The organism is Rhizobium sp. NLR22b (assembly GCF_019685295.1).
Lineage (GTDB): Bacteria > Pseudomonadota > Alphaproteobacteria > Rhizobiales > Rhizobiaceae > Rhizobium.
Genome location: NZ_JABDWM010000003.1, coordinates 114,146 through 229,488, shown reverse-complemented (window position 1 = coordinate 229,488; position 115,343 = coordinate 114,146). Strand labels below are relative to the sequence as shown.

Below are 115,343 nucleotides of genomic sequence, written 5' to 3'. Positions count from 1 at the left end.
CGCCGTGGTCCTCAGATTGGCGATCATGCTCTGCATCGCAATCCCGAGCGCGTCCTTGTCCGAGAGAGGCTTGGCATCGGTGGTCAGATCGCCCATGGCGATCTGGTCGGCAAGGGCGGCGGTCGATCGCAGATTGGCGGTCATGGTGTTGACCGTATCGATGAGGTCCTTGATCTCGTCATTGGTCCTGACGTCGACTTTCTGATTGAGATCGCCGATTGCCACGGCGTTTGCGACGCTCGTGATCTTCCTCAGACCATTGTTGATGCCGAGCGTGATCCACAATGCGGCGCCGAGGGCCATAAGCACGGCGATTCCGGATGCTGTGGTGAGGATGAGCTTGGTCGAATTGTAAAGATCGCTGTTCGACTGATCGGTCGCTTGCATGCCTTTGCGCTGGATCTCCGTGAGGGCGGCAATCGCATCGCCCATGTCCCCGGTCATCGCCCGGAGATCGCCAAGTGAAAGCGCGAGCGCGGATGCCTTATCACCCCTGGCATCGAGTTGCTGCAGCTCGGCGGACTTCTCGCGGAATTTCCCGCCAACGCTCCGCAGCTTCTCCCAATGCGGCTTGCCTTCCGGAGAGGCGATGGCCAAGCCGGCGTCGACAGCGTCGAACATGGCCTGCAGGTTCTGGTCGGCCTCTTTGTAGAAGCCGGCGGCCGTGTCCGGATCGGTGGAAAGCAGCGCGTTCTTCTGAGCCCGAATGGCGTTGACTTCGGCGATGTTGGCGTTCAGCGCCAGTTCCAGCCGGCGCATCGGGCCGTCGATCATGTTGCCGCTCGCCTCGTTCAATGTGCCGAGGCTAAAGCTTCCATAAACTGCAATGCCGATCAGCAGCAGCGTCATGATCCCGAAAGCGAGACCCAATTTCAGTTTGATAGTGAAACGCATGTGATACCCCGTTTTATGCGCCAAAACGATTGGATAGAGAGACGTTCCGGTCTGGGAACGCCGAACTTCAGAGTGATGTGTCTGAAAGAGGGAAAGCGACTGCATTCACTTCCCGGCAGCCGGACATCGATCGGTCGCAGCGCCAACGCCTACACGCGTTGGGGATATTTCCACCTCGGGCCACGGGAGTGGCCCGAGATATCCGATGAGGGCGAAGGCGCTCAGGTGCCTCGCCGGGAACGCTATGCGCGTCCCCAGGAACGCCTACGCGCTTTCCCGAAAATCATCGTCACTGGCGTCCGGACCGCCCATCGACATATCGAGAGCAAAGCCTTTGAGACGCTGCTGCTGAGCCGAAACCGTCTGACCGCGGCCCTGGCTTTGGGCCTGCTGTGCAGGCTTGCGGGCCGGGGCCTTGGCCACCTTGGTTGGGCCTTTCGACGGCATCTTCTGGGCGCCGGGCCGCGTGCTGCCCGTCGTATCGACCTTGAAGAAGGCGATCGACGTCTGCAATTCTTCCGCCTGAGCGGCGAGTTCCTCGGACGTTGCCGACATCTGCTCCGAGGCGCCGGCATTCTGCTGCGTCACCTTGTCGAGCTGCTGGATCGCCTCATTGATCTGAGAGGCGCCGATATCCTGCTCGCGGCAGGCGGCGCTGATCTCGGAAACGAGTTCCGCCGTCTTGCGGATGTCGGGCACCAGGCGGCCGAGCATCTCACCGGCATCGGCGGCGGCCTTGACGGTATCGCTCGACATCGAGCTGATTTCGGCTGCTGCCGACTGGCTACGCTCGGCAAGTTTGCGCACTTCCGAGGCCACGACCGCAAAACCCTTGCCGTGTTCGCCGGCGCGTGCCGCTTCGACGGCGGCATTGAGGGCCAGGAGATCGGTCTGACGGGCGATTTCCTGCACGATGCCGATCTTCTCGGCAATCGTGCGCATGGCGTCGACAGCACGGGTTACCGCTTCGCCGCTGGCTTCCGCATCCTTGGCGGATTGACGGGCGATCTTCTCCGTCTGGGCGGCATTGTCGGCGTTCTGCTTGATATTGGCGGCCATCTCTTCCATTGAGGCGGACGCCTCTTCGGCAGAAGCCGCCTGTTCGCTCGCGCCCTGCGACACCTGTTCGGAACTTGCCGAAAGCTGCTGGCTGCCGGACGAGACGTTCTCGGCGGCCGAGATCGCGTCGGCGACGACGCCCCGCAGGCGTTCGATCATGACGTTGACATTACCCAGAAGCTCGCCGATTTCGTCATGGCTCGTAATATCGGCCATTTTCGTCAGGTCGCCTTCAGACACTTCGCGAACCACGGTGTTGGCGCGGCTGAGGCCCTTGCTGATCGTGCTGGCGATCCAGAAGGCGGTTATCGCGGCAATCAGTAGTGCCACGGCAGCGACGGCGACCATCGTCGTGCGTGTCGTCTCATACTGCGCGTCGGCACCGGCGTCGGCGGCCTTCATGCGCTGCTTCTCAAGCGCCAGAATTTCGGCGAGCGTCGAGTCGATCCCGTTGGCGGCAGCGCGCGCGGTCGTGATCGAGACGGTGTTTGCACCTTCCACGTTGCCGGTCTTCACGTAGTCACGGATCTGGTCGTCAGCTGCGTTGAAGGACTTCGAAAACTCGGCAATACGAGCCCAACGCGCCTTGCCTTCCTCCGTGGCAAGCGCCAACGCTTGATTGAAGGCATCACTGAAGTCCTTGCGGGCCTGATTGCCCTTGTCGATCGCCGCGGCCGCTTCATCGGCGCCACGGGCATTAAGCAGGTTCTTCTGCTGGCGGATCGCTTCGAGCTGCGCGATGTTGATCTGCTGCGCAAGATCGAGGCGGGCTGCCGGGCCGGCGAGGAGATTGCCAATCGTATCATTCAGCGACCCGAGGCTGAAGATACCGTAAGCGGCGGTGCCCAAGAGCATGAGGATGATGAAGGTGAACGCGGTCACCAGCTTCGTCTTGATTGTCAGTCGCATCGGTTTAACCCCAAGTTGAATCCATCTGCGTCAATTGCCGGCTCCCGCCGCATCATGCCTGGATGAAAAAATCGCCTGCAGATTCGGGAGAATGATGAACTCTCCGCCCCTCTTCACCAGGCAGTTGATGTAGTCGGCGCGCCAGCGCATCCCGACGCTCGGCGGCGCCTCGCTCGCGTTTTTTGCGAGCGTCGTCACCTCGTTCACTTTATCGGTTCTGAGGCCGACGAGCGTCGGCTCGCCCTGGAGATCGATCTCGATGACGATGAAACGGCTATCGATCGTTGCCTCCTCCGCCTCCATCCCGAAGGCGAGACGCAGGTCGGCGAGCGGTATGACCTTGCCGCGGAAGTTGATGACGCTGGCGACGAAGGGCTGACTGCCCGGCACCGCGGTCTCCGGAAGCAGGTCCAGGATTTCCTGGACGATGACCGCTTCCAGCGCGAAGGTCTCGCCGTTGAGATCGAATGTCAGGACCTCGACTTCCTCGGCATAGCTCCAATGATTGTCGAAACGTTCGGCTGCTGCTGTTGCACTCATCCTGCTACCCGCAATTGCGCCTCCTGTTGCTGACCCGCGGCAACCAGGTGCCCGACGTCGAGAATGAGTGCGACGCTGCCGTCGCCGAGAATGGTGGCGCCCGAAAAGGTCGCCACGTCATTGTGCAGTTTCGACATCGACTTGATGACCGTCTGGTGGTCGCCGATGATCTGGTCGACGACGAGGCCGACGCGCTCGGTTCCGGTCGAGATGACCACGACTTTCTGGTGCACATCGGGTTTCGTGCCGGTGCGGAAAAGATCGCGTAGGCGTAGGAACGGCACCAGGCTGTCGCGCAACGAGATGAAGCTACGGCCGCGCGAGCGCAGATCCTCCTCGAGCGACAGTTCGAGGCATTCCTCGACGGCCGAAAGCGGGATGACGTAACGGCCCGAGCCGACACGCACCAGCAGGCCGTCGATAATGGCAAGCGTCAGCGGAATGCGCAGCGACACTTCCGAACCCTGTCCGGGCACACTGACGATATCGATTGCGCCGCGAAGCTCTTCAACCGTCTTCTTGACCACGTCCATGCCGACGCCGCGGCCGGACAGATTGGTGATCGCGGTGGCCGTCGAAAAGCCGGGAGCAAAGATCAGTTGCAAGAGCTCGGGGTCCGAAAGCGGTTGGCCCGGATGGATGAGGCCGGAGGATTCCGCCTTGGCGCGGACCCGTTCACGGTTGATTCCGCGGCCGTCGTCCTTGATCGAGATGATCACCTCGCCACCGGCCTGACGGGCCGAAAGCGTGATCGTGCCGGCCTTGGCCTTGCCGGCCGCAAGGCGGTCGGCGGGTACTTCGAGGCCGTGATCGATCGAGTTGCGCACCAGGTGCACCAGCGGATCGGCCAGCCGCTCGATCACCGTTTTGTCGACCTCGGTGCTCTCGCCCTCCATCACCAGCTCGATCACCTTGCCGGTCTCGCGGGCAAGATCGTGCACAAGGCGGCGGAAGCGGGAGAAGAGGGTCGCAACGGGCACCATGCGCAGCACCATCATCGTGTCGCGCAATTCGCCGGACAGACGTTCGATTTCTTCCGAGACGGAGCGCAATGCGATATCGGTGCTGGCGCTGGCGAGCTGGCTGAGGCGCGATTGCGCGATCACGAGCTCACCGACACGGTCCATCAGTTCGTCCAAGCGCTCTGCCGGGACGCGCACGTTCTCGGCAGCCTTCGCCTGGCTGACGGCAGCGGGCCCCTCACGCCTGACGGGAACCGCTTCGACGGGACGGAATTCCGGCACACCAGCCGCCGGGACAGGGGGTGGCGATACTGAGGCGGCAGCGGCAGGCGCCGGCCTTGCTACAGCCGGAGCGGCCGTTGCCGCTGCTGCACTGCCGATCTCCTCGACGCTGAGTTCCATGTCGTCGAGCACGAAGATGAAGACATCGTCGATCGCCGAACGGTCCTGTTCGCTCATCAGCGTCACATCCCAGGAAATGTAGAGTTCCGTCGAAGTGAGCTCGTCGAGAGGCGGAATGGCCGAAGTGTCGGCGCGTACGGTACATTCGCCGAGATCGCGCAGTTCGTCCAGCAGACCGAGCGGATTGGTGCCGTTGGCCATCGCATTGGCCGGCAGGCTGAATCGGATGCGCCAGCTGTTCTTCGTCTTGTTCGCCGACGCTCCTTGCACGGGCGCTGCGACGGCGGCTGTCGCTGTGGCGGGCGCCGCAGCCTCGGCGCCGACCGCGGACTGCAGTTGTGCCAGAAGCTTATGCCCGGTATCGCCGTAATCGGCGTCGGGCTGGTCGACGAGGGCACGCATATGGTCCTGGGCGGCGAGAACGGCGGCGACAAGTTCGCTGGTCGCCGCGACCTCGCCTTTTCGGACGCGGTCGAAAGCGGTTTCACAATGGTGGGTGAAGGCCGCCAGCGCCTCGAAACCGAACATCGCGCCCGATCCCTTGAGCGTGTGAAGCCCGCGGAATACCGCGTCGACGAGATCCTTATTGTCGAGTTGGTGAGTGAGGTCGAGAAGACCGGCCTCGATCGCTTCGAGGCATTCGGCAGCCTCCATGCGGAATACGGCGACGGGGTCGAGCGTACTCATCTGCCGAGGACCTTCTTCACGATCTTCACGAGACTTTCCGGGTCGAACGGCTTGGTCAGCCAGCCGGTCGCGCCGGCGGCCTTGGCACGTGCCTTGAGATCGGCGTCAGATTCCGTCGTTAGAAAGATAATCGGAACACCGGCCTGCGCCGGCAGCTTGCGCAGTTCTTCGATCATCGTCAGCCCGTCCATAACAGGCATGTTGAGATCGGTTACGATCAGATCGAAGCTGCTGGCCTTGGCCGCCATAAGACCTTCAGCCCCGTTCACCGCTTCGGTGACGCTGTAACCGGCATTGGTCAGGGTGACCTTTGTTGTCAGACGGATGCTGGCGGAATCGTCTACCGTCAGAATGTTGGCACTCATAATGTCACCTCTTTATGCAACCAGAACTTTAAGTCTTCTTGATCGAAGGATTCGATGAAACCGGCACGCTCAAGTACGTTCAGCACTGAGCCGCTGGCGGGAGAAAAAAGCCTGAACGTCTTTCCGTCAGACTTTGCTTGGCGACGTGCGGCCTCGATAAGCTGTATGAAACTGAGGTCAGCTTCAGCATCAGCGATAACGCTAACGACAATGTCGTCTTTACTGTTAAACTCGTCACTAAGCTTCGAATGTAGCTCGGCCACATGGCGGATGCTTAGCACACCCGGTAAATTTATAGATTCACAATATTGGCTCTGAGTATCCAATGCAGCCTCCTGGGCCCGAGAAATACTTGTGACCCTAAGAGGACTCTCACGACAGCGTTAATGCAGCGTAAACAGGGGTTGTATAAAACCGACGTACAACGCGGTCCGCGACTCCCAATTCTTATCCAGGATAAGTTGTACCGCTCTCTCAATGTTTAGAGATAAATTAAGTAAAAACAGAACCTTAAATGATCTCTTTCGGCATGCGGTGCACCGGCCGCCCCGTCTCACACCTTTCATTAATCACAACGCAGGCGAGTCTGGGGCGTTTACCGGACATTTCCATCCTGCCCGTAGAAATAGAGTCAAATGGCCTGCGTTTTAAGAAAAGGTAATAAATGTGGCACACGCTCTGGTAACATCCAACGCTGCAGCCTACACATCGGGGCGGGAGATCAGTCAGATCCTGGAATCCGCCCGCAGCCAAGTCGAGGAGCGATTTCTCGCGGGCGGGGCGGTGCTGCTGTCGGTGATGGATGTCCTCAACCGTCTGCTGAACTCGCTCGAAAGTGTCGCCAAGGTACTCGATGACAAGGAGGCGAGCGATACCGGCGCCGATCTCCGCGCCACCGTGGAAATCCTGACTGCATTGCCGGTCACCGAAGAAAATCGCCAGCAGGCGCTCATCTCGCTGGCGCACACCGGCAGGGATCTGCGCAAACACGTCGCCGACATGCAGGAGACGATGCGCTATCTCAGAACCTTTGCCGTGACTGTCAAGATCACTGGCGCCGGCCTCGCCGAATTCGCCGGCTTTGCTCAGGAGATTCTGGAACGAATCTATTCGGGCACCGATGAGGTCAATCGTTTCGCCGCCCATCTCGACAGCCTTGAGAAAGAGGTCAAATTCGCCGCCTCCTTCGGAGCCAACGTTTCCAGGAGCTACGCCGATACCGTTCCGGCCGTCGCCGGAGCCCTGCGCGACGATGCCGCCAAGATCGCCGAACACCGCAAAAACCTCGGTGTCCTCGCCCGCGAGGTCGGCGCGATCGCACGCGGCGTCCAGAGCAAGGTCAGCTCGACTCTATCGGCCCTGCAGATCGGCGACATCACCCGTCAGCGCATCGAACATGTACAGGCAACCTTTTCGATGCTTGAAGATTTCCTCGCGGGCGAAGATGGCGCCAGGCTCGATGCCGGTGCGCGCCAGCGTCTTCAGAATGTCGTTCACCATCTGACCGCGGCGCAGATCAACGACATGTGGATCAATTTCCAGCGGGATTCGGAAAACGTCGTCAAGACGATTGCGAGTTTCGACCATGACATGCGGGAAATCCTCAAACTGCGCGATCAAATGGGCACCGAAAGCGGCGAAGCCGGCGGCAATTTCATGCGCGCGCTGGAATCCAGCGTTTCCGCCGCCCACGAGATCGTCAAGCAGGTTAACACGGCAAGCCGGCAGGCTGACCAGGTAAGCCATTCGACGATCGGCACGGCCGCCAAGCTTTCCGAAGCCATCGTCAACATCCGCGTTGTCAGGACCGACATCCATTACATGGCTCTGAACACCAATCTGCGCTGCAGCCGGCTTGGCGAGGAAGGCAAGTCGATCAATGTCGTCACCGCCGAGCTGCGCATCTTCGCCGGCAAGCTCGATGAATCCGCCGACGCCATCGTCAACGGCCTGCCGGCGCTCGAAGCCGCTGCCGGGCGCGTGGCTCCCGCCACGGACGCTGCGGCCGGCGGACTGGACGAGAGCCTGACCTCGGCTGTCGGCAACATCCGTTCCGCGGCCAATGTCATGGAAAACGAGCTGAAGGTGCTCGCCGAAAACGGCCGCGAGGTTGCCGCCAAGATCGGCCTGCTGATCGGCAAGCTCGACTTCCAGCACGAACTCGGCGATGTCCTTGCCCGCTGCGCCGATGTGCTCAAAGGCGTCGCCGGCATCGATGTCGCCGATATTTCTGATCTCGCGGAGGCCATCGCACCGCTCGACCGCAAGATCTTCAAGCTCTACACGATGGTCCAGGAGCGAAACATTCATCGCGACATCATCCCGGCAAGCAATGAAAACATTCCAGCGCCCGCGGAGACCGCCAAAACCGAAAATGACGAGGATCTTTTCGCCGACGCGCTTTTCTAGCGCATGTCTCGCAAAACTGTGCATCGGTTTGCGATAAAGACATGCGGAAAACCAAAGACCGAGAGCATGATAAGCGAATCTGAAGGACCGCGACATGCTTTAGAGAATGAAACACGCGGCGGCTATCGCCGCCGGAATTTGTTGGCGGCATCGATCGCCGCCTTCTGCTGATCGTCCTCGATCCCGAGATAAAAATCTTCCAGCGCTGGATCGGCAAGCCCGGCACGGCGCGACAGCACATACCACTTCGCCGCCTCGATCGGATTCGGCGGCGTGCCGATGGCGTTGATGTAGAGATGGGCAAGCTTGTTCTGGGCAACGACATTGCCGCCATTGGCGGCAAGTTTCAGCCATTCGAAACCCTTGACGTAATCCCTGGGACCACCGACGCCGTTGACGAGCCAGATGCCGAGATCGAGCTCGGCTGTGTCGAAGCCGGCGCGCGCGGCGCGCGCCATCCACTCGCGGGCGAGCTGCTTCTTTTCCTCCGGCAGATCCTTCAGCGTCGCATAGATCTGCGCCACGGCATATTGCGAATCCGCAATGCCCTGCTCGGCCGATTTCTCGTAAAACGGTAGCGCGAGCTTCAGCCCCTTTTCGCCGGGATTGTCGGCGACAACAATCTGCGCCCAGTTGAATTCGGCCGAAGGATTGCCGGCTTCGGCCGCCTTGCGCATATAGTCGTCGGCTTTGACCTTGTCGCGCGGCACACCTTGGCCTTCCATCAGCATGAGCGCATATTTGAACATCGCCGCAGGATCGCCGCCTTCGGCCGCCTTGCCGTACCAGAAGGCAGCGCCTTTCACGTCCTTCTTGACGCCGAGGCCTTGCGAGAGGATTTCGCCGATCAGCGTCTGCGCCGCCGGATCGCCGAGCTGGGCGCGCGGCAGCGCCTTGTCCATCGCCGCCAGATAATAGCCGCGCTGATAGGCGCCGTACGCCTCGTCGATCGGACCTTTGTAATCTTTCTCGGGCGGGAGGTCGGGCAGCTTCGCGCCCATGCGATCGAAAACGCCGACACCGTCCGAGGGCTTCACATCCCCGTTGGTGTGCCGGTCGGTACGAAAGCTTGACGCCGGCGCAGCGCCGGGCTGGCTGATGACGCTGTCCGGTGCCTGCGCCACAGCGATATCAGACCCGCCCGCAGTGAGGGCGACTATGCTGGCAAGCAGATATTTCAAAGGGCGGGCGGGCAGGATCGGCATGAGCGGGATTTCAATCCTCAAACCGTGGCGCTTTTTCGTCAAGCAGAGCATTGATCTCGGCAACGATGGATGGCGCTCGGCCGGGCTCCCCGAACACCGCCAGCCGCAGCGCCACGAACTCTGCTCCGGTCTCGGCAACGGCAAGAGCCGACGCGGGATCGGTGCCGCCCATGACGATGCAGGGGATTTCGATCATTGAGGCCCACCATTCGCCGAGCGCGAGGTTCTTGGGATGCGCCTCCGGCTTGATATCCCCATCAAGCTTGCCGAAGAAGATATAATCCGGCCTGACTTCGCCGATCTCCAGCGCATTGTGCCGGTCGCTGGCATTGCCGCCGCCGACGATCAGCTTCGGAGCGTGTTTGTCGATCGCCTCCGACAGTGCCTGCGCGTTGCTGGTTATATGCAGGCCATCGGCTTTCGCCCGTCCCGCCACGCGGCTGTCGCCTGCAATCAGCGCGGCGGCCCCCGCATCCTGAATCACTGGCACCAGCTTTTCGGCATGTTTCTGGAAGGCGCCGTCGTCGAGCCCGTATTGCGGCACGATGACGGAGGCGACATCGCCGCCCTTCAGCGCATCGGTGACGATCCTTGCCTGTTCATCGGCGTCGGCAATATCAGGGACGATGAGCACCAGGCGACAGCGGTTTTCGGGTTCGGTCATGAGGTCTTTCCGTTTCCTGCGAATTCCCTTCTCGAAAAGACGGATCCGCACTCGTTTTGTGTGAGTAGTTCCGTTAGAGGAGGCTTGCAAGAGGAGGACGTCGAAAGCATGCCGCAGGACTTGTCATTCTACTACGCCGCCGTGCCCGCGGTTCTGCTTGTTGGTCTCGCAAAAGGCGGCATGGGCGACGCTTTGTCGCTGATCGGCCTGCCCTTCCTCGCCCTGGTCGTCTCGCCGCTCGAGGCGGCGGCAATCCTGCTGCCGATCCTGGTCTTCATGGACATGATCTCGCTTGTCATCTGGCGCAGGCATGGCGATTGGGCGACGCTGAAGATCATGCTGCCGGGCGCAATTCTCGGCATTGCCCTCGGCTGGGCGACCTCGGCGCTTGTTCCCGGCAATGTCCTGCGCGTCGTCATCGGCGCGGTGACGATCCTCTTCTGCCTGCGCTATTTCTGGAACAATTTCGGCCCCGGCGCCAGCAAGACGATCCCCCCGCACGGACAGCGGCCGGTCGCTGCCGCCCTCTGGGGAACGTTTTCCGGATATGGCAGCTTCGTCGCCCATGCCGGCGGCGCGCCGTTTCAGATCTATGCCCTGCCGCTCAAACTGGAGCCGCGCGAATATACCGGCACCAGCGTGCGCTTCTTCGCAATCCTCAACGCCATCAAGCTCATTCCCTACTTTGCCCTCGGCCAGCTCGACACGCAGAACCTTGCGACCTCCGCCACGCTCTTGCCTTTCGCGCCGCTCGCCACCCTTGCCGGGGCCTGGTGCGTGCGCCGCATGAAGCCGCAGATCTTTTATCCTTTCATGTATGCGATGGCGCTGATCGCGGCCTTTCTGATCATACGCGAGGGCCTCGGCTGGTAAGGGCGGCAGTACGCTGCAATGCACAATTTCCTTGCTGCAACGGCCGGTTTGACGTAGCGTTTCTGCCATGTCGAACACGGACCCCTTCTCTGCGATTGCCGACCCGAACCGGCGCTTTCTGCTGGAGGAATTGCGGCGCGCGCCGCGCACGGTCAACGAGCTTGCCGAGGGCCTGCCGATCAGTCGGCCCGCTGTCTCGCAGCACCTGAAGGCACTGCTCGACAGCAATCTTGTCTCCGTGACCTCGGAAGGTACGAAACGCATCTACGCGGTCAACAACCGCGGCTTTGACAAGCTCAATCTGTGGCTGGATCAGTTCTGGGCCTGACCGCACCTCCGATCACACCCCTGACGCATCATAAAAACGCCCTTTTGCTGCAAGCAGACGCAAATGCGCCAGCCGCGACGTCACAAGCATCGGGCTGGCGCAATTCTGGTGTGATCACCGGTTCTTGCAAATTTTAGGCGGAATGGATGGATTTACCTCTTGCGCAAGATGATCGCCCGGCGACCCTTGGGAAGATTAATGGACGGATGACTTGAGACGCTGAATCTCGTCCTTGATGCGCAGCTTGCGGCGCTTGCATTCGGCAATTTCTGTATCGGAGATAGAAGGAGCTGTTCTGAGTGCATGCAACTCCTCCTCGAGAGCAACATGCTTTTTCTGGAGTGATTCAAGATGAGCTTCAACTGTCATTTGACCCTTCCTTCCTCTTACCCTCCCCGACCATCGTCGTCGGGGATCTAAGGTGTCAACGGGCGGACTGTGACATATTTTTGAAGGCTTGTCGAAGGCCAAAAGATGAAGATGCGATGGCAAATTCATGATCACGACTAACTAGCCGTTACCCGTATTTGGTGATAGGAGCTTGCGGAAATCATCGGCAGATCGGACAAGGTCCGTGGACGATAACGGGGAATGCATATGGCCGATCAGGAACAGGCGGAAATCAGGCTCATGGTGGCGCGTCTGCGCCAGGAGCACGAGGATTTCGACGCTGCGATCAACGCCATGATCGAGACCGGATGCGACGCTCTGCGAATCCAGCGCATGAAGAAGAAGAAGCTCGTCATCAAGGACAAGCTCTCCAAGCTGGAAGACCAGATCGTTCCCGACATCATTGCCTGAAAGGAACCGCCGCAGGATGACAGATAGACCACTCGTCGCCATCATCATGGGCAGCCAATCCGATTGGGAGACCATGAAGAACGCGGCCGACACGCTGGAAGCGCTGGAAATCGCTTATGATGCGCGCATCATCTCAGCGCACCGTACGCCCGAGCGTATGATGAATTTCGCCAAGGGCGCCCGTGCGGAAGGCTTCAAGGTCATCATCGCCGGTGCTGGCGGTGCGGCGCATCTGCCGGGCATGACCGCATCGATGACGCCGTTGCCGGTCTTCGGCGTGCCGGTCCAGTCGAAGACCATGTCCGGCCAGGACAGCCTTCTTTCCATCGTGCAGATGCCGGCCGGCATTCCGGTTGGGACCCTCGCCATAGGCAAGGCGGGTGCGGTCAACGCCGCTCTTCTCGCCGCCGCCGTGCTGGCCCTTTCCGACGAAGAGATTGCCGACAGGCTCGACGAATGGCGCGAGCGCCAGAGTGCTGCCGTCGCCGAATATCCAATGGACAACCAATGACCATAGGAACAATCGGCATAGTCGGCGGCGGCCAGCTCGGCCGCATGCTGGCCATCGCCGCCGCCAGATTGAATTTCCGCACTGTCATCCTCGAGCCGCAGCTCGACTGCCCCGCCGCCCAACTGGCGAACCGGCAGATCGTTGCCGCCTATGACGATCCGGCGGCACTGGCCGAACTGGCAGACGCCTGCGACGTCGTCACCTACGAATTCGAAAACGTGCCCGTCGCAGCCGCCGAAGCGCTCTCGGCAAGCATCGCCGTCTATCCGCCTGCCAAGGCGCTTGAGGCCGCCCAGGATCGGCTCGTCGAAAAACGCTTCCTCAACGGCTGCGGCATCTCAACCGCTCGCTTTCATGCGGTCGACAGCCAGGCAGATCTCGAAACCGCGCTGAAAGATTTCGACGGCCAGGGCGTGCTGAAGACCCGCCGCCTCGGTTATGACGGCAAGGGGCAGAAGGTTTTCCGCTCGCCCGCCGACAATCCTGACGGTGCCTATGCCGCGCTCGGGGCCGTGCCGCTCATCCTCGAAAGCTTCGTCGCCTTCGAGCGCGAGGTCTCGATCATCGCCGCGCGTGCCGCGGATGGGACGGTCGTCTGCTTCGATCCCGCCGAGAATGTCCACCGCAACGGCATCCTCCATACCTCGACCGTTCCGGCCGCAATCTCGGCGACGACAGCGGAGGCCGCTCGTCGATCGGCCGAAAAGATTCTCGCCGCGTTGAACTATGTCGGCGTGATCGGCATCGAATTCTTCGTGCTTGCCGATGGCGGCCTGATCGCCAACGAGATGGCGCCGCGCGTCCACAATTCCGGTCATTGGACGGAAGCCGCCTGCGTCGTCAGCCAGTTCGAGCAACATATCCGCGCTGTCGCCGGCCTGCCGCTCGGCAATGGCGAGCGCCACTCCGACTGCGTCATGCAGAATTTGGTCGGTGACGATATCCTTGCCGTCCGCGACTGGCTGCAACGTCCCGACACGCTGGTTCACCTCTATGGCAAGAGCGAGTGGCGCCCCGGCCGCAAGATGGGTCATGTCACGACATTGGCGCCGAAATTGCCGGTTTCGCGGTGAGAAACGGTCCTGCGGCTTGGGAAAAACACCGTCACGTGGTTGACACGCTGGAGGTGACGAGGTATCTGCACCCCCACCTAAAGAGCGCGCCCCGACGGCGCGCTTTTGATTGTTAAAGTTACGGGCGAATGTGAATTCCCCCATAGAGATCGCGGATCAGAAAAATGAAGATCAAGAATTCGCTCAAGTCGCTCAAGGCTCGTCACCGTGACAACCGTCTGGTTCGTCGCAAGGGCCGCATCTACATCATCAACAAGCTGAACCCGCGCTACAAGGCTCGTCAGGGCTGATTGCGCGAATCCGGATTGTGCGCCGCGCAGATTGCGCCGACGGACATCCGGTGGGTCGCTGCGGTGATCACGTCTAATTTGTTTGATCTTCGGCGCTGGCGGGCTAATATGTCCGCCATGCGCTTTTTTGCTTTGACGTCAGCGGTGCTGCCGCTCGCCTTCATCCTCTCCACCTCCCCGTTCCCGGCCACCGCGGCGGAAAACAACGTCATTGTCGAGCGGAGGGATGCCAATAGTTCGCCGAAGCAGCGTCTCGACCAGCTCTTCAGCCAGCTGAAGCGCGAGCGTGATCCTGACAAGGCCAGCAGCATTGCCAACGAAATTCGTCTGGAATGGAATGATTCCGGCAGCGCGACCGTGAACCTACTGATGCAATGGGCCGACAAGGCGATTGAGGAAAAGCGCAATCCCGCCGCTCTCGATTTCCTCGACGAGGCGATTGCCCTCAAGCCCGATTATGCCGAGAGCTGGAATCGCCGCGCCACGCTGAATTTCGTCATGGGCAATTACCGCAAGTCGATGTCCGACATCGAGCATGTGCTGGATATCGAGCCGCGCCATTTCGGCGCGCTCTCCGGCATGGCCGCGATCCTCAGCAATTCCGGCAACGATCAATTGACCCTGAAGGCCTGGGAACGGTTCCTCGATATCTATCCCGCCGATCGCACTGCGCAGGAGCAGGTCAACATGCTTGCGGAAAAACTCGCCGGCAATCGCACCTGAAGCCGGCCGATCAAGCTTGACCTTCGGCCGGAGCGCGCAATTTTAGAACCTGTCGAGGGCAATTTGACGCGACCGCCGCCCCTCGCAAAATCCATCGACTGTCGCCGTTAAGATCATGCTTGCCGAAGTTTCCGCCCTTCTTGCCCCGCTCGCCGCCGCCATCGGTTACTCTTCTTATAAGGCGCGGCAATTCGAACGGACCTATCCGAATATCGGTGAATTGACGGATGTCGGCGGCTACCGCATGAACGCCGTCCATGTCGAACGTCCCCAAAATGCGGATCTGCCGGCGCTCGTCTTCATTCACGGCGCTAGCGGCAATCTGCTCGATCAGTTCGTCGCCTTTCGCGCCCCGCTCGAAGGCCGGGCGGAAATGCTGTTCGTCGATCGTCCCGGTCACGGCTATTCCGAGCGCGGCGGCCCTGAGAACGCCGTACCCTCGGGCCAGGCCGATGCAATCGCTCGACTGATGGAAAAGCGCGGCATCGAGAAGGCGATCATTGTTGGCCATTCCTTCGGAGGCGCGATCACCGCCGCCTTCGGACTGCGCCATCCGGATAAGACCGCTGGTCTGCTCTTCCTCGCACCCGCCACCCATCCGTGGCCCGGCGGCATCGACTGGTATTACCACGTGGCGACCGTGCCGGTCATCGGTTGGCTCTTCAACCACGCCATCGTCGTTCCGCTTGGACTGAGCCGGCTGGAGCGCGGCACATTGAACGTTTTCCGTCCCAATCCACGCCCTGCCGACTACATCGAAAAAACCGGCCCGTCGCTGGTGCTGCGCCCGCGCACCTTCCACAACAATGCCGCCGATTTCAAAAGACTGCTCGCCTATGTGAAGGAGCAGTCGCCGCTCTACTCGCAGATCACCGCGCCTACCGTTATCATCACGGGCGACCGCGACAAGATCGTCTGGGAACACCTGCATTCGCGCGGCCTCGCCCGCGATATACCAGGTTCCGAACTCGTTACGGTCGGCGGCGTCGGCCATAAGCCGGATTATCTGGCCACCGACGTCGCTATCGCCGCCATGGAAAAGATCGCCGGCGAGCCCCGCGACCTCCAGGCGGCCGCCCGCCGTGCCGAAGAGCGGCTCGCCGCCTCTCTCCGCGATCAAGCGATCCAAATCCAGCCGTCGCGGATGCCGGGCGCTCTCCACGGCGTTTGATCTCTCCGGCGGTGTCCCTGTCGGACATTCGGCCGGCTTCCTCGCACAAAGCCTGCTCCTCGCATTGCCGCGGACCGCAGCAGCCCCATATGTCTTTCCGTTGTTGTCCATAGGAGGGGAAATCATGGGCCGCCTGCATATCGGGACGATCTCCGTCATATCGGCCTTGTCGCTAACTCTGACGACGGCTTTCGCGGCGTCGCCCGCACCGGTTGAAGCCGAACACGGGATGGTCGTCACCGCCCAGCATCTGGCGACCGATGTCGGCGTCGAGGTGCTGAAGAGCGGCGGCAACGCCGTCGATGCGGCGGTCGCCGTCGGTTATGCACTGGCGGTCGTCTATCCCTCGGCCGGCAATCTCGGCGGCGGCGGCTTCATGACCATTCGCCTGAAAGACGGCAGCAAGACCTTCCTCGATTTCCGCGAGCGCGCGCCACTCGCCGCGACAAAGACCATGTATCTCGATAGCAAGGGCGATATCGTGCCGCGCGCCAGCCTTGACGGCTACCTCGCCGTCGGCGTTCCCGGTTCGGTCAAGGGCTTCGAGACGGCGCGGGAGAAATACGGCACCCGCTCACGCCAGGATCTGATCGCGCCGGCGCTCCGCTTCGCCAAGGAAGGCTACACGCTGGAACAGGGCGATGCCGCGATTCTCGCCGGCGGCGCCAAGCGCCTTGCCAAGGACGAGACGGCGGCGAAGATTTTCCTGAAACAGGACGGCAAGCCCTATGCGTCCGGCGAAAAGCTTGCGCAGCCCGACCTCGCCGCGGTTCTGGCAGCCATCTCGGAAAAAGGACCCGACGCCTTCTACAAGGCCGCCCCCGCCGAGGCGATCGTCAAAGCGAGCCAGGCCAAGGGCGGTATCCTTGCCAAGGAGGATTTCGAGCAATACACCGTGCGCGAACTGAAGCCAATCGAGTGCAATTACCGCGGATACGACATCATCTCCTCACCGCCACCTTCCTCCGGCGGCGTCATCATCTGCGAGATCCTCAACGTCCTCGAAGGTTATCCGCTCTCCTATCTCGGCTACGCCTCGGCTGAAACCGTGCACGTGATGGTCGAGGCGATGCGCTACGCCTATGTCGACCGCAACGCGGCGCTCGGCGATCCCGATTTCGTCGAGAACCCGGTCGAGAAAATGCTCGACAAGAGCTACGCCAAGGAGATCGCAGCAAAGATCGATCCCTACAGGGCCGGGACTTCGGCCAACCTGAAACCCCTCGGCGGCAAGGAAAGCAACGAGACGACCCATTATTCGATCATTGACGACGAGGGTAATGCGGTTGCCGTCACCTATACGCTGAACGGCTCCTTCGGCGCGGCGGTCGTCGCGCCCGGCACCGGCGTTCTGCTCAACAACGAAATGGACGATTTCACCTCCAAGCCGGGTGTGCCGAACCTTTATGGCCTCGTTCAGGGCGAAGCCAATGCCATTGCTCCGAAGAAGACGCCTCTCTCCTCGATGAGCCCGACGATCGTCACCCGCGACGGTAAGCCCTTCATGGTGATCGGCAGCCCCGGCGGCTCGCGCATCATCACCATCACGCTGGAAACGATTTTGAATGTCATCGACTTCGGCATGGATATCAGCCAGGCGGTCAACGCGCCGCGGGTTCATCACCAATGGCAGCCCGACAAGGTCTATTTCGAGCCCTATGCGCTTTCGCCCGATACGGAAAGGACGCTTGCGGCGATGGGCTATAGCTTCGACGGCGGCAACGACGCCCCGCTCTGGGGCCAGGCCGCTGGTATCCTCGTCGGCGGCAAAAGCCTTGCCGCCATCGAAAAAGGCAGTGGCGCTCGTTACAACGGCGCCATGGACGCCCGCGCGACGGAAGGCTCAGCAGGCGGCTATTGACGGTCGGCGAGCCGCCGGGCATAGGCGCAATGGTCATTCATGTCACGGTGACAAAGTCACCGTTCACAAACCGTTTGCCCCGTCTTATGCATGAGCGACTCCCGCAAGCAGGACGATTCCCGAATGGTCAGCATTGAAATGATTGTTGCCGCCCGCGCTCGACTGCGCGGTCGCGCGCGCCGCACGCCGCTTCTCTCCTCCCCCTTCCTGAACGAGATCGCCGGCCGGCGGCTGTTCGTGAAGGCGGAATGCCTGCAGCATTCGGGTTCCTTCAAGTTTCGCGGCGGCTGGTCTGCGGTTTCCGGCCTTGACCCGGCCGTACGCACGCGCGGCGTCATCGCCTTCTCCTCGGGCAACCATGCGCAGGGCGTCGCCCTTGCCGCCAAGCTGCACGGCGTGCCCGCCGTCATCATCATGCCGAGCGATGCGCCGAAGCTGAAGATCGCCAACACCCGCGCCTTCGGCGCCGAAGTCGTGCTCTACGACCGCGCCAACGAGGATCGCGATGAAATCGGCGCGCGGCTCTCCGCCGATCGCGGCCTGACGCTGATCAAGCCTTTCGACGAACCGCTTGTCATCGCCGGCCAGGGCACGACTGGCCTCGAAATCTCCGAACAGGCGGAAGAAGAAGGTGTGACGGAAGCCGAGGTGCTCGTTCCCTGCGGCGGCGGCGGACTGACGTCAGGCATCGCGCTCGCCCTCGAGGCCAGCGCCCCCGGCTTTCGCGTCCGTCCCTGCGAGCCGGAGAATTTCGACGACACCACCCGATCGCTCGCCTCCGGCAGGATCGAACGCAATGCCGCGATGTCGGGTTCGATCTGCGATGCGATCGTCACACCGGAGCCGGGCAAGATCACCTTCCCGATCTTGAAGCGCCTCGCCGGCGCTGGCATCGTCGTCACCGACGAGGAGGCGCTCCGCGCCATGGCGCTCGCCTTCGTCAGATTGAAGATCGTCGTTGAGCCGGGCGGCGCCGTGGCGCTGGCTGCCGCTCTTTTCCATGGTGAGGCGCTGGAAAGCGATACAGTCGTCGCCGTCACCTCCGGCGGCAATGTCGATACCGACATCTTCGCTATGGCGTTGGAACGCTTCGGCTGAGACAGACCGGCGGCTTGATCAAGCCGCCCTGTAACGTTGGGCCGGCGCCGTACGCGAAAGGTTCGGCATCAATGCCTGGCGCGCCTGTTCGTAGGCGGCCAGCAAGCCGGCGTCCTCAAGCGCGGGAATGGTTGCGAATTCCCCTTGCTTGAGGCCCGCGAGCGAGGCATCGACCATATCTTCCGCCGACATCACGATCTCATTGGGCAGGTGCTCGACGTGCGTGCCGGCGATGCCCCAGAATTCAGTCGCGGTGGCGCCGGGCAGCACGGCCTGGATACGGATGTTCTTCTCCGCCAGCTCATGTTTCAGCGACTGGCTGAAGGCAAGCACGAAGGCTTTCGTGCCGCCATAGACGCCGTTCAACAGTTCCGGCGCGATTGCGACGATCGAAGCGATGTTAATGATCGTGCCGCCGCCGCGCGAGACGAAACCGGGAACGGCGGCATAGGTTAGCCGCATCAGCGCTGTCACATTGAGTTCGATCATTTCCTGCATTTTGTTTACATCGGCAGAAAGCAGCGGCGCCGTTCCCCCAAAGCCGGCATTGTTGACGAGAAGGGTGATGCTCCGGTCTTGCTTCAGCACGCCCTCGACGCGCGCTAAGTCCACCTTGCTGCCCAGATCGGCGACGAGGGTCTCCACAGTCCTGCCGGTCTCGGTCGTCAGCCGGCTTGCCAGCGCCTTCAGCCGCTCCCCATTGCGGGCGACGATGATCAGATCGTAACCCTGCTGCGCCAGCCGATGCGCATAAATCGCGCCGATGCCCGAGGATGCGCCGGTAACGAGCGCCGTACCCTTATGTTCCTGTGACATGCTCCGTCTCCTTTGTTGCACTGGCCCTTGCCCCGCGCTTGAAGAGAACGATACGTCGAATTGCCAAAGTCCTGAATGTCATATACACCACCTTTTAGGACACAGGAGGTTCAGCCATGCAGCATGTCGCTTTCCTGCTCTATCCCGGCTTTCAGATCATGAGCCTGGCCGCTGTCTCGGTCTTCGAGTTCACCAATCTCGAACTCGGCCGGAAGGCTTATGACATCACCTACATCTCCGAAGCGGGCGGAACATTGCGCACCTCGCTCGGTATGTCGGTCGAGACCGAGCCTTTCGGCGATCCGGTCTTCGACACGCTGGTCGTCGTCGGTGCACCTGACCTCATCTTGCCGAAGCCTGGCGAAAGCGCCTTCATTCGCGCCGCACTAGGTGCCTCCCGCCGCGTCGCTTCGATCTGCACCGGCGCCTTCTTCCTCGCCGAAGCCGGTATTCTCGACGGTCGCCGCGCGACGACGCATTGGTGCCTCGCCCGCGAGATGAAGGCGCGTTATCCGAAGATCAGGGTGGAAGAGGATCGCATCTTCATCATCGACGGTTCGGTCTGGACATCCGCCGGCATGACCGCCGGGATCGACCTTGCACTGGCGATGGTTGAGAAGGACCACGGCATCGAAGTCGCCCGCGCCATTGCGCGAATGCTCGTCGTCTATCACCGCCGCGCCGGCGGTCAGTCGCAATTTTCCGCGCTGCTGGAACTCGAGCCGAAATCGGACCGCATTCGGAAGGCGCTGGACTTTGCCCGCAGCAATCTGAAATCTCAGCTTTCGGTGGAAGAACTGGCGGAAGCCGCTCATCTCAGCCCCCGCCAGTTCAGCCGCGCCTTCCGCGCCGAAACGGGCCAGTCGCCGGCCAAGGCCGTCGAGAACTTGAGGCTCGAAGCCGCCAGGCTGATGATGGAGCAAAGCCGCCATCCGATCGACGTGGTTGCCGACGAAACTGGCTTTGCCGATCGCGAACGCATGCGCCGCGCCTTTTTGCGCGCCTTCGGTCAGCCGCCGCAGGCGATCCGCCGCAACGCCCAGTTGGAACGGCAGATGTGAGTACCCAGTCGGCGACCACCGGGTGCCCCTTCTCGCTACGACAGGTGAAGCGCCCGGCGGATCGCGGGATCGACCGGCGAATAGACGCCGTCCTGCTGTTCGAGCCGAAGAGGCTCAGAACGTGCAAGGCCGGGCTGCGCCATGAAGCGCCTTTCCGACGGGGTCAATGAGATATCAGGCCATCACTCGCTGGCAGGGCGCCCCGCACCGACTGTTGCACGAGCTCGGCAAGCCGGGCCGCGGCCGGTTGCAGTTCGGCCTCGGCCCGATGCAGGACCAGCCCGAGCTTCGGCAAACCAGGCAGGCCGACGGCCTCCGGCTGAAGCGTCCGGACCTTTGCCGGTAAGCCGACCGGGGTACGAATGGTAAAACCGAGGCCCGCCGCCGTCGCGGCCCAGAGGCCGCCGAGACTGGGGCTGACAAAGGCGAGCCGCCAGGAAATGCCAGCCTCGTCAAGCGCCCGGGTCGCCGCATAGCGCAACAGGCACGGCGCCTCCAGCGAGGCAAGCGGCATTGGCTCGCCACTCGCAGCATGCCAGACTGGCTGCCCTTCTGCAGGCCCGATCCAACACATCGGCACCTCGCCGATCGCCTCACAATGTGCCGTCAACGTCCCATCGCTCCAGGCCAGCGCCAGGTCGAGCTTGCCTGAGGTGACCCGATCGAGCAGTTCGGCATTGCGCACCACTCGAGCCTCAATGCGTACCTTTGGATGGGCGCGAGCGAAACGGCCGAGCACCTCGGGCAACAGGGTCTCGCCGAAATCCTCCTGCAGGCCGAGCCGCACCCAGCCTTCCAGCTCGACGCTGTGCACGGCCGCCGCCGCCTCATCGTTGAGCTCCAGCAGCCGTCTGGCGTAACCGAGCATCGTTTCGCCGGCATCGGTCAGCGCCAGTCCGCGGCCCGCCTTGCGGAAGATCGGCGTGCCCGCCTGTTCCTCCAGCTTCTTCAACTGCGCACTGATCGCTGACGTCGAACGCCCGAGCTTTTCTGCCGCTTTGGCGAAATTGCCGAGCTCCATGCCGGTCGAAAAGGTCCGAAGCACATCGAGATCAAAGATCGTCCGTCGCATCATATAGTCCTGGTTTTTGGGATCATTAATCCATAAAATTCTGATTTTCAGCATCATCGTGCTGTGAGATGGTTTCATTGTCAAGGCCGGGGAACCGGCCAGAACCATGGAGAACCCCAATGCCCTTCGTTCGAATTTCCCTTCGCAAAGGCAAGTCGCCAGACTATCTCGCGGCGCTCGCGGACAATATTCAGCGCGCGCTAGTCGAGACTTTCGACGTGCCCGAAAACGACCGCTTCCAGGCCATCCACCAGCATGACGAGAACGAGCTGATCTTCGATCGCAGCTATCTCGCAGGTCCGCGCTCCGGCGATTTCGTCTACATCTCGATCACCATCGGCAGACCCCGCACGGCCGAGATGAAGGCCGCACTCTACCGGCGGCTCGCGGATCTCCTGGCAGTGTCGCCCGGCCTTCGGCCCGAGGACATCATGATCGTCATCAGCACCAGCGCGCCTGATGACTGGTCCTTCGGCAACGGCATCGCCCAGATGACCGATCCGGACTGGCGACTGCGGGTAGCAGGAGGCCGGCAATGAGCGCTTCGAACCCGAAAACGATGACCGTCAGCCGTCCCGGCAAGGTGGTCCGCTCGCCCGAAGGCGTGGCAACCGCGCCCTTCTGGGTCGAGATGCTGCTCGAAGGCGCCGACGGTGAAAACACTGCGATGCGCGCAACCCTCGATCCCGGCACTATCACCCGCTGGCACACCCATCCCAGGGGGCAGTTGCTCTATGTCCTTTCGGGACAAGGCCTGGCTCAGAACGAGGGCGGCCCGGTCGAAGAATTGCGTGCCGGGGATGCGGTCTGGTTTGCGCCCGGCGAACGCCACTGGCATGGCGCTGCCGATGACAGCCCGTTCAGCTATATCAGCATCCAGCCGGCGGACAATGGCAGCTTCGTCGAATGGCTGGATCCGGTGGACGCACGGCCATGATCGGCATGCAATACAGCTTCACCCTGCCGGCCGACTACGACATGTCGATCATCGACCGCCGCATCCGCGAAAAGGGACCATTACTCGACGGCTTCCCCAATCTCGGCTTCAAGGCCTATCTCAGCGCACGCAGGAACGAATTCGGCGGCCGCGACAACCTCTACGCACCCTTCTATCTCTGGCAGAAGCCCGAGGGAGCAAACGAGTTCCTCTGCGGGCCGGGCTTCGAAGCGCTCACCGGCGCCTTCGGCTGGCCTCAGGTGAGGACATGGATTGTCTGGCAGGCGGCCGTCTCTCCCGATATCGCAGCAGCGGCCTTTGCCACCCGCGATATCATGCAGACGGAACCCTACTCGCCGCTCGCCGATACCCGCCGGGCCGAAAGCGCAGAAGCCGTAGCCGATCTGGAAGCAGGCGCGCTCGCCTCCGTCTCCGGCTTCGAACCGACGACCTGGACGCGCGTGCGCTTCAGGCTATGGAAAGAGATGCCCGAGATCGGTGGGCACACGCAAGCCTTTCGTGTCGGCCACCTGTCCCTGCCTCGCTGAGATCAAGTTGTTGCCCGGCGATAGAAGGCAAGCGACCCGGCAAGGGCGAGCAGCGCTCCGCCGCATGCCCGCTCCAGCCATAAGGCGCCAGAGGTCTTCAGAAAGCGTACCGCCTGCGAGCCGAAGAAGGCGTAGCCGAACATGATAATAAAATCGATCGCGGCAAAAATGAGCGCCAGAAGCGCATACTGCCCCGGCTGTGGCTGGGTGGGATCGATGAACTGCGGCAGGAAGGCCGAGAAGAACAGGTAGCCTTTCGGATTGGTCGCCGCGACCATGAAGCTCTTCAGGCCGATCGAAAAGGCCGATCGCCCGCCTGGCGCCTCGCCAGATTTCAACGCCGCATCGATGGTGCCTTTCGAGCGCAGCAGCATGATGCCGAGAAAGGCGAGATAGGCCGCACCCGCCCATTTCAGCATCGAGAACCAGAATTCCGATGCCGCAAGCAGCGCCCCGAGCCCGACCGCCACGGCGCCGATCAGCACGAAATCGGAAAGCACCGCGCCGATCATGCCGGCGACCGCGCGGCGCAGGCCATGCCTTGAACCGTTGGTCAGCGCCAGCAGCACCGTTGGCCCCGGTGTCGCGATGCCGACGAAGGAAACGGCTGCAAAAGCGATAAGCGTGACGACATCCATTGTGATCCCTCCAAACCTGGACCGAGACTTGCACGCGCCGCAACCCTTGGCAATGCCGGACCCAGCAACAAAAAAGCCCGCCGCCTCGTCAGGCAGCGGGCTTCATCAGGGATGCGATCGGATCAGATGCCGCTTTGGCCGTCCGATCCGATATAGGCAATGCGCAGCATGTTGGTGGCGCCGGGCGTGCCGAGCGGCACGCCGGCCGAGATGATGATGCGATCGCCTGGCTTGCCGAACCCTTCGTCGGCGACGATGCGGCAGGCGCGGTTGACCATGTCGTCGAGATCGGTCGCATCATGGGTGACGACGCAATGCAGGCCCCAGACGACGGCAAGCCGGCGCGCCGTCTTGATGATCGGCGACAATGCCAGGATCGGCACCTGCGGGCGCTCGCGCGAGGCGCGCAGGCCCGTCGTGCCGGAGGAGGTGTAGCAGACGATCGCCGACAGCTTCAGCGTCTCGGCGATCTGGCGGGCGGCAAGCGAGATCGCATCGGCGCCGGTCGCTTCCGGCTGGGCGCGCTGGGCATAGATGATGCCGGGATAATGCGGCTCGCGCTCGATGGCGCCGGCAATTGACGCCATGGTCGAGACGGCCTCGACGGGATAGTCGCCCGAGGCCGATTCGGCCGAGAGCATGACGGCATCGGCGCCTTCGAAGACGGCGGTCGCGACGTCGGAAACTTCGGCGCGCGTCGGAACCGGCGCCGAGATCATCGATTCCAGCATCTGCGTGGCGACGACCACCGGCTTGCCCGACCGGCGGCAGGCGCGGATCAGCTGCTTCTGAATGCCGGGAACCGATTCGAGCGGCATTTCGACGCCGAGATCGCCGCGGGCGACCATCAAGGCATCGGAAAGCTCGATGATCTCTTCGATCCGCTCGAGAGCCTGCGGTTTTTCGATCTTCGACATCAGACCAACGCGGCCGCGGGCGATCTTGCGCACCTCGGCAAGATCGTCCGGGCGCTGGACGAAGGAAAGCGCCACCCAGTCGACATCGTCGGTGGCGAGCACGGCATCGAGATCGGAACGGTCCTTGTCGGTCAGCGCACCGACGCCAAGCAGCGTGTCGGGAAGGCTGACTCCCTTGCGGTCGGAAATGCGCGTGCCGGAGATCACCGTCGTGACGATGCTCTTGCCGTCGCATTTTTCTGCGCGCAGGGCGAGCTTGCCGTCGTCTATCAGCAGACGGTGGCCAGGCTGCACCGATTCCAGGATCTCGGGATGCGGCAGGTAGACGCGCGTGGCGTCGCCAAGCGCTTCATTGTTGTCGAGCGTGAAGGTCTGGCCGGGTTTCAGGTCGACCTTGCTGTCGGTAAACTTGCCGACGCGCAGCTTCGGTCCCTGCAGATCGGCGAGAATGCCGATCGGCCGGCCAGAGCGCGCCTCGACCGAGCGGATGCGCTGGATGAGCGTTCGCATCAGGTCGTGGCTCGCATGGCTCATATTGATGCGGAAGACGTCGGCACCGGCCTGGTGCAGCTTCTCGATCATCGATTCCTCGGCGGAGGCGGGCCCGAGGGTGGCGAGGATTTTAACTTTGCGATTACGCTTCATCAATTCTGACTTTCTTGCGTCCCTGGGGTGTCGGAGAGTTGAACCATCCAGCTGCCCTGGCGGCCCGTGTCATATTCCTTGAATCCCATCTTCTGGTAACCCCGGGCATAACAATCTTGCACGCCCGAAATCTTGAATTCGTTTTCCGCCACGCACATCTGCACGTCCCCCGTCCACCGTCCTCCCCGGGCGGCGTCCTCTGCGTAGAGGTAATAATAGCGCGACTGCAATTCTCCCTCGATCAGCGTGGCGCAGGTCGTTGCCGGCACCTGCCACCAACCCTCCGTGATCCAGCCGTCCTTGGCCCTGTATCCGATTGCCACCCCGACCAGATTTTGCGTTCCGTTGCAGACGCGAAAATCGGCGCGTGCGGCATCTGCGATGAAGAACGGCATGGCGGCTGCAAGAGCAAACAGGGCGAGTCGGACCAACGGTCCGGACCGCGTGAGGAAACTTGGCGCGGCTTGAATCAACACGGCTCCCAAATAGCTCCACGGTTATTCGTATCCGTGTCTTCTTGCGCCGCCCTCATCCGAAAGTCAACGCAATGCTAATCGATTATATTCCCTTTCATAGCTGGCTGCGGAGGTTCATATCCGCTCTCGCCGCCTGTCACGCTTGAACCGGTCGCGGGCGCATGCAATCACTGGGCACGACTGCGCAATGATCAACGGCAATTCCTTCATGGACGACTTTCAATCCTTCGAAATTCTACCCGGAAAACGTGATAAAGGCATGGTGATCATCGCCGATCACGCGATGAACCGTCTTCCCGCCCGGTATGAGAGGCTCGGCCTGCCTGGGTCGGCCTTTGCCCGCCACATTGCCTACGACATCGGCATCGAGGGCCTGACGCGACAGCTTTCAGCGAAGCTCGGCGTACCGGCAGTGCTCGGCGGTTTCTCGCGCCTGCTGATCGACCCGAACCGCGGGGAGGACGACCCGACGCTGATCATGAAGATCTCGGACGGCGCCGTGATATCAGGCAATCACCCAATCACGCCGCAGGAATGGAATTACCGGATCGAAGCCTTTCATCGGCCCTACCACGATGCCGTGGCAGGCACGATCGACACCGTGGCGAATAGCACCGGCAAGGCACCGCTGGTACTGTCGCTGCACTCTTTCACGCCAGCGTGGAAGAGCATTCCCCGACCCTGGCACGCCGCCGTTCTCTGGGACAGTGACCGGCGCGCCGTCGGCCCGCTGCTCGATATGCTTCGCGCCGATCCCGATCTCGTCGTCGGCGACAACGAACCCTATGACGGCGCTTTGAAGGGCGATACCATGTACCGCCATTGCATGGTGACAGGCATTCCGCATGCCCTGCTCGAAGTGCGTCAGGATTTGATCGCTGATGAAGCCGGCATATCGGCATGGGCCGAGCGCCTGGCGCCGATTTTTGCGGCGATGAATGCCGATCCGGCCCTGCACGAATACGACGTCCACCAGTCGCGCACCGGCCCCTATTGAGGGCCCATGGAATGAAAGGAGAGCGAGATGACCGCGCTCAGCAAGGAACAACAGACCGAATTCGAAGCCGCCGCCTTCCGCCGTCTGATCGCACATCTTCGTGACCGCAGCGACGTCCAGAACATCGATCTGATGAACCTGGCCGGCTTCTGCCGCAACTGCCTGTCGAACTGGTATCGCGAGGCCGCCGGGGCCCAAGGTGTTCCGATCAGCCGGGACGAATCGCGCGAGATGATCTACGGCATGCCCTATGAGGACTGGAAGAACCTCCACCAGAAGGAGGCCTCACCTGTGCAAAAGGCGGCATTTGAGCTGAACAAGCCACACAAATAGTCCGCTTGGCCTTTAACGGGCTTGACCGTGACGCCGCTTCGCGGCAGTCACGTGCATCCAAAATTGATCACCGAAAAATCAGGAGAACACGATGTCTGATGCTCATGGCGTCGCCCGCGATCAGCTTCGCGCTTTCATCGAGCGCATTGAACGGCTGGAAGAAGAAAAGAAGACCATCGCCGACGACATCAAGGACGTCTATGGCGAGGCCAAGGGAATGGGCTTCGATACCAAGATTCTGAAGAAGGTCGTGGCGCTGCGCAAAAAGGACGAGCAGGAGCGCATGGAGGAGGAAGCAATCCTCGACACCTATCTGCATGCGCTCGGCATGATCGAAGCGCCGCCGGAAGGCTGATTTCGCCGACATCGCTGCTATCGAAAGCCGCCGCCTCCGGCGGCTTTTCTTTTGCGCCGGATCCTGCTGCCGACCAACTGTTCAAACGTTCGAACAGTCAGAAGAAAAACCGCCGGATCACTCTGCCGGTTTTTCGGTCTGACGAGATCGGCAGGCTCAGTTCGTGTTGAACTTGCGCACTTCCATGAAGTTGACGGCCGTGCCGCTGAAACGGGCCGGATCGACCGAGGCGGTCTTGACGTTGAAGCCCTCGGCATAGACAGCGGTCGGCTGGGCGCGCATCGTCTGGCTGACGAAGCGCGGCGCCTTGACCTGCTTGGACGCCATTTCGAGACGGGCATTGGTCAGCGCCCACTGCGAGATCATCTTCTGCGTCAGCTTCGGCTCGGTACGCACCGTCGCGCGGCTGGCATCGGCTGCGGCGGCTTCTTTCTGCGTCGGACGGCCGCCTTTGACCGGGAGGGGCTGCGGCGCGGGGCTCTCGGCAGCCGGCGCGTCGAAAGCATCACCGAAGCTTGCCGATTTGGTCGCCGGCGCCAAGGCAGCGAGCTGCAATGACGGCTTTTCGGCGGGCGCCTTTTGCGGCATCGCGGCGGCGATTGCCTGCTCCACGCTCATGCCGGGCTCATGCGAGGCGACTTGGCTTTCCGTATCCTTATTCTGCTGCTCGAGCGCGTCGGCGATGGCAGGAGACAGGCCGCCATCCTGATCGGCTTCGTCTGCCTCCGCTTCCGGATCAGCATCCGCCGCAGCAAGCAGATTTTCGGCAACGGCAGGGCGCTCGACCGGAGTGGGAACCGGCAGTCCGTTCTGCATGTTCGGATCGACCGACGCGACCTCGGCGTCACCAGGCGCGCGGCGCTGACCGAGAAGCGAGGGAACGGGAATGCTGTAGGCGCTGAGATCGGCGAATTGCTGCGGCTGGGCCTGATCGGCAGGAAGCGCCGCGGCAAGGGCCTGCTGCGCGGCGTTACCCGAAGACGGCGCCACCAGCGCGCTGGCCATTTCGCTGCCGGCCGGCTGGTTGCTGAAGGCCGGGCGAACCTGCGGCACCGGCGCGTTCAGGGCTGCGACCTCCGTCTGCTGCGGCTCGGCAGGAGCAGGCTCGACCTTCGGCGGCGTCGCCTTGGCGACAGCAACGGGAGCCGAATCGTCTGTGTCATCTTCCTGTTCATCCGCCCCGCCGCCAAACAGCGCTGCAAACAGCGTCTTGTGTTTCGGCGCCGATTCGGACGCACTGGCGATCTCGATCTGCGTGCCGTTGACGCGGCGCTTGTAATCGGCCATCGCCTGCTGATAGCCGGGCAGCGGCTTGCCGTCGGCCGGAATGTGAATGGTGTTGCCGTTCGGGAAAAGCCGGACAAGCTCGTCGCGGCTCATGCGCGGCCAGGCGCGAACCCCGCCGACATCCATATGCACGAAGGGTGAACCGGATTTCGGATAGAAGCCGACGCCGCCGATCTGCATCTTCATGCCGATGGCCCGCAGCGCCGCAAGCTTGACGTCGGGAATGAAGAAGTCCATCGCCTTGCCGAGCATGTGCTGGCTCTTTTCGGCGACGCCGGAATTGCGCGAGCGACCGCGCAGCATCTCGTTGGTCGCCGGCGAACGGAAACCGCAGACGACGTTGATGTAGTCCCGCGAACCGCTCTGGCGGTAGACTTCCCAGATCAGGTCGAACAGGCGCGGATCCATCTTCGTCGGCTGGTTCTTGCGCCAGTCGCGCAGGAAGCGGTTCAGCTGCTCCAGACCCTTCGGGTCGAACTTGCCGTTACGCTTGTAGGTAATGACGGCTTTTTCGCCGGTATGGATGAAATAGAGCTTGAGGCTGCGGGTTTCGCCCGCTGCCTGAGAAGGTGTACTGACGAATACCGGTGAGGAAACCGCAAGCGCAAGAAGGGCGGCCGCCGCCGTCCTCACTGCCTTTCCGCAGATGTCGGCGCACAAAGAACGCCAGCTCAAGCGCGAAGGCTTGGAATTCCCATTCAGATTCGGCAACTCGATCCCCGTCAGACAGACAATGTCCCGTACTGTCTCAGATGACTGTCAAATGCGGTCACACGATGGCAAAAATGCCACACATGATCAACCTTTTCTTTACATAGTGAACGAGCCACTAACAAGTGGTTTATGATCAGTAACAAATCGTGGTTGCCCGAGTCTTAATAAATGGGGCTTAAGCCGCATCTTTCTGGGGATTATCGGGATCTATGCCGTAATCTTTGAGCTTGCGATAAAGTGTGGACCGGCCGATGCCAAGTTTGCGCGCTACTTGACTCATCTGCCCACGATAGAATTTGAGTGCGAATCGGATGAGTTCCTCCTCGACGTCGGCGAGTTTGCGCACGTCTCCGGAGGGATTGACGCTGGCAATGGCGTTTTCGGAAGTCTCCGGCAGGCGGTGGTGCACCTCACCCGGCATCGGCGCCCGGTATTCCTCGCCGTAGGCTTCATCCGGGTCGAGGCCGGTATTGTCGGCAACGAGCGCCAGGTGGTCCACCACTTCATATTCCGGAAGCTGGGCGGCGATCTGCGGGAAATCCGCCTCCGTCAGCTCCGGCCCTTCGGCGAGAACGACCGCACGGAAGATCGCATTTTCGAGCTGGCGAATATTGCCTGGCCAATCATAGGCGGTCAGCAGTGCCAGCGCGCCTGAATTGACAGTCATGCGGCGGCCGTTCTTCTGCTCGCTGGAGAAGCGGTCGGTAAAGACGCGCACCAGGTGCGGGATGTCTTCCTTGCGCTTGCGTAGCGCCGGAATGGTGATCGGGAAGACGTTGAGGCGATAATAGAGGTCCTCGCGGAAATGGCCGTTCTTGACCTCTTCGATCAAATCCTTGTTGGTCGCCGAGATCAGCCGGACATTGACCTTGTGCGCGGTGCGCGCGCCGACCGTCTCGATTTCGCCCTGCTGCACGGCGCGCAGGAGTTTCACCTGCACCTCGAGCGGCAAGTCGCCGATCTCGTCGAGGAAGATGGTGCCGCCATCGGCTTCCATGAATTTGCCGATGTGACGTTCGGTCGCGCCGGTAAACGCGCCCTTCTCGTGACCGAAGAGAATGCTCTCGACAAGATTATGCGGGATCGCCCCGCAATTGACGGTGACGAACGGCTTGTTCGAGCGGTCGCCGCCGGACTGGATAGCGCGCGCCACCAGCTCCTTGCCGACGCCGGATTCGCCTTCGAGCACGACGGGAATGTTGGACTGAGCCGCCCGCTGGGCGAGATCGATGACGCGGATCATCGCCGGGCTGGCCGAAACGATATCGTCGAAGCCGACCGAGCCCGAGCGCGACCGGCGTCCCGCCCGCGCCTTCACCTCGCGCTGGTCCAGCTTCATCGCATTCGCGATCGAGGTGGCGATCCGTTCGGGTGAGACCGGCTTGACGACGAAATCGAAGGCGCCGGCGCGCATCGCCTGCACCACGGTCTCGATACCGCCCTGGCCCGTCTGCACGATAACCGGGATCTGCGTGCCGAATTCGTGAAGCGCGTCGAGAAATTCGAGGCCGGTCATCTCGGGCATCATCAGGTCGAGCACGATGACATTGAAAAGGCCGCTGTCGCGTTTGACCATTTCCAGGCCGATGCGGCCGTTTTCTGCCTGGTGCACGACATGGCCGTGACGCTCGATTGCGTTCTTGAGCAGACGGCGCTGCACCGGGTCGTCCTCGACCACGAGGATTTGCCCTGCTCCCTTGAGCTCATTGTAACCGGTCATTGTCGCTCCACTTCATGCGAAACCATGAAGCGCACTCTGGCAGAAAGGCTTGAACATCCAGTTTTGAGAAATAATTGCATTTTAACGATTGCGAAGACCCGATTTCGTGCCGAAGCGAGGCCTTTTATGCGCCGAAAGGCCCTTGATGCGGTGCCTTCTCGCGCTTATTCAAACAGACCTGTTATAAAGTGGAGAGGAATTGCGCCCATGAAAATCGAGCCCCTGCACGCCGGCTTTTTTTTCTCGCCAGCAACGCCAGCCGGGGCGGCGGCCGATCCGGCGCTCGGCGACCTGCCGGTCTGGAAACTGCAGGATCTTTATCCCTCCGCCACGTCCACCGCCTTCGTCGCCGACATGGAAAAGGCCGGCAAGGCCGCGATCGCTTTCGAAGAAAAGTGGAAGGGCAAACTCGCCGAAGCAGCAGTGAAGACCGGCACCGAAGGCATCGGCGCGGCGCTGAAGGAATATGAGGCGCTTGACGATATCATGGGCCGCCTCGGCTCCTTTGCCGGCCTCACCTATTTCTCCGACACCACCAATCCGGCCAACGGCAAGCTCTACGGCGACGTCCAGGCCAAGGTCACCGAATTCTCCGGCCATCTCCTGTTCTTCGCGCTCGAGCTGAACCGGATCGACGACGCCGTCATCGACGCTTGCATGGCGAAGGACCCCGATGCCGGCCATTATCGCCCCTGGCTGATCGACCTGCGTAAAGATAAGCCCTATCAGCTCGACGACAGGCTGGAGCAGCTCTTCCTTGAGAAGTCGATGACATCGGCCTCCGCCTTCAATCGCCTCTTCGACGAAACCATGGCGGAACTTCGTTATGAGATCGATGGCGAGAAAGTGCCGCTCGAGGTGGCGCTGAACATGCTGCAGGAGAAGGATCCGGAAGTGCGCCGCAAGGCGGCCATGGCTCTCGCCGAAACCTTCAAGGCGAATATCCGCATCTTCACGCTGATCACGAATACGCTTGCTAAGGACAAGGATATCTCCGACCGCTGGCGCGGCTTCGAGGATATCGCCGACTCCAGACATCTGGCAAACCGCGTCGAGCGCGAGGTTGTCGACGCCTTGGCCGCAGCCGTCCGGGAAGCCTATCCCCGCCTTTCGCACCGCTATTATAAGATGAAGGCGAAATGGCTCGGCATGGAGCAGATGAATTTCTGGGACCGCAACGCGCCCCTTCCGGAAACGTCGAGCGCCGTGATCTCCTGGGCGGACGCGAAGGACACGGTGCTCTCGGCTTACGGCAATTTCGCCCCCGAGATGGCCGATATCGCCAGACGCTTCTTCGACGAGCAATGGATCGATGCCCCGGTTCGCCCAGGCAAGGCGCCCGGCGCCTTCGCTCATCCGACGGTTCCCTCGGCTCACCCCTACGTGCTCGTCAATTATATGGGCAAGCCGCGCGACGTTATGACGCTTGCCCACGAACTCGGCCACGGCGTCCATCAGGTTCTTGCCGGCGCGCAGGGCGCGCTGATGTGCCAGACGCCGCTGACACTGGCCGAGACCGCATCCGTCTTCGGCGAGATGCTGACCTTCCGCGCGCTCCTGGAAAAGACCACCGACAAGCGCGAGCGCAAGGCGATGCTTGCCCAAAAGGTCGAGGACATGATTAACACGGTCGTGCGCCAGATCGCCTTCTACGAATTCGAGCGCAAGCTGCACACCGCCCGCAAGGCAGGCGAACTCACCGCCGACGACATCGGCGAGCTCTGGCTCTCCGTCCAGTCGGAAAGCCTCGGGCCGGCGATCAATATTTCAGAGGGCTACGAGACTTATTGGGCCTATATCCCCCACTTCGTCCATTCGCCCTTCTATGTCTACGCCTATGCCTTCGGCGACTGCCTGGTCAATTCGCTTTATGCCGTCTACCGGAAGGCCGAGAAGGGCTTCCAGGAGAAGTATTTCGAACTCTTGAAGGCCGGCGGCACCAAGCATCATTCCGAGCTCTTGAAGCCTTTCGGCCTCGACGCAACCGATCCGTCGTTCTGGAGCCAGGGCCTGTCGATGATCGAAGGGCTGATTGACGAGCTGGAAGCGCTAGATAGGGCGTAAGTCTCGGCTAAGGCCAGAAAGAGCGAACCTCATGGCGGGCTATTGATCAGCCAGCCGCATTCTGCAACGTCCACGAGGAACCATGACGGCACCCCCCTCTCCCTCATTCCTGTGCTCGTCACAGGAATCCAGCGCGCCCAAGTCCTTGGACGCGGGAGACTCTTCAGGTGCCGGAATTGTGTCATTCACGGCGCAGACGCGCCGTGGCTGGATTCCTGTGACGAGCACAGGAATGAGGGTGGATGTAGCCGCGGTCCCGGCCTACCGCAGCAAGACCATCGCCAGCGTCGGGTGACCAAGCAAGATGCGGCGCAACCATGCCTGATCGCTATATTCTCTTCCGCGACGACACTTCAGGCCAAGTGATGCTTTTCGCCGAGCCCGCCGAGATCATCCTTGCCAGGACGCGCGCCGAATTCTTCGCAGGTCTCGCCCGCATGGAAGAGGCCAAGGCCAAGGGCAAATGGCTTGCGGGCTACATGGCATACGAGGCCGGATATCTCTTCGAAGAAAAACTCGCTTCCTTTGCCGGAGAAGGTCGCGAAACGCCGCTCCTCTGTTTCGGCGTCTTCGACGCACCGCAGCCGGACACGCATCCACTTGCCCAGCCGAAACAGCGTCTCGAAAACGAGGAATTCCTCACCGCCCCGAAGGCCGCCTGGGATTTCCCTATATATAAAGAGCGTTTCGACCGTCTTCACCAGCACCTGCGGCTCGGCGACGCCTATCAGGCGAACCTCACCATGCCGGTTGAAGCTCGCTGGAGCGGCGATCCCCGTGCCGCCTTCTGGTCGCTGATCGGACGCCAGCCGGTGAAATACGGCGCACTGGTCGATCTCGGCGGTCCGCTCATCCTGTCGCGTTCACCCGAACTCTTCTTCCGCACGGATGAGCAAGGCTGGATCGAAACCCACCCGATGAAGGGCACGGCAAAACGCGGCACGACTGCCGCCGAGGATGCCGAAATCATCGCGGCCATGCGGGCAGATATCAAGACCCAGGCCGAAAACCGCATGATCGTCGACCTCCTGCGCAACGACATCTCCCGCATCACCGAGGTCGGCACGCTCAATGTCCCGAAGCTCTTCGACGTCGAGACCTATCCGACCGTCCACCAGATGGTCAGCCATGTGCAGGCCAGACTTCGACCCGGACTATCGATCCGCGACATCTTTGCCGCCCTCTTCCCCTGTGGGTCGATCACCGGCGCACCGAAGATCCGGGCGATGGAGATTCTCCACGTGCTCGAAGATACCCCGCGTGACGCCTACTGCGGCGCAATCGGCATGATCTCGCCGACCGGCGCCATGCGTTTTTCCGTCGCCATCCGCACCGTCACGCTTTTCGACGGCGGCAAAGCTATCTTCAATGTCGGCGGCGGCATCGTCTTCGATTCCACCGCCGAGGCCGAATATGAGGAATGCCTGCTCAAGGCCCGCTTCGCGGTCGGCGACCAGTGGATCGCGCGATGACCGATTTTTCGCTGATCGAGACGCTGCGCTGGCAGCCCGGCGAAGGCTTCATCCGTCTGCGCCTGCATCTGGCCCGGCTTTCCCGCTCCGCCCGTCGCCTCGGTTTTCCGCCGCCGACCGATGCGCAAACAAAGCTCGAAGCAGCCGTTGCCGGCGCTGGCGGCCCGCTGCGCGTCCGCCTGACCTTCGACCCGCAAGGCGAGATCGAGGTGACGAGCGCGCCCTTCATCCCGCTGGCGCCACAGTCCGTTTGGAGTGTCCGTATCGCCAAGACCCGCCTCCACTCCGCCGACAGCCTGCTGCGCGTCAAGACCACACGGCGCACCGTCTACGAGACCGCCCGCGCCGAATATGCTCAGGCGGAAGCCGACGAGGTCATCCTCTTGAACGAGCACGACGAAGTCTGCGAGGGCACCATCACCTCCATCTTTCTCGACGACGGAAGCGGCATTCTGCGCACCCCGCCGATCTCCTGCGGCCTGCTCGCCGGCGTGCTGCGCACCGAACTCATCTGCGGGCGCAAGGCCCGCGTCGGCCGTCTCACACTTGCCGATCTTGACGCCGGCACGCTGTATGTCGGCAACTCGCTGCGCGGACTGATCCGCGCAAACCTTCTCAGGAAATGATCATGTTCATCCTCTCCCTTACCTATCGCAAATCCAACGACGAGGCCGACAGGCACATGGAGCCGCACATGGCCTGGGTGAAGGAGGGTTACGCCAAAGGCTGGTTTCTCGCCTCCGGCCGCAAGGTGCCGCGCACCGGCGGCGCGATCCTCGCCATCGGCGACCGTGCCGCAATCGAAGCCTATGTCGCCGCCGATCCCTTCACTATCCACGACGTCGCCGAATACGAAATCACCGAACTTGCGATAACGACGGCGGTTGAAGGACTGGAAATCCTGAAGCGATGATTTTCGGTCAGATGATCTCGTCGCCCCGATATTTGCCCTTTCCCCGTCAACGCTCTTTATTGTGACGGCGTTTTGTGGTTAGAGCCGGTCACTTCGCAATTTCTGCGGCAATCTCACAAGAATTCTTCAGGCTGAACGCCTTCGTCCCCTTCCACAGGAGAAAAGAATGACGGAACAGAACTATCCGGTATATGCCGAAATTACCGGTCCGATCGTGATGATCGGCTTTGGCTCCATCGGCCGCGGCACCCTGCCCCTGATCGAGCGCCACTTCAAATTCGACAAGAGCCGGATGGTCGTCATCGACCCGCGTGAAGAACCCTCCGACATGGAGATCCTGAAGAAACACGGCGTTCGCCACATTCAGGAATATGTCACCAAGGACAATTACAAGGAGCTGCTGAAGCCCCTGCTGACGAAAGGCGAAGGCCAGGGCTTCTGCGTCAACCTCTCGGTCGACACCTCCTCGCTCGACATCATCAAGCTCTGCCGCAAGCTCGATGTTCTCTATATCGATACGGTTGTCGAGCCCTGGCTCGGCTTCTATTTCGACAAGGGCATGAGCAATGCCGACCGCACCAACTATGCGCTGCGCGAGACGGTGCGCAGGGAAAAGGCGAAAAACCCCGGCGGCGCCACCGCCGTCTCCACATGCGGCGCCAATCCGGGCATGGTCTCCTGGTTCGTCAAGCAGGCGCTCGTCAACCTCGCCAATGATATCGGCGTTAAATTCGAGGAACCGGACCAGCACGATCGCGAAGGCTGGGCCAAGCTGATGAAGAAGGTCGGCGTCAAGGGCGTCCACATCGCCGAGCGCGACACCCAGCGCACCAAGCATCCGAAGCCGCTCAACGTCTTCTGGAACACCTGGTCCGTCGAAGGCTTCATCTCCGAAGGCATGCAGCCGGCCGAACTCGGCTGGGGCACGCACGAGCAGTGGATGCCGAAGAACGCCAAGAAGCACAAGAAGGGCAACAAGGCGGCGATCTACCTGGAGCAGCCGGGCGCCAACACCCGCGTGCGCACATGGTGCCCGACCCCCGGCCCTCAATACGGCTTCCTCGTAACCCATAACGAGTCGATCTCGATCGCCGATTATTTCACGGTCCGCGACAAGGACGGCGAAGTCACATTCCGTCCGACCTGCCACTATGCCTACCATCCGGCCAACGACGCCGTGCTCTCGCTGCATGAGATGTTCGGCAACGGCGGCACCCCGCAGCCGGTCCACCACGTACTCGACGAGGACGAGCTGGAGAACGGCATCGACGAGCTCGGCGTCCTGCTCTACGGCCATGAGAAGAATGCCTACTGGTATGGTTCGCGCCTGTCGCTGGAAGAAACCCGCCGCATAGCGCCCTACCAGAACGCCACCGGCCTGCAGGTGACCTCTGCCGTTCTCGCCGGCATGGTCTGGGCGCTGGAAAACCCGAAGGCCGGCATCGTCGAAGCGGATGAGATCGATTACAAGCGCTGCCTCGACGTGCAGATGCCCTATCTCGGCCCGGTCGAAGGACACTACACCGACTGGACCCCGCTCGACGGTCGTCCCGGTCTCTTCCCCGAGGACATCGACACCAAGGACCCGTGGCAATTCAGGAACGTCCTCGTTCGCTGAAAATCGCCCTCACAGGATTTTGACAATGCCCGCCGCAAGGCGGGCATTTTTGTAACGCTGGCTGTATAAATGGCTCCGCCGCCGCTCCAAGCCTTGCCATCATGGCGAGCGCACGTCATGTTTTGCCCGAAGTTGGCGGGTGACCGCCACGCCGAATCGCCGGGAGAAGCCTTATGAAAATCAGAACTGGTCTTGTTCTTGTCGGTGCAGCGGCCACTCTTGCCGCCTGCGTTTCATCAGGACCGCAACAGCGACCGATCGCAGTCGCGCCGCCTGCAACAAATTCTGTTGAAGGCGAATGGACGGATGCCAACGGCTTGACCTCCGCCTTCACGAATGGACAATTCGTAACCCGCACCAGCGACGGAACGAACACGCAGATGGCATCCGGAACATATACAACAACCCCCGATGGGATCATTCAGATAAACCTTTACTCGAATGTTAAGCGGACGACTTCCCTGGTTAATTGCGCCATGAGCGGCACGAGCCAGCTGAATTGTACGACTGCAACGAATTCGCAGTTCACGCTTACACGTCGTTTGTAATGCTTCAATATCACCCTGCAAAAGCTCCCATTCGGGAGCTTTTTTGTTTTGCGGCATCTTGGAAAGCGCCGCCGCAAACCCAGCTTCCCTCTTGCGACTAGGCGTCGTTTGTTGAAACATCGGCACGCGGGAAACCGCCTGACACCATTATAGGGATTGGCGAGGATCAGGGGGATCTCTCGCCTCAATCAGGAGAACAAGGATGACGAAGTCTTTCAGCTTCGGTCTTTTGACCGCGTCCATGCTGGCGCTGAGCGCGGGCGCCGCCTTTGCCGATTACGAACTCAATATTCTTCACATCAACGATTTCCACTCACGCATCGAATCGATCAACAAGTTCGATTCCACCTGCTCGGCCGAGGAGGAAGGCAAGAAGGAATGCTTCGGCGGCGCCGCCCGCCTGAAGACCGCGATCGACCAGCGCCGCCAGGCGTTATCGGGCAAGAATGTGCTTCTCCTGAATGCCGGCGACAATTTCCAGGGTTCGCTCTTCTACACCACCTATAAGGGCGCGGCCGAAGCCGAATTCCTGAACCTGATGAAGTTCGACGCCATGACCGTCGGCAATCATGAATTTGACGACAGCGAGGACGGGCTTGCGACCTTCCTCGACAAGGTGCAATTCCCCGTGGTGACGGCGAATGTCAAGGCGAGCGCCGCCTCCAAGCTCGGCGACCGCATCAAGCCCTCGCTGGTGCTCGATGTCGGCGGCCAGAAGATCGGCATCGTCGGCGCCGTCACCAACGATACGCCAGAGCTCTCCTCCCCCGGCCCGAATGTCACGATCGAAGATGACGTTCAGACGATCACATCAGCCGTGCAGGACCTGAAAAGCCAGGGGGTCAACAAAATCATCGCGCTGACCCATGTCGGTTATCCCCGCGACCTGGCTTTCATCGCCAAGATCCCGGACGTCGATGTCGTCGTCGGCGGCCACTCCCACAGCCTGCTTTCCAACACCGACCCGAAGGCTGAAGGCCCGTATCCGACGATGGTCGACAATCCGGGCGGCTACAAGGTGCCGGTCGTCCAGGCCGCCTCCTACAGCAAATATCTCGGCGACGTCGTCGTCAATTTCGACGATAACGGCGTCGTCAAGGAAGCCAAGGGCGATCCGATCCTGATCGACGCGTCCTTCACACCCGATCCGGCCGTCGTCACCCGCGTCGCCGAATTGGCAAAACCGATCGAGGAACTGCGCAAAAAGGTGATTGGCTCCTCCGAAAGCCCAATCGAGGGCGACCGGAAGGTCTGCCGCGTCAAGGAATGCTCGATGGGCAATCTAGTGGCCGATGCCATTCTCGATCGCACCAAGAACCAGGGCGTCACCATCGCCTTCCAGAACGGCGGCGGCCTGCGCGCCTCGATCGACGGCGGCGATATCACCCAGGGCGAAGTCATCACTGTCCTGCCCTTCCAGAATACCCTCGCCACTTTTGAAGCAACCGGCGCGGACGTCGTCAAGGCGCTCGAAAACGGCGTCAGCCAGGTCGATCAGGGCGCCGGCCGATTCCCGCAGGTCGCCGGCCTGAAATTCTCGTTCGACCAGTCGAAGCCAGTCGGCAGCCGCGTCAGCGATGTCCAGGTGAAGGAGGGCGACAACTTCGCGCCGATCAACCCGGCCAAGACCTACAAGATCGCCACCAACAACTTCATGCGAGCCGGCGGCGACGGCTATTCGATCTTCAAGCAAGGCAAGAACGCCTATGATTACGGCCCGGATCTCGCCGACGTGACCGCCGACTACGTCGCCGCGCATTCGCCCTATAAGCCCTATACCGATGGCCGCGTCACCGAAATCGGCGCGACCGTGGCACAGGCGCCAGCTGCCGAACCGGCGGCTCCCGCGCCGGCGGCACCTGCGCCGGCCACTGAGCCCGCTCCTGCCCCTGCGGCCCCGGCCGCACCCGCACCAGCCATCGAGCCTGCCCCGGCCGCGCCAGCCCCGGCAACACCGGCAGCTCCCGCGCCCGCGGCGGAACCAGCTCCGGCGGCCTCCGCCCCCGCCGCAACAACGCCTTCCACCCACGTTATCGCGGCCGGCGACACCTTTTGGGATCTCGCCGTCAGCTTCTATGGCGATGGGACGCTGTGGCGGAAGCTTTCGGAGGCCAACGGCAAGCCGAATCCGCACCACCTGACGGTTGGCAAGGAGATCCAGGTTCCTGCAAAATAAGACGATTTGTCTCGACACCATCGGCCGGCTCGGGGTTTCCCGGGCCGGCTTTTCTTTCTATAGGGTGAACCATGTTCTCGAAGCTGCGTATCAGCCGATGAGACAACGAGCGTTGGGGCTAGAATGACAGCAGATATTTCACTTCGCCCGGCGGACCATCCGGCCGTCAATTCAGGCAAGATCGGCGTGCTGCTGGTCAATCTCGGCACGCCCGACGGCACCGACTACACCTCGATGCGCCGCTATCTCAAGGAATTCCTGACCGATCGCCGCGTCATCGAATGGTCGCCCTGGAAGTGGTATCCGATCCTCTTTGGTATCGTGCTCAACAGACGCCCGCAGAAGGTCGGCAAGGCCTACGAGCTGATCTGGAACAAGGAGAAGAACGAAAGTTATCTCCGCACCTACACGCGCAACCAGTCGGAACTGATGACCGAGCGCCTACGGGATCTCGACAATGTCAAGGTCGACTGGGCGATGCGCTACGGCACGCCGTCGATCGCTTCGCGCATCGATGCGCTGAAGCAAGAAGGCTGCGATCGTATCGTGCTCTTCCCGCTCTACCCTCAATATGCGGCGGCAACGACCGCAACCGTCAACGACAAGGCCTTCCAGAAGCTGCTCACGATGCGCTGGCAACCGGCTCTGCGCACCGTGCCCGATTATCACGATAACGAGACCTACATCGAAGCCCTCGCCCAATCCGTCGAAAGACATATTTCCACGCTCGACTGGAAGCCGGAGATGCTGCTCGCCTCCTTCCATGGCATTCCGATGTCCTATTTCAAGCAGGGCGATCCCTATTACTGTCAATGTCAAAAGACCGGCCGCTTGTTGCGCGAGCGGCTCGGGCTCACCAAGGAAAACTTCATGGTCACCTTCCAGTCCCGCTTCGGGCCGGAAGAATGGCTGCAGCCCTATACAGACAAGACGGTGGAGAAGCTTGCCCAGGACGGCGTCAAGCGCATCGCCGTCATCAATCCCGGCTTCGTCTCCGACTGCCTGGAAACGCTGGAAGAAATCGCCGAACAAGCCGCGCATTCGTTCCACGAGAACGGCGGCGACAAGTTCACCCATATCCCCTGCCTCAACGACAGCGAAGACGGCATGAAGGTGCTGGAAAAGGTGGTCCGCCGCGAATTGCAGGGTTGGGTCTGAGAAGAAGATAAAGACCTTTCCTAGAGCCTCCTTTTCAGCTGGAGGTGGTGCATCCGCGTGTCATTTCTTCCTCGCAAAGAACATGCTAATTCACCACATCAGTTGTGAGGCGCTTGCGCATGCGCCGATGGGAGGAAATTTTCATGCTGTTCGGCGGCTTCGACATCGTCGTAATCGTGCTGGTCATCTTCGTCATTCTGGTCCTCTTTGCCGGGATCAAGACCGTACCGCAGGGCTATCGCTACACTATTGAGCGCTTTGGCCGTTATACCCGCACGCTGGAGCCGGGCCTCAACCTCATCACTCCCTTCATCGAGCGCGTCGGAGCGCGGATGAACGTGATGGAGCAGGTGCTGAACGTGCCGACCCAGGAAGTGATTACCAAAGACAATGCCTCGGTTTCAGCCGATGCCGTCGCATTCTTTCAGGTTCTGAATGCTGCCCAGGCCGCCTACCAGGTTTCCCACCTCGAAAATGCCATCCTCAATCTCACCATGACAAACATCCGCTCGGTCATGGGCTCCATGGATCTCGACGAACTGCTTTCCAACCGCGACGCGATCAATGACCGGCTGCTGCGCGTCGTCGACGAGGCGGTGCAGCCATGGGGCATCAAGGTCACCCGCGTCGAAATCAAGGACATCCAGCCGCCGCGCGACCTCGTCGATGCGATGGCCCGCCAGATGAAGGCCGAGCGCGAGAAGCGCGCCCAGGTGCTCGAGGCCGAAGGCGCGCGCAATGCGCAGATCCTCAGGGCCGAAGGCGCCAAGCAATCCGCGATCCTCCAGGCCGAAGGCCAGCGCGAAGCCGCCTTCCGCAACGCCGAAGCCCGCGAGCGACTGGCCGAGGCCGAAGCCAAGGCGACGAAGATGGTCTCCGAGGCGATTGCCGCCGGTGACGTTCAGGCGATCAACTATTTCGTCGCCCAGAAATACACCGAAGCGCTCGCCTCGGTCGGCTCGGCGCCCAATTCGAAGATCGTGCTGATGCCGATGGAAGCCTCTTCCATCCTGAGCTCGCTCGGCGGCATTGGCGCCATCGCCCGCGAAGTCTTCGGTGACGCCGGCAATCCGCCCCCGCCGCGTCCGCGTCCCGCGCCGATCCGCTCTGCGCCGCCGATCAATCCGCCGGCCCCCAATCCCTTCAATCCGGATCCGGAGCGATAAGCCATGCTGGCGAAGATCATCGCGGAACTCGGTCCATGGAACTGGTGGGTTGCAGGCCTCGTGCTGCTCGCCGCCGAAATGATCGTGCCCGGTTTCTTCCTGGTCTGGATCGGCCTCGCGGCCTTGATCGTCGGCGCACTGTCGCTGCTCTTCTGGGACAACGCCTTCTGGGTCTGGGAACTGCAAGCGATCCTTTTTGCGCTTCTGGCCGTCGCCACGACCTTTGCCGGCCGCCGGCTGACGCTGCGCAACGCCGAGACCGACGAGCCCTTCCTCAATCAGCGCGGAGCGAGCCTCGTTGGCCGTACGGCGACGCTGCAGGAACCGATCCGCGAAGGCCGCGGCCGCATCCGCCTCGACGATACGCTATGGCAGGTAATGGGGCCTGATTTGCCTGTGGGAACACAGGTGAAGGTGATCTCGTGTCACGGCCGCGACCTGCGGGTCGAACCGGTCTGATCAGGCGACGCCGATCCGCAGCAGGTCATGGAAGTGCACCAGCCCGATCGGCCGGCTGTCCTCGTCGATGACGATCAGGGCCCCGATGTGGTGCTGGTTGAGCAGCGCCAGGGCGGCCGTCGCAAGCATCGTCGGTTTCACCGTCTTCGGCGTCTTCGTCATGATGTCGTCGACGGCAAGCTCGGCAAGGTTGCGGCTCAGATTCCGAGCCATGTCGCCTTCGGTGACGATGCCGCAGAGCCGCCCATCCCGGTCGAGCACGCCGACGCAGCCGAAATGCTTGCGCGACAGCACGGTGATCGCCTCCGGCATCGGCGTGCCCTTGGTAACGAGCGGCAGCTTCTCGCCGGTATGCATGATATCGGCGACATGCATCAAGCTCGCACCCAGCTTGCCGCCGGGATGAAAAACGTGGAAATCGGTGGCGGTAAAGCCCCGCGCCTCCAGGAGTGCGACCGCCAGGGCATCGCCGAGTGCAAGCTGCATCAGCGTCGAGGTCGTCGGCGCCAGCCCATTGGGGCAGGCTTCCTGTTCGTTCGGCACCAGAAGCACGATGTCGGCGGCCGTCGCAAGCGAGGAAGCTTCGCTGCAAGTAATCGCGATCAAGGGGATCGAGAAGCGCCGCGTGAAGGAAATGATACTCTTGAGTTCGGCGCTCTCGCCGCCTTTGGAAATCGCCAAGACGACGTCATCGCGCGCTATCATGCCGAGATCGCCATGATTGGCTTCGGCCGCATGCACGAAAAAGGCTGGGGTGCCGGTCGAGGCGAATGTCGCCGCGAGCTTGGTACCGATATGGCCGCTCTTGCCGACGCCGGTAACGATGACCCGGCCGGAGATGTCGCCGATGATCTCGACGGCGCGGGTGAAAGGACCGGCCAGTCCGTTGTCAAAGGCCCGTTCGAGCGCTTCAAGACCGCGTTTCTCGGTCTCTATCGTGCGTTTTGCCGATTCGAGCACGCTGTTTTCAACGAGTTTGATCGCTCTTCTGTTCATGGAGATGCGTTAGACCTTTTCACTTTCCAAGTCCACCCCGCACCATTTCCGAATTGTGAACAGCGCCCGCCGGCGGCAACGAATGATTAACCACAACGCTTTACCTTTGAGTAAGAACCGAAAGCATGTCAGGCGAGTGAATGGGGCAGCCAAAACAGACGAGCAGTGTGACGCCGCTCCGCGCGATGAGGCGTGTCGTCTGCTTTACTGCGTTCGGCACCCTGCTGGTCGGCCAGACTGCGGCATTCGCACAGTCCATCTCGCAGCAGCCTGTCGCTAGCCACGCCGCCAGCCAGGACAGTCGCACCACGAACAATGCCGCGGCCGGTTTCGGTGATGAAATCGACGTTTCTACCGCTCCTGTGGCAACGGGTGCGGCGGGAAACCCGGACGACGCCCAGCAGAGGCCCGTCACACCGGACGCGCAACCCGGTGACGAGATTACCGGCTCAATCCTCGATGAGGACATGCGCCGACTGAACACCCGTGAAGCGCGGATCGACGAGACACCGCCGGTCCGCAGGGCTGGCGAAAGTGCCTCGATGGCAGAAACACCCGGTATTCCGATCGGCACCTTCGTGCTCCGTCCGAGCGTGACCCAAAGCATCAACACCGAGACCACCAAGGACGGCAATACCAGGCAACGGCGCGCCTTCCTCGAAACGGATGCAGCCGCGACGCTCACCTCCGACTGGGGACGGCACCAGCTGACCGTCACGTCGGAAGGCGCCTGGCAACGAAATATCAGCGGCGAAGGCGAGGAGCAGCCGTCTTTCAAAGTCAATAGCGATCTCCGCCTGGATCTTGCCGACGACACGGTGGCGCACCTCACGGCCGGTTATAATTTCTACCGCGAGGATACGGACGATCCCGACGCCATCGCCGATGCCACACAGCAGTCAGATGTGCAGGAGTTCACTGCCGGCGCCTCCGTCCAACGCGATTTCGGCATCCTGCGCGGCACGACGGCGCTGGCGCTGAGCCGTTCGATCTATTCCGACGCCACGCTTGCGAACGGCACGACCGTGGAGTTGAACGATCGCAACCAGACGACCGGTACGCTGCGCGGTCGCGTCGGCTACGAGCTGTCGCCCGCGCTCATCCCCTTCATCGAGGCCACGATCGGCCGTACCCTCTATGACGAAACACGCGACTCCGCCGGTTACGAGCGCTCAGGCCATAGCTATGGCGCCAAGGCCGGCGTCGAGGTCGACCTCGGCGAAAAGCTGAAGGGTGAAGTCGGGGTAGGCTACGAAAGGGCGGATTTCGAGGACAGCCGGCTCGCCTCGATCGATACAGCCACGCTCGATGCGAGCCTGCTTTGGTCGCCGATCCGCGGCACCGACGTCAATCTAGACCTGCAGACTAGCATCCAGCCCTCGACCACCGCCGGCGAGAGCGGCTACGTTTCGCATGCGCTGACGACGACGGTCACCCACCAGCTGCGCGACAACCTGGTCGGAACCATGATCGGCGGCGTCATATGGCGCGACTATCCCACCGACAGCACAATCAACGACGAGCTCGTCTATACTGCGGCGACCGGCCTGACCTGGAACATCAACCGCTATCTCGATCTCACCAGCACGCTCGGCTACGAGCTGACGACGCGCAAGGACGGCGATGACTCGCAGCAATGGCGCGCCGGCGTCGGCCTGAAGCTGAAACGCTAAACGCCGCGCCTCCGGTGCGAGGCGCGGCGCTTGATCATTCATAGCTGTGCGCAAACCTTAATTCAGGCCGGCAAGCAGTTCCTTGAAACCGCCTTCGACCGACGGACGGATATCGGCGCGTTCGAGGGCGTAGGCGACGTTGGCCAGGATGAAGCCATCCTTGGCGCCGCAGTCGTAGGTCGTGCCACGGAAGTGGTAGCCGGCGAAATCCTGTTCCTTCAGCAGCTTCAGCATGCCGTCAGTGAGCTGGATTTCATTGCCGGCGCCGCGCTCCTGGGTTTCGAGGATCTTGAAGATCTCCGGCTGCAGGATGTAGCGGCCGTTGATGAAGAAATTCGAGGGCGCCGTTCCCTTGGCAGGCTTTTCCACCATGCCGGTGATGCGGAAGCCTTCGCCGATCGCTTCGCCGACGCCGACGATGCCGTATTTATGGGCCTGATCGGGGGCACATTCCTCAACGGCGATAATGTTGCCGCCGCTCTGGCCGTAGAGCTCGATCATGCCCTTCATGCAGCCCTTGTCGCCCTTCATGATCATATCAGGCAGCAGCAGCGCGAAAGGTTCGTCGCCGACGATTTCGCGGGCGCACCAGACGGCATGACCGAGACCGAGCGGTTCCTGCTGACGGGTGAAGCTTACCGTTCCGGCCTTTGGCAGTTGCTCGGCAAGAAGGGTTATCTCGGCCTCCTTGGCGCGTTCGCGCAGCGTCTGTTCCAGCTCGAAATGAATGTCGAAATAGTCTTCGATAATGTGCTTGTTGCGTCCGGTGACGAAGACCAGATGCTCGATCCCTGCTTCCAACGCCTCATCGACGACGTATTGAATGATAGGCTTGTCGACAACGGTCAACATTTCCTTCGGAACAGCCTTCGTTGCCGGCAGGAAACGCGTTCCCAACCCTGCCACCGGAAAAACTGCCTTACGAACTTTATTGTGATGCGCCACACAGGCCTCCTGCTTTGACTAAATCGCCTTTTAAATAAAGCCGTTCACGTCTGACTAGTATAGAATTGCGACTGTTTTGCAATGGTGACCGCCGCGGGTCGCCATGGTAAAGAATTTGTTGACTCCGTTCCTGTAGTCTCGGGTCTGGGCGGACATGATGCCCCCTGCTGCACCGAAAACTGAAGATGACGGATACGACTGTCGATGATCCAGAATCACAAAAACTCCCTTCGTGGTCTTGCTCTCGCCCTCGTTGTCGCCGCCCAGGTAGGGCTGGCCCCCGCCAACGCGAAAGCCGATTCCCGGTTCCAGAAATGGATCGCGGACTTTTACCAAACAGCCGCTGAGAGTGGCATCAGTAAGGCAACCTATCAAAAGGCCTTTTCCGGGGTGAGCGAACCCGACCCGACGGTGCTCGAAAAGGCGGCCTATCAACCGGAATTCACCTCGAAGATTTGGGACTACATTGATTCCCGCGTTAACCCCTACACGGTCAGGATCGGCCGCGAGATGGCCGTCAAGCATGCGCGGACGCTCAATGCGATCGAGCAGCGCTTCGGCGTCGACAAGACGATTCTGCTCGCGATCTGGTCGATGGAATCGAATTACGGCGCGATTCTCGACAAGGACGACCGGCTGCACTATGTGCCGCGCGCACTGGCAACCCTTGCTTACGCCGATCCGAGTCGGGCCAAATTCGCCAAGAAGCAACTGGTTGCCGCGTTGAAAATCCTGCAGAATGGGGATGTGCCGGCACGTCAGATGACCGGCTCCTGGGCGGGCGCCATGGGCCACACTCAGTTCATCCCGACAAGCTACCTGCTCTACGCTGTCGATGCCGACGGCAACGGCCATCGCGATATCTGGAATTCGGTGCCGGACGCGCTGGCGACCTCGGCCAATCTGCTAATGAAGAACGGCTGGGATGCCGGCAAGACCTGGGGCTACGAGGTCGTCGTTCCCGCCGCAGCCGCCAAGCAGGCCGGCAAGACCCATACGCTCGCCCAATGGGCGGAGCTCGGCTTGAAACGGCCGAACGGCAAGGCCTTCCGCGACGGCGGCACCAAAGCCGTGCTGAAAATGCCTGCCGGAGCCGGCGGTCCCGGCTTCCTGATGACGGCAAACTTCTTCACCATCAAGAACTACAATGCGTCGGACAGCTACGCGCTCGCCGTTGGCCTGCTGGCCGACCAGATCGCCGGCTATGGCGGCATTCAGCAGCGCTGGCCGCGCCCCGACGGCGCGCTCGACATCACCGAGAAATTCGAGCTGCAAACCCGTCTCAAGACGCTCGGCTATTACAATGGTGAGGTTGACGGCAATTTCGGCTCGGGTTCGAAAGCGGCGATATCGGCGGTGCAGGAGCGCATCGGCATGCAGCCCGACGGCGAGCCCTCGCTGCCGCTTTTGAACGCACTTCGCCGCTAGAAGTGGCCCTACGATGACCTACATAAAGCGGGAGTAGACGCTGGCCTGCCACCAGTGCAAGATGCCGGCAGATGCGGAACTGCCCATGATGAAGAAAACTCACCGGACCCCTCAAATCCGCTGGCTCATGCTCGCCTTGATGGCGGCTTCGGTGTGCCTTGGCGCTCTTGCGCCGGTGGCTGTCGCCCAAGCCCAGGAGCAGCGCTATCAGCGCCGGTCCATCTTGGATTTCTTCCTCGGCCGGCGCTATCTCGACGACAGCCCACAGGCTCCTGATGTCCCGGAGCCGAGACGCCAGCAGCGCAAGCGCCCGCCGCCGGCGCAGAAAGCCGTGGTCAATCCCCGCACCACGCCGCCGGTCCGCGCTCCGGTACGGGAAGAAGAGCCTGTCGTGCAGAAGCTCCCCGACGCCCGCAAGATCCTGATCGTCGGTGATTTTCTCGCTAGCGGCCTCGGCGACGGCCTGACCGCCGCCTTCGAGACATCGCCGGGCGTCATCGTCGAAGCCCGCGGCAATGTTTCCTCGGGTCTTGTCCGCGATGATTATTATGACTGGCCGGAACAGTTACCGAAGATGATCGACGAGCTGAAGCCGGCAATGGTCGTCGTCATGATCGGCGCCAATGACCGCCAGCAGATGGTGACCGACACTGCCAAGGAGAAGTTCCGCACCGACGGCTGGTTTGCCGAATATCGCCGCCGTGTCCTTTCTTTCGGCAAGGAAGTCACCAGCCGCAAGATACCGCTGCTCTGGGTCGGTCTTCCCGCCTTCGAATCCGATCAGATGACGGCCGATGCCGTCCAGATGAACCAGCTCTATCGTAACCAGGTCGAGAGCATCGGCGGTGAATTCGTCGATATCTGGGATGGTTTTGTCGATGAAAACGGCACCTTCATCGTCACCGGTTCCGACGTGAAGGGGCAGCAGGTGCGCTTGCGCACCTCCGACGGCATCAACCTCACGCAGGCCGGCCGGCGCAAACTTGCCTTCTATGTGGAAAAGCCCGCCCGCCGGATTCTCGGCACCCAGGCAAGCCCTGATCTGGTGCGCCTCGATGAAAGCAATTTGCCGGGTCTCGGCCTTCCCACCAATCCGGTCGAGCACACCGTGCCGATCAGCCTCTCCGATCCCAATCTCGATGGCGGCGCCGAGCTCCTTGGCGCAAGACCGCCACCGGTGACGCTGACGAAATCGCCGCGCGATCTCCTGGTCGAGCAGGGCGAGATGACGCCGGCACCTGTCGGTCGCGTCGACGACTACCGCATGCCGGCGGCCAAGACGCCGGCCGAAGTCTCGGTGAAATGAAAAAGGCTACGCGAGGCGGCTTTCTTACGCCGCCTTTGGCCAACTCAGATAATAGTAGTTCGAGCCGATCAGCCCGAAGAAGGCATTGCTGTCGTTCGTCTGATCGACATAGCTGCCGTTCTCCTTGACAAAGGCGCCGTCGGAGCCGCGCTCCAGATGCGCATCGAGGAAATCGCTCCAGCCGCTGACATTGATCGCCTTGCCGGCCTCGCTTTCCGTGTCGGCCTCATCCGGATCATCGACGTCCCAGGCGCGGATCGACACGCCCTGCTTCGGATCGGAGATGGAGAGCGTGCCTGTTTCGAGCGCAGCCAGCATGTCATGAGCCTTGCCGCTTTCGCCTTCGGCCGCGGCCGCTTCCTGCAACTGGTGCTTCAGCATCGACATGAAGGAGGCGCTGGTCACATCGGCGCGGTCGTCGGTCGTGTCGGTCTCGTCGGAAGTATCGCTTTTGGAGGAAAGCGTGTCGAGCAGCCCCGACAGCGCCTGATTGGAAAGAAGCGACGCTGAGCTCGAATCGAGTCCGTAGCTGCTCAGAATGCTGGCGGCCGACGAACTCCGCGTATCCTCCGAGCTTTCATCGGAGCTCCGAAGATTCTTCAAGGCGTATTGAGCCGAAACCATCCTGGTATTATCGAGTGCAGAAACCATTTGAATAATCCTTGTCGATCATTCGCGGCGGCTCCTCCTGAGCCCGCGTCCGGCTTAAGCTTCACCCTCCGGCATTGCTCAAGGCTTGCGTCGCATTCCGCCGCGTCAAGCGGTCGCACCGGCAAAGGAGGTCCCGCCGGACGCGCCGCGCACAATAAAAAACTCCGCCGGAAGGGGCGGAGTTCGTCTCTTCATCAGCTATCTGAGGCGCGATCAGTTCGGCAGGACGGTCGAGCCCATCAACGCCTCGTCGATGGCGCGTGCCGCCTGGCGACCTTCGCGGATCGCCCAGACCACCAGCGACTGGCCACGGCGCACATCGCCCGCCGTCCAGAGCTTGTCGACCGAGGTCTTGTAGTCGCGGTCGTTGGCGACGACATTGGTCGAGCCGCGCTTGTCGGTGTTCAGCGTCAGCTTGCCTTCGAGCTCCTTCAGCACGCTTGTCGTGAACGGGCCGCGGAAACCGATGGCGATGAAGGCGAGATCGGCGCGGATGACGAATTCCGTGCCGGCAACCGGCCGCCGGCGCTCGTCGACCTCGCAGCACTTGACGCCCGTCAGCACGCCGTCTTCGCCGATGAATTCGAGCGTCGCGACCTGGAACTCGCGCACGGCGCCCTCGGCCTGCGAGGAGGAGGTGCGCATCTTCGTCGCCCAGAAGGGCCAGACAGCGAGCTTGTCTTCCTTTTCCGGCGGCTGCGGCCGAATGTCGAGCTGGGTGACCTTGACCGCCCCCTGGCGGAAGGCCGTGCCGACACAATCCGAAGCCGTATCGCCACCGCCGACGACGACAACATGTTTGGCGCCGGCCAGGATCGGGTCCGACGGCCAGCCGACACTGTCGATATTCTCGCGCCCGACACGGCGGTTCTGCTGCACCAGATAGGGCATCGCATCATGCACGCCTGCGAGGTCGGCGCCCGGAATGCCCGCCTCGCGCGGCGTCTCGGAGCCGCCGCAATAAAGGACGGCCTCGTGGTCGGCCAGCAACTGTTCGACCTTGACGTCGACGCCGACATTGACGCCGCAATGGAAGGTCACGCCCTCGCCCTTCATCTGCTCGACGCGGCGGTCGATGAAGTTCTTCTCCATCTTGAAATCGGGAATGCCGTAGCGCAGCAGGCCGCCCGGCTTGGTCTCGCGCTCATAGACATGCACCTCGTGGCCGGCGCGGCCGAGCTGCTGGGCAGCCGCCATGCCGGCGGGGCCGGAGCCGACGACGGCGACCTTCTTGCCGGTATGGACCGTGGCCGGCTGCGGCCTGATGAAGCCGAGTTCATAGGCCTTGTCGGCGACCGCCTGCTCGACCGTCTTGATGGCGACCGGCGCATCCTCGAGATTCAAAGTGCAGGCTTCCTCGCAGGGAGCCGGGCAGACGCGGCCGGTGAATTCCGGGAAGTTGTTGGTCGAATGCAAGTTCTGGATCGCCGCTTCCCAGTTGTTGTTATAGACGAGGTCGTTCCAATCCGGAATCTGGTTGTGAACCGGGCAGCCGGTCGGCCCGTGACAATAGGGAATGCCACAGTCCATGCAGCGCGCGGCCTGTTTTTGCACTTCCGGGTCCGACATCGGGATCGTGAACTCGCGGAAATGCCGGATGCGATCCGACGCCGGCTGGTACTTCGCCACCTGCCGGTCGATTTCCAGAAATCCTGTAACCTTACCCATTTCTTCGTCCCTTACCCTCATGACCGCCTCACTGCGGCCAGTTCTCTGTCGTCAGTCCCCGGCAATCCGGGCGGGTTGCTTCTCTTGACCGTCATTGGAACAGATCTCCTGAAGGACGCCGCGCGATCCGGACGGCTTTCCGCCGTCGTCATGATCATCACGAGTCATCGAGATGTTTCCGTCATCCGCCGCCTGCGATCGGCAGGTGGCGGATGCTCCGGTTCAAATCATTCCGCGGCGATGCCCATCCGGCTGCGCTCCATTTCCTCGAGCGCACGACGGTATTCGACCGGCATGACCTTGCGGAACTTCGGGCGGTAGTCGGCCCAGCTGTCGAGGATCTGCTTGGCGCGGGCGGAGCCCGTATAGTGCAGATGATTGGAGATCAGCTGGTAGAGCCGCTCCTCATCGTGGCGCGTCATGTCACCTGAGACGTCGACACGTCCCTTGTGCATGAGATCGCCGCCGTGATGATGCAGCTTCTCCAGCATGTCGTCCTCCTCCGGCACTGGCTCGAGTTCGACCATCGCCATGTTGCAGCGGCTGGCGAAATCGCCGGCTTCATCGAGCACATAGGCGACGCCGCCGGACATGCCGGCCGCAAAGTTGCGGCCCGTGGCGCCGAGCACGACGACAACGCCGCCGGTCATGTATTCGCAGCCATGGTCGCCGACCCCCTCGACAATGGCGATCGCACCGGAGTTGCGCACGGCAAAACGCTCGCCGGCGACGCCGCGGAAATAGCATTCGCCCTCGGTCGCGCCATAAAGCACGGTGTTGCCGACGATGATCGAATTTTCGGCGACGATCCGCGAGTTCTCCGGCGGCCGAATGATGATCTTGCCGCCCGAAAGTCCCTTGCCGACATAGTCGTTGCCGTCGCCGATCAGGTTGAAGGTGACGCCGCGCGCCAGGAAGGCGCCGAAGCTCTGCCCCGCCGTACCGCGAAGCGTCACGTTGATCGTATCTTCCTTCAGCCCGCGATGGCGGTAACGCTTGGCGACTTCGCCCGACAGCATCGCGCCCGCCGAACGGTCGACGTTCTTGATGCCGACCTCGAAGGCGACGGGCGTCTTGTCCGTCAGCGCCGGCTGTGCCTGGTCGATCAGAACGCGGTCGAGAATATCGTCGATCGGATGCTGTTGCCGGCTCGTCCAGAAAGTCTCTTCCTTGGCGGCATCGACCTTGTGGAAGATGCGGCTAAAATCGAGGCCCCTGGCCTTCCAGTGCGCCAGCATCTCATCCTTCTCCAGCAGCTCGGATGCGCCGATGATGTCGTCAAGCCGGGTGAACCCGAGCGAGGCGAGAATTTCGCGCACTTCGTTGGCGACGAAGAAGAAGTAGTTGATGACGTGCTCCGGCGTGCCCTTGAAGCGCTTGCGCAGCACCGGATCCTGCGTCGCTACGCCGACCGGACAGGTGTTGAGATGGCACTTGCGCATCATGATGCAGCCGGCCGCGATCAGCGGCGCGGTGGCGAAACCGAACTCGTCTGCGCCGAGCAGCGCCCCGACGATGACGTCGCGGCCGGTCTTGAGGCCGCCGTCCACCTGCAGTGCGACACGCGACCGCAGGCCGTTCAGCACCAGCGTCTGCTGGGTTTCGGCAAGGCCGATCTCCCAGGGGCTGCCGGCATGCTTGAGCGAGGTCAGCGGCGAGGCACCGGTGCCGCCGTCGAAGCCGGCGACGGTGATGTGGTCGGCGCGCGCCTTGGCGACACCCGCCGCAACCGTGCCGACACCGACTTCGGAGACCAGCTTGACCGACACGTCGGACGTCGGATTGACGTTCTTCAGATCGTAGATCAGCTGCGCCAGATCCTCGATTGAATAGATGTCGTGATGCGGCGGCGGTGAGATCAGGCCCACACCCGGCGTCGAATGACGGGTCTTGGCGACCGTCGCGTCGACCTTGTGGCCCGGCAGCTGACCGCCTTCGCCGGGCTTGGCGCCCTGCGCCACCTTGATCTGCAGCACGTCGGCATTGACCAGATATTCGGTGGTGACGCCGAAGCGGCCCGAGGCGATCTGCTTGATCGCCGAACGCTCCGGGTTCATCGAACCATCGGAGAGCGGCATGTAGCGGTCGGACTCCTCGCCGCCCTCGCCGGTGTTCGACTTGCCGCCGATCCGGTTCATGGCTATCGCCAGCGTCGTATGCGCCTCGCGGGAGATCGAGCCGAAGGACATTGCCCCCGTCGAGAACCGCTTGACGATATCGGCGGCCGGCTCGACCTCATCGATCGAGACCGGCTTACGGCCGAGCGCCTCGGCGCTCTTGATCCTGAAGAGCCCGCGGATCGTGTTCATGCGCAGCGCCGAATTGTTGACCATCTCGGCGAATTCGCGGTAGCGATCCTCGGCATTGCCGCGCACGGCATGCTGAAGAGCTGCAACCGCATCCGGCGTCCAGGCATGGCTTTCGCCGCGCATGCGGTAGGCATATTCGCCGCCGATATCGAGCGTTGTCGCCAGCAACGGATCCTTGCCGAAGGCTGCGGTATGGCGCGCGACGGTCTCTTCGGCGATCGCTTCGAGGCCGATGCCTTCGATCATCGTCGCCGTTCCGAAGAAATACTTGTCGACCAGGTCGGACGAGAGGCCGATGGCGTCGAAGATCTGCGCGCCGCAATAGGACTGGTAAGTCGAGATGCCCATCTTCGACATGACCTTGAGGATGCCTTTGCCGACCGCCTTGATGTAGCGGTAGACGATTTCGGAGGCATCCACTTCCTTCGGGAACTCGCCCTTGGCATGCATGTCGAGCAGCGTGTCGAAGGCGAGATAGGGGTTGATCGCCTCGGCGCCGTAGCCGGCGAGCAGGCAGAAATGATGCACTTCGCGCGGCTCACCGGTTTCGACGACGAGGCCGACCGACGTGCGAAGCCCCTTGCGGATCAGGTGATGGTGGACGGCAGCCGTTGCGAGCAGCGCCGGAATGGCGATTCTATCAGGTCCGATCTGGCGATCGGAAAGCACGATGATGTTGTAGCCGCCCTTGACGGCCGCTTCCGCGCGTTCGCAGAGTCGGTCGAGCATCTCCGGCATGCCGGCAGCGCCGCGTTCGATATCATAGGTGAAATCGAGCGTCTTGGTATCGAAACGGTCTTCCGTATGGCCGATCGAGCGGATCTTTTCGAGATCGCCATTGGTCAGGATCGGCTGACGCACTTCCAGGCGCTTGGCATTCGCCATACCCTCATGGTCGAGAATGTTCGGACGCGGGCCGATGAAGGAGACGAGGCTCATGACGAGCTCTTCGCGGATCGGATCGATCGGCGGGTTCGTCACTTGCGCAAAGTTCTGCTTGAAATAGGTGTAGAGCAGCTTGGGCTTTTCTGACATCGCCGAGATCGGCGTATCGGTGCCCATCGAACCGATCGCTTCCTGACCGGTCGTCGCCATCGGCGACATCAGGATCTTGGTATCCTCGGTCGTATAGCCAAAGGCCTGCTGGCGGTCGAGCAGCGATACATCGCGGCGCAGCGCCCGCGGTTCCACCGGCTTCAGGTCTTCGAGGATGAGTTGGGTGCGGTCGAGCCAGCTGCGATAGGGATGCGCCGTCGCAAGCTGCGACTTCACCTCGTCATCGGAGATGATGCGGCCCTCTTCCATGTCGATCAGCAGCATCTTGCCCGGCTGCAGGCGCCACTTCTGGATGATCTTTTCTTCCGGAACCGGCAGCACGCCGGCCTCGGACGCCATGATGACACGGTCGTCATCGGTGACGAGGTAGCGCGCCGGCCTGAGGCCGTTGCGGTCAAGCGTGGCGCCGATCTGCCGGCCGTCGGTGAAGGCGACCGCCGCCGGTCCGTCCCACGGCTCCATCAGCGCGGCGTGATATTCGTAAAATGCCTTGCGTTCGGCCGCCATCGACTGGTTGCCGGCCCAAGCTTCCGGGATCAGCATCATGACGGCATGGGCGAGCGAGTAGCCGCCGCGCACCAGGAATTCCAGCGCATTGTCGAAACAGGCCGTGTCCGACTGTCCCTCGTAGGAAATCGGCCAGAGCTTGGAGATGTCCTCGCCGAACAGCGGCGAAGAGACCGAGGCCTGGCGCGCCGCCATCCAGTTGACGTTGCCGCGCAGCGTGTTGATCTCGCCGTTATGGGCGACCATACGATAGGGGTGGGCGAGCTTCCACGACGGGAAGGTGTTGGTCGAGAAGCGCTGATGCACGAGAGCGACCGCGCTTTCGAAACGCGGATCCGACAGGTCCTTATAATAGGCGCCGACCTGATAGGCCAGGAACATGCCCTTGTATACCACCGTCGCCGACGACAGCGACACCGGGTAGAAATTGCTCTCCTCACCCTCGAACTCGTCATAGATCCGGTTGGAGATGACCTTTCGCAGCGTGAACAGCCGCCGTTCGAATTCGTCGTTGTTTTCGGCATCTTCCCCAGCGCCGATGAAGACCTGCACATGATGCGGCTCGGTCGCGGCAATATCAGGCGCCTTGGAAAGCGAGGAATTGTCGACCGGCACGTCGCGGAAGCCGATGAAGACCTGGCCTTCCTCGACGATGACGTCCCTGATCACCTTCTTGAAGTGCTCGATCTGCTTTTGGTCGCGCGGCATGAAGATATGGCCGACGCCATATTCGCCAACCGGCGGCAAGGTAATGCCCTGCGCCGCCATCTCCTCGCGGAAGAAACGGTCGGGGATCTGCACCAGGATGCCGGCGCCGTCGCCCATCAGGGGATCGGCGCCGACGGCGCCGCGATGCGTCAGGTTTTCGAGGATGAACAGGCCGTCCTTGACGATCTGGTGCGACTTCTCGCCCTTCAGATGGGCGACGAAGCCAACGCCGCAAGCGTCATGCTCGTTGGCAGGATCGTAAAGCCCCTGCTTCTTCGGCAGGCCGGACGCGGATTTGGACGTCTTGGCCGTCGCGCGCACCTCTGCAGCAGCAAACCGGTCAAATTCCATGGATGGCGTCTTCGTCATCGTCTTTCCTCCTGTCGAAGCCCGCGGGGCCGCGGGCGGCTCTTCGTCTCGCGCCGCAACCCGAAAATAGGTCCGTCGCATGACAGCGCTGTTGCATTGTGAAGATCGGCCGCAGACATCTGCTTTAAGGGAAAGCAAACCGCCGCGTTCCGCGCCTGCCATTCGCCTCCGCGCGCCGCCTGGGGCTTGACGGTTGGAAGAACTATAGCGTGAAAGCCCGTCGCTGCCAGGGTTTTCGGCGCCTCTTCGGCCCCAGGGGCCAAAATAGGACAGCAACACTGTCCTAATTCACCAGTTCTATGCCAGAAACGATCCCGGTCCGCAAGAGCGTTACGTTAAAAAACGTGATTTTGCGAAGGAAGATTGCCAGATAAACCCCATTAGAGAAATAAAATTACGCACCGACGCGTCATTCTTTTTATTGATTGCGTAATTCAATTTTCGTGATGCATCAGGGGCGATAGCCTTGATCCCGTGAAGCTTTGGCGTAAGGTCCGCTTCGAAACCTCCCAACTCTCCGTCCACTCCCCCACGGTCTTAGCCATGTTCTTTGCTTCCGATAATTGGGCCGGCGCCCACCGTTCCATTGCCGAACGCCTGCTTGCGGAATCGGCCGGCTTTGCTCCGGCCTATGGCGCCGGTGATCTCGACAAAAAGGTCGAGGCCCGCTTCTGCGAGATCTTCGAGCGTGAGGTTTCCGTTTTCTTCGTCGCCACCGGCACGGCCGCCAACTCCCTGGCGCTGGCGAGCGTCCAGCGCCCCGGCGGGATTACCTTCTGCCATTCGGAAGCCCATGTGATCGAAGATGAATGCGGCGCGCCGGAATTCTTCTCCGGCTCCGCCCGCCTCATGGCCGTCGACGGCGAAGCCGGCAAGATCGATCCGGCAAAGCTTTCGGCAAAAATCGCGCACTTTCCCGAGGATGCCCTCCGTCATGGCCGCGCCAGCGCTGTGACCATCACCCAGTCGACCGAGATCGGCACCGTCTATTCACTGCCGGAGATCGGCGAGATCGCCGCCATCTCGAGGAAGCGCAACCTGCCGCTCCACATGGATGGCGCCCGATTCGCCAACGCGCTGATCGCACTCGATGCCACCCCTGCGGAGATGACCTGGAAGCGCGGCGTCGACATGCTGTCCTTCGGCGGCACCAAGAACGGCTGTTGGTGCGCGGAGGCGATCGTCTTCTTCAATCCGGATCAGGCAAAGGAAATGCCCTTCATCCGCAAGCGCGCTGCCCAGCACTTCTCCAAGTCGCGCTTCATCGCAGCCCAGTTCGACGCCTATTTCGAAAATGTCCTCTGGCTCGATCTCGCCCGCCATTCGAACGCCATGGCCGACAGGCTGCGCGCCGGTATTGCCGCCAGCAGCGCCGGGCGCCTCGCCTGGCGGACCGCGACCAACGAGGTCTTTGCCGTCATCAGCAAGAGTGCTGCAAGAACAGCAGAGGAAAAAGGCGCGAAATTTTATGAATGGCCGGCGCCTGCGGCAGCACCCGAACTCGTTTCTGAAAGCGAGAGCTTGATCCGCCTCGTCACCAGCTTCGCAACCACGGAAGCAGACGTGGACGGCTTCCTGAGGTGCCTGGCCGCCTGATCGACGACCGGACGAGCCTGCCTGCCGGTCAGGTTTCCCCGTGACGGCTGTGGGTCATGCGGACCTCAGCCCCCTGACCTTTTGGAGAATATCGTCGGACAGTGCCGAGACCAGCGCCTGATCCGCACCCTTGCGCGGCACCAATACGAATTCCACATCCTCGAGCACCGGCAATTTTCCCGCAGCAACTTCTTTCAGCCCGGACGGAGCCATACTGCGCGGCTGCACCAGCATGCCCATTCCGGCTCGCGCCGCTGCCGTCAGCCCGCTCAGGCTGCCGCAAGTGCAGACGATCCGCCACGGCACGCCATTGCGCCCAAGTGCTTCCAGGGCGATCGCCCGTGTCACGCTCGGCGGTGGGAAAGCGATCAGCGGTAATGGACCGGAGGCGAGCACTCGTTCAGGATCGCGCGCCAGCCAGACGAGCGGCTCGCGATAAACCAGTTTTCCGCGCGCATCGCCAAGCCGGCGCTTGGCGAGCACCAGATCGATTTCGCCATTATCCTGCATCTCATAAAGCACGCCTGAAAGCGCCACCGTCAGTTCCAGGTCGACGGACGGGTGCGAGCGAACGAAATCCTCCAGCACTGCTGGCAGCTGGCTGGTGACGAAATCCTCCGACACGCCGAGCCGGAGGCTGCCGCGCAGGCTGTTGCTCTTGAACAGCGCCTGCACTTGCCCCTCGATCGAAAGCATGGCGCGCGCATGCGAAAGCAGCGCCTCGCCGTCACCGGTGAGCATCACCTTGTGGGTGTCGCGCGCGAGCAGCTTGCGTCCGAGCGCCGCCTCCAGCCGCTGGATATGCTGGCTGACCGTCGATTGCCCGAGGCCCAGCCTTTCCGCAGCAAGCGTGAAACTGCCCATCTGTTCGACGGTAACGAAACTGCGCAACTGCGCGAGGTCCAGCATAATCCAGCATCTCGATAACTGTTATTTCTTGCATCCTGGATCATAATGGACGACAGAACAACGGTTACTTTATTGCTGCGAGACCGTCATGCGCCGCTTTCTGCCAGATACGTTCACGATCCTGCTCGTCTGCACCGTCATTCTCGCCTCCCTGTTTCCGGCGAGCGGCAGTTTTGCGGATTATTTCGGCGTCGCCACCGATATGGCCATCGCGGCGCTGTTTTTCCTGCACGGCGCGCGCCTTTCCCGTGACGTCGTCATTGCTGGTCTGCTGCACTGGCGGCTGCATCTCGTCATCCTGCTGACGACGTTCGGCATCTTCCCGCTGCTCGGGCTCGGACTCGGCTTCATCCCCGACGCGATCCTGCCACGGCCGCTTTACCTCGGCATCCTCTTCCTTTGCGTGCTGCCGTCGACGGTGCAGTCGTCGATCGCCTTCACCTCGATGGCGGGCGGCAATGTGCCCGCCGCGATCTGCTCGGCCTCGGCCTCGAACATTTTCGGCATGTTCCTGACGCCGCTGCTGGTCGGCCTGCTCTTTTCCGTCGGCGGCCATGGCGGCTTCTCCTTCGACGCGCTTCGGCAGATCCTGCTGCAGCTGCTTGCGCCTTTCATCGTTGGCCAGATCCTGCAGCCCTGGATCGGCGATTGGATTCGCGCCAAGAAGAAGATTCTCATGCCGGTCGACCGCGGCTCGATCCTGATGGTGGTCTATCTCGCCTTCTCGACGGCGATCGTCGAAGGACTGTGGCACACTTTCTCGATTGCCGACATCGCCGTTGTCGTCGTCGCCGACGTCGTGCTTCTGGCGTTTGTTCTTGTCTTGACGATGTTTGGCAGCCGCTGGCTGGGATTCGACAAGGCTGACGAGATCACCATCACCTTCTGCGGCTCGAAAAAGAGCTTGGCAAGCGGCGTTCCGATGGCAAACGTCATCTTCGCCGGCCAATCGATTGGGGCGATCGTGCTTCCGCTGATGCTCTTCCACCAGATTCAGCTGATGGTCTGCGCCATCATCGCCCAGAAATATGCCGCAGCAGCAGCCCGGCGCGTAACGGAACAGCAAATGAAGGACGCCGCCAGCCCGGCCTGAACGCCAATAAGATGTTCGGCAATAAAAAAACGGCGCCCCGATCGGAGCGCCGTCCATTGTCCCTGAAGGACAGCTGTTAACCGTTGACGACCTGCGCCTCGATCGCCTTCGGAGCCTCGACCGGCTCGGCGGCAATCGTGATCTTGCGGGGCTTCATGGCCTCGGGAATGTTGCGCAGAAGATCGATGTGAAGCAGGCCATTCTTCAGCGAAGCGGCTGACACCTCGACGTGATCGGCAAGCTGGAAGCGGCGCTCGAAGGCGCGCTTGGCAATGCCGCGATAGAGGAATTCGCCGCCTTCAGCGGTTTCCTCGTTCTTTTCACCCTTCACGGACAGCACATGGGCATGAGCTTCGATCGAAAGCTCGGTCTCGTCGAAGCCGGCGACCGCCATGGTGATGCGATAGGTGTTTTCACCGGTGCGCTCGATATTATAGGGCGGATAGGTCTGCGCCTGCTCCGGCTGAGCAAGGCTGTCGAGCATGGTGAAGAGGCGGTCGAAACCGACCGTCGAACGATAGAGGGGAGAGAAGTCTACGTGACGCATGATGTCCTCCTAGGGAAGCGACGTGTTGCGATAAGGTGCCCTGAAACCCCATCTTGGCGGTCTCGGGACGGTTGCGCGGGCCCCTTTGGCACCCGCAGGATGGAGATGGTGACGCGATTCGAGGAGTTCAAGACCTTTTCGAGGCCCCCTCGGCCGGCCGTGAACCGCGCGTGAACGGTCGGTTCGGAAGGCGTTCAGACATGCCTGCCTAGAAATGACGATGTCGGGTGACACTGGCCCCGATGACTGAAGTGCATCGTCCCTTCTTCTTCAGTCTAAACTTGGGCCGGCCGCGAGCGCCCTCACGCTCCCGCCGGCCCTTTTTCCCCCGCTTTCCAAGCCGGGCGCCATGCGCTATCCCTGGTAGGGAAGCATTCAGCAGCGGCGCATAGGTAAGTGATGGATCAGGTTCTCTATTCGACGCCCGACAATCCTGCCCCGGAAAACCGCACCGAAGGGTTCTTCGAAACCCATGACGGTCACCGGCTGCGTTACGCCGTTTTCCGTTCTGGCGCCCAGGTCGCCAAGGGCACGGTCGTCATCATCCATGGCCGCAACGAATATATCGAAAAATATTTCGAGACGATCCGCGACCTGACAGGCAAAGGCCTCTGGGTCGCGACCTTCGACCTACGTGGCCAGGGCGGTTCGTCGCGGCTCCTGAAGCGCCGCAATCACGGCCATATCCGCCGCTTTTCCGATTACGAGCGCGATCTCGACACCTTCCTCGAAAAGATAGTGCTGCCGGATACCCGCCTGCCGTTCTACCTGCTCGGCCATTCCACCGGCGGACTGATCGCGCTGTCGGCCGCCCCCTATCTCACCACCCGCATCGACCGCATGGTGCTATCGGCTCCCTTCATCGGCCTGACCGGCCAGTCGGCCTCGCCCCGCGTCATCCGCACCCTCGCCGGCGCGCTGACGGCCGCCGGCCTCGGCTTCATGCCGCTGACCTCGAAGCTGAAGGAGTCGGAATTCCGCGACAATCCGTTGACCTCAGACGAAACCCGCTTCGAGCGCAATATTGCGATGATGAAGGCCCATCCGGAACTGACGCTCGGGCCGCCGACGGCCCGCTGGCTGACCGAAGCCTTCCGGACCATGGACCGGGTCACCTCGCCCAACCATCTCTTCTCGATTACCATCCCGACCATCGTCATCGCCCCGACACGTGATGGCGTCGTGCCCTACACGGCACAGGAGCGGCTCTCGCGTTATTTCCGCGCCGGCCAGCTGGTGCCGATCAACGGCGCCCGTCATGAGATCTTCCAGGAACGGGATATTTATCGCGCCGCGGCGCTGGCGGCCTTCCACGCCTTCATCCCCGGCAGCGATGCCGAGGAAAATCATGATGTCGCCGCCCTCGGCACGTGAGCCGGATCAACCGCGCCGCCAGCGGAATCGGCCTTGCCGGCCTGGGGCATCGGCTTTGCCGAGCCCGGGTTCAGCGCTGCAGGATGGCGATTGCCTGCTCGTAGACCGCGCGGCTGCCGGCGGCGATGATCGAGCCGCCGTTTTCCGGCCGTTCGCCGTCCCAGGTGGTGATGATGCCGCCCGCCCCCTCGATGACGGGAATGATGCCGCCGACGTCATAGGGCTTCAGCCCGTTTTCGATGACGAGATCGATATGGCCGGCGGCAAGCAGCGCATAGGCATAACAGTCGCATCCATAGCGGAAGAGCCGCACCTGCCCCTCGATCTCCCGATACTTCTCAATCTCCCCGCCGGCGAAGAGATGTGGCGAGGTCGTGAACAGAATGGCGCTCGAAAGCGCCTCGCACTGGCGCGTCACCAGCCGCCGCTCACCCTCCGGCCCGGTATAGATCGAGCCGTTCTCGTCGGCGAAATAACGTTCGCCGGTAAAGGGCTGCTCGATCATGCCCATGATGGCCCGGCCTTCCTTCTGCAGGCCGATCAGCGTTCCCCAGACCGGCACGCCCGATATGAAGGCGCGCGTGCCGTCGATCGGATCGATCACCCAGACATAGTCCCGGTCGAGCCCGACATCGCCGTGCTCCTCGCCGAGAATGCCGTGGTCGGGGAAATTCTCCTCGATCAGCGCCCGGATGGCGAACTCGGCCGCCCGATCGCCTTCCGTCACCGGATCGAAGCCGGAAGAAAGTTTATTCGTGACATCAAGGCCGGAGCGGAAGCGCGGCAGCGTCTCGGCGCGGGCGACCTCCGCCAGACGATTGAAGAATGAACGGTCAGGAAGCATGGTGACACCGTTTGGCTAGCGGGAATGCGCTTTCATAGCGAAAACGAGCGGGAATGCAAACGAAGCGGGCAACGTCAGGCGAATTGCCCAAAGATATCGCAGCGCAATATATTGCTTGACATTTGTGCAATGCAATAGTAGCGTCGTCGTTACAGTCTTCTGACTGTAAATACCCTCCTTGGGTGTTTCCTCCCTAGACTTAGCCGCGCTGACAAGCGCGGTTTTTTTTGACTTGGGGAGGCAGGTCGAGAATCAGGAAAGCAGTTTACTCGGCGGCCAGCGCTCGATCGCCGGCAAATTTTTCGACATAATCCGCCATCTGCCGCATGAAGGCCGCGACGGCGTCGGCCACCGCGGCGAAATCCTCGCGCTTCTCCAGCGTCACCTCGTCGACATAGATCGCCCGGTTCACTTCGATCTGCAGCGCGTGCAGACCGCGCGAGGGACGGCCGTAATGCTCGGTGATGAAGCCACCGGCATAAGGCTTGTTACGGATCGCCGCGAACCCCATTTCCTCGAGGATGGCGATGGCGGCGCGTGAAAGTTCGGCCGAAGCGCTGGTGCCGTACCGGTCGCCGACGATGAAATCGGGCCGCGTGGTGCAGCCCGCGACCCGCACATTGCCGGGCATCGAGTGGCAGTCGATCAGAACGCCGAAGCCGAACTGCACATGGGTGCGGGCGATCAGCCGGCGCAGCGCCGCGTGGTAGGGTTTGTAGACTGCCTCGACCCGATCGAGCCCCTCCTGCACCGGCAGCCGCCGTGCGTAGATCTCCATGTTCTCGGCAACGATGCGCGGAATGGTCCCGAGTCCGCCGGCAACCCTCAGGGAACTGATGTTGGCATAGGGCGGCAGCAGCCCGTCGAACATCCTGGGATCGAGCTCGTAGGGCTCACGATTGACGTCGAGATAGGCCCGCGGAAAATTGGCGGCGAGCAGTGGCGCGCCCAGTTCGACGGCCGAGCCGAACAGCTCGTCGACATAGTGGTCCTCCGAACGGCGGATCGCTATGCCTTCCAGCCTCGATTGGGCGATGAATTCCGGTGGATAAATTCGGCCGCTATGGGGAGAGTTGTAGACGAAGGGAATGGTCTGCGACACGGGCTCATGGACCTCAAAAAGCTCGTATTCGCGGATTTCCGGCACTTTCGGCCCTCTTTACCATGTCATGAACTGACTGCTTTGTTCATGTTGCCAGTTGCCCGCCCTCAAGTCCATACTATGTAGAAGGGATGACCATCACGCACAGGCAATTCACCGGTTGTTTACCGGGCAAAGACTAGTGTAGACGGCTGGCAGCCCACCCAAAACCTATTGATTAGCGGTCTGGATTGATGACTCAGAAGATACTTCTCGCCGAAGACGACAACGACATGCGCCGTTTCCTGGTGAAAGCGCTCGAAAAGGCCGGCTACAAGGTCCTTTCTTACGACAATGGCGCCAGCGCCTACGACCGGCTGCGCGAGGAGCCATTTTCCCTGCTGCTGACTGATATCGTCATGCCCGAAATGGATGGCATCGAGCTGGCGCGCCGGGCCACCGAACTCGATCCCGATCTGAAGGTGATGTTCATCACCGGTTTTGCCGCCGTGGCGCTGAACCCCGATTCGAAGGCGCCGAAGGATGCCAAGGTCCTTTCCAAGCCTTTCCACCTGCGCGACCTCGTCGACGAGGTCAATAAAATGCTTGCCGCGTAAGGCTTGTCGGGCGGCGCGTCACAAAACTGAAAAAAGCCTATTGACGGCTCCGAAGGTTTTGTGATCTATGCGCCGCCATCGGATGGGCGTGTAGCTCAGCGGGAGAGCACTACGTTGACATCGTAGGGGTCACAGGTTCAATCCCTGTCACGCCCACCATTCGATCTCCTTGGGGCGCAAGGGTAGTTCGCCCGCTGATAGGTGAATTGTGGTTTTTCATAGCTCGCCCATTTATCGCCCATGAAACCGCCTTGTGGCGGCGGCTGAATGCTCTGGGTGATGATGTCCATACACCTTCCGAATCATTTGCTCAGAGGTGCCTGAGAATCCAGCCGCCTCCCAAATCGGTACTCCTCGCTGCATCATCCACGTGATGCAAGTGTGTTTTAGGACATGGGGCGTAACTTCCTCACCCAAGCCCCTGTTACCCCATTATTGACGGCATTTGCAGACGGCATCCAACCGTCCCGAATTGCTCTTTGCAAAAGGTCACCCATCGCACTTCCTCTTTAATTGGAAAACCGGCTACGTCTAATTTTCTTAAATAACCGGAAAAGATGAGAAATTATTCCGGCCAACAGGATCGTCCCAAACGTAGTTTCCAAGTACAGTCTTGAAAAGACGTGATCCATTCTTCCGAATGCCCACTCCATGACAAAACATTTCGCAATAGTGCATCGATCTGGACCAGGAAATATCGATATAATTACATTTAATAAAATGTACGATACAGACAGGATCACAAACTCCTTCGAGAAAATCGGAGGTCTTTCACCGACTTTCGCTTGAGAAGCGCCTATCCAACCTGGCGATTGGCTGGCCTTCATTATAAAGAGGAAAAATCCGCTTGAGACTATTTGACTGCTTATTAACAGAACAGCAAAATTTTGATCCGAGACAAATAACTGCTGCACAATTGAAGTCAGCCCACTCGAAAGCAGCAGGGCACCCATGAACGCCTTTCCGCTATCTCCTCTTTTCTTTGCTACATTGATAACACAGACGTACGCAGCCCACGCAGTCGCCACAATTGGGATTGGGCCAATGACCCACGGCAAACTTAGAAAAGACATACATCCCCCGAGGCTTGGGCGATTCCCTCTAGCGAGGCGTACATCCCTTCACCTTTTGGTGTAGGAGTGCTAGGAATACACCATTGTCAATGCCAGCAAAAGATGTACTTCATATTTTTGCCATCTTATTTATTTGGGCTAATACTCTATCCGCATTCACGATCGTAGGATTAGCAATATTAGCGACATAGAATGCGTGTTTGGAGATATCTCTAAAAGAGTCCGGCTCCGTTCATGAGCGAAATCGGCACCATTGTAGCCGAACCTCACATCCGGCAGCTCTTACTCGATCTTGACGCACCACCTGTTTCGATGCTGAGCGCGCCCGCCTCAGAGACGCGTCGCGGGGGAACTGGGTAGAACCCAGTCACCATTTGCTGAAGCAGGCCGTGAACTTGGAGAGCACGTCAGCAGCGCCCGTGAGGTTCACAGCTACGCGCTCACCCTTTGCGCTTGTTACAGCCAGCTCGTTTCCCTGCGCCATTTGATCCAGTAATTCCATCGGCAGCTGACCGAACTCATGCCAAGTGAAATAGTCGCTTTCGCTTCCGTCGGACACATAGGCCGGCTTGTCATCCACATGCCACGTCGCTCTGGTCTCGCCACTGAACACGCTGCTGACGAATCCGACGAGACCGTTGCCCGGTGATCCCATGAAGCCGACCATCGCAATTCCACGGTGGGTTTGAACAAAGCATGTGCGCCCCCAATCCACTTCTCGGGTGTAGAACTCCCAATTCGAGGGGGGTTGAAGCTGGTCTGCACCTGATGACTGACCGGAGGAGTTGGTAGGCGAGGAAGCTCCTCCGAACGGCGAGGTCTTTGCATCGCCATCGATCGAGCTTGCTTGCAGCCCCCTGAGATCGACATCACAGCGACTCAATGCCTCGTTCAACTGGAAAGCTTGAAAACGGTCTAGCGCCGGGACAGTCCACAGCTGGGGTAGCGATCCTCTGGGACGATTTCAAAAGTCCGTAAAGCACGTCGCATCAAACCTGACTCATGTGACCTGCTTTAGCGCGCGAGGGGATTTCTGTCCCCGTTTGAGGATGTCGCAGTCATTGAGATCCGTCCCTTCCTCAGATTGATCGACATGTCCAGGCATCCGGTCGCCTGGCCCTGCGCCGACTCGCGCAGATTGCAGTTATGGCCGCCCTCATATGAGGAGGCGCTCATTCGAGCATCAATTGCATACCATTGCTGAGTGCTCAGCCCCTCGTTGCTCGGAATTCAGAAGTATGATTTTTGTGACAAGCAGATGACGAGTTTGTGACAAAATGCGTGTTATTTCAGCAACATAGCCGGTGCAGCCTGCTGTCATGATCGACAATGACGTTGCGGTGCAACATCCCTTATGTAACTTCCGCGGCGAGGCAGACACCGAGCTAAAAAGGTGCCGCTTCGATCACACTGGTGAAGACACGTAGGGACTGCCGATGGCAACGGTCTTCATCCTCTCGCATCTGAACTGGAGGTTATTCCATGAACATCAAGAGCCTTCTTCTCGGCTCCGCTGCTGCTCTCGCAGCAGTATCCGGCGCTCAGGCCGCTGACGCTATCGTCGCCGCCGAACCGGAACCGGTTGAATATGTTCGCGTCTGCGACGCTTACGGCACCGGCTACTTCTACATCCCCGGCACCGAGACCTGCCTGAAGATCAACGGCTACGTCCGTTTCCAGGTTGACGTTGCTCCGAACGCCAGCTCGATCGGCGCCGGCGGCGGCGGTTCCGTCGCCAACGACTCGGACTGGGACGCCCGCACCCGCGGCCAGGTTCAGTTCACCGCCAAGAGCGACACCGAATATGGTCCGCTGACCGGTGTTATCGTCATGCAGTTCAATGCTGACAATGCTTCAGCCCAGAAGGCCCAGCTCGACTCCGCTTACATCGACATCGCAGGCTTCCGTGCTGGTCTGTTCTACTCCTGGTGGGACGACGGCCTCTCCGGCGAAACCGACGATATCGGTTCTCCGGTAACGCTGCATAACTCGCTGCGTTATCAATACGAAACCGACGCCTTCTATGCTGGCATCAGCGTCGACGAGCTGGAAGACAGCCCGTTCTACAACGGCGAAACCGCCAACAACGTCGGCGTTGCCGTCGGTCTCGGCGGCAAGGCCGGTATCTTCAGCTACCAGATCACTGCCGGTTACGACACTGACAACGAAGAAGGCGCCGTCCGCGCCATGGGTACGGTTGCCGTCGGCCCCGGCACGCTAGGCCTCGCAGTCGTCTACGCATCCAACCCGAACGCCTACTACAACAAGGCTGAATGGGCGATCGCTGCCGAATACGCCATCAAGGCGACTGACAAGCTGAAGATCACTCCGGCCGTTCAGTACTACGACAACTACGGCATCACTGCCGGCGAGTTTAACGACGACGTCAGCGCCTGGAAGGCTGGCGTAACGATCGACTATCAGATCGTCGACAACTTCTCCGCAAAGGTCTCGGTTCAGTACCTCGATCCGGACAATGCCGACGACGTAACCTCGGGCTACTTCCGCCTGCAGCGCGCGTTCTGATCAAGGCTGCCGGCCAGACCGGCGGCTATAAATTCCTGATCTGACTGACCTCCGATCGGGAAAGAATGGGCCTGGACTTCCCTGCCTAGGCCCATTCCGCCTTGACCAGAAGTGCGTCCAGACGGCAGGCGCTCGACGAGCACGGCCATTAGAGCGTCGTGCGTCCTATCGGACGCACGAACCTTGCCGATGTCCGGAAGATCATGCCGTTGCCGGACCTTTTAACCGGCAAGCCAAACCGACGTTCCGCCCTTCCGCGGGCTGGCCCGGCGAACGGCAGAATCTTTATGCTACATGGAACCAAATTTCGGACACAGAGCCGTGCCATGGCCAATCGAAGGTGAAGCGGTGATTCGCCTCGCCAGGACATGGGATTTGAGATTGAAATGAAGTTATCCGCGCTTGCAGCCGCCGGCTTTGTTGCCGCCGTCCTCGCCTTGCCAGCCTCTGCCGCGCCGGCCTCCCCGCCGGAGACATTTCCCGGCGCTCCCGGCGTCATTACGCTTTCCGGCAAATGCGCCAGACTGGTCGTCGCCAAATTCGACGCCACCAAGGGCTGCAAAAACGAGCTTGCCAGCGTCACGCTGGCCAACGGTTCGGTGACCTTCATCTTCACTTCAGACGGAAAAGCGCTCGGCTTCCAGGGCGATGGCAGCGGCATCAAGCCAGCCTCCAACGGCAATGCTCGCCTGCCGTTGAGCCTGGTAACGACGGGCGTCGGCAACAAGATGACCGGCCAGGTCAAGGTCGCCGGCTTCTGCACCTTCGGCAATCCCTACGCCGGCAAGCCGATTGCGATCGAATGCACCGCCGAAAGCAAGGACTCCTCCTTCACCGGCAGCTTCCGCACCGGCGGCCAGCTGGTGAAAAAGGGAAAATAGCTCCCGTCAGGCGGCGCACCACGCGCCGCCGGCCGCCCCTGGCTTGCGCGCCAGCCCTTCCTTGATCAGCTGCGCGCCAAAAGAGCGCCCGTCGCGCGAGACGATCCGCTGCGCGCCTGAGGGCTCGGTCGTTCCAGCCGCGTCGATGGCGAAGGGGCCGGCGTTCAGAAGCGCCAGCAGGCGCAGCTTCGCGGCAAAGGCCACTCTGCGTTCGTCATCGCAGCGCGCCTGGTCGGCCACCGGGCTTGCCATATCGGCAATGACGATCTTTTCGCCCTTGTACCAGAAGACGCCGCCGTCGCCGACGCAATTGATGTGCGCGCCCTGCCCGCAATAGCCGAAGGCGCCCGTTGCCGTCTGCTGAGCCCCGGGAGAGGCCGGGGCCGGCACCGCCTTGACCGGCTGGATGGCCGGCGTCGGGATTGCAGCCGGCGGCAGCGGCTGCGCCTGCAGCGTCGGCGGCGCGGCTCTCGGCGTCGGTGCGACAAGCGCCACCTGCTTCGGCGGCACATCCTTCCTGGTGACAGGTCTCGGCTCCGCCATTTCCGCTGCGATCGGCGCCGAGTGCCGTTCAAGCATAGGCTGAAGGCTCTTCCAATTGTCGTGAGCGACGATGCCGCCGATCGCGGCAATGCCGATCACCGCCCAGGGCAGCAACCCGCCGCCGCGCGCTCTGCTCTTTCCTCTCGCCGGCGCCTTGCGGCGGCCGCGTGTCGCTGTCTTGGCCATCTGTCCGAATCCCGTGAGGCCGGGATTATCGCTGCCCAATCCTTTCCGAAAGGTTGGCGCGGGCCGTTATCTTTGACGTGGGCCGATACTCTGGACAGCAAAACGCCCGGCATCGCCGGGCGCCTATCTCCACAGGTTTGTCTTTCGCCTAGTCCGGACGTTGGGCCGAAGGCTCGTTTTTCCCCGCCGATGCAGCGCCGCTGCTGGGCGAAGCGATCGACTGTTTGCGTTTGCCGATCTCGATGCGCTTGTCGGCCCCCTCGCGGATGGCCTGCCATTCATTTTCGTGCCGGATCACAATATCCCGGGCCACAAAGTTCATTGCCATATGTTTCTCACCCTGTTTCAGATCGACCGTCAGCACGCCGAAGAGGCCTTCGGAAGAGCCGTTATTTCTTCGTGTTCGTATGAGCTTTGATGTCAGGCCCCCCTTTGGAAAGGTCCGCGCCGGTCACATGCGCCGGCACGTGAATGTCGTGGATGACGCCGGGCGTCAGCGTCAGGTCGACATGATGCGGAGGCAGTACCTGTGCCTTCTGCATGCGATTTGGTCTCGCCCGCTTCATGCGGTCGGATGCCTCCGTGCGCTTGTCGGGAACATGGGTCGAAGTGTGCATCATCGGCCTCCTTTCAGCTCAACCAGGGTTTAACGAGCGGAGGCCCCCAATGGTTCCCGAAAATTTGCCGTTTTCTGTGGCGCGTTTGGCCTTGACTGGTTGGGGAAGTAGATTACCTAGGGCCTATCCCGCAGCCTTCCAGACATCGGCTACGGGGAACATTGGTGCCGGGCCCCTCTGGCGAGAGTTTTTACGGCGCTCTCGTGATGTCGGTACCGCCTGCAGCTCAGCCGGCGGATTTTTCATCGATGAAAAAGCTCACCATGCCTCGTCAGCATGCCCGTTGTGGTATGCCGCGTTTTTATAATACCTCCATCCCCTCCAAGCTTTGCGGCCGCGAGGTGCGGCCATGAACCAGTCCCAGACCAATAAATCCTCGCTCGGCTATTTCCGCTGGGCTTTCATCGTCACGGCCCTCGGGCTCATTCTCGGCGCCGTGCTCGGTTGGCAGACCACCGGCACGATCGGCGGCATGGCGACCGTCTTCTTCATCTGCACCGTGCTTGCGGTGCTGGAGATCTCGCTCTCCTTCGACAATGCCATCGTCAATGCCAACAAGCTGAAGGAGATGACGCCGGTCTGGCAGAAACGATTCCTCACCTGGGGCATCATCATTGCCGTCTTCGGCATGCGCATTGTCTTTCCGCTGGCGATCGTCGCCATCGCCGCACGCATCGGCCCCTGGGACGCTCTGGTGCTCGCCGCCCGCGAACCCGAGGAATATGCCCGCATCATGAACGATGCGCATCTGCCGATCGCAGCCTTCGGCGGCACCTTTCTGATGATGGTCGGCCTCAGCTATTTCTTCGACCAAGAGAAGACGATCCATTGGCTTCGCGGCCTGGAAAAGGTGATGGCGCGCTCGGCCACCATCAGGGGCATCGAAATCGCCTTCGTGCTGGCGCTGATGCTTGTATTCTCCTGGCTGATCGGCGGCGAGGACGCCAGCGTCTTCGTCCATTGCGCCATTTACGGCTTGCTCACCTTCCTCGCGGTCGAGGTCGTCGGCGAGTTACTCGATGCGTCGCAGCAGACGATGAGCGCAGCCGCCAAGGGCGGCCTCGGCGCCTTCGTCTATCTGGAGGTGCTGGATGCCAGCTTCTCCTTCGACGGCGTCATCGGCGCCTTCGCCTTGACGCAGAATCTCTTCGTCATCGCGATCGGCCTCGGCATCGGCGCGATGTATGTGCGCTCGATGACCATCATGCTGGTGGAGAAGGGAACGCTTGCAGAATACCGCTACCTCGAACATGGCGCCTTCTACGCCATCCTGATCCTCTCGGTGATCATGTATGCGCAGACCCTGGTGCACATTCCCGAGGTTATCACCGGCCTCGGCGGCGCGGTCTTGATCGGTCTGTCGCTCTGGTCGTCCATTCGCCACAACAGGCGCGAGAGGGCGGATGATCACGCCGACCGGCGGGAAGAACTGCACGCCTGACGTGGCAGGCGATGGAACGTCGCAACGCGCTTCAGCGTTGCGGCTATTGCTCCGACAAAAATAAAGCCCGCGACCATCCGGTTGCGGGCTGTTTCATTCGTGCATGCCTTGAAGGGCTTAGCGGATGATCTGACCGAAGGAAGCCGGGTCGATTCCAAGCTCCTTGAGGTCGCGGGCGCGCGGACGGCGACCGGCCTCGACAGCAGCGCTGACGGCATTGGCGGCGCTAAGCGCAGCGAATGCGCGGCCCAGGAAACCGGCGTGGACTGAATTGCGGATGGCGGACATTGTCCTGTTCCTCTTGCTCAATGATTGACCACTCATAGATGGCGGCGCGCCGGCGAATCGACAATGCACGGAAAATCACCGCAGCCATGCAAAAAGAAGCGGCCGGCGCATGTTTCCATGGCCGGCCTCCAGGCAGGGGTAAGGTTGTCTTTTTCTTCTAGTCTTCGTTTGCCGCCAGTTGCGACAGCACCTGGCCCCGACCGCGAATGCGCAGGATCAGCGGGATCAGGAAGGCAGCCGCCGCAACGATGAGCAGGCCTGCCGCGATCGGTGACATCACCAGCGTCGTCACGTCGCCTTGGCTGATCGCCAGCGCGCGGCGCAGCTGCTGCTCGGCCAGCGGCCCGAGGATCAGGCCGACGACGGCAGGCGCGATCGGATAGCCGAAGAGCCGCATCACATAGCCGAGCAGGCCGAAGGCGAGCAGCATGCCGAGTTCGAACACCGAAGGGTTGGCGCCGATCGTTCCGAGCGTCGCAAATAGCAGGATGCCGGCATAAAGCCACGGCTTCGGAATGGTCAGCAGCCGCACCCAGAGCCCGATCATCGGCAGGTTGAGGACGAGCAGCATCGCGTTGGCGATGAGCAGGCTGGCGATCAGACCCCAGACGAGCTGCGGATTGGTGGCAAACAGGAGCGGCCCCGGCTGCAGCCCGTATTGCTGGAAGCCGGCGAGCATGATCGCCGCCGTCGCCGTCGTCGGCAGGCCGAGGGTCAGGAGCGGCACCAGCGTGCCGGCGGCTGACGCATTGTTCGCCGCCTCTGGACCGGCCACGCCTTCGATCGCGCCATTGCCGAATTCTTCCGGGTTCTTGGCCAGCCGCTTTTCGGTCGAGTAGGACAGGAAGGTGCCGATTTCAGCGCCGCCCGCCGGCATCGCTCCGATCGGGAAACCGATCAGCGTGCCGCGCAGCCAGGGCTTCCAGGAGCGCGACCAGTCCTGTGCGTTCATCCAGAGCGAACCCTTGACCGCCTCTACTTGCTCCGCGGCGCGGTTGCCCTGCGCTGCGATATAGAGCGTCTCGCCGATCGCGAACATCGCCACTGCCAGCGTCGTCACTTCGACGCCGTCGAGCAGGTCGGGAATGCCGAAGGAAAGCCTGGCCTGGCCCGTCTGCTGGTCGATGCCGACCATGGCAAGGGCGAAACCGATGAACAGCGCGGTCAGTCCTCGCAGCGCCGAATCCCCAAAGGCGGAGGAGACGGTGACGAAGGCGAGCACCATCAGCGCGAAATATTCACGCGGCCCGAAGACCAGCGCCAGCTTGACGATATAGGGCGCGATGAAGGCGAGCCCGAGCGTCGCGATGAGGCCGGCGACGAAGGAGCCGATCGCCGCCGTCGCCAGTGCCGGTCCGCCGCGCCCGGCCCGCGCCATCTTGTTGCCCTCGAGCGCGGTGACGATCGAGGCGCTTTCACCCGGCGTGTTGAGCAGGATCGACGTCGTCGAACCGCCATACATGCCGCCGTAATAGATGCCGGCGAACATGATCAGCGAGCCGCCCGGATCGAGCTTGTAGGTGGCCGGCAACAGCAGCGCCACGGTGAGCGCCGGGCCGATGCCGGGCAAGACGCCGACGGCAGTGCCGAGCGTCACGCCGACCAGCGCATAAACCAGGTTCATCGGCTGCATCGCAACCAGGATACCCTGCCATAGGAATTCGAATGTGCTCATCTTGGTGTCCCAGGCGGCGTTCCCGTCCGTGCCTTCGCAATCGGTCGCCGCGAAAAATCAAAAGAGCTGACAGCACGTCCCGCGCAGTCAGAAGAACAGATGTTCGAGCGGGCCGGCCGGCAGCGTCAGCTGTAGGAGCTGCGAGAAGATCGCCCAGACGACGAAGCTGAAAACGATGCCGATCGGCAGCGAGATCCAGAGCTTGTGTTTGCCGAAGCCGCGTGCCGTCAACGCAAACAGAATACCGGTCGCAATCGAGAAGCCGGCAATGCGCAGAAGCAGCATCTGGCAGACAAGACCGGCGACGATCCAGATCACGGGCGCCACTTCTTGCTTGTCTCGTTCCGGGAACTCGCCGCGCCAGGCTTCGGCGACTGTCCAGACGCCAAGACAGAAAAGCCCGAACGCCACTACCTCCGGAACCGTTGCCGGACCGATGCGGGCATACTGTGCGATCGCCTTCAGATGCGTTGCATCCCAGGCCATCACACCCGCGATGGCGAAGAGGAAAACGGCAATGATGAACGCCGCCCGATCAGGGCGGCGCTCGGTTGCCGAGGAGGTCTTATCCTCGCTCATTGAACAAGTCCGATCTCTTTGAGAATGCCCTCGGTGGCGGAGACGTCCTTTTCGAGCTGCGCCTTGAAGGCATCCCCGGACAGATAGGTGTCGGCCCAGCCCTTGGTCTTCAGCGTTTCCTGCCAGGTGGCAGAGCCGTGCAGCTTCTCGAAGTCGGCGGTGATCTTGGCGACCTCGTCGTCCGACAGGCCAGGGGCTGCGGCGACCATGCGCCAGTTCTGGATGCTGACGTCGGTACCGGCTTCCTTCAGCGTCGGGGCATCGACGCCGTCGATACGCTTGTCGCTGGAGACGGCGAGGAGACGGAGCATGCCTGCTTTCACCTGCGATTCGAACTCGCTGTAGCTCGAAATGCCCGCTGTGACCTGGTTGCCGAGAATGGCTGCGAGCGCTTCACCGCCGCCGGAGAAGGCGACATAGTTGATCTTCGTCGGGTCGACGCCGGAAGCCTTGGCGATCAGGCCTGCGGTGATGTGATCGGTGCCGCCGGCCGAGCCGCCGCCCCAGGAAACCGAACCCGGATCCTTCTTCAGCGCCGCGACCAGATCGGCCATCGTCTTGATATCGGACGAGGCAGGAACGACGACGGCTTCATATTCGCCGGTCAGGCGGGCAATCGGCGTCACGTCCTTCAGCGTCACAGGCGACTTGTTGGTGAGGATGGCGCCGACCATGACGTAGCCGCCGACGATCAGCGAATTCGGATTGCCGGCGGCCTGGCTGCTGAACTGTGCAAGGCCGATGGTGCCGCCGGCGCCGGGAACGTTCTGGACCTGCACGTTGCCGGCGATCTTCTCCTGCTGCAGCGCAGCCTGCAGCGAACGGGCCGTCTGGTCCCAGCCGCCGCCGGGAGCGGCCGGCGCGATGATGGTGTAGTCGGCCGCATAGGCCGGCAGCGCGATGGCGGCTGCGAGAATGGTTGCGATGAACGTATGCTTCACGATGTGTCCTCCGTGGGCGGCTGAGCGAACCGCTTGTTATTCTCGAATGAATCGGGAGGGGGCCGGCCAATGGACGCAGTTGTCCTGAATGACGAGCGGAATGCCTCCCAAGGCTTCAATTCTCCGCCTCCACGGAGAAGAAGTAGCCAAAGCCACCACAACAACCTGTCATCTAGCTGACATCGGCAAGATATCCAGAAGGAGAAGCCGCTTTTTTGCCGTAATTGGGCTAGCAGCCCGCCGAGGTGTAGCAGGTATCGAGGTCATGAACCGGCCAAAGGCTGGCCTTCTTCACTGCGCCCGCAGAACCTCGTTCCAGTGCGCGATCAGCCGCGCACGCTTTACCTGGTCGAGATAGACCATCAGCCCGGGACTGACCGGCACCGGCCGAAGTTGGGCGCCGAGCAGTTCCTGCAAGGTATTGGCAGTGTTTTCCCCCGCCACCTCCGGGCTGACGGCCGGGATCTGCAGCTCGCGCGCCATGATCGTCTGGCCCACCTTCGACATGAAAAAGGCAAGATAGCGGCGCCCGAGTTCCGGCTCGGCCGCAGCCTGCGGCACCAGTCCGATGCGCGACATCACCACCGTGTAGTCCTTCGGCAGCACGATGCCGACATCGGGGTGCCGCGAAGCCCAGTCAGCGGCGTAGGAGCCGAGAATATTATAGCCGAGCACGAAACGCCCGTCGGCCACGCGTTCGAGAATTGCCGAGCTCGTCGAGTAAAGTTTGACGCCGGCCGCGCCCATCGCGCCGATCACCGACCAGATGTCGCCGAATTGCTCCTGGTCGCGCGCCATGAAGAGAAAGCCGACACCGGAGCGCTCGATATCGTAAGTGCTGATCCGGCCATAGACCACATTGCCCTTGCGCTTCAGATAGTCGACGAGTTCGGCCCGCGAGCTCGGCACCGGCTCGTGCGCGAAGCTCGGTTTGTGATAGACGAACACCGCCGGCTCGAAGGTCAGCGCATAGGCGGTATTGCGCCAATTCGCCCATTTCGGCCAGGCAGCACTCATCGGCAGATTGCTGACCTGCGCATAGCCGTCGTTGGAAAGCTTCACCTGCAAGTCCATCGCCGAGGAAAAGGCAAAATCCGCCGTTTTGCCGCCGGCATCCGTTTCCCTGACGATCCGGTCGTAGATTTCACCGGTCAGCATGTCCTCATATCTGACTGCGACATCAGGATTGGCCTCCTGGAACCCCCGGATTATCGGCTGTGCCAAGGGCTCGTCGAGCGAAGAATAGACCGTCAGCACCGGTGCGGCGACATCGCCCGACTTCGCCGGATAGAACGCTTGGTCGGCCAGGACGCAACCCGGCCAGAACGCCAGCAGCAAAATGAAAATACTCCTCATACCGCAACAATGCCCGAGCATGCCTGGAGGAGCAAGGGCGCCGGATTCGGACAGCGGCCGCGAGTGAATTGTCCCGACGCAAGTATTGGCATGGCGCAGCAATAGCGTAGTTACGAGCCTGGCGACACGTTTTAGCCATAAATGATTATGCTTTCATCTCGTCCTTCGCCCCTTTAGAGTATTGAAGAAGATTGGCGACGATATACGGTGCGCTGCCGCGTGAAAACGTCGAAGCCGTCCGAATTTTCTATTCGGGGGACGACTCTGCGCAACAAAAACTCTATAAAAAACTAGAATACTCCGGGTGATCCATGGGAGGGGTCATGGAACGACGACTGAGCGCTATTCTCGCTGCGGATGTCGTCGGCTACAGCCGACTGATGGGCATTGATGAGTCAGGCACCTTGCAGGCGCTGAACCGCCATCGCTGCGAGCTGGTTGACGTTCGTATTTCGGACTACAAGGGCCGGATCGTCAAACTCACCGGCGATGGCATCCTTGCCGAATTCCAGAGCGTGGTGAATGCCGTGGCCTGCGCCGCCGAAATACAGCGGAGCATGGCCGCCCGCAACGAGAACGTGCCGAAGGACGAGCGCGTTGAATTCCGCATCGGCATCAATCTCGGCGATGTCGTGGTCGAGAACGGCGACATTTTCGGCGACGGCGTCAATCTTGCCGCAAGGCTAGAGCGTATCGCAGCACCGGGCGGCATCGCCGTGTCGGCCTCCGTGCGCGACCAGATCGGCTCGCGCCTTAATCTCGGCTTCGAATTCATCGGCGAGCACATGCTGAAGAATATCAGGCAGCCCGTTCAGGTCTACACCGTCACTTTGGCGCCGCCCTCCTCCACCAGGCTGGTCGCTGAGAACCGCAATACCTGCTTCATTGCCGTGCTGCCCTTCACAAATATGAGCGGCGACGCCGATCAGGATTATTTTTCCGACGGCATCACCGAAGACATCATTACCGATCTCTCGAAGATCTCGAGCCTGCACGTCGTGCCGCGCAACACGATCTTTACCTACAAGGGCATATCGGTGAAGTTGAAGCGCCTCGCCCAGGAACTCGGTGTGCGCTATGTGCTCGAAGGAAGCGTGCGCATCTTCGACAAGCGCGTACGCATCTCCGGCCAGCTGATCGACACTGCCAATGGCGACCACCTCTGGGCCGAGCGTTACGACCGCGACCTCACCGACATCTTTGCCATCCAGGACGAGATCACACAGGCGATCGTCAGCCAGCTGAAGGTGCGCCTGCTGCCGGAGGAAAAGAAGGCGATCGCCAACGAACCGACGGCCAATGTCGAGGCCTACACCTATTACCTCAGGGGCCGCCAGCTCTCGCACAGCTGGACGAAATCCTACCTGCAACTCGCAAGACGCATGTTTTGCAAGGCGGTGGAACTCGATCCTGATTATGCCCGGGCTTATGCCGGCATCGCCGATTGCGACGCTGCGATCCGCGACTGGGCGCCCGACGATGTGCCGCTGAGGCGCCTCCTCGACATGAGCGCCCGGGCTCTTCAGCTCGATCCCGATCTTCCCGAGGCCCATGCCTCGCATGGCTTGGCCCTGCATCAGAGCGGCCTCGATGATCGGGCGGCGGCCGCCTTCGAACGTGCCCTCACGCTCGACCCGAACCTCTTCGAGGCGAATTTTCATTACGCCCGTTTCTTCTTCATGCGCGGCAACTTTGCCGAATCCGTTCAATATTTCACCCGCGCCGCTGAAATCCGCCCTGACGACTACGTCTCGCCGATCCATCTGATGTCGGCCTATCGCTCGCTCGGCCGTCCGGTGGATACAGAAAACTGGGCACGACTCGGCCTGCTGCGCGCCGAACGTGCGCTCAATCTCAATCCCGAAAACTCCGGCCCGGCCCATCGCGGCGCGCTGGCGCTTGCCCATCTCGGCGATGCGACGCGGGCCCGCGACTGGGCCGCCCGTGCGATCGCCATCGATCCCGACGACATTGTCGCCCAGTATAATCTTGCCTGCGTCTATTCCGTCCTCGGCGATACCGACCAAGCAATCGACCTGCTCGAGAAGCTGCTGCCGCACAGCTCCGTCTATCACATCAAATGGTTCAACAATGATTCCGACCTCGACAACATCCGCGACGATCCGCGCTTCCGGAAATTGTTGGCGATCGCAATGACGGAACGTGAACGGATCGAGAGGACCGGGAGCTGAAACCTCGTCCCCGGCCATTCATCGAATTTTGAAAATCGCTATGACATCGCTCCGCCACCTCTGTAATCTCCTTTGAAAACAGAGGGAACATTCGTGCGCATCCTGCTCACAGAAGACAATATCGCGTTGGCCGACGGTCTGTCGGCGATCCTGCGCGGCACCGGCCATGCCGTCGATGTCGTCCACGACGGCGCATCCGCCAATGCGGTTATCGCGGCGGAAAATTTCGACCTGGTCATACTCGACCTCAACCTGCCCGAAATGGACGGGCTCGACGTGCTGCGCGCCATGCGCGCCCGGCAGAACCAGGCAGCCGTACTGATCCTGACGGCGCGCGGCACGCCGGAAGAGCGGGTGAAGGGTCTCGATCTCGGTGCCGACGATTATCTGATCAAACCCTTCGATATTGCCGAGTTCGAGGCCCGCGTACGCGTGCTGCTGCGCCGCCAGGCCGGGCTGCGTTCGGCGACCGTCGGTTTCGGCGGCATTTCTTTCGACCTTAATTCCCGCACCTTTTCATCAGGCGACACTCCTCTTGATATTCCCGCCCGCGAACTCGGCTTGCTCGAAATCCTCTTCATGCGGGCCGGCAAGGTCGTGGCCAAGGAGGCGATCATCCAGTCGCTGACAGCCTTCGACGACGACATTTCCGCAAACGCGATCGAGCAATATGTCAGCCGGCTGAGGAAACGCCTCTCGCCGCACGGCCTGACGGTCAAGACCGCCCGCGGCATCGGCTACTATCTCGACAAGCTGCCCGAAGCCTCATGAAAGCCGCCTATTCCCTCAGGCGGCGGCTGCTCTTCTGGCTGCTCATCTCGACCGCCGTCATCGGCACGCTGGCACTCGCCGATACCTATCGCGAGGCGGTCCAGACGTCGAATATCGTCTCCGACCGCGTGCTCGCCGGCTCTGCTCTCGCAATTGCCGAACGCGTCGTCGTCGCCGAAGACGGGACATTGCAGGTCGACATTCCCTATGTCGCCCTTGAAATGCTGACCTCGGCGGCTCAGGACCGGGTCTTCTACCGCGTTGACGGCCCTCCGGGTCAATTCATCACCGGCTATCAATCCCTGCCGGTCCTCAAGAAGACGCCCGGCAATGCCGCCGCCTTTGCCGACGACAGCTTCCGCGGCGAGCCCATCCGCATCGCCACCCTCGAGCGCTCGGCCTCGACGGGCATCCGCTCCGTGCCGTTCGTCGTGACCGTCGCCGAAACCACCATCGCCCGCCGGCAGTTGACGCAGGCGATTCTCGTGCGTTCGGCGCTGCGTCTCGCCTTCATGATCCTGGGCGCGGCGGTCATCGTCTGGATATCGGTCACGGTGGCGCTCCGCCCGCTCTACAAGCTCGGCGACGCCATCGGCGAGCGCAGTCCTGACGATCTGCATCCGATCGAACAAACCGTGCCGAGCGAGGTCGAGCCGCTGGTCGATACGGTGAACTCTTTCATGGTCCGCCTGCAGTCGGCCCTCGATGCGCTGCGCCATTTCACCGGCAATGCCAGCCATCAGCTGCGCACGCCCTTAGCGATCATCCGCACCCAGCTTGCCCTTTCCGCCCGCGCCGGCTCGCTTGATGAAGCCCAGGCGGCGGCGCTGAAGGGAGACCAGGCCGTGGCGCATGCCGAACGCATCCTCGCTCAGCTTCTCTTGATGGCGAAGATCGACGCCGCCACGGCCAAGGAGGCGCTGACCGCCTCCGCCATCGACCTTGCCGCAATCGCTCAGGAAATCACCGGCGAGCAGATCCCGGCGGCCGCCGTCGCCGGCATCGATCTCGGCTTCGAGGGCGAAAGCCCGGCCATGGTCCGCGCCGAGCCGCTGCTGATCGGCGAGATGCTGCGCAACCTCGCCGGCAACGCCATCGCCTATGCCGGCAAGGGGGCTGAGGTCACCGTCCGCATCATCGCAGCCGCCGACACGGTTCGCCTCGAAGTCGAGGACAATGGTCCCGGTATTCCCAGCGAGAAGCTGGAGGCGGTTCGCCGGCGCTTTTCGCGCGGCAATGATTCCGGCGCGCCCGGCGCCGGCCTCGGCCTGCCGATCGTCGAAGAAATCGCCAATCTTTTCAACGCCGCCCTGACGCTGGAGCCGGGTGCGGGCGGCAAGGGCCTGAAGGCGGCGGTCACCTTCGCCAAGGCGGGGTAAAAGCCGCCGAGTCCTGGGCGCCCTTGCTTTCTTTCGCTGCATTGCACACACTGGTTTCGGGAACAGCAAGCCGCACAACGATGCGCGCCGGATAAAAAGAGCAATATGTCGATCAAAGCCAGCATCTATCACCTGACGCACTATACCTACGACAAACCGGTCCGCCTCGGCCCACAGATCATCCGGTTGAAACCGGCCTCGCATTCGAAGACACGCGTGCTCAGCCACTCGCTGAAGGTCACGCCCGCCAACCACTTCATCAACCTGCAGCAGGACCCCTACGGCAACTACCTCGCCCGCTACGTCTTCCCCGACCCCGTGACCGAGTTCAAGATCGAGGTCGACCTAGTTGCCGACATGACGGTCTATAATCCCTTCGACTTCTTCGTCGAGGAGGAGGCGACCAGGTGGCCGTTCGACTATCCTGAAACGATTCGCGAGGATCTGTCGATCTACATGACGCCGGAACCGGCCGGTCCGCGCCTGAAAGCGCTGCTGCCGACGCTCGACTGGTCGCCGGGCCAGCCAACGATCGATATGGTCGTCGGTCTGAATGCCCGCCTGCAGCGGCAGATCGGCTATGTCATCCGCCTGGAAACCGGCGTGCAGACGCCGGAAGAGACGCTGGAAAGCGCCAAGGGCTCCTGCCGTGACACCAGCTGGCTGCTCGTCCAGATCCTGCGCCACCTCGGCCTTGCCGCCCGCTTCGTCTCCGGTTACCTCATCCAGCTGACCCCGGATCTGAAGGCGCTCGACGGCCCTTCCGGCACCGAAGTCGATTTCACCGACCTGCATGCCTGGGCCGAGGTCTATCTGCCCGGTGCCGGCTGGGTCGGCCTCGATCCGACCTCCGGCCTTCTGACCGGCGAAAGCCATATCCCACTTGCAGCAACGCCGCATTACCGCAACGCCGCCCCGATTTCCGGCGGCTATTTCGGCGAGGCCGAAACCGCATTCGCCTTCGATATGAAGGTCTCGCGCGTCGCCGAACATCCGCGCATCACCAAGCCCTTCTCCGATGAAAGCTGGGATGAGCTCAACGAACTCGGCGAGAAAGTCGACCGTGTCCTCGAAGCCGAGGATGTGCATCTGACGATGGGCGGCGAGCCGACCTTCGTCTCGATCGACGATTTCCAGTCCGAGGAATGGAACACCGCCGCCGTCGGCCCGGCCAAGCGCGAAAAAGCCGACAGCCTGATCCGCAGGCTGCAGGAACGCTTCGCCCCCGGCGGCTTCCTGCATTACGGCCAGGGCAAATGGTATCCGGGTGAAAGCCTGCCGCGCTGGACCTTCTCGCTCTACTGGCGCCGCGACGGCAAACCGGTCTGGCAGAACCTCGATCTGGTCGCCGCCGAGGGCAAGGACACCGGCGTCACCGCAGAGGATGCCGAGAAGTTTCTGACGGCCATCGCAAAAGAATTGGCGATCAAGCCTGACATGGTGCAGCCGGCCTATGAGGATCCGGCCGACTGGATCATCAAGGAGGGCAACCTCCCCGAAAACGTCGATCCGGCGAATTCGAAGCTGAAGGATCCCGAGGAGCGCAACCGTATCGCCCGGGTGTTTGCCCGCGGCCTGACCGTCCCCACAGGTTACGTCCTTCCGGTCCAGGCATGGAACGCCAGGGCGGCTGAAAGCCGTGTGTGGATCAGCGAGAGATGGAACACCCGCCGCGGCAGGATCTTCCTCGTTCCAGGCGACAGTCCGATCGGCTATCGTCTGCCGCTCGGCACCCTGCCCTATGTGCCCCCGGCGCGTTATCCCTATATCTATCCCGCCGATCCGACGATCCCGCGTGAACCGCTGCCGGACGTTTTTGTACCGGCCGGTCGGGCCATGCCGGAAGCCTCCTTCCAAGCAGGCGAGAGCAATCGCAGCCGGATCGAACAGACGCTCGGCGACATCGCCGGCGCCGTGCGCACCGCTATGTCGGTCGAACCGCGCGACGGCAGGCTCTGCGTCTTCATGCCGCCGGTCGAACGCATCGAGGATTATCTTGAGCTGATCGCCGCGGCCGAAAACGCCGCCGCCGAACTGAAGCTTCCGGTCCATATCGAAGGTTACCCGCCGCCGCAGGACGAGCGCATCAATGTCATCCGCGTCGCTCCCGATCCCGGCGTCATCGAGGTCAATATCCATCCGGCCTCGAACTGGAAGGAATGCGTCGATATCACCACGGCGATCTACGAGGAGGCGCGCGCCACCCGGCTCGGCGCCGATAAGTTCATGATCGACGGTCGTCATACCGGGACAGGCGGCGGCAACCATGTCGTCGTCGGCAGCGCCAATCCGAACAACAGCCCCTTCCTGCGCCGTCCCGATCTCTTGAAGAGCGTCGTCCTCCATTGGCAGCGCCACCCCTCGCTCTCCTACCTCTTCTCCGGCATGTTCATCGGCCCGACCAGCCAGGCGCCGCGCATCGATGAAGCCCGTCACGACAGCCTCTACGAGCTGGAAATCGCCATGGCGCAGATCGCCGCGCCCGGCCGCGGCCAGCCACCGCTGCCCTGGCTCGTCGACCGGCTATTCCGCAATCTCTTGACCGACGTCACCGGCAACACCCACCGCGCCGAGATCTGCATCGACAAGCTGTTTTCGCCCGACGGCCCGACCGGCAGGTTGGGTCTCATCGAGTTCCGCGGCTTCGAGATGCCGCCGAACGCACGCATGTCGCTTGCCCAGCAGTTGCTGGTGCGCGCGCTGATCGCCCGCTTCTGGGTCAACCCGGTCGACGGCAAGTTCGTCCGCTGGGGCACGACCCTGCACGACCGTTTCATGCTGCCGCATTTCGTCTGGGCCGATTTCCTCGACGTGCTTGCCGACCTTCGCCAAAACGGTTTCGACGTCAGCCCGGAATGGTTCAAGGCCCAGCTCGAATTTCGCTTCCCCTTCTGCGGCGAAGTCGAATACGAGGGCTCGAAGCTGGAACTGCGCCAGGCGCTGGAACCCTGGCACGTCATGGGTGAGCAAGGCGCGATCGGCGGCACGGTACGCTATGTCGATTCGTCCGTCGAACGCCTGCAGCTACGCTTCGAAACCAGCAATACCGCGCGCTACACCGTCACCTGCAACGGCCGCGTCCTGCCGCTGACGCCGACCGGCACGTCGGGCGTATCGGTCGCCGGCGTCCGCTATAAGGCATGGCAGCCGGCCTCCGGCTTGCATCCGGTGTTGCCGATCAACACACCTTTGACTTTTGACATTTATGATACATGGTCGAAGCGTTCGATTGGCGGCTGCATCTATCATGTTGCCCATCCGGGCGGCCGGACCTATGACACCTTCCCGGTCAACGGCAACGAGGCGGAAGCAAGGCGGCTCGCCCGCTTCGAGCCGTGGGGGCATACGGCGGGCGGGTTTATTCCGCGCGCCGAGACGGGTTCGCCTGAATTCCCGCTGACGCTGGATCTGAGGCGGCCCGCCGGCATTTGAGGCCCCGGGGTAAAGGCCGAGGGTGAGGTTGGGTTTTGATGGGTAAGAGACCGGCAGCGGAGCGCAGGGAAGAGGCTGGAGATCGCATCGGCAAGGATGCGGCCTTCGACTATGCGACGCTTCCTGGCTCCGCCGACGAAATGGTCGACAATAAGGGCGCGGTCCGCCCCGTCTGGCAGCGTTTCCTCTCGCATCTCGGCGCAATGCCGGAAAAGGATCTCGCCGAGCGTTTCGCCCGCGCCGACCGCTATCTCAGGGATGCCGGCGTCTTCTATCGCGCCTATGGCAGCAAGGGCACCGGCGAACGGGCCTGGCCGATCTCGCATATTCCCGTGCTGATCGATGAACGCGAATGGCAGGCGCTGTCGGCGGGCCTTGTCCAGCGCGCCGACCTGCTGGAGGCGATCATTGCCGATATCTACGGCGAGAACCGGCTGGTGGAGGAAGGATTCCTGCCGCCGGCGCTGATCGCCGCCAATCCTGAATATCAGCGCCCGCTGGCCGGCATCCGGCCGGCATCCGGCCACTATCTTCACTTCTGCGCCTTCGAGATCGGCCGCGGGCCTGACGGCAACTGGTGGGTGCTGGCAGACCGCACCCAGGCTCCCTCCGGCGCGGGCTTTGCGCTTGAAAACCGCGTCGCGACGACCCGGGCCTTCTCGGATGTCTACGCCGAAACGCCCGTCCACCGCCTCGCCTCCTTCTTCGGCGCCTTCCGTGATGCGCTGCAGGACATGAAACATTCGGGCGACGACCGCATCGCAGTGTTGACGCCAGGCCCGGCCAACGAGACCTATTACGAACACGCCTACATTGCCCGCTATCTCGGCTTCATGCTGCTCGAGGGTGAGGATCTCGCTGTCGTCAAGGGCCGCGTCATGGTGCGCACTGTCGCCGGCCTGAAGCCGATCGGCGTGCTCTGGCGCCGCCTCGATTCAGCCTTTGCCGACCCGCTGGAGCTGAACCAGAATTCACATATCGGCACGCCCGGTCTGGTAGAGGCGCTGCGCGCTGAAAGCGTCACCATCGTCAACGCGCTCGGAACGGGGATTCTGGAAACCCGGGCGCTTCTAGCCTTCATGCCGACCATCTGCCGGCATTTGCTGGGGCAGGATCTGAAACTGCCGTCGATCGCCACCTGGTGGTGCGGCCAGAAGGAAGAGCGCGAGCAGGTCGCCAAGAATATCGAGAAAATGGTGATCGGCCCGGCCTATTCCCGTGCGCCCTTCTTCGACGACAACGGCGAATCCGTGCTCGGCTCGTCGCTGCGGGCGACCGCCAAAGATTCCATCGCCGACTGGCTGAATTCGGACGGCCCGAAGCTGGTCGGCCAGGAAGTCGTCACGCTGTCGACGACGCCCGCCTGGGTGAATGGCAAACTCGTGCCGCGGCCGATGTCGCTGCGCGTTTTCGCTGCCCGCACGGCAAACGGCTGGCAGATCATGCCCGGCGGTTTTGCCCGCATCGGCTCCGGCGCCGACGTCTCGGCGATCGCCATGCAGTCTGGCGGTGCAGCTGCCGACGTCTGGATCGTCAGCGACAAGCCGGTCGAGCGCCACACGCTGCTGCCGGCAGAAGGCAGCTTCACCCGCAACATGCCTGGCAGCCTGCCGAGCCGGGCGGCCGACAACCTGTTCTGGCTCGGCCGCTACATCGAACGTGCCGAAGGGGCGCTGCGCATCCTGCGCGCCTGGCATGCGCGTTTTGCCGAAGCCGCCGATCCGGGCCAGCCGCTGCTCGCCGACGTCTCCGCCTATCTCGCGGCCGTCGACATCGATACCGCCGAGCCCGTGCCCGAAAGGCTCCTGCGCAACATCGACAGCGCCGTCTATTCGGCGAGCAACATCCGCGACCGCTTCTCGCCCGATGGTTGGCTCGCCCTCAACGATCTCGCCAAGACCGCCCGCCGCTTTCACGCCACCGTCACTGCCGGCGATGACGCCAGTCATGCGATGACAATTCTCTTGCGCAAGCTCGCCGGCTTTGCCGGCCTCGTGCACGAAAACATGTACCGCTTCATGGGCTGGCGTTTTCTCTCGCTCGGCCGCTATATCGAGCGCGGCCTGCACATGACGCGCCTGCTCGGCCACATGTCCGGACCAGAAGCACCCGACGGCGCGCTGGACATGCTGCTGGAGATCGGCGACAGCGTCATGACCCATCGCCGCCGCTACAACGTCAACACCGCGCGGCTGACCGTCACCGACCTGTTGGCGCTCGACCCTCTCAACCCCCGCTCAGTCCTCTTCCAGGTGAACGAGATCCATCATGAGGTCGAGCAATTGCCGAACGCCCTGATCAATGGGCAGATGTCGCCCTTCTACCGCGAGGCGATGCGGCTTCATTCCGGTCTGGCGGTGATGACGCCCGAGGGCATGGGGGTCGAGGTCTACCAGCGGCTCGAACGCGAGTTGGAGCAGCTTTCGGATCTGCTCGCCCAGACCTATCTCGGGTGACGGCAGTGCTTTACGATCTCTCGCTCCGCATGGGTTACAGCTACGACGTGCCGGCCTCCGGCGCTCGCCATATCATGCGCCTGATGCCGTTGTCGCTCGCCAACCGGCAACGCCTGGTCGCCGGCTCGATCACCGTCTCGCCGACGCCGGACGAGCAGTCGCATTTCGTCGACTTCTTTCAACACCCCGCCACCTCCTTCATGCTGCGGACGGCGCATGAGACGCTCGACATTCGCATGCAGGCCCGTGTGCAGGTCGAAAGCCAGCCGATCGCCGCCGATTTCTCGCCGCTGCTTGCCGGGCTGCCGGAGGAAATATCAGGCGTCTGGTCACTGGCGCCGGATTCACCGCATCACTTTCTCGGCGACAGCCCGCGCCTGACCCAGGCCCGCGAGATTGGCGATTATGCACGAAGCTGCGTCACGCCCCGGCTGACAGTCGTGCAGATCGCCCATGCGCTCTGCGCCCGCATCAATAAGGATTTCACTTACGATTCCGACGCGACGACGGTGGACACGACCCCGCTCGAAGCGTTCAGGCTGAAGCGCGGCGTCTGCCAGGATTTCACCCACGTCATGATTCTGGCGCTCAGAAGCCTCGGCATCCCGGCCGGTTACGTCTCCGGCTTCCTGCGTACCATTCCACCGCCCGGCAAGGAACGGCTGGAAGGAGCAGATGCGATGCATGCCTGGGTGCGGGCCTGGTGCGGCGAGACGATCGGCTGGATCGAGCTCGACCCGACCAACGACATCCCTGCCGGCACGGATCATATCGTCGTCGCCTATGGCCGGGACTATTCCGACGTGGTTCCCGTTATCGGCGTTTTGAAAAGCTACGGCGGTCAACGTGCCGTTCAGGCGGTCGACGTAATCCCGCTGAAATGATCCCAAAACTGGAAAAATCAGCCGATTCGTTAAAAGTCTATTGACGCCGTAAGGGCGGCGTAAAGAAGCAGCGTGCGTAAATCACCTCACAGGGTTTCCAGTTGGGTGAACATGATGAGCACCTCCATTTTGCATCCCTGCCTGCGTCGCATGTTCAGCGATCGAGGCGGTAATTTCGGTATCATGACGGCGATCTTGGCGCCGGTTCTTCTCGGCGCTGCCGGCATGGCGATCCAGGTCGGTGATATGCTCCTCTCGAAACAGCAATTGCAGGAGGCGGCCGACTCAGCCGCGCTTGCGACCGCCACCGCACTGGCGAATGGCACGATCCAAACGTCTGGCGCCGAAGCCTTCGCCCGGAATTTCGTCGCGGGGCAGATGGCGAATTATCTGCAGAGCGGTGCCGACATCAAGAGCACGACGAGCGTCAATGTCCAAACGACGACTTCGGGCAAATCGACATCCTACCAAGTGACGGTTTCGCCGAGTTACGACCTCACGGTCAACCCACTCATGCAGGCGGTCGGCTTCAGCACGCAACACCTCTCGGCTTCCGGCACCACTGTTGGCGGCCATTCGCAGACCCAGGGCTCCATCTCGATGTATCTGGCGCTCGATAAATCGGGATCGATGGGAGAGGATACCGCGACAGTTAACGAGGAAGATCCGACGGAATCGTACACCTATGACTGCAATCCTCATTTGAACAAGCACGGCAAGACCATTCACGACACCTGCACGGGCAGCCGCACGAACTACTATACGAAAATAGAGGCGCTGAAGATCGCCGCCGGCAATCTCTTCGGCCAGTTGAGCAGCGCCGATCCCAACGCCCAATACGTACGCACTGGCGCAGTCTCTTACGATATCGTTCAATATACACCCAGTAGTCTCGCCTGGGGGACTGCCGGTGTATCGAGCTACGTCAATGCGCTTCAGTCAGGAGGCGGCACCAATTCGAGCGGCGCGATGAGCACGGCCTATTCATCCCTGACGGCAAAAAATGCCGCGGGGAACGATGCCGAGGACGCCGCCCATAAGCTGAAGACTGGCCAAATACCCAAAAAGTACATCGTCTTCATGACAGACGGAGACAACAACAACGATAGCAGCGGCGGCCGTTCATATGACACCCTGACCAAGGCAACATGTGACACGGCGAAGTCCAAGGGCATCGAAATCTATACGATTGCCTTTATGGCACCCGCTGGCGGACAGACGCTGCTGCATTATTGCGCCTCCGACGACTCCCATTATTTCCAAGCTGAAAAAATGGAAGACCTCCTTGCCGCCTTTAAGGCGATCGGTGCGAAAGCCTCCGCTCAGCTGACACGTCTGACGAACTGAGCATACCGCCACGAAAAAGGGGCAAAGGAAAGCCGCGCCGGAACAACCCGGTGCGGCTTTCGGCTGTCGCTGCCGGCCAGCAGATCGGGAAAGGCGATTGAAATCAATCCTCCCCGGCAATGTGAATATGACGGTTTCCCAAATTTTCCGTTTGTCCAAATCCTTTGTTGCAAGTGCTTCCCAACGATGCATAAACTGTCGCAAGCGCAGGCGACAAATCGATTAAATCAGGCATAACACCCTGATACAAAATTAAAATTGGCGAGATCTGACCATGAATACCGTTTCCAAGCCGGTTATCCCCTCTCCCGCTCCCCGCAGCTCAAGGCCGGAAATTCTCGCCGAAGAAATCATCGAACGCCTGACCTATCGCATCGGCAAGGATGCCAAGGTGGCAAAGCCGCATGACTGGCTGACAGCGACGATCCTGGTGGTGCGCGACCGCATCATCGACAAGTGGATGGCCTCCACCCGTGAGGTCTATGCGACCGGAGCCAAGCGCGTCTATTATCTTTCTCTCGAGTTTCTGATCGGCCGCCTGATGCGCGATGCCGTCTCGAACCTCGGCCTGATGGAAGAGGTGCGCGATGCGCTGAGCTCCCTCGGCGTTGACGTCAACGTCATCGCCGGTCTGGAGCCGGACGCCGCGCTCGGCAATGGCGGCCTCGGCCGTCTGGCCGCCTGTTTCATGGAAAGCATGGCGACGGTCGATGTTCCGGCCTATGGCTACGGCATCCGCTACGTCCACGGCCTGTTCCGCCAGCAGATGGCCGACGGCTGGCAGGTGGAACTGCCGGAGAACTGGCTCGCCCACGGCAATCCCTGGGAATTCGAACGGCGCGAGAGCGCCTATGAAATCGGTTTCGGCGGCGCCGTTGAATTCATCACCACCCATGACGACCAGCCGCGCTACGTCTGGAAGCCGGCCGAGCGCGTTATCGCCGCCGCCTTCGACACGCCGGTCGTCGGCTGGCGGGGAAAACGCGTCAACACGTTGCGCCTCTGGTCAGCGCAGCCGATCGACCCAATCCTGCTCGATGCCTTCAACGCCGGCGACCACATCGGCGCGCTGCGCGAAAGCAACAAGGCCGAGAGCCTGACCCGCGTCCTCTATCCTGCCGACGCTACCCCTGCCGGCCAGGAATTGCGGCTGCGCCAGGAATTCTTCTTCTCCTCGGCCTCGCTGCAGGACATTCTGCGCCGCCACCTGCAGCAATATGACGATTTCACCTCGCTGCCAGACAAGGTGGCCATTCAGTTGAACGACACCCATCCGGCCGTCTCGGTCGCCGAGCTCGTGCGTCTGCTCTGTGACGTGCACGGCATGGATTTCGACCAGGCCTGGGATATCACCCGCCGCACCTTCTCCTACACCAACCACACGCTTCTGCCGGAAGCGCTGGAAAGCTGGCCGGTTCCGCTGTTCGAGCGGCTGCTGCCGCGCCACATGCAGATCGTCTACGCGATCAATGCCAAGATTCTGCTCGAAGCCCGCAAGGGCAAGAACTTCTCCGACAGCGAGATCCGTTCGATCTCGCTGATCGAGGAAAGCGGCGACCGCCGCGTGCGCATGGGCAATCTCGCCTTCATCGGCTCGCACTCGATCAACGGCGTCTCGGCCCTGCACACCGACCTGATGAAGGTCACGGTCTTTGCCGACCTGCACAAGCTCTATCCCGACCGCATCAACAACAAGACCAACGGCATCACGCCGCGCCGATGGCTGCAGCAGTGCAATCCCGGCCTCACCGGTCTGATCCGCGAGGCGATCGGCGATGCGTTCCTCGATGATGCCGAGAAGCTGCGCCCGCTCGAGGCGCATGCTTCCGATCCGAGCTTCCAGCAGAAGTTCGCCGCGGTGAAGCGGGCCAACAAGGTGGCGCTTTCCAACCTCGTCGCCAGCCGGATGGGCGTGAAGCTCGATCCGTCGGCGATGTTCGACATCCAGATCAAACGCATCCATGAATACAAGCGCCAGCTTCTGAACATCATCGAAGCGGTTGCCCTCTACGACCAGATCCGCTCGCATCCCGAGCTCGATTGGGTGCCGCGCGTCAAACTCTTCGCCGGCAAGGCGGCGCCGAGCTATTACAACGCCAAGCTGATCATCAAACTGATCAACGACGTCGCCCGCACGATCAACAACGACCCATCGGTGCGCGGCCTGCTGAAGGTCGTCTTCGTGCCCAACTACAATGTCTCGCTCGCCGAGGTCATGGTTCCCGCCGCCGACCTTTCCGAGCAGATCTCGACCGCCGGCATGGAAGCCTCAGGCACCGGCAACATGAAGTTCGGCCTCAACGGCGCGCTGACGATCGGCACGCTCGACGGCGCCAATGTCGAAATGCGCGACAATGTCGGCGAAGACAACATCGTCATCTTCGGCCTCAGGGCCGATGAGGTCGCCAAGGTCCGCAGCGATGGCCACAACCCCCGCGCCATTATCGAGGGATCCCGCGAACTCTCCCAGGCGCTCTCGGCCATCGGTTCCGGCGTCTTCTCACCCGATGACCGCAATCGCTACGCGGCGCTGATCGACGGCATCTATTCGCATGACTGGTTCATGGTCGCCGCCGATTTCGACGCCTATGCCCAGGCCCAGCGCGACGTCGATCAGATCTGGACCAACCAGTCCGCCTGGTACACGAAGACGATCAACAATACCGCACGGATGGGCTGGTTCTCCTCCGATCGCACGATCAGGCAATATGCAGACGAAATCTGGAGAGCCGGATGAAAACGCCGAAAACCGTCCCTGAAGTAAAGCTTTCCTGGGAAATTTCGGCAGATGAAATCACGGCGATCCTTGCCGGTTCGCATTCCAATCCCTTTGCCGTTCTAGGTGTGCACCAAGCCGGCGACGCTTTCGTTGCCCGGTGTTTCATCTCGGGCGCGGAAGAAGTGACCGCCATGACGCTCGACGGCAGCGTCATCGGCGAATTGAATCGGCTCCACGCTGATGGCCTCTTCGCCGGGCCGGTTTCGCTCGCCAAACTGCAGCCGGTGCGCTATCGCGCCCGGCGCGGCGATGCCGAATGGGCAGTCACCGACCCCTACAGCTTCGGGCCGGTGCTCGGGCCGATGGACGATTATTTCGCCCGCGAAGGTTCACATCTGCGCCTGTTCGACAAGATGGGCGCCCATCTCATCAAACATGACGGCGCCCAGGGCATCCACTTCGCGGTCTGGGCGCCGAACGCCCAGCGCGTCTCCGTCGTCGGCGATTTCAACGGCTGGGACGGCCGCCGCCACGTCATGCGCTTTCGCGCCGACAGCGGCATCTGGGAAATCTTCGCTCCCGATGTACCGCTCGGCGTCGCCTACAAGTTCGAGATCCGCGGCCACGACGGCGTATTGCTGCCGCTGAAGGCCGACCCCTTCGCCCGCCGCAGCGAGCTCAGACCGAAGACCGCCTCGATCGCCGCTGCCGAGCTGGAGCAGGTCTGGGAGGACGAGGCCCATCTGAAGCACTGGCGCGAAATCGACAAGCGCCGTCAGCCGATCTCGATCTATGAGGTGCATGCCGGCTCCTGGCAGCGCCGGCAGGACGGCACCATGCTTTCCTGGGACGAGCTCGCCTCCAGCCTCATCCCCTATTGCGTCGACATGGGCTTCACCCATATCGAATTCCTGCCGATCACAGAACATCCCTATGACCCTTCCTGGGGCTACCAGACGACGGGCCTTTACGCACCGACCGCCCGCTTCGGCGAGCCGGAAGGCTTCGCCCGTTTCGTCAACGGCTGCCACAAGGTCGGGATCGGCGTCATTCTCGACTGGGTGCCGGCGCATTTCCCGACCGACGAACACGGACTCGGCTGGTTTGACGGCACGGCGCTCTACGAGCACGAAGACCCGCGCAAGGGCTTCCATCCGGACTGGAACACGGCGATCTATAATTTCGGCCGCACCGAAGTGGTTTCCTATCTGGTCAACAACGCCCTCTATTGGGCCGAGAAGTTCCATCTCGACGGCCTGCGCGTCGATGCCGTCGCCTCGATGCTCTATCTCGATTATTCCCGCAAGCATGGCGAATGGATCCCGAACGAATATGGCGGCAACGAGAACCTCGAAGCTGTCCGTTTTCTGCAGGACCTCAACATCCGCATCTATGGCCAGCATTCCAACGTCATGACCATCGCCGAGGAATCGACCTCCTGGCCGAAGGTTTCGCAACCCGTGCATGAAGGCGGCCTCGGTTTCGGCTTCAAATGGAACATGGGCTTCATGCATGACACGCTGAGCTACATGAAGCGCGACCCGGTGCACCGCAAGCACCACCACAACGAGCTCACCTTCGGCCTCCTCTATGCCTATTCGGAAAATTTCGTCCTGCCGCTGTCGCACGACGAGGTCGTTCACGGAAAGGGCTCGCTGATCGCCAAGATGCCGGGCGACGACTGGCAGAAGTTCGCCAATCTGCGCGCCTATTACGCTTATATGTGGGGCTATCCCGGCAAGAAGCTCCTGTTCATGGGCCAGGAATTCGCCCAGTGGAGCGAGTGGAGCGAGGATCGGTCGCTCGACTGGAACCTGCTGCAATACCGTATGCACGAGGGCATGCGGCGTCTGGTGCGCGACCTCAACTTCACCTATCGCAGCAAGCCCGCCCTGCATGAGCGGGACTGCGAGGGCGATGGCTTCGAATGGCTGATTGCCGACGACAGCGAGAATTCCGTCTTCGCCTGGCAGCGCAAAGCCCCGGGCCAGAAGCCGATCGTCGTCATCACCAACTTTACTCCCGTCTATCGCGAGAATTATCTCATACGTCTGCCGCTTGCAGGCCGCTGGCGGGAGATTCTGAATACCGATGCCGACATCTATGGCGGCAGCGGCAAGGGCAATGGCGGACGCGTGCAGGCCGTCGATGCCGGCGGCAATATCACCTGCTCGATCACGCTGCCGCCCTTGGCGACAATCATGCTTGAACCTGAAAATTAAGACTGGTGGGAGGAGAAAATGGTAGAGAAGCGTATTCAGCCACTTGCCCGCGATGCAATGGCCTATGTTCTGGCCGGCGGCAGGGGGAGCCGTCTCAAGGAACTCACCGACCGACGCGCCAAGCCCGCCGTCTATTTCGGCGGCAAGGCCCGCATCATCGACTTCGCTCTGTCGAACGCGCTGAACTCGGGCATTCGCCGCATCGGCGTCGCGACGCAATACAAGGCGCATTCGCTGATCCGTCACATGCAGCGCGGCTGGAACTTCTTCCGCCCTGAGCGAAACGAAAGCTTCGACATCCTGCCTGCCTCGCAGCGCGTTTCCGAAACGCAGTGGTATGAAGGCACCGCCGACGCCGTTTATCAGAACATCGATATTATCGAGGATTACGGCGTCGAATACATGGTCATTCTCGCCGGCGACCATGTCTACAAGATGGACTATGAATACATGCTGCAGCAGCATGTCGATTCCGGCGCGGACGTGACGATCGGCTGCCTGGAAGTGCCGCGCATGGAAGCAACCGGCTTCGGCGTCATGCATGTCAACGAAAAGGACGAGATCTTCGCCTTCATCGAAAAGCCCGCCGATCCGCCGGGCATTCCGGACAAGCCGGATTTCGCGCTCGCCTCAATGGGCATCTACGTCTTCCACACCAAGTTCTTGCTCGATGCGCTGCGCCGCGACGCCGCCGACCCGAACTCGAGCCGCGATTTTGGCAAGGACATCATTCCCTATATCGTCAAGAACGGGAAGGCGGTCGCCCACCGCTTCGCCAAATCCTGCGTCCGCTCCGATTTCGAACACGAGCCCTACTGGCGCGACGTCGGCACGATCGACGCCTACTGGCAGGCCAATATCGATCTGACGGCCATCGTCCCGGAACTCGATATCTACGACAAGTCCTGGCCGATCTGGACCTATGCCGAGATCACCCCGCCGGCGAAATTCGTCCATGACGACGACGACCGCCGCGGCTCGGCCACCTCCTCCGTCGTCTCGGGCGACTGCATCATCTCGGGCGCCAGCCTCAATAAGAGCCTGCTCTTCACCGGCGTCAGGGCCAATTCCTTTTCCAAACTGGAAGGGGCGGTCATCCTGCCGAACGTGAAGATCGGACGGCGTGCACAGCTCAAGAATGTGGTGATCGACCATGGCGTCGTCATTCCGGAAGGCCTTGTCGTCGGCGAAGACGCCGAGCTCGACGCCAAGCGCTTCCGACGGACGGAAAGCGGCATCTGCCTGATCACGCAACCGATGATCGACAAGCTGGATATCTGACTTATGAAAGTTCTTTCGGTTTCGTCCGAAGTCTTCCCCTTGATCAAGACAGGGGGCCTGGCCGATGTGTCCGGCGCCCTGCCGATTGCTCTGAAAGCCTTCGGGGTCGAGACCAAGACCCTCCTGCCCGGCTACCCCGCCGTCATGAAGGTCATTCGCGACCCCGTCGTCAGGCTCGAATTCCCGGACCTGCTCGGTGAGCGGGCAACCGTGCTCGAGGTTGAACACGAGGGCCTCGATCTCCTCGTCCTCGATGCCCCGGCTTATTACGACCGGCCGGGCGGCCCCTATCTCGATCCGCTCGGCAAGGATTATCCCGACAATTGGCGTCGTTTCGCCGCCCTGTCGCTCGCGGCTTCAGAGATCGCCGCCGGTCTGCTGCCCGGCTGGCGGCCGGATCTCGTCCATACCCATGATTGGCAAGCGGCGCTGACCTCGGTCTACATGCGCTATTATCCGACGCCGGAACTGCCGAGCGTGCTGACGATCCACAACATCGCCTTCCAAGGCCAATTCGGCTCCGACATCTTTCCCGGCCTGCGCCTGCCCGACCATGCCTTCGCCGTCGACGGCATCGAATATTACGGCACCGTCGGCTTCCTCAAGGGTGGCCTGCAGACCGCCCATGCGGTCACGACCGTCAGTCCGACCTATGCCGACGAGATCCTGACGCCCGAATTCGGCATGGGGCTCGAAGGCGTCATCGCCACCCGCATCGACGATTTGCATGGCATCGTCAACGGCATCGATACCGATGTCTGGAACCCGGCGACCGACCCCGTCGTCCACACCCATTATGGCCCGACGACGCTGAAGAACCGCGAGGAAAACCGCCGCTCGATCGCCGAGTTCTTCCACCTCGACAATGACGATGCGCCGATCTTCTGCGTCATCAGCCGCCTCACCTGGCAGAAGGGCATGGATATCGTCGCCAACGTCGCAGACCAGATCGTCGCCATGGGCGGCAAACTCGTCGTGCTCGGCTCCGGCGAAGCTGCGCTTGAAGGTGCGCTGCTTGCCTCCGCCAGCCGCCATCCCGGCCGCATCGGCGTCTCGATCGGCTATAACGAACCGATGTCGCACCTGATGCAGGCCGGCTGCGACGCGATCATCATCCCGTCGCGCTTCGAACCCTGCGGCCTCACCCAGCTTTACGGTCTGCGGTATGGCTGCGTGCCGATCGTCGCCCGCACCGGCGGATTGAACGACACCGTGATCGACGCCAATCACGCCGCACTTGCGACGAAAGTGGCAACGGGCATACAATTCTCACCCGTGACCGAAACGGGCATGCTACAGGCAATCCGCCGTGCGATGCATTTTTTCGCGGACCGAAAACTCTGGACCCAATTGCAAAAGCAAGGCATGAAATCGGATGTCTCCTGGGAGAAGAGCGCCGAACGCTACGCTGCCCTCTATTCAAGCCTCGTCTCGAAAGGCATGTGACCTAAAATGATCAAGTCCGTACCCACCACGCCCTATCTGGACCAGAAACCCGGCACTTCGGGTCTGCGTAAGAAGGTTCCGGTCTTCCAGCAGCCGAACTATGCGGAGAATTTCATCCAGGCCATCTTCGATTCGCTGGAAGGCTATCAGGGCAAGTGCCTCGTCATCGGCGGCGACGGACGTTACTACAATCGCGAAGTCATCCAGAAGGCGATCAAGATGGCCGCCGCCAATGGCTTCGGCAAGGTGATGGTCGGCAAGGGCGGCATTCTGTCGACGCCGGCCGCGTCCCACATTATCCGCAAGTACAAGGCCTTCGGTGGCATCATTCTGTCGGCCAGCCACAATCCCGGCGGCCCGACCGAAGACTTCGGCATCAAATACAATATCAACAATGGCGGCCCGGCGCCGGAAAAGATCACCGACGCGATCTACGCCCGTTCCAAGACGATCGATAGCTACAAGATCGCCGATTTCGCCGACGTCAATCTCGACCGTATCGGCAAGGACGAGCTTCCCGGCGGTATGATCCTCTCGGTCATCGATCCGGTCGAGGACTATGCCGCGCTGATGGAAGAGCTGTTCGATTTCGGCGCCATCCGCAATCTGATCAGCCTCGGTTTCCGCATCGCTTTCGACGGCATGAGCGCCGTCACCGGCCCCTACGCCAAGGAGATCTTCGAAAATCGCCTTGGCGCGCCCCTCGGTTCGGTGCGCAACTTCATGCCGCTGCCGGATTTCGGCGGCCATCATCCCGATCCGAACCCGGTTCACTGCAAGGAACTCTTCGATGAGATGATGGGCGAGGACGCGCCCGATTTCGGAGCCGCGTCCGACGGCGACGGCGACCGCAACCTCATCATCGGCCGCGGCATCTTCGTCACCCCCTCCGACAGCCTGGCGATCCTTGCCGCCAACGCCAATCTCGCCCCCGGCTATTCCGGCGGTCTCGCCGGCATCGCCCGCTCGATGCCGACATCGGGTGCGGCCGACCGCGTCGCTGAAAAACGCGGCATCGGCATGTATGAGACGCCAACCGGCTGGAAGTTCTTCGGCAACCTGCTCGACGCCGGCATGGCGACGATCTGCGGTGAGGAGAGCTCCGGCACCGGCTCCAATCATGTCCGTGAGAAGGACGGCCTCTGGGCCGTGCTGCTGTGGCTGAACATCCTTGCCGTGCGTGGCGAGAGCGTCGCCGACGTCGTCACTCAGCACTGGCAGACCTACGGCCGCAACTATTACTCGCGCCACGACTATGAAGGCCTGGACACCGGCGCGGCGAACGGCCTGATGGACAATCTCCGCAGCCAGCTCTCCACCCTCCCCGGCAAGAGCATCGGCAGCCTGAAGGTCGAGAAGGCAGACGATTTCGCCTATCACGATCCGATCGACAAGTCGGTCAGCGAGCATCAGGGCATCCGCCTGCTCTTCGAGGGCGGCTCCCGTGTCGTCTTCCGCCTGTCGGGCACCGGCACGTCTGGCGCAACCTTGCGCGTCTATATCGAGCGCTACGAGCCGGATTCGACTCGTCACAACATCGAAACGCAGGAAGCGCTCGCAGATCTGATTGCGGCCGCCGAAAGCATTGCCAGCATTCGTGAGCGCACGGGACGCGATGAGCCAACCGTGATCACCTGATCCGGGGGGACCATGCGGGACAGCAATTCGGCGCGGGGCGCGATCGTCTTCGAGACCGGCGTCGAATTTGCGGTGTGGTCGCATCATGCCGCGCAGATCGAACTCTGCCTCTTCGAAGATGACGGCAACAAGGAATTCGCGCGCCTGCCGATGGCCCGCGATGGCAACCACATCCATCGCCTCTTCGTCGACGGCCTCCGGCAAGGCGCCCGCTACGGCTATCGCGCCGACGGCATCTATGCGCCCGACAACGGCCTCTGGTTCGATCCGTCAAAACTGCTGATCGACCCTTACGCCAAGGAGATCGACCGGCCGTTCCGTTACGATCCCCGCCTCGGGCTCTACGGCGAAGACAGCCAGGATCTGATGCCGAAGGCGATCGTCACCACCGACACCCCAGCCACAATTGACAAGCCACTCTTCGAGCCGGGCGGTTTTATCTATGAAGTGGCGGTGCGGCCCTTCACCATCCTTCACCCCGATGTGCCGGAAACCGAACGCGGCACGGTCGCAGCCCTTGCCCATCCCTCCGTTATCGCGCATCTGAAGCGAATCGGGGTCGATGCCATCGAACTGATGCCGATTACCGCCTGGATCGATGAGCGCCATCTGCCGCCGCTCGGCCTCACCAACGGCTGGGGCTACAACCCCGTCGGCCTGATGGCGCTCGATCCGCGGATCGCCCCCGGCGGCATGGCGGAGCTGCGCAACACCGTTGCCGCTCTCCATGCCGAAGGCATCGCCGTCATCCTCGATCTGGTCTTCAATCATACCGGCGAGAGCGACCGCTATGGCACCACGCTGTCGCTGCGCGGCCTCGACAATCTGCATTATTACCGCCACGCCCAAAACAGCCCCGGCGAACTCATAAACGACACCGGCACCGGCAACACGATCGCCTGCGATCATCCCGAGGTCAGGCGCCTCGTCATCGACAGCCTGCGCCATTTTGTCCTCAATGCCGGCGTCGATGGTTTCCGCTTCGATCTCGCCCCGGTGCTGGGCCGCACCGCGAGCGGGTTTGAGCGCGACGGAGGAACGCTTGCCGCAATCTTGGCGGACGACGTGCTCGCCGACCGGATCATGATCGCCGAACCCTGGGATATCGGTCCGGGCGGTTACCAGCTCGGCAACTTCCCGCCGCCCTTCCTCGAATGGAACGACAGGGTTCGTGACGATCTGCGCTGTTACTGGCGGGGCGACCAGTGGAAGACCGGCTCGCTCGCGACGGCGCTTGCCGGTTCCTCCGACATCTTCTCCGGCAACGACGGCAAAGAGACGCGCAGCGTCAACTTCCTCGCCGCCCATGACGGCTTCACGCTGATCGACCTCGTCTCCTATGCCGGCAAGCACAATAACGCCAATGGCGAGCACAATCGGGACGGCCACAACGAGAACCATTCCTGGAACAATGGGGTTGAAGGCGAGACCCTCTATCCCACAATCCGCAAGCGCCGGATCAATGACGTGATGGCGCTGATATCGACGCTCTTTGCCACCCGTGGCAGCATCATGCTGACGGCGGGTGACGAAGGCGGCCGCAGCCAGCGCGGCAACAACAACGCCTATTGCCAGGACAACGAAATCACCTGGCTGGACTGGAAGGCGCTGAACGAGGATCTCATCGCCCATACCGCTTTCGTCGCAGGGTTGCGCCGCCGCTTCACAGTTTTCTCCGAAACACGCTTCCTCTCCGGCAACGGCGATGTCGAATGGATCTCGCTCACCGGCGAACCGATGACCGTTGCCGAATGGGAGACGCCGTCGCTTTCGACGCTCGGCATGCTGCTCGCCACCGGCGACCGCTCCTCGCGCGGCAGAAACACCCGGCTTGCTGTGCTTTTCAATCGCTCGGAGAGCCGCCAGCTCTTTGTGCTTCCGTCGGAAAACGAGCCGGGCTGGAGCCAACTGACGCCGGAGGGAGCGAAGAAGCCCGACGCCAGCGTGACCGTCGAGCCACGCTCCGTCGCCTTTTTCGTAGAAAAATGACCGCCTCCTCACACTCACGCAAATCCTTGTCGCAATCGTCATAAATGCACGATAAGGCTTGGCCCGGCGGCTTTTCTCACGAGGAATTCATGGTCACGGAAATTTCACTCTCCGACGTGCGGGGATTGATCGGCATGGAAACGGGTCTTTCGGATTGGATCACCGTCGACCAGACAATGATCGACGCTTTTGCGGGGGCGACCGACGACCATCAGTTCATTCATGTCGATCCCGGGCGCGCGGCCGCTGAAAGCCCCTTCGGCGGCACCATCGCCCATGGCTTCCTGACGCTGTCCCTGCTGTCGGCGATGAACTACAATTGCCTGCCGAAAGTGCGCGAGCAGACCATGGGCATCAACTACGGCTTCGATCGCGTCCGCTTCATGACGCCGGTCAAGAGCGGCGCCCGCGTGCGCGGTCGTTTTCTGCTCTCCGACGCCCGCTTCCGCGGCGGCGGCATGCTGATGACCACCTACGACGTGACGATCGAAATCGAAAACGAGAAGAAGCCGGCACTGACGGCACGATGGATCACCATCATCCAGTTCGACCCGAAGGACCGGCCGGAAGACGCGTAGGAAAGCTCCTACGCGCCCGGAAACGACTTCGCCGCATCCAGCACGGATGCCGCCCATTGGTACGAAATGGGCGGCACTGTCATTTGCGGCCCTGAAAATCTCATCCGGTTAGGCAGCGGGCTTGGAAGCCTCAATGGCCGGCATCTTCCGCCGCCTCGGCCAAGAGCCCGAAGACGTAATCGGAAAACGACCGCCAGCACTCCACCCGGAACGTATCTTCTTCCGTCCGGAAAAGTACGATCTCCGCCTTGCCGAAGACCGTGCGCGAGGCAGCACCGACCGGAAAGGACGACAGCGACAGGTCCTGCGGGCAGCCGGCCGCAAGCGTGGTCTCCGCACCCGGCCCCGAAACGATGACCGCCACGTTGCGGTGGGAGACATCTGTCGCGGAATGCAGCGCGCCGGCGCTGGAACATGCCGCCATCAGATCGCCGCCGGCCTCGTCGATCAACAGCCACTCGTCCGGCCCGATCCAGAGCGCCGAGCGCGCACCGGCGCGGCCGGACGTTTTCGGAGCGATCGGCACAGACAGGCCGAGAGCCAAAGAAAGTGCTTTGAGCGATCCAGCGGGCGCGCGCAGCGCCACGCGGCTCGCGGACGGTGCGACGGACAGGCGCACGGTGGCGGAGCCGCCGAGACGGCCGGCCAGCGCCGGCTTGCGAATTGCGACATCAGCCATGGATGCGGCCTCCTTCCTTGTCAAAGAACACCAGATCCGTCACTTCGACGGCGATCGTCCGGTCCGGCATCGGCACATAAAGCGTCTCGCCCATCCGCGCCCGGCCGCCGGCGACCAGCGCGAAGGCGATCGACCTGCCGCAATTTTCCGACCAATAGGCCGATGTGACATGGCCGAGCATCGTCATCGGCTTCGGCTCATTCGGGCTCGCGACGACCTGCGCGCCTTCTTCGAGCACCAGCTTCGGATCCTTGGTGACGAGGCCGACGAGCTGCTTGCGCCCCTCCTTAACGAGGTCCGGCCGCTGCAGCCCGCGAATGCCGACGAAGTCCTTCTTCTTCTTCGAAACGGCCCAGGCGACGCCCGCGTCGTCAGGGGTCACGGTCCCGTCCGTATCCTGGCCGACGATGATATAGCCCTTCTCGGCGCGAAGAACGTGCATCGTCTCCGTACCGTAGACGCAGGCGCCGAGCGGTTCGGCATTGGCCCAGACCGCTTCGAGCACCGACTGGCCGTAATCGGCCGGCACGTTGATTTCGAAACCGATTTCACCGGTGAAGGAAACGCGGAAGAGCCGCGCTGGTACGCCGCAGACCGTGCACTCGGCGACACTCATATGCGGGAAGGCCTCGTTGGAAAGATCGACGCCTTCGACGAGAGGTTCGACGATCTCGCGCGCCTTCGGCCCTTGTATGGCGATGACGGCCCATTGTTCAGTCACCGAGGTCAGCCATACCTTCAGATCCGGGAATTCCGTCTGCAGGTAATCTTCCATGTGATGGAGAACACGCGGCGCTCCGCCTGTTGTCGTCGTCACATGGAAACGGTCCTCCGCCAGACGACCGACGACGCCGTCGTCATAAACGAAGCCGTCCTCACGCGTCATGATGCCGTAGCGCGCCTTGCCGGGCTTCAGCGTGTCCCAGGCATTGGTGTAGATGAGATTGAGGAATTTCGCCGCATCCGGGCCTACGACCTCGATCTTGCCGAGCGTCGATGCGTCGAAGATACCCGCCGACTCGCGGGCCGTCCGGCACTCGCGCGCAACCGCCTGGTGCATGCTCTCGCCCGAGCGCGGATAGAACCAGGCGCGTTTCCAGTTGCCGACATCCTCGAAAACAGCGCCATGCGCTTCTTCCCAGCCGTGCAGCGGCGTCTTGCGCGTCGGATCGAACAACTTGCCGCGCGAATGGCCGATCAGCGTACCATAGGTCACCGGCGTATAGGGCGCGCGGAAGGTGGTGAGACCGACTCGCGGGATTTCCTTGCCGAGCATTTCGGCGGCGATCGCCAGGCCATGCATATTGGAAAGCTTGCCCTGGTCCGAGGCCATGCCGTTGGTCGTAAACCGCTTGATATGCTCGATCGAGTGCATGCCCTCGCGCACGGCGAGGCGGATATCCTTGGCGCAGACATCGTGCTGGAAATCGATGAAGGCCTTGGCATTCGTCTTTGGGCCGGCGCCTTCGGCAGCACCGATCATCCCGCCGGTCCAGTCATAGGGCTGCTCGGCCGAGATCGTGATCTTGCCGCCGCCGCTCTTGCCAGCGGCCTGCGCCATCAGTTCGCCGGCGGCAAGCGATTCCTCGACCGTCCGCTGCAGGTCGTCGGTGCCGTTGCAGGCGCCGACAGACAGGCAATCCTGCGCATAGGTGCCGGGCAGGAAGCGCTGACTTTCCGCCTCGAAGGCCACCTTGCCGCGCGACTGCGAGAACAGATGCACCGACGGCGTCCAGCCGGCCGAAACCAGAAGCGCATCGACCGCGATCTTGTGCGGCGAACCGCCGCCGTTGCGCGCCACCGTCATCGATGAGATGCGCAGCCGCCCCGCCGTATTGACGACCGACTGGCCGGTGAGCACGTCGATGCCAAGCGCACGCGCCTCCGCCAGTACCGCCGCTCCCGGCGCCTGTCTGCAGTCGACGATGGCGGCGACCGAGACACCGGCCCGCTTGAGATCGAAAGCCGCCTCGTAGGCGGAGTCATGCGCCGTGTAGATGCCGACATTGCTTCCGACGGCAACGCCGTAATGATTGAGGTACATCCGCCCCGCCGAAGCCAGCATGATGCCGGGCCGGTCGTTGTTCGGAAATACCATATGCCGCTCGATCGCGCCGTTGGCGAGGATTACCCGCTTGGCGCGGACCTGCCAGAGCCGCTCGCGCGGCAGATCGCTCGATGGTTTGGCGATATGATCGGTGACGCGTTCGGCAAGGCCGACGAAATTGTGGTTGTAGTAACCGAAGGCGGTCGTGCGGATGAGCACTTCGACATTGTCCATCGCCTTCAACCGCGCCACGGTTTTCTGCGCCCAGGCGTAACCATCCTGTCCGTCGATCCTGACGCCGGCATCGTAGCGCAGCGCACCGCCGGCTTCCGCCTGCTCGTCGCAAAGGATCACCTTCGCACCGGTCTGGGCCGCTGCCAGCGCCGCCGAAAGTCCGGCCACACCGGCGCCGACCACCAGCACGTCGCAATGGGCGTACCGGCTGGCATAATGGTCCGGATCCTCCTCCGTCGGCGCGACGCCGAGGCCGGCAGCGCGACGGATGAACGGCTCGTAGACATGTTTCCAGGCGGAGCGCGGCCACATGAAGGTCTTGTAGTAGAAGCCGGCGGCGAAGAACGGCGACATCAGGTTGTTGACCGCGCCGACGTCATAGGCAAGCGAAGGCCAGCGGTTCTGCGACTGGACGATCATGCCGTCGAAGACTTCCTGCACCGTGGCGCGCACGTTCGGCTGCTTGCGCGCCTTGTCACGGGCGACGTCGATCAGCGCGTTCGGCTCTTCGGCCCCTGCCGAGAGGATGCCGCGGGCCCGGTGATATTTGAACGAACGGCCGACGAGATGAATGCCGTTGGCGATCAGCGCCGAGGCGACAGTATCGCCTTCTAGCGCGGTATAGCTCTGGCCGTCGAAGCTGAAGCGCGCGGTCTTTGCAGGCGTCAGACGCCCCTTGCCGACGATACGATTGGCACCGCTCATTGCGCCTCTCCTTCCACGGCTTCATAGGTCTCGACAGGCCCGTGCTGTTCGGCCTCGGCACCGATCCGCGGCTTCGGCTCGCCTGCCTTGTAGGTCATGATGAACTTGTCGCTCACCGTATCGCGCGCCGCGTTGAAGAAGCGGCCGCAGCCGTGAATATGCCGCCAGCGCTCGAAGATCAGCCCCTTCGGGTTGTCACGCAGAAAGAAATACTCTTCGAATTCCTCATCCGAGATCGAGGCGATATCGGCCGGCCGCGCGATATGCGCGTCACCCGCGCCGCGGAATTCGAGTTCGGAACGCTCTTCCTGACAATAAGGGCAATGGATCAGCAGCATATGAAATTTCCTTCTCCTCCCTTTCTCCCCAGCAGGGAGAAGGTACGTTCAAGGCGGATGAGGGCGTGAATAACCAAAGAAGCGAGCATCTGAGCGAACACGTTCATCATCAGTGCGCCACCGCCGCAGCCGCCGCTTCATCGATCAGCCGGCCGCTGCGGAAGCGTTCCAGCGTCAGGCCGGCATTGAACTTGTGCGCTTCATCGCGGGCGATCAGATGCGCAAAGAGATTGGCCGAGCCCGGCGTCGCCTTGAAGCCGCCGGTGCCCCAGCCGCAATTGACGTAAAGCCCCGGAACCGGCGTCTTCGACTGGATTGCCGAACGATCCGGCGTATTGTCGACGATGCCACCCCATTGCCGCATCATCTTGACGCGCCGGAACATCGGAAAGAGTTCGCAGATGGCGTCGAGCGTATGCGTGATGATCTGCAACCCGCCGGTCTGGGAATAGGAATTATACTGGTCTGTGCCGGCGCCGATGACGAGCTCGCCCTTGTCGGACTGCGAGATATAGGCATGCACCGTGTTCGACATGACGACGCAGGGGAAGATCGGCTTCAGCGGCTCGGAGACCAGCGCCTGCAGCGGGCTCGACTGCAGCGGCACGCGCACATCCGCCATCTTCATGATTGTCGATGTATGGCCCGCGGCCGATACGCCGACCTTTCTGGCGCCGATGAAGCCGCGCGAAGTCTCGACCCCGGTCACCCGTCCGTCCGGACCGCGCCGGATGCCGGTCACTTCGCAGTTCTGGATGATGTGCACGCCTCGGTCTGAGGCTGCCCGCGCATATCCCCAGGCTACAGCATCGTGCCGCGCCGTGCCGCCGCGGCGCTGCAGCGCCGCACCATTGATCGGATAGCGCGCACTGGCAGAGATGTCGAGCGGCGGACAATAGGCCTTCGCCTGCTCCGGCGTCAGCCATTCATTGTCGATGCCGTAAAGCCGGTTGGCGTGGATGTGTCGCTTGAACGACTGCTGGTCGTGAATATTGTGCGAGAGCATCATCACGCCGCGCGGCGAATACATCACATTGTAGTTGAGCTCCTGTGAAAGCCCTTCCCAGAGCTTCATCGAATGCTCGTAAATGTGCATGCTCTCTTCATAGAGATAGTTCGAACGGATAATGGTGGTATTGCGCCCGGTATTGCCGCCGCCGAGCCAACCCTTCTCGATCACCGCCACATTGGTGATGCCGTGCTCCTTGGCAAGATAGTAGGCGGCTCCCAAGCCATGTCCGCCAGCGCCGATGATAACGACATCGTACTCGGCGCGCGGTTCCGGCGAAGTCCACTGCTTCTCCCAACCTCTGTGGCCGCGAAGGGCCTCCCGCGCCACGGCAAAAACCGAATATTTCCGCATCCGCCTTCTTCTCCTTCGGGCAAGGGCTGTTCTCGCGCCCATACAAATCGCAAATCCAAATGCGGCACAACGGCTCTTTTGCGACGTCCGAGAGCTTCGCTTTTGACACTGAACGACATCGTGTCGAAAACTGCGCAGCTTCCGATGCTGTCCGGCGATGACTCTGAAACGAACGTCATCTTGCATGATGCTGCGAAGAACGCCGTTCTCCCGGCGGCAGACTTGCCTAACCCAAGAGGGTGAAAAGACAAGCAGTTAGTATGATGTTAATTTTTCCCCGTTGCCGGGACTGGTGTATCATGTGCATACGGGGGCGGGGTTTATTCCAGGCGCTTTACATTGCGCTATGCGGCGTCCGGCTGGCAGCTGCCGCCGAGCCGGTCGGCCAGGCTGTGGTTATCAAGACCGAGGTGACGGGACAAGCCGGCCCGATCGAAGTCAACAACAGCGTTCACCGCGACGAGCGTATCAGGACATCGCAATCCGGACTCGGCCAATTCCTGTTTCGCGACGGTACCAAGCTGGCGGTCGGCTGGGGCTCTTCGGTCGTCATCGACAAATATGTCTTCGACGATTCACAATCGGTCAAGAAACTCACCATCAAGGCAGCGAAAGGTACCTTTCGCTGGGTCAGCGGCAATTCCCAATCCTCGGCCTACCAGATTCTGACGCCCGCCGGCACCATCGGCGTGCGCGGCACCGCATTCGATTTCTACGTCGGCCAGGACGGCACCACGGCCGTCGTCTTGCTGAACGGTGCGGCCAGCTTCTGCGGCCCGGGCGGCTGCCGCCAGTTGCAGCAGCGCTGCGATTGCGTCGTCGCCAAGCCGAACGGCGATATGTCGCCGGCCCGCCGGGTCGATCCGAGCGTTCTCGATACACTCGGAAATCCCCGCGCCCTCCCCTTCCTCTCCGGCAACCAGCGGCTTGCGGGCGGCATCGGCATGCTCGGCGGCTGCAATATGGCCTCGGTTGCACCGGAACGAAAAGACAGAGTGCGACCTCCGCCGGCAATTGCGCCAGCTCCGCAAAGACAGGATCCGCCGCAGAGACAGGCCGAGCCACAAAAGGAGCGACCGAGCAAGCCCGATAAGCCCCATCATGACCATGACAGGCCGCATCATGACAAGCCCCATCATGACAAGCCGGATAGACCGGACAAGCATGATGGCCATGGCCGGCATGACAATGACGGCAAGCCCGGAAATCACGGCGAGGATCATCGCGGACACAACCGCGGTGATCATGAACATCACGATCGCGATCACAATCGTGATCATGATGATGACAACGATCGCAACCACGACAGGGGTCGTGGCCGCTGAGGCCCGTCAGTCTGCAGCGCTCTTTTCGATTCCCTCCGGCACTTCGCGGAAATGACCGGTCCTGCCGGATATGCGCTGGTAGAATTCCGCCAGACCGCCGATCACCTGCACTGCCCTGAGCTTTGCGGTCCCGATAAGCTTACGGCTGTTCCTGGAATGCGATTGCAGGGCCTGCATCAGCTGCCGGTGAACGACCTCGAGCGCGGCGAATTCCTGGGACACCGCCACCCGTTCATCGCCGACGACGGCAAGGATCTGTGTCCGGCTGCTCTTCCCCTTGAGCGGAAGGGCGCCCGCTTCGATCAGCGCCATTCCCTGCACTGAGCGTGCGGTGCGGTCGGAGATAAGAATATCGAAGCCGACTTCCTTGCAGGACGATTCGATGCGGGCCGCGACGTTGACGGCATCTCCGACAGCCGAATAGTTGAAGCGGGTCTTGGCGCCCATATTGCCGACGCAAGCAACGCCGGTATGGATGCCGATGCCGATGCCGACCTCCTGATCGGATCCGAAACCGAAGGCGTCGGCGGCGTTCAGTTCGGCGAGTGTCTCGCGCATGGCGAGCGCCGCGCGAACCGCCTTGATTTCGTGATCCGCAACATCGACCGGCGCATTCCAGAATGCCATGATCGAATCGCCGATAAACTTGTCGAGAGTACCTTCGTTGGCCACGACATGACGGCTCAGCGCGTCGAGCAATGTATTCAGGAAGGCAACGACATCCGTCGGTGCCAGCCTTTCGCTGATCTCGGTGAAGTTCCTGACGTCGACGAACATTACCGTCAGCTCCCGGTCATCCCCACCGAGGCGCAAGGCATCGCGGTTATGTTCGATGCGATGGAGCAGTGACGGAGAAAGATAATGTCCGAAGGCGCGCCGCACCTCGCGCCTTTCCCGGTCGATCACCAGAATGCGGAACGAGGTTGCGGCAAAATGGGTGATCGATCCGCTGACGATCGGAGCCAGCGGATCGAGAAGAAGCCCCGCATAAAGAAAGGAGAGCCAGGAGGCCACGAGCGCCATTGCGGTAATAAGCAGGCCGCAGACCAGTGCGACGGCGGGACTGACGAAAGTCGTCACCACTACGAGCAGGCAGCCGAGCACCGCTATCGTGAGGATTTCCAGGCCGTCCGCCCAATCGGGCCGCGACAGGAAGCGGCCGGAGAGAATCTGTTCGACGGCCTGCGCATGCATCGAAACCCCGGGAACATTCTCGCCGAGCGCCGTGACGCGGATGTCCTGCAGGCCTGCCGCCGAGGTGCCGATGAAGGTGATGCTGCCGTCAATGGCGGCAGCGACCTCGGGAGGGGCGCCTCCGGCGGCGAGCACCTGGCGGGCGGAGATATAGCGCTCGGCTCGGTCGGGGCTGACATAGAGCCAGAATTCGCCCGCCGCCGTTAGCGGCACGACGAAATCGCCGATCTTTGCCGATGTCATCACGCCGGCCCGATCGGGCGCGCCGGCCACTACATAAGTCGATACACCCTGCGCGACGCGCAACGCCTCGACGGCGAGATTGGGATAGAGCTGCACGCCGTCGGTCAGGAACAACGGCACCGCCCGCACCACCGGCGAAGGATTGCCGGGATTGAGGCTGATATGGCCGAGCCCTGCCGCGTTGGCTTCCAATTGCGGCCTGAGCGGCGTCGATGCGGCAAGGTAGGGCGGAGCCGAGACGGGGCTTTCCCCGGTGAAAGCAAAGCCCGCCTTGACAGGCGGCCGGTAACTGCCCTCGTTGGAAAGCCCGAAGCCGAGCACGACGGGTTTGCCGGAGATCGAGCGGGCAAATATCTCGTCATTGTCGGGGAGCTTCTCGGCCAGGGACGGGTCAACCCCCGCGACCTCGCGCACGACGTTGCGCGGCGACAGCCTGTCCGGCTCTGAAAAGAGGACGTCGAAGGCGATGGCCGCAGCGCCCATGTCGGAGAGCCGGTCCACCAGCATGGCCAACCGGTCCCGTGGCCACGGCCATTGACCGAACTCGCGCAGCGACGCCTCGTCGATGTCGATCACATGGACCGGCATGGGCTCGAATGTTCTCGGAAGCAGGCGCTGGTACTCGTCGAAAGTCACGCCACGGATCAGCTTGAAGATTCCGGGATCGTCTGCCCGCAGCATCGTCAGGGCCGCCACGATCACCAGGCCGATAACGACACCGATCTGCTGCACGCGCGTCATCATCTCAACCGGTGTCCCTCCCACGGCCGATCGAGCGGCCCGCGCCTGTCGGCCGACACGCTACGCCGCTTTCTGTCCGAACGCCATTCGCCCATGCGCTCCCGACGCTTCTTTTCGCTTTCCAGCCTTCCGCTTCCCGCCGGTCGGCGCAACAGTGTCTGCAAATTCGACGACGCTGTCGTTCCGCCATGCTTTTGCTTGGACGGCTCGGCTTCGAGCTTGCCGGGGGCGCGGCGAAATGTTCTTGTAACGGCCGAAGCGCGAATGCTTTTATGTCGAAGAGTGAGGGGCTCCCGTGATTTCCGAAACCGCCGTGCGCCGCAGCGGCTATTGGCTGATCGTCGTCGTGCTGGCGATGCTTGCAGGACTGCCGCTTGCCGTCTGGCTCGACATCAGCGATCTCTCCGGAAACACCCTCAGACGCCAGGCGCGCGATATGAGCTCGCTAATATCGAGCATCCGCTCCTACTATTCCGCCAATGTCGTCGGACGCGTTCTGGCCGCGCACGCCAGCGGCGCGACCGCAGGCACGGTCGTTTCCCACAACTACGCCAATATCCCAGGCGCCATCCCGCTGCCGGCAACACTTTCGCTGGAACTCGGCGACGTCATAAAGGAGCAGCAGGCCAACATCACATACCGCTTCGTCTCCGATCTGCCGTTCAAGAGCCGCGCTTCCCACGAGCTCGACGATTTCGAGAAACGAGCGCTTGCCGCGTTGCGCGCCAATCCGCAGCAGACGTTGAGCGACCTCACCCGCGTCGGATTGACCGATACCCTACGGCTCATTACGCCCGTCGTCATGAGCCAGGCCTGCGTTGCCTGTCACAACAGCCACCCGGAAAGCCCGAAGACCGATTGGAAGGTCGGCGATGTGCGCGGCATTCAGGAAGTGGTGATCAAGCAACCCTATGCAAGCAACGTTTTCGCCTTCAAATATCTGCTCTGTTATTTTCTTTTTGTCGCCGTCATCGGCCTCAGCTTCATTCTGCTGCAGCGCCAGCAGGCCCGCGCGATCCATGGCGCCAACCGGGATCTCGAAGCGGCGAACGAATTCCTGGCGAGCGTTTCGCTGAAGATTTCACGCTATCTGTCGCCGCAGATCTACAAAAGCATCTTCAGCGGACAGAAAGACGTCGTCGTCCATACCGAGCGCAAGCGCCTGACGATTTTCTTCTCCGACATCAAGGATTTCACCGCGACCACCGAGCGGCTGCAGCCCGAAGCGCTGACGGAGATGCTCAACGAATATCTCACCGAAATGTCGAACATTGCCCTCGCCCATGGCGGCACGGTGGACAAGTTCATCGGCGATGCCATGCTGGTCTTCTTCGGCGACCCGGAAACGAAGGGTCCGGAGGAGGATGCGAAAGCCTGCCTGCGCATGGCCGTCGACATGCAGCGCCGCCTCGGCGAACTCAAGGACAGATGGCGCAGAAACGGCACCGAGGAGCCTTTCGTCGTGCGCATGGGCATCAACAGCGGTTATTGCAACGTCGGCAATTTTGGCAGCAACGATCGCATGGACTATACGATCATCGGCGCGGAGGCCAATCTCGCAGCCAGGCTGCAGTCGATCGCCCAGGGCGGAGAAATCGTCATCAGCTACGAAACCTATGCGCTGGTGAACGAGATTGTCGATGCCCATCCCTTGCCGCCGATCACCATGAAGGGCATCCAGCGCGAGGTCGTGCCCTATGCCGTCGATGGACTGACGCTCGGCGCCGAACACAAAAGCCGGGTTCTCAGCGAACATCTCTCGGGTCTCGACCTGCATCTGGATATGAGCCGGCTGGAGCCTGCCGATCGACTCCGGGTCAGGACGGCGCTCAAGGAGGCAATCGCCGCCCTGGACGAGGCCCCGCCGGAAGCGGCTCGCTTGAGACAGGATGCCGGGCAGATGTGATTTTTCCACCTGCCGCCGATATCCATCTGGACTTCCCCTACTCGATCTGCTATCCCGCATCACCAATCGCAAGGCCGCGGCCGCGCGAACGTTATATTTTTGCCCCTGGCGCTGCGCTGCCTCAGGCATCAACCAAACCAAAGGAACGTGATTCTCGTGCAGGTACTTGTCCGCGATAACAATGTCGATCAGGCTCTCCGCGCTCTCAAGAAGAAGATGCAGCGCGAAGGCATTTTCCGCGAAATGAAGATGCGCGACTACTACGAGAAGCCGTCGCAGAAGCGCGCTCGCGAAAAGGCCGAGGCTGTTCGCCGTGTTCGCAAGCTGGCCCGCAAGCGCGCCCAGCGCGAAGGCCTGGTCGCACGCTAAGCGTTGCCGTCGTTTTTTCGACGTTTTCAGATGCATTGTGGCGGGGGCGATGGGTTCGCCGCCGCCTTTTTAGTTTGCCGCTGAAGATCGCGTATCCAGATATCGGATATGCCGCATGGGGAAAGCGAGCCCGAATGGCTGATACCACCTTCAATCCGTCCCGCGCTTGGCGCTTTCAGAAAACCGCATTCCTGCCGGCCTTGACGCTGGCGGCCATGGTTGGCCTCGCCGGCTGCGAGACGACCAACACGACGGATGCCGTAATGCGCATCGACAAGGCGCAGGGCTCGGAAGAAAACATCGCGTCGCTGACGGCCGTTATCAACGCCAATCCGAGGGATCCCGAAGGGTATAATGTCCGCGGTTCAGCCTATGGCCGCGGCGGCCAGTTCCGTCAGGCGCTAAATGATTTCAACACTGCATTGCAGATCAACCCGCGCTTCTTCCAGGCCTATGCCAACCGCGCGCTCGTCTATCGCAACATGGGCCAGCAGCAGCAGGCGATTGCCGACTACAATGCCGCCCTGCAGATCAATCCGAGCTACGACGTCGCCTATATCGGCCGCGGCAATGTCTATCGCATAGCCGGACAGGACGATGCAGCTTTCAACGATTTCAGCAAGGCGATCCAGCTCGGCACGACCGATGGCCGCGCCTATCACAATCGTGGCCTGATCTACCAGAAGCGCAATCAGCAGGATAAGGCAATCGACGATTTCTCGAAGGCCATCTCGCTCGCGCCGAATTCGCCCGAGCCCTATAATGGCCGCGGCATCTCCTATATTGCGCTGAATGACGACGACAACGCGTTTGCCGATTTCAATCACGCGATCGATCTCAACGGCAACATCGCCGAATCCTGGGCCAACCAGGCTCTTGTCTACGAACGCCGCGGCGACAAGGCAAAAGCTGCCCGCTCCTATCGCCATGCGGTCGGACTTGACCCGAAATACCAGCCGGCCCGCGATGGTCTCGCCCGAGTCGGCGCTCCAGCCGGCTAAGGATGTGAATTGGGGCGGCCGGAACATCGGATCCCCCCAGAACCTTGGCGTTGCAGGAAAATAAATCTCCGGCAGAACCGCTTTATCGATGACCGGCCCGGTGCGCGTGCAGCAACGGGTGGCCAGAGTAAGCCGTCATGAAGGCGCCGCATCGCTTTGAAAAGAGAGACGGAAAAACCGCCGCCGGCTTCGATGGCATGTCATAGTATGTTGCAACCTGCTTTTGCTCCCCCTAACATGTGGCTGCTTCGATAGCCCGCTATCGGGGTGTGCGAAAACACGTTGAGGGCGGTTTGCGAGAGATGCGGATCTTTGCTTTCCTGACCGCAGACGAAACTGTTGCGGACAGCGCGCACAGCAGCGCCGCGCGTCCTTCAAGACGCACAAGGGACGCGGCAATACCGGGACTTGTGGCGGCGGCGCGCAATAAATGAAGATCGTCGCACTGTTTTTTCCCAAAGCTTCGATCGGCACCTATCTGGTTGCCATGGCGGTGGCGATCGCGCTGCCGATCTTCGCCTTCGTGGCGCTGCTTCTGCTGCAGTTGGAGGACAACCAGCGCTCGACGCTGAAGCGCGAGACGGCGCAGGACGCGCTTGCCCTTTCGCGCATCATCGATCGCCAGCTTCAGGACATGGCGACGACGCTGCGGCTGCTTTCGAGCTCTCCTGAACTTGAAAACGGCGATCTCGCCTCCTTCCACGAGCGCACGGAAACGGCTCTGCGGAACAATGCGCTCTATGTCCTTGCCGTCGACCGCAATGGCCAGCAACTGCTGAACACGCGCCGGCCTTTCGGCACGCCGCTCGAAAAGACGGCAAACATCGCCGCGCTCGATGCCGCAATGAAATCCGGCCAAATCGAGGCGTCCGATGTTTTTCACGGCAGAACCAGCGGCGAGTGGGTCTACAACGTCACTTTGCCAAGGCAGGGCGATCCTGTCGCCGCCCTCATCATCACCCAGGACGCCAGGGATCTCGGCCGGCTGGTGACGACCCAAGGTCTTGCCCCCGGTTGGTCGGCCGCCGTCATCGATCAAAGCGGCCACGTGGTTGTTGCCGCCGGTCCCGCCGCCCTCAAGCCTGGCACCCCCTTCGATCCGCGCATCCTGCCGGCGCTTAGCTTTTCCCGGGGTGTTTTCGAAGACAAGGCGATCCTGCCGCACATGCTCCTCGGTTACGCACAGATTCCTGGCTGGTCGTGGAAGACGGTGATCTGGGGGCCGGTGGCGCAGGCGTCGATTCTCAGCACCTGGCGTTTCCTCATCATCGGCGGCGTCGCACTCGTGCTCGTCGCGATCCTGGCCGCCTATGCTGTCGCCAGGCAAGTCCGCACCACCATCCGCGAGATTGCCGACATGGCGAACCGCATGGGCGAAGGCCACATCGTCTCGCCCGTTGAAACGAGCGTCATCGAGGCGAACCAGGTGGCGATCGCTCTTTCGAACGCCTCATTCGATCGCAGCCAGACCGAGGACCGGTTGCGCTTCGTCATGCATGAACTCGTCCACCGCACCAAGAACCTTCTCACGCTTGCTCAGGCCATGATGCGCCAGCTTGCCAAACAGGCCGAAAGCGTCGAAACCTTTCAAGCCGCTGTCGCCGACCGCCTGGAGGGGCTGGCGCGTTCGATCGAGCTCCTGACCAGCGAGCAATGGGGAGGCGTGTCGCTAAGGCGCGTTATCGACATCCACCTCCAGGCCTTCCCGCATGCGCGCGAACAGATCGAGGTCAGCGGTGAAGATTTCGTGCTGAAGCCGGATGCAGTGCAGAATCTTGGCCTTGCCCTGCATGAGCTCGCCACCAATTCGGTCAAATATGGCGCGCTTTCCGTCCCGCAGGGCCGCGTCCGCTTCGACTGGCACGATGTCGGGGATCAAGACAAGCCGGATGCCCTGCTCCGCTTCACCTGGGAGGAGCGCGGCGGCCCGCCGGTCACAGAGCCGTCGCGCTCGGGTTTCGGCACGACCGTCATCAAGGCGCACGCCGCCTCGGCCTTCCGCGGTACGGTAGAGATCGATTTCCGGCCAGAAGGCCTGTTATGGGTGCTGACAGCTCAGCGCTCCACGCTGGAGCGGGAATAACTCAGGAACAATCGCAACCTCAACCCGTTTCGAACAGGTCGTTCACAAGGAGAAGGACCATGTTCAAGCAAACGATGACGGCC

Annotated in this window: 98 protein-coding genes, 1 tRNA gene and 1 pseudogene (2 of these 100 running past the window's edge); 59 read left to right on the top strand and 41 right to left on the bottom strand. The window is 61.7% G+C overall.

What is annotated here, in order from left to right:
* From HJC00_RS07185 to HJC00_RS07160, 6 genes are all read right to left on the bottom strand, one after another.
* On the bottom strand, window positions 1-894 hold the 5' portion of the coding sequence (locus tag HJC00_RS07185; RefSeq protein ID WP_221163808.1) for a methyl-accepting chemotaxis protein. The gene continues 1,032 nt to the left of window position 1, outside the view; only the first 894 of its 1,926 coding nucleotides appear in the window; it begins with the start codon at window positions 892-894; the stop codon falls past the left edge of the window.
* 264 nt (window positions 895-1,158) lie between these two features.
* Window positions 1,159-2,862, bottom strand: a complete 1,704-nt coding sequence (locus tag HJC00_RS07180; protein ID WP_221154586.1) for a methyl-accepting chemotaxis protein — start codon at window positions 2,860-2,862, stop codon at window positions 1,159-1,161.
* A gap of 30 nt (window positions 2,863-2,892) precedes the next feature.
* On the bottom strand, window positions 2,893-3,402 hold the full coding sequence (locus tag HJC00_RS07175) for a chemotaxis protein CheW (RefSeq protein ID WP_210629893.1): 510 nt from the start codon (window positions 3,400-3,402) through the stop codon (window positions 2,893-2,895).
* A complete protein-coding gene (locus tag HJC00_RS07170) occupies window positions 3,399-5,453 on the bottom strand; it encodes a chemotaxis protein CheA (protein WP_221154581.1) in 2,055 nt (684 codons plus the stop codon). The genes HJC00_RS07175 and HJC00_RS07170 overlap by 4 nt, the downstream gene beginning before the upstream one ends.
* Window positions 5,450-5,818, bottom strand: a complete 369-nt coding sequence (locus HJC00_RS07165; RefSeq protein WP_210629891.1) for a response regulator — start codon at window positions 5,816-5,818, stop codon at window positions 5,450-5,452. The genes HJC00_RS07170 and HJC00_RS07165 overlap by 4 nt, the downstream gene beginning before the upstream one ends.
* The gene (locus tag HJC00_RS07160; protein WP_210629890.1) at window positions 5,815-6,144 is read right to left on the bottom strand and encodes an STAS domain-containing protein; all 330 of its coding nucleotides are present in this window, start codon (window positions 6,142-6,144) and stop codon (window positions 5,815-5,817) included. The genes HJC00_RS07165 and HJC00_RS07160 overlap by 4 nt, the downstream gene beginning before the upstream one ends.
* 340 nt (window positions 6,145-6,484) lie before the next feature.
* On the opposite strand from HJC00_RS07160, the gene HJC00_RS07155 reads away from it, so the two are divergent.
* Window positions 6,485-8,227 carry a chemotaxis protein gene (locus tag HJC00_RS07155; RefSeq protein WP_221154579.1) on the top strand — a complete coding sequence of 581 codons (1,743 nt, stop codon included), beginning with the start codon at window positions 6,485-6,487 and terminating at the stop codon, window positions 8,225-8,227.
* Between the two features lie 122 nt (window positions 8,228-8,349).
* Here the strand turns inward: HJC00_RS07155 and HJC00_RS07150 are convergent, their stop codons facing one another.
* Both HJC00_RS07150 and HJC00_RS07145 read right to left on the bottom strand, forming a co-directional pair.
* The gene (locus HJC00_RS07150) at window positions 8,350-9,432 is read right to left on the bottom strand and encodes a tetratricopeptide repeat protein (protein WP_210629888.1); all 1,083 of its coding nucleotides are present in this window, start codon (window positions 9,430-9,432) and stop codon (window positions 8,350-8,352) included.
* 10 nt (window positions 9,433-9,442) lie between these two features.
* Window positions 9,443-10,096 carry a thiamine phosphate synthase gene (locus HJC00_RS07145; RefSeq protein ID WP_221154578.1) on the bottom strand — a complete coding sequence of 218 codons (654 nt, stop codon included), beginning with the start codon at window positions 10,094-10,096 and terminating at the stop codon, window positions 9,443-9,445.
* Window positions 10,097-10,204: 108 nt separating this feature from the next.
* Here HJC00_RS07145 and HJC00_RS07140 point away from each other — a divergent pair, with 108 nt between their 5' ends.
* The gene (locus tag HJC00_RS07140) at window positions 10,205-10,969 is read left to right on the top strand and encodes a sulfite exporter TauE/SafE family protein (RefSeq protein ID WP_210629886.1); all 765 of its coding nucleotides are present in this window, start codon (window positions 10,205-10,207) and stop codon (window positions 10,967-10,969) included.
* Between the two features lie 67 nt (window positions 10,970-11,036).
* Entirely contained in the window at window positions 11,037-11,297 is a 261-nt protein-coding gene (locus tag HJC00_RS07135; protein ID WP_003552646.1) for a helix-turn-helix transcriptional regulator, read from the top strand.
* Window positions 11,298-11,492: 195 nt separating this feature from the next.
* Here HJC00_RS07135 and HJC00_RS07130 read toward each other — a convergent pair whose 3' ends face one another.
* Window positions 11,493-11,666, bottom strand: a complete 174-nt coding sequence (locus tag HJC00_RS07130) for a YdcH family protein (RefSeq protein ID WP_008533139.1) — start codon at window positions 11,664-11,666, stop codon at window positions 11,493-11,495.
* 228 nt (window positions 11,667-11,894) lie between these two features.
* Here HJC00_RS07130 and HJC00_RS07125 point away from each other — a divergent pair, with 228 nt between their 5' ends.
* From HJC00_RS07125 to HJC00_RS07090, 8 genes are all read left to right on the top strand, one after another.
* The gene (locus HJC00_RS07125; protein WP_010028538.1) at window positions 11,895-12,098 is read left to right on the top strand and encodes a YdcH family protein; all 204 of its coding nucleotides are present in this window, start codon (window positions 11,895-11,897) and stop codon (window positions 12,096-12,098) included.
* 16 nt (window positions 12,099-12,114) lie between these two features.
* Window positions 12,115-12,609 carry a 5-(carboxyamino)imidazole ribonucleotide mutase gene (purE, locus tag HJC00_RS07120; protein ID WP_210629885.1) on the top strand — a complete coding sequence of 165 codons (495 nt, stop codon included), beginning with the start codon at window positions 12,115-12,117 and terminating at the stop codon, window positions 12,607-12,609.
* Complete coding sequence (locus tag HJC00_RS07115; protein WP_210629884.1) at window positions 12,606-13,682, top strand: 5-(carboxyamino)imidazole ribonucleotide synthase; 1,077 nt, start codon at window positions 12,606-12,608, stop codon at window positions 13,680-13,682. Before purE ends, HJC00_RS07115 begins: the two co-directional genes overlap by 4 nt.
* Before the next feature lie 164 nt (window positions 13,683-13,846).
* On the top strand, window positions 13,847-13,972 hold the full coding sequence (gene ykgO, locus HJC00_RS07110) for a type B 50S ribosomal protein L36 (RefSeq protein ID WP_003582204.1): 126 nt from the start codon (window positions 13,847-13,849) through the stop codon (window positions 13,970-13,972).
* A gap of 108 nt (window positions 13,973-14,080) precedes the next feature.
* On the top strand, window positions 14,081-14,695 hold the full coding sequence (locus HJC00_RS07105; RefSeq protein ID WP_221122988.1) for a hypothetical protein: 615 nt from the start codon (window positions 14,081-14,083) through the stop codon (window positions 14,693-14,695).
* Window positions 14,696-14,810: 115 nt separating this feature from the next.
* Window positions 14,811-15,866, top strand: a complete 1,056-nt coding sequence (locus tag HJC00_RS07100) for an alpha/beta fold hydrolase (RefSeq protein ID WP_221154576.1) — start codon at window positions 14,811-14,813, stop codon at window positions 15,864-15,866.
* Window positions 15,867-15,990: 124 nt separating this feature from the next.
* On the top strand, window positions 15,991-17,727 hold the full coding sequence (gene ggt / locus HJC00_RS07095; RefSeq protein ID WP_221154574.1) for a gamma-glutamyltransferase: 1,737 nt from the start codon (window positions 15,991-15,993) through the stop codon (window positions 17,725-17,727).
* Window positions 17,728-17,850: 123 nt separating this feature from the next.
* Window positions 17,851-18,825: a threonine/serine dehydratase gene (locus tag HJC00_RS07090; protein ID WP_221122985.1), complete on the top strand. Its 975-nt coding sequence runs from the start codon at window positions 17,851-17,853 to the stop codon at window positions 18,823-18,825.
* Between the two features lie 18 nt (window positions 18,826-18,843).
* On the opposite strand, the gene HJC00_RS07085 is transcribed toward HJC00_RS07090, so the two are convergent.
* Complete coding sequence (locus tag HJC00_RS07085; RefSeq protein WP_221122984.1) at window positions 18,844-19,641, bottom strand: SDR family oxidoreductase; 798 nt, start codon at window positions 19,639-19,641, stop codon at window positions 18,844-18,846.
* Window positions 19,642-19,757: 116 nt separating this feature from the next.
* Between HJC00_RS07085 and HJC00_RS07080 the strand changes: the two genes are divergently transcribed.
* Window positions 19,758-20,702, top strand: a complete 945-nt coding sequence (locus HJC00_RS07080; RefSeq protein ID WP_221163807.1) for a GlxA family transcriptional regulator — start codon at window positions 19,758-19,760, stop codon at window positions 20,700-20,702.
* 35 nt (window positions 20,703-20,737) lie between these two features.
* Here HJC00_RS07080 and HJC00_RS32355 read toward each other — a convergent pair.
* Together HJC00_RS32355 and HJC00_RS07075 are read right to left on the bottom strand one after the other, a co-directional pair.
* Window positions 20,738-20,857: pseudogene (locus HJC00_RS32355) on the bottom strand (phytanoyl-CoA dioxygenase); the annotation flags it as partial.
* Window positions 20,858-20,865: 8 nt separating this feature from the next.
* Window positions 20,866-21,774 (bottom strand): LysR substrate-binding domain-containing protein, encoded by a 909-nt coding sequence (locus HJC00_RS07075; RefSeq protein ID WP_221154570.1) that lies wholly within the window; start codon window positions 21,772-21,774, stop codon window positions 20,866-20,868.
* Between the two features lie 119 nt (window positions 21,775-21,893).
* Here HJC00_RS07075 and HJC00_RS07070 point away from each other — a divergent pair, with 119 nt between their 5' ends.
* From HJC00_RS07070 to HJC00_RS07060, 3 genes are read left to right on the top strand one after another with little or no spacing between them, the layout of a single operon-like run.
* Window positions 21,894-22,313, top strand: a complete 420-nt coding sequence (locus HJC00_RS07070; protein WP_207243467.1) for a tautomerase family protein — start codon at window positions 21,894-21,896, stop codon at window positions 22,311-22,313.
* Window positions 22,310-22,711 (top strand): cupin domain-containing protein, encoded by a 402-nt coding sequence (locus tag HJC00_RS07065; RefSeq protein WP_207243468.1) that lies wholly within the window; start codon window positions 22,310-22,312, stop codon window positions 22,709-22,711. The genes HJC00_RS07070 and HJC00_RS07065 overlap by 4 nt, the downstream gene beginning before the upstream one ends.
* Complete coding sequence (locus tag HJC00_RS07060; RefSeq protein ID WP_210629878.1) at window positions 22,708-23,259, top strand: DUF4865 family protein; 552 nt, start codon at window positions 22,708-22,710, stop codon at window positions 23,257-23,259. Before HJC00_RS07065 ends, HJC00_RS07060 begins: the two co-directional genes overlap by 4 nt.
* A gap of 2 nt (window positions 23,260-23,261) precedes the next feature.
* On the opposite strand, the gene HJC00_RS07055 is transcribed toward HJC00_RS07060, so the two are convergent.
* The 3 genes from HJC00_RS07055 to HJC00_RS07045 all read right to left on the bottom strand — a co-directional run bounded on the left by HJC00_RS07055 (window position 23,262) and on the right by HJC00_RS07045 (window position 25,944).
* Entirely contained in the window at window positions 23,262-23,897 is a 636-nt protein-coding gene (locus tag HJC00_RS07055) for a LysE family translocator (RefSeq protein WP_210629877.1), read from the bottom strand.
* A gap of 122 nt (window positions 23,898-24,019) precedes the next feature.
* Window positions 24,020-25,459: a pyruvate kinase gene (pyk, locus tag HJC00_RS07050; protein ID WP_210629876.1), complete on the bottom strand. Its 1,440-nt coding sequence runs from the start codon at window positions 25,457-25,459 to the stop codon at window positions 24,020-24,022.
* A complete protein-coding gene (locus HJC00_RS07045) occupies window positions 25,459-25,944 on the bottom strand; it encodes a DUF1036 domain-containing protein (protein WP_011426762.1) in 486 nt (161 codons plus the stop codon). The genes pyk and HJC00_RS07045 overlap by 1 nt, the downstream gene beginning before the upstream one ends.
* A 199-nt stretch (window positions 25,945-26,143) precedes the next feature.
* Between HJC00_RS07045 and HJC00_RS07040 the strand changes: the two genes are divergently transcribed.
* The 3 genes from HJC00_RS07040 (at window position 26,144) to HJC00_RS07030 (ending at window position 27,620) form a co-directional block, all read left to right on the top strand.
* Complete coding sequence (locus HJC00_RS07040) at window positions 26,144-26,932, top strand: N-formylglutamate amidohydrolase (protein WP_221154694.1); 789 nt, start codon at window positions 26,144-26,146, stop codon at window positions 26,930-26,932.
* 27 nt (window positions 26,933-26,959) lie between these two features.
* Window positions 26,960-27,265 carry a DUF1244 domain-containing protein gene (locus HJC00_RS07035; protein ID WP_210629875.1) on the top strand — a complete coding sequence of 102 codons (306 nt, stop codon included), beginning with the start codon at window positions 26,960-26,962 and terminating at the stop codon, window positions 27,263-27,265.
* A 91-nt stretch (window positions 27,266-27,356) separates the two neighbouring features.
* Window positions 27,357-27,620, top strand: a complete 264-nt coding sequence (locus tag HJC00_RS07030) for a DUF2312 domain-containing protein (protein ID WP_008533181.1) — start codon at window positions 27,357-27,359, stop codon at window positions 27,618-27,620.
* Window positions 27,621-27,776: 156 nt separating this feature from the next.
* Here the strand turns inward: HJC00_RS07030 and HJC00_RS07025 are convergent, their stop codons facing one another.
* Together HJC00_RS07025 and HJC00_RS07020 are read right to left on the bottom strand one after the other, a co-directional pair.
* Window positions 27,777-29,618 carry a DUF882 domain-containing protein gene (locus HJC00_RS07025; protein WP_221122980.1) on the bottom strand — a complete coding sequence of 614 codons (1,842 nt, stop codon included), beginning with the start codon at window positions 29,616-29,618 and terminating at the stop codon, window positions 27,777-27,779.
* A 178-nt stretch (window positions 29,619-29,796) separates the two neighbouring features.
* A complete protein-coding gene (locus tag HJC00_RS07020; RefSeq protein WP_221122979.1) occupies window positions 29,797-31,341 on the bottom strand; it encodes a sigma-54 dependent transcriptional regulator in 1,545 nt (514 codons plus the stop codon).
* Window positions 31,342-31,548: 207 nt separating this feature from the next.
* Between HJC00_RS07020 and HJC00_RS07015 the strand changes: the two genes are divergently transcribed.
* From HJC00_RS07015 to HJC00_RS06970, 10 genes are all read left to right on the top strand, one after another.
* Window positions 31,549-33,405 (top strand): M3 family oligoendopeptidase, encoded by a 1,857-nt coding sequence (locus tag HJC00_RS07015; protein WP_210629872.1) that lies wholly within the window; start codon window positions 31,549-31,551, stop codon window positions 33,403-33,405.
* 317 nt (window positions 33,406-33,722) lie between these two features.
* Window positions 33,723-34,877: an aminodeoxychorismate synthase component I gene (locus HJC00_RS07010; protein ID WP_221154565.1), complete on the top strand. Its 1,155-nt coding sequence runs from the start codon at window positions 33,723-33,725 to the stop codon at window positions 34,875-34,877.
* Window positions 34,874-35,503, top strand: a complete 630-nt coding sequence (locus HJC00_RS07005) for an aminotransferase class IV family protein (protein WP_221154563.1) — start codon at window positions 34,874-34,876, stop codon at window positions 35,501-35,503. Before HJC00_RS07010 ends, HJC00_RS07005 begins: the two co-directional genes overlap by 4 nt.
* Before the next feature lie 2 nt (window positions 35,504-35,505).
* Window positions 35,506-35,790 (top strand): YciI family protein, encoded by a 285-nt coding sequence (locus HJC00_RS07000; RefSeq protein WP_221122975.1) that lies wholly within the window; start codon window positions 35,506-35,508, stop codon window positions 35,788-35,790.
* Window positions 35,791-35,956: 166 nt separating this feature from the next.
* Window positions 35,957-37,408, top strand: coding sequence for a homospermidine synthase (locus tag HJC00_RS06995; protein ID WP_210629868.1), 1,452 nt, complete (start codon window positions 35,957-35,959; stop codon window positions 37,406-37,408).
* Between the two features lie 173 nt (window positions 37,409-37,581).
* On the top strand, window positions 37,582-37,956 hold the full coding sequence (locus HJC00_RS06990; protein ID WP_210629867.1) for a hypothetical protein: 375 nt from the start codon (window positions 37,582-37,584) through the stop codon (window positions 37,954-37,956).
* A 202-nt stretch (window positions 37,957-38,158) separates the two neighbouring features.
* Complete coding sequence (locus tag HJC00_RS06985; protein ID WP_221163806.1) at window positions 38,159-40,132, top strand: bifunctional metallophosphatase/5'-nucleotidase; 1,974 nt, start codon at window positions 38,159-38,161, stop codon at window positions 40,130-40,132.
* A 123-nt stretch (window positions 40,133-40,255) separates the two neighbouring features.
* Entirely contained in the window at window positions 40,256-41,290 is a 1,035-nt protein-coding gene (gene hemH, locus HJC00_RS06980) for a ferrochelatase (protein WP_210629865.1), read from the top strand.
* A 143-nt stretch (window positions 41,291-41,433) separates the two neighbouring features.
* A complete protein-coding gene (locus tag HJC00_RS06975; RefSeq protein ID WP_221163805.1) occupies window positions 41,434-42,456 on the top strand; it encodes an SPFH domain-containing protein in 1,023 nt (340 codons plus the stop codon).
* Window positions 42,457-42,459: 3 nt separating this feature from the next.
* Window positions 42,460-42,915: an NfeD family protein gene (locus tag HJC00_RS06970; RefSeq protein WP_221163804.1), complete on the top strand. Its 456-nt coding sequence runs from the start codon at window positions 42,460-42,462 to the stop codon at window positions 42,913-42,915.
* On the opposite strand, the gene HJC00_RS06965 is transcribed toward HJC00_RS06970, so the two are convergent.
* Window positions 42,916-43,911, bottom strand: a complete 996-nt coding sequence (locus HJC00_RS06965) for an SIS domain-containing protein (RefSeq protein ID WP_221154556.1) — start codon at window positions 43,909-43,911, stop codon at window positions 42,916-42,918.
* 140 nt (window positions 43,912-44,051) lie between these two features.
* Between HJC00_RS06965 and HJC00_RS06960 the strand changes: the two genes are divergently transcribed.
* Window positions 44,052-45,584, top strand: coding sequence for an outer membrane beta-barrel protein (locus HJC00_RS06960; RefSeq protein WP_210629861.1), 1,533 nt, complete (start codon window positions 44,052-44,054; stop codon window positions 45,582-45,584).
* Between the two features lie 57 nt (window positions 45,585-45,641).
* Here the strand turns inward: HJC00_RS06960 and galU are convergent, their stop codons facing one another.
* Entirely contained in the window at window positions 45,642-46,529 is an 888-nt protein-coding gene (gene galU / locus HJC00_RS06955; RefSeq protein WP_210629860.1) for a UTP--glucose-1-phosphate uridylyltransferase GalU, read from the bottom strand.
* A gap of 204 nt (window positions 46,530-46,733) precedes the next feature.
* On the opposite strand from galU, the gene HJC00_RS06950 reads away from it, so the two are divergent.
* A complete protein-coding gene (locus HJC00_RS06950; RefSeq protein WP_221163803.1) occupies window positions 46,734-47,957 on the top strand; it encodes a lytic murein transglycosylase in 1,224 nt (407 codons plus the stop codon).
* Between the two features lie 61 nt (window positions 47,958-48,018).
* The gene (locus HJC00_RS06945) at window positions 48,019-49,263 is read left to right on the top strand and encodes an SGNH family hydrolase (RefSeq protein ID WP_210629858.1); all 1,245 of its coding nucleotides are present in this window, start codon (window positions 48,019-48,021) and stop codon (window positions 49,261-49,263) included.
* A gap of 24 nt (window positions 49,264-49,287) precedes the next feature.
* Here HJC00_RS06945 and HJC00_RS06940 read toward each other — a convergent pair whose 3' ends face one another.
* From HJC00_RS06940 to gltB, 3 genes are all read right to left on the bottom strand, one after another.
* Window positions 49,288-49,914: a hypothetical protein gene (locus HJC00_RS06940; protein ID WP_210629857.1), complete on the bottom strand. Its 627-nt coding sequence runs from the start codon at window positions 49,912-49,914 to the stop codon at window positions 49,288-49,290.
* Between the two features lie 213 nt (window positions 49,915-50,127).
* The gene (locus HJC00_RS06935; RefSeq protein WP_210629856.1) at window positions 50,128-51,582 is read right to left on the bottom strand and encodes a glutamate synthase subunit beta; all 1,455 of its coding nucleotides are present in this window, start codon (window positions 51,580-51,582) and stop codon (window positions 50,128-50,130) included.
* 227 nt (window positions 51,583-51,809) lie between these two features.
* A complete protein-coding gene (gene gltB, locus HJC00_RS06930) occupies window positions 51,810-56,531 on the bottom strand; it encodes a glutamate synthase large subunit (RefSeq protein WP_221163802.1) in 4,722 nt (1,573 codons plus the stop codon).
* 543 nt (window positions 56,532-57,074) lie between these two features.
* Between gltB and HJC00_RS06925 the strand changes: the two genes are divergently transcribed.
* Window positions 57,075-58,127 carry a low specificity L-threonine aldolase gene (locus HJC00_RS06925; RefSeq protein WP_221154542.1) on the top strand — a complete coding sequence of 351 codons (1,053 nt, stop codon included), beginning with the start codon at window positions 57,075-57,077 and terminating at the stop codon, window positions 58,125-58,127.
* Between the two features lie 54 nt (window positions 58,128-58,181).
* On the opposite strand, the gene HJC00_RS06920 is transcribed toward HJC00_RS06925, so the two are convergent.
* A complete protein-coding gene (locus HJC00_RS06920) occupies window positions 58,182-59,036 on the bottom strand; it encodes a LysR substrate-binding domain-containing protein (RefSeq protein ID WP_210629853.1) in 855 nt (284 codons plus the stop codon).
* An 88-nt stretch (window positions 59,037-59,124) separates the two neighbouring features.
* Between HJC00_RS06920 and HJC00_RS06915 the strand changes: the two genes are divergently transcribed.
* Complete coding sequence (locus tag HJC00_RS06915; RefSeq protein WP_221163801.1) at window positions 59,125-60,129, top strand: bile acid:sodium symporter family protein; 1,005 nt, start codon at window positions 59,125-59,127, stop codon at window positions 60,127-60,129.
* Window positions 60,130-60,205: 76 nt separating this feature from the next.
* Here HJC00_RS06915 and HJC00_RS06910 read toward each other — a convergent pair whose 3' ends face one another.
* On the bottom strand, window positions 60,206-60,676 hold the full coding sequence (locus tag HJC00_RS06910) for an Hsp20 family protein (protein ID WP_210629851.1): 471 nt from the start codon (window positions 60,674-60,676) through the stop codon (window positions 60,206-60,208).
* A 399-nt stretch (window positions 60,677-61,075) separates the two neighbouring features.
* Here HJC00_RS06910 and HJC00_RS06905 point away from each other — a divergent pair, with 399 nt between their 5' ends.
* Window positions 61,076-62,050 (top strand): alpha/beta fold hydrolase, encoded by a 975-nt coding sequence (locus HJC00_RS06905; RefSeq protein WP_210629850.1) that lies wholly within the window; start codon window positions 61,076-61,078, stop codon window positions 62,048-62,050.
* Window positions 62,051-62,120: 70 nt separating this feature from the next.
* On the opposite strand, the gene hisN is transcribed toward HJC00_RS06905, so the two are convergent.
* The gene (gene hisN, locus HJC00_RS06900; protein ID WP_210629849.1) at window positions 62,121-62,894 is read right to left on the bottom strand and encodes a histidinol-phosphatase; all 774 of its coding nucleotides are present in this window, start codon (window positions 62,892-62,894) and stop codon (window positions 62,121-62,123) included.
* Between the two features lie 265 nt (window positions 62,895-63,159).
* Complete coding sequence (locus tag HJC00_RS06895; protein WP_221163800.1) at window positions 63,160-64,041, bottom strand: N-formylglutamate amidohydrolase; 882 nt, start codon at window positions 64,039-64,041, stop codon at window positions 63,160-63,162.
* 188 nt (window positions 64,042-64,229) lie between these two features.
* Here HJC00_RS06895 and cpdR1 point away from each other — a divergent pair, with 188 nt between their 5' ends.
* Window positions 64,230-64,592, top strand: coding sequence for a response regulator CpdR1 (gene cpdR1, locus HJC00_RS06890; RefSeq protein WP_003542883.1), 363 nt, complete (start codon window positions 64,230-64,232; stop codon window positions 64,590-64,592).
* A gap of 84 nt (window positions 64,593-64,676) precedes the next feature.
* A tRNA-Val gene (locus HJC00_RS06885) sits at window positions 64,677-64,751 on the top strand.
* Here the strand turns inward: HJC00_RS06885 and HJC00_RS06880 are convergent.
* Complete coding sequence (locus HJC00_RS06880) at window positions 64,730-64,882, bottom strand: hypothetical protein (RefSeq protein ID WP_221163799.1); 153 nt, start codon at window positions 64,880-64,882, stop codon at window positions 64,730-64,732. The two genes, HJC00_RS06885 and HJC00_RS06880, sit on opposite strands and share 22 nt — an antisense overlap.
* 1,150 nt (window positions 64,883-66,032) lie before the next feature.
* Window positions 66,033-66,560 (bottom strand): hypothetical protein, encoded by a 528-nt coding sequence (locus HJC00_RS06875; protein WP_221163798.1) that lies wholly within the window; start codon window positions 66,558-66,560, stop codon window positions 66,033-66,035.
* 587 nt (window positions 66,561-67,147) lie between these two features.
* On the opposite strand from HJC00_RS06875, the gene HJC00_RS06870 reads away from it, so the two are divergent.
* Together HJC00_RS06870 and HJC00_RS06865 are read left to right on the top strand one after the other, a co-directional pair.
* Entirely contained in the window at window positions 67,148-68,191 is a 1,044-nt protein-coding gene (locus HJC00_RS06870) for a porin (protein ID WP_221146402.1), read from the top strand.
* A 386-nt stretch (window positions 68,192-68,577) separates the two neighbouring features.
* Window positions 68,578-69,072 carry a hypothetical protein gene (locus HJC00_RS06865; protein WP_210629846.1) on the top strand — a complete coding sequence of 165 codons (495 nt, stop codon included), beginning with the start codon at window positions 68,578-68,580 and terminating at the stop codon, window positions 69,070-69,072.
* A gap of 6 nt (window positions 69,073-69,078) precedes the next feature.
* Here the strand turns inward: HJC00_RS06865 and HJC00_RS06860 are convergent, their stop codons facing one another.
* The 3 genes from HJC00_RS06860 to HJC00_RS06850 all read right to left on the bottom strand — a co-directional run bounded on the left by HJC00_RS06860 (window position 69,079) and on the right by HJC00_RS06850 (window position 70,421).
* Window positions 69,079-69,801: a hypothetical protein gene (locus HJC00_RS06860; protein WP_221146401.1), complete on the bottom strand. Its 723-nt coding sequence runs from the start codon at window positions 69,799-69,801 to the stop codon at window positions 69,079-69,081.
* A gap of 148 nt (window positions 69,802-69,949) precedes the next feature.
* Window positions 69,950-70,150: a hypothetical protein gene (locus HJC00_RS06855; protein WP_405047661.1), complete on the bottom strand. Its 201-nt coding sequence runs from the start codon at window positions 70,148-70,150 to the stop codon at window positions 69,950-69,952.
* A gap of 40 nt (window positions 70,151-70,190) precedes the next feature.
* Window positions 70,191-70,421, bottom strand: coding sequence for a hypothetical protein (locus tag HJC00_RS06850; protein WP_210629844.1), 231 nt, complete (start codon window positions 70,419-70,421; stop codon window positions 70,191-70,193).
* A 346-nt stretch (window positions 70,422-70,767) separates the two neighbouring features.
* Between HJC00_RS06850 and HJC00_RS06845 the strand changes: the two genes are divergently transcribed.
* Complete coding sequence (locus HJC00_RS06845) at window positions 70,768-71,859, top strand: DUF475 domain-containing protein (protein ID WP_221154538.1); 1,092 nt, start codon at window positions 70,768-70,770, stop codon at window positions 71,857-71,859.
* Window positions 71,860-71,976: 117 nt separating this feature from the next.
* Here HJC00_RS06845 and HJC00_RS06840 read toward each other — a convergent pair whose 3' ends face one another.
* The 5 genes from HJC00_RS06840 to HJC00_RS06820 form a co-directional block, all read right to left on the bottom strand.
* Window positions 71,977-72,147 (bottom strand): hypothetical protein, encoded by a 171-nt coding sequence (locus tag HJC00_RS06840; protein WP_221163797.1) that lies wholly within the window; start codon window positions 72,145-72,147, stop codon window positions 71,977-71,979.
* Window positions 72,148-72,304: 157 nt separating this feature from the next.
* Window positions 72,305-73,822 (bottom strand): tripartite tricarboxylate transporter permease, encoded by a 1,518-nt coding sequence (locus HJC00_RS06835; protein ID WP_210629842.1) that lies wholly within the window; start codon window positions 73,820-73,822, stop codon window positions 72,305-72,307.
* Between the two features lie 87 nt (window positions 73,823-73,909).
* Window positions 73,910-74,401: a tripartite tricarboxylate transporter TctB family protein gene (locus HJC00_RS06830; RefSeq protein ID WP_210629841.1), complete on the bottom strand. Its 492-nt coding sequence runs from the start codon at window positions 74,399-74,401 to the stop codon at window positions 73,910-73,912.
* Window positions 74,398-75,342 (bottom strand): tripartite tricarboxylate transporter substrate binding protein, encoded by a 945-nt coding sequence (locus HJC00_RS06825; protein WP_210629840.1) that lies wholly within the window; start codon window positions 75,340-75,342, stop codon window positions 74,398-74,400. The genes HJC00_RS06830 and HJC00_RS06825 overlap by 4 nt, the downstream gene beginning before the upstream one ends.
* 291 nt (window positions 75,343-75,633) lie before the next feature.
* The gene (locus HJC00_RS06820; RefSeq protein WP_210629839.1) at window positions 75,634-76,680 is read right to left on the bottom strand and encodes an ABC transporter substrate-binding protein; all 1,047 of its coding nucleotides are present in this window, start codon (window positions 76,678-76,680) and stop codon (window positions 75,634-75,636) included.
* Window positions 76,681-77,021: 341 nt separating this feature from the next.
* Between HJC00_RS06820 and HJC00_RS06815 the strand changes: the two genes are divergently transcribed.
* From HJC00_RS06815 to HJC00_RS06750, 14 genes are all read left to right on the top strand, one after another.
* Window positions 77,022-78,890 carry a TPR end-of-group domain-containing protein gene (locus HJC00_RS06815; protein ID WP_210629838.1) on the top strand — a complete coding sequence of 623 codons (1,869 nt, stop codon included), beginning with the start codon at window positions 77,022-77,024 and terminating at the stop codon, window positions 78,888-78,890.
* Window positions 78,891-78,983: 93 nt separating this feature from the next.
* Complete coding sequence (locus tag HJC00_RS06810) at window positions 78,984-79,661, top strand: response regulator transcription factor (protein ID WP_020922268.1); 678 nt, start codon at window positions 78,984-78,986, stop codon at window positions 79,659-79,661.
* The gene (locus HJC00_RS06805) at window positions 79,658-81,040 is read left to right on the top strand and encodes a sensor histidine kinase (RefSeq protein WP_210629837.1); all 1,383 of its coding nucleotides are present in this window, start codon (window positions 79,658-79,660) and stop codon (window positions 81,038-81,040) included. The genes HJC00_RS06810 and HJC00_RS06805 overlap by 4 nt, the downstream gene beginning before the upstream one ends.
* A 105-nt stretch (window positions 81,041-81,145) precedes the next feature.
* Complete coding sequence (locus HJC00_RS06800; RefSeq protein ID WP_221154531.1) at window positions 81,146-84,472, top strand: DUF2126 domain-containing protein; 3,327 nt, start codon at window positions 81,146-81,148, stop codon at window positions 84,470-84,472.
* Window positions 84,473-84,510: 38 nt separating this feature from the next.
* Entirely contained in the window at window positions 84,511-86,928 is a 2,418-nt protein-coding gene (locus HJC00_RS06795; protein ID WP_210629835.1) for a circularly permuted type 2 ATP-grasp protein, read from the top strand.
* Window positions 86,925-87,812 carry a transglutaminase family protein gene (locus HJC00_RS06790; protein ID WP_210629834.1) on the top strand — a complete coding sequence of 296 codons (888 nt, stop codon included), beginning with the start codon at window positions 86,925-86,927 and terminating at the stop codon, window positions 87,810-87,812. Before HJC00_RS06795 ends, HJC00_RS06790 begins: the two co-directional genes overlap by 4 nt.
* A gap of 114 nt (window positions 87,813-87,926) precedes the next feature.
* Window positions 87,927-89,159 (top strand): TadE/TadG family type IV pilus assembly protein, encoded by a 1,233-nt coding sequence (locus tag HJC00_RS06785; RefSeq protein WP_221163796.1) that lies wholly within the window; start codon window positions 87,927-87,929, stop codon window positions 89,157-89,159.
* Between the two features lie 274 nt (window positions 89,160-89,433).
* Window positions 89,434-91,896: a glycogen/starch/alpha-glucan phosphorylase gene (locus HJC00_RS06780; protein ID WP_210629832.1), complete on the top strand. Its 2,463-nt coding sequence runs from the start codon at window positions 89,434-89,436 to the stop codon at window positions 91,894-91,896.
* Window positions 91,893-94,100 carry a 1,4-alpha-glucan branching protein GlgB gene (glgB, locus tag HJC00_RS06775; RefSeq protein WP_221163795.1) on the top strand — a complete coding sequence of 736 codons (2,208 nt, stop codon included), beginning with the start codon at window positions 91,893-91,895 and terminating at the stop codon, window positions 94,098-94,100. The genes HJC00_RS06780 and glgB overlap by 4 nt, the downstream gene beginning before the upstream one ends.
* 18 nt (window positions 94,101-94,118) lie before the next feature.
* Window positions 94,119-95,381, top strand: a complete 1,263-nt coding sequence (gene glgC / locus HJC00_RS06770; protein ID WP_221146397.1) for a glucose-1-phosphate adenylyltransferase — start codon at window positions 94,119-94,121, stop codon at window positions 95,379-95,381.
* A gap of 3 nt (window positions 95,382-95,384) precedes the next feature.
* Window positions 95,385-96,827, top strand: coding sequence for a glycogen synthase GlgA (gene glgA, locus HJC00_RS06765; RefSeq protein WP_221163794.1), 1,443 nt, complete (start codon window positions 95,385-95,387; stop codon window positions 96,825-96,827).
* Window positions 96,828-96,833: 6 nt separating this feature from the next.
* Window positions 96,834-98,465, top strand: coding sequence for an alpha-D-glucose phosphate-specific phosphoglucomutase (locus HJC00_RS06760; protein ID WP_210629828.1), 1,632 nt, complete (start codon window positions 96,834-96,836; stop codon window positions 98,463-98,465).
* Window positions 98,466-98,477: 12 nt separating this feature from the next.
* Window positions 98,478-100,454, top strand: coding sequence for a glycogen debranching protein GlgX (gene glgX, locus HJC00_RS06755; protein WP_221163793.1), 1,977 nt, complete (start codon window positions 98,478-98,480; stop codon window positions 100,452-100,454).
* An 89-nt stretch (window positions 100,455-100,543) separates the two neighbouring features.
* Window positions 100,544-101,032, top strand: a complete 489-nt coding sequence (locus tag HJC00_RS06750) for a MaoC family dehydratase (RefSeq protein WP_210629826.1) — start codon at window positions 100,544-100,546, stop codon at window positions 101,030-101,032.
* A gap of 130 nt (window positions 101,033-101,162) precedes the next feature.
* On the opposite strand, the gene HJC00_RS06745 is transcribed toward HJC00_RS06750, so the two are convergent.
* The 4 genes from HJC00_RS06745 to HJC00_RS06730 all read right to left on the bottom strand — a co-directional run bounded on the left by HJC00_RS06745 (window position 101,163) and on the right by HJC00_RS06730 (window position 106,398).
* Entirely contained in the window at window positions 101,163-101,711 is a 549-nt protein-coding gene (locus HJC00_RS06745) for a sarcosine oxidase subunit gamma (protein WP_210629825.1), read from the bottom strand.
* Entirely contained in the window at window positions 101,704-104,697 is a 2,994-nt protein-coding gene (locus tag HJC00_RS06740; RefSeq protein ID WP_221146394.1) for a sarcosine oxidase subunit alpha, read from the bottom strand. The genes HJC00_RS06745 and HJC00_RS06740 overlap by 8 nt, the downstream gene beginning before the upstream one ends.
* Window positions 104,694-105,035 (bottom strand): sarcosine oxidase subunit delta, encoded by a 342-nt coding sequence (locus tag HJC00_RS06735; protein ID WP_210629823.1) that lies wholly within the window; start codon window positions 105,033-105,035, stop codon window positions 104,694-104,696. The genes HJC00_RS06740 and HJC00_RS06735 overlap by 4 nt, the downstream gene beginning before the upstream one ends.
* Window positions 105,036-105,144: 109 nt before the next feature.
* Window positions 105,145-106,398, bottom strand: coding sequence for a sarcosine oxidase subunit beta family protein (locus HJC00_RS06730; RefSeq protein ID WP_011426818.1), 1,254 nt, complete (start codon window positions 106,396-106,398; stop codon window positions 105,145-105,147).
* 299 nt (window positions 106,399-106,697) lie between these two features.
* Here HJC00_RS06730 and HJC00_RS06725 point away from each other — a divergent pair, with 299 nt between their 5' ends.
* A complete protein-coding gene (locus tag HJC00_RS06725) occupies window positions 106,698-107,723 on the top strand; it encodes a FecR domain-containing protein (protein WP_259665204.1) in 1,026 nt (341 codons plus the stop codon).
* A 6-nt stretch (window positions 107,724-107,729) separates the two neighbouring features.
* On the opposite strand, the gene HJC00_RS06720 is transcribed toward HJC00_RS06725, so the two are convergent.
* Complete coding sequence (locus HJC00_RS06720; RefSeq protein WP_210631559.1) at window positions 107,730-109,901, bottom strand: CHASE2 domain-containing protein; 2,172 nt, start codon at window positions 109,899-109,901, stop codon at window positions 107,730-107,732.
* Between the two features lie 355 nt (window positions 109,902-110,256).
* Between HJC00_RS06720 and HJC00_RS06715 the strand changes: the two genes are divergently transcribed.
* From HJC00_RS06715 to HJC00_RS06695, 5 genes are all read left to right on the top strand, one after another.
* On the top strand, window positions 110,257-111,807 hold the full coding sequence (locus tag HJC00_RS06715) for an adenylate/guanylate cyclase domain-containing protein (RefSeq protein WP_247241746.1): 1,551 nt from the start codon (window positions 110,257-110,259) through the stop codon (window positions 111,805-111,807).
* Between the two features lie 156 nt (window positions 111,808-111,963).
* Window positions 111,964-112,176 (top strand): 30S ribosomal protein S21, encoded by a 213-nt coding sequence (gene rpsU, locus HJC00_RS06710; protein ID WP_003585885.1) that lies wholly within the window; start codon window positions 111,964-111,966, stop codon window positions 112,174-112,176.
* 134 nt (window positions 112,177-112,310) lie between these two features.
* Window positions 112,311-113,177 carry a tetratricopeptide repeat protein gene (locus tag HJC00_RS06705; protein WP_221163792.1) on the top strand — a complete coding sequence of 289 codons (867 nt, stop codon included), beginning with the start codon at window positions 112,311-112,313 and terminating at the stop codon, window positions 113,175-113,177.
* A gap of 430 nt (window positions 113,178-113,607) precedes the next feature.
* Complete coding sequence (locus tag HJC00_RS06700) at window positions 113,608-115,260, top strand: sensor histidine kinase (RefSeq protein WP_221146393.1); 1,653 nt, start codon at window positions 113,608-113,610, stop codon at window positions 115,258-115,260.
* A gap of 59 nt (window positions 115,261-115,319) precedes the next feature.
* Window positions 115,320-115,343, top strand: partial view of a DUF992 domain-containing protein gene (locus HJC00_RS06695; RefSeq protein WP_210629819.1) — the beginning only. It continues 459 nt past the right edge of the window; only the first 24 of its 483 coding nucleotides appear in the window; the start codon lies at window positions 115,320-115,322; the stop codon falls past the right edge of the window.

Bases quoted from the DNA above. Each gene is read 5' to 3' on its own strand.
- HJC00_RS06925 (WP_221154542.1), top strand. From the start codon at position 57,075: ATGTTCTTTGCTTCCGATAATTGGGCCGGCGCCCACCGTTCCATTGCC.
- HJC00_RS06835 (WP_210629842.1), bottom strand. From the start codon at position 73,822: ATGAGCACATTCGAATTCCTATGGCAGGGTATCCTGGTTGCGATGCAG.
- HJC00_RS07005 (WP_221154563.1), top strand. From the start codon at position 34,874: ATGACCGATTTTTCGCTGATCGAGACGCTGCGCTGGCAGCCCGGCGAA.
- HJC00_RS07085 (WP_221122984.1), bottom strand. From the start codon at position 19,641: ATGTCACAGGAACATAAGGGTACGGCGCTCGTTACCGGCGCATCCTCG.
- HJC00_RS07040 (WP_221154694.1), top strand. From the start codon at position 26,144: ATGGACGACTTTCAATCCTTCGAAATTCTACCCGGAAAACGTGATAAA.
- HJC00_RS06805 (WP_210629837.1), top strand. From the start codon at position 79,658: ATGAAAGCCGCCTATTCCCTCAGGCGGCGGCTGCTCTTCTGGCTGCTC.
- HJC00_RS06935 (WP_210629856.1), bottom strand. From the start codon at position 51,582: ATGGGTAAGGTTACAGGATTTCTGGAAATCGACCGGCAGGTGGCGAAG.
- glgX (WP_221163793.1), top strand. From the start codon at position 98,478: ATGCGGGACAGCAATTCGGCGCGGGGCGCGATCGTCTTCGAGACCGGC.
- glgC (WP_221146397.1), top strand. From the start codon at position 94,119: ATGGTAGAGAAGCGTATTCAGCCACTTGCCCGCGATGCAATGGCCTAT.
- HJC00_RS07030 (WP_008533181.1), top strand. From the start codon at position 27,357: ATGTCTGATGCTCATGGCGTCGCCCGCGATCAGCTTCGCGCTTTCATC.
- HJC00_RS06940 (WP_210629857.1), bottom strand. From the start codon at position 49,914: ATGGTTTCTGCACTCGATAATACCAGGATGGTTTCGGCTCAATACGCC.
- HJC00_RS06905 (WP_210629850.1), top strand. From the start codon at position 61,076: ATGGATCAGGTTCTCTATTCGACGCCCGACAATCCTGCCCCGGAAAAC.
- HJC00_RS06740 (WP_221146394.1), bottom strand. From the start codon at position 104,697: ATGAGCGGTGCCAATCGTATCGTCGGCAAGGGGCGTCTGACGCCTGCA.
- HJC00_RS06880 (WP_221163799.1), bottom strand. From the start codon at position 64,882: ATGGACATCATCACCCAGAGCATTCAGCCGCCGCCACAAGGCGGTTTC.
- hemH (WP_210629865.1), top strand. From the start codon at position 40,256: ATGACAGCAGATATTTCACTTCGCCCGGCGGACCATCCGGCCGTCAAT.
- HJC00_RS06960 (WP_210629861.1), top strand. From the start codon at position 44,052: ATGGGGCAGCCAAAACAGACGAGCAGTGTGACGCCGCTCCGCGCGATG.
- HJC00_RS06800 (WP_221154531.1), top strand. From the start codon at position 81,146: ATGTCGATCAAAGCCAGCATCTATCACCTGACGCACTATACCTACGAC.
- HJC00_RS07090 (WP_221122985.1), top strand. From the start codon at position 17,851: ATGGTCAGCATTGAAATGATTGTTGCCGCCCGCGCTCGACTGCGCGGT.
- HJC00_RS07060 (WP_210629878.1), top strand. From the start codon at position 22,708: ATGATCGGCATGCAATACAGCTTCACCCTGCCGGCCGACTACGACATG.
- HJC00_RS06735 (WP_210629823.1), bottom strand. From the start codon at position 105,035: ATGCTGCTGATCCATTGCCCTTATTGTCAGGAAGAGCGTTCCGAACTC.
- HJC00_RS07135 (WP_003552646.1), top strand. From the start codon at position 11,037: ATGTCGAACACGGACCCCTTCTCTGCGATTGCCGACCCGAACCGGCGC.
- HJC00_RS06780 (WP_210629832.1), top strand. From the start codon at position 89,434: ATGAATACCGTTTCCAAGCCGGTTATCCCCTCTCCCGCTCCCCGCAGC.
- HJC00_RS06910 (WP_210629851.1), bottom strand. From the start codon at position 60,676: ATGCGTCACGTAGACTTCTCTCCCCTCTATCGTTCGACGGTCGGTTTC.
- HJC00_RS06870 (WP_221146402.1), top strand. From the start codon at position 67,148: ATGAACATCAAGAGCCTTCTTCTCGGCTCCGCTGCTGCTCTCGCAGCA.
- HJC00_RS07175 (WP_210629893.1), bottom strand. From the start codon at position 3,402: ATGAGTGCAACAGCAGCAGCCGAACGTTTCGACAATCATTGGAGCTAT.
- HJC00_RS06945 (WP_210629858.1), top strand. From the start codon at position 48,019: ATGCCGGCAGATGCGGAACTGCCCATGATGAAGAAAACTCACCGGACC.
- glgB (WP_221163795.1), top strand. From the start codon at position 91,893: ATGAAAACGCCGAAAACCGTCCCTGAAGTAAAGCTTTCCTGGGAAATT.
- HJC00_RS07070 (WP_207243467.1), top strand. From the start codon at position 21,894: ATGCCCTTCGTTCGAATTTCCCTTCGCAAAGGCAAGTCGCCAGACTAT.
- HJC00_RS06725 (WP_259665204.1), top strand. From the start codon at position 106,698: ATGTGCATACGGGGGCGGGGTTTATTCCAGGCGCTTTACATTGCGCTA.
- HJC00_RS06840 (WP_221163797.1), bottom strand. From the start codon at position 72,147: ATGTCCGCCATCCGCAATTCAGTCCACGCCGGTTTCCTGGGCCGCGCA.
- HJC00_RS06705 (WP_221163792.1), top strand. From the start codon at position 112,311: ATGGCTGATACCACCTTCAATCCGTCCCGCGCTTGGCGCTTTCAGAAA.
- HJC00_RS06730 (WP_011426818.1), bottom strand. From the start codon at position 106,398: ATGCGGAAATATTCGGTTTTTGCCGTGGCGCGGGAGGCCCTTCGCGGC.
- HJC00_RS06860 (WP_221146401.1), bottom strand. From the start codon at position 69,801: ATGGCCAAGACAGCGACACGCGGCCGCCGCAAGGCGCCGGCGAGAGGA.
- HJC00_RS06760 (WP_210629828.1), top strand. From the start codon at position 96,834: ATGATCAAGTCCGTACCCACCACGCCCTATCTGGACCAGAAACCCGGC.
- HJC00_RS07035 (WP_210629875.1), top strand. From the start codon at position 26,960: ATGACCGCGCTCAGCAAGGAACAACAGACCGAATTCGAAGCCGCCGCC.
- HJC00_RS06715 (WP_247241746.1), top strand. From the start codon at position 110,257: ATGCTTGCAGGACTGCCGCTTGCCGTCTGGCTCGACATCAGCGATCTC.
- HJC00_RS06865 (WP_210629846.1), top strand. From the start codon at position 68,578: ATGAAGTTATCCGCGCTTGCAGCCGCCGGCTTTGTTGCCGCCGTCCTC.
- glgA (WP_221163794.1), top strand. From the start codon at position 95,385: ATGAAAGTTCTTTCGGTTTCGTCCGAAGTCTTCCCCTTGATCAAGACA.
- HJC00_RS07165 (WP_210629891.1), bottom strand. From the start codon at position 5,818: ATGAGTGCCAACATTCTGACGGTAGACGATTCCGCCAGCATCCGTCTG.
- cpdR1 (WP_003542883.1), top strand. From the start codon at position 64,230: ATGACTCAGAAGATACTTCTCGCCGAAGACGACAACGACATGCGCCGT.
- HJC00_RS06700 (WP_221146393.1), top strand. From the start codon at position 113,608: ATGAAGATCGTCGCACTGTTTTTTCCCAAAGCTTCGATCGGCACCTAT.
- HJC00_RS06990 (WP_210629867.1), top strand. From the start codon at position 37,582: ATGAAAATCAGAACTGGTCTTGTTCTTGTCGGTGCAGCGGCCACTCTT.
- HJC00_RS07105 (WP_221122988.1), top strand. From the start codon at position 14,081: ATGTCCGCCATGCGCTTTTTTGCTTTGACGTCAGCGGTGCTGCCGCTC.
- HJC00_RS07100 (WP_221154576.1), top strand. From the start codon at position 14,811: ATGCTTGCCGAAGTTTCCGCCCTTCTTGCCCCGCTCGCCGCCGCCATC.
- HJC00_RS06815 (WP_210629838.1), top strand. From the start codon at position 77,022: ATGGAACGACGACTGAGCGCTATTCTCGCTGCGGATGTCGTCGGCTAC.
- hisN (WP_210629849.1), bottom strand. From the start codon at position 62,894: ATGCTTCCTGACCGTTCATTCTTCAATCGTCTGGCGGAGGTCGCCCGC.
- HJC00_RS06795 (WP_210629835.1), top strand. From the start codon at position 84,511: ATGGGTAAGAGACCGGCAGCGGAGCGCAGGGAAGAGGCTGGAGATCGC.
- gltB (WP_221163802.1), bottom strand. From the start codon at position 56,531: ATGACGAAGACGCCATCCATGGAATTTGACCGGTTTGCTGCTGCAGAG.
- HJC00_RS07125 (WP_010028538.1), top strand. From the start codon at position 11,895: ATGGCCGATCAGGAACAGGCGGAAATCAGGCTCATGGTGGCGCGTCTG.
- HJC00_RS06975 (WP_221163805.1), top strand. From the start codon at position 41,434: ATGCTGTTCGGCGGCTTCGACATCGTCGTAATCGTGCTGGTCATCTTC.
- HJC00_RS07115 (WP_210629884.1), top strand. From the start codon at position 12,606: ATGACCATAGGAACAATCGGCATAGTCGGCGGCGGCCAGCTCGGCCGC.
- HJC00_RS07140 (WP_210629886.1), top strand. From the start codon at position 10,205: ATGCCGCAGGACTTGTCATTCTACTACGCCGCCGTGCCCGCGGTTCTG.
- HJC00_RS07015 (WP_210629872.1), top strand. From the start codon at position 31,549: ATGAAAATCGAGCCCCTGCACGCCGGCTTTTTTTTCTCGCCAGCAACG.
- HJC00_RS06985 (WP_221163806.1), top strand. From the start codon at position 38,159: ATGACGAAGTCTTTCAGCTTCGGTCTTTTGACCGCGTCCATGCTGGCG.
- HJC00_RS06915 (WP_221163801.1), top strand. From the start codon at position 59,125: ATGCGCCGCTTTCTGCCAGATACGTTCACGATCCTGCTCGTCTGCACC.
- HJC00_RS07075 (WP_221154570.1), bottom strand. From the start codon at position 21,774: ATGCGACGGACGATCTTTGATCTCGATGTGCTTCGGACCTTTTCGACC.
- HJC00_RS06745 (WP_210629825.1), bottom strand. From the start codon at position 101,711: ATGGCTGATGTCGCAATTCGCAAGCCGGCGCTGGCCGGCCGTCTCGGC.
- HJC00_RS06845 (WP_221154538.1), top strand. From the start codon at position 70,768: ATGAACCAGTCCCAGACCAATAAATCCTCGCTCGGCTATTTCCGCTGG.
- HJC00_RS06720 (WP_210631559.1), bottom strand. From the start codon at position 109,901: ATGACGCGCGTGCAGCAGATCGGTGTCGTTATCGGCCTGGTGATCGTG.
- HJC00_RS06850 (WP_210629844.1), bottom strand. From the start codon at position 70,421: ATGATGCACACTTCGACCCATGTTCCCGACAAGCGCACGGAGGCATCC.
- HJC00_RS07000 (WP_221122975.1), top strand. From the start codon at position 35,506: ATGTTCATCCTCTCCCTTACCTATCGCAAATCCAACGACGAGGCCGAC.
- HJC00_RS06785 (WP_221163796.1), top strand. From the start codon at position 87,927: ATGAGCACCTCCATTTTGCATCCCTGCCTGCGTCGCATGTTCAGCGAT.
- HJC00_RS06830 (WP_210629841.1), bottom strand. From the start codon at position 74,401: ATGAGCGAGGATAAGACCTCCTCGGCAACCGAGCGCCGCCCTGATCGG.
- HJC00_RS06750 (WP_210629826.1), top strand. From the start codon at position 100,544: ATGGTCACGGAAATTTCACTCTCCGACGTGCGGGGATTGATCGGCATG.
- pyk (WP_210629876.1), bottom strand. From the start codon at position 25,459: ATGAAGCGTAATCGCAAAGTTAAAATCCTCGCCACCCTCGGGCCCGCC.
- HJC00_RS07180 (WP_221154586.1), bottom strand. From the start codon at position 2,862: ATGCGACTGACAATCAAGACGAAGCTGGTGACCGCGTTCACCTTCATC.
- HJC00_RS07055 (WP_210629877.1), bottom strand. From the start codon at position 23,897: ATGGATGTCGTCACGCTTATCGCTTTTGCAGCCGTTTCCTTCGTCGGC.
- HJC00_RS06950 (WP_221163803.1), top strand. From the start codon at position 46,734: ATGATCCAGAATCACAAAAACTCCCTTCGTGGTCTTGCTCTCGCCCTC.
- ykgO (WP_003582204.1), top strand. From the start codon at position 13,847: ATGAAGATCAAGAATTCGCTCAAGTCGCTCAAGGCTCGTCACCGTGAC.
- purE (WP_210629885.1), top strand. From the start codon at position 12,115: ATGACAGATAGACCACTCGTCGCCATCATCATGGGCAGCCAATCCGAT.
- ggt (WP_221154574.1), top strand. From the start codon at position 15,991: ATGGGCCGCCTGCATATCGGGACGATCTCCGTCATATCGGCCTTGTCG.
- HJC00_RS07010 (WP_221154565.1), top strand. From the start codon at position 33,723: ATGCCTGATCGCTATATTCTCTTCCGCGACGACACTTCAGGCCAAGTG.
- HJC00_RS07065 (WP_207243468.1), top strand. From the start codon at position 22,310: ATGAGCGCTTCGAACCCGAAAACGATGACCGTCAGCCGTCCCGGCAAG.
- HJC00_RS07170 (WP_221154581.1), bottom strand. From the start codon at position 5,453: ATGAGTACGCTCGACCCCGTCGCCGTATTCCGCATGGAGGCTGCCGAA.
- HJC00_RS07080 (WP_221163807.1), top strand. From the start codon at position 19,758: ATGCAGCATGTCGCTTTCCTGCTCTATCCCGGCTTTCAGATCATGAGC.
- HJC00_RS07145 (WP_221154578.1), bottom strand. From the start codon at position 10,096: ATGACCGAACCCGAAAACCGCTGTCGCCTGGTGCTCATCGTCCCTGAT.
- HJC00_RS06995 (WP_210629868.1), top strand. From the start codon at position 35,957: ATGACGGAACAGAACTATCCGGTATATGCCGAAATTACCGGTCCGATC.
- HJC00_RS07020 (WP_221122979.1), bottom strand. From the start codon at position 31,341: ATGACCGGTTACAATGAGCTCAAGGGAGCAGGGCAAATCCTCGTGGTC.
- HJC00_RS07130 (WP_008533139.1), bottom strand. From the start codon at position 11,666: ATGACAGTTGAAGCTCATCTTGAATCACTCCAGAAAAAGCATGTTGCT.
- HJC00_RS06920 (WP_210629853.1), bottom strand. From the start codon at position 59,036: ATGCTGGACCTCGCGCAGTTGCGCAGTTTCGTTACCGTCGAACAGATG.
- HJC00_RS07150 (WP_210629888.1), bottom strand. From the start codon at position 9,432: ATGCCGATCCTGCCCGCCCGCCCTTTGAAATATCTGCTTGCCAGCATA.
- HJC00_RS06965 (WP_221154556.1), bottom strand. From the start codon at position 43,911: ATGAACAGAAGAGCGATCAAACTCGTTGAAAACAGCGTGCTCGAATCG.
- HJC00_RS06970 (WP_221163804.1), top strand. From the start codon at position 42,460: ATGCTGGCGAAGATCATCGCGGAACTCGGTCCATGGAACTGGTGGGTT.